Origin of the sequence: Paenibacillus sp. 1011MAR3C5, from assembly GCF_003591485.1 — a bacterium.
GTDB lineage: Bacteria > Bacillota > Bacilli > Paenibacillales > Paenibacillaceae > Pristimantibacillus.
Genome location: NZ_QZCF01000009.1, coordinates 115,343 through 208,198, shown reverse-complemented (window position 1 = coordinate 208,198; position 92,856 = coordinate 115,343). Strand labels below are relative to the sequence as shown.

88 protein-coding genes, 2 pseudogenes and 1 riboswitch (1 of these 91 running past the window's edge) are annotated in these 92,856 nt (G+C 46.7%); of the genes and pseudogenes, 13 read left to right on the top strand and 77 right to left on the bottom strand.

What is annotated here, in order from left to right; genetic code table 11:
* The coding region (locus tag D3P07_RS23030) for an IS3 family transposase (RefSeq protein WP_119802659.1) at window positions 1-652 on the top strand (652 nt) is incomplete at its 5' end.
* Between the two features lie 88 nt (window positions 653-740).
* Here D3P07_RS23030 and D3P07_RS23025 read toward each other — a convergent pair.
* From D3P07_RS23025 to D3P07_RS22925, 20 genes are all read right to left on the bottom strand, one after another.
* Window positions 741-1,346 carry an RNA polymerase sigma factor gene (locus D3P07_RS23025; RefSeq protein WP_119802657.1) on the bottom strand — a complete coding sequence of 202 codons (606 nt, stop codon included), beginning with the start codon at window positions 1,344-1,346 and terminating at the stop codon, window positions 741-743.
* 19 nt (window positions 1,347-1,365) lie between these two features.
* Window positions 1,366-2,220, bottom strand: coding sequence for an ABC transporter ATP-binding protein (locus tag D3P07_RS23020; RefSeq protein ID WP_119802655.1), 855 nt, complete (start codon window positions 2,218-2,220; stop codon window positions 1,366-1,368).
* 7 nt (window positions 2,221-2,227) lie between these two features.
* Window positions 2,228-5,035, bottom strand: coding sequence for an ABC transporter permease (locus D3P07_RS23015; protein ID WP_119802653.1), 2,808 nt, complete (start codon window positions 5,033-5,035; stop codon window positions 2,228-2,230).
* Window positions 5,032-6,072 (bottom strand): efflux RND transporter periplasmic adaptor subunit, encoded by a 1,041-nt coding sequence (locus D3P07_RS23010; RefSeq protein ID WP_182914473.1) that lies wholly within the window; start codon window positions 6,070-6,072, stop codon window positions 5,032-5,034. Before D3P07_RS23010 ends, D3P07_RS23015 begins: the two co-directional genes overlap by 4 nt.
* A complete protein-coding gene (locus D3P07_RS23005) occupies window positions 6,038-6,643 on the bottom strand; it encodes an ABC transporter ATP-binding protein (protein ID WP_310732570.1) in 606 nt (201 codons plus the stop codon). The genes D3P07_RS23010 and D3P07_RS23005 overlap by 35 nt, the downstream gene beginning before the upstream one ends.
* A 109-nt stretch (window positions 6,644-6,752) precedes the next feature.
* Window positions 6,753-8,198, bottom strand: a complete 1,446-nt coding sequence (locus D3P07_RS23000; protein ID WP_119802649.1) for an ABC transporter substrate-binding protein — start codon at window positions 8,196-8,198, stop codon at window positions 6,753-6,755.
* 223 nt (window positions 8,199-8,421) lie between these two features.
* Complete coding sequence (locus D3P07_RS22995; RefSeq protein WP_119802647.1) at window positions 8,422-9,732, bottom strand: sensor histidine kinase; 1,311 nt, start codon at window positions 9,730-9,732, stop codon at window positions 8,422-8,424.
* Window positions 9,710-10,408 carry a response regulator transcription factor gene (locus D3P07_RS22990; protein WP_119802645.1) on the bottom strand — a complete coding sequence of 233 codons (699 nt, stop codon included), beginning with the start codon at window positions 10,406-10,408 and terminating at the stop codon, window positions 9,710-9,712. Before D3P07_RS22990 ends, D3P07_RS22995 begins: the two co-directional genes overlap by 23 nt.
* Window positions 10,409-10,665: 257 nt before the next feature.
* Window positions 10,666-11,877, bottom strand: a complete 1,212-nt coding sequence (locus D3P07_RS22985) for an MFS transporter (RefSeq protein WP_119802643.1) — start codon at window positions 11,875-11,877, stop codon at window positions 10,666-10,668.
* A 24-nt stretch (window positions 11,878-11,901) separates the two neighbouring features.
* Window positions 11,902-12,447: an NADPH-dependent FMN reductase gene (locus tag D3P07_RS22980; RefSeq protein ID WP_119802641.1), complete on the bottom strand. Its 546-nt coding sequence runs from the start codon at window positions 12,445-12,447 to the stop codon at window positions 11,902-11,904.
* Between the two features lie 16 nt (window positions 12,448-12,463).
* Window positions 12,464-13,285: an NAD(P)H-binding protein gene (locus D3P07_RS22975; protein WP_119802639.1), complete on the bottom strand. Its 822-nt coding sequence runs from the start codon at window positions 13,283-13,285 to the stop codon at window positions 12,464-12,466.
* A gap of 149 nt (window positions 13,286-13,434) precedes the next feature.
* Window positions 13,435-14,076: a response regulator gene (locus D3P07_RS22970; RefSeq protein ID WP_119802637.1), complete on the bottom strand. Its 642-nt coding sequence runs from the start codon at window positions 14,074-14,076 to the stop codon at window positions 13,435-13,437.
* A gap of 1 nt (window position 14,077) precedes the next feature.
* Entirely contained in the window at window positions 14,078-15,772 is a 1,695-nt protein-coding gene (locus D3P07_RS22965) for a GAF domain-containing sensor histidine kinase (RefSeq protein WP_259391652.1), read from the bottom strand.
* Window positions 15,773-16,112: 340 nt separating this feature from the next.
* Window positions 16,113-16,511, bottom strand: coding sequence for a RidA family protein (locus tag D3P07_RS22960; protein WP_119802633.1), 399 nt, complete (start codon window positions 16,509-16,511; stop codon window positions 16,113-16,115).
* Between the two features lie 320 nt (window positions 16,512-16,831).
* Window positions 16,832-17,767, bottom strand: a complete 936-nt coding sequence (locus D3P07_RS22950; RefSeq protein WP_119802629.1) for an alpha/beta hydrolase — start codon at window positions 17,765-17,767, stop codon at window positions 16,832-16,834.
* A 136-nt stretch (window positions 17,768-17,903) separates the two neighbouring features.
* A complete protein-coding gene (locus D3P07_RS22945) occupies window positions 17,904-19,259 on the bottom strand; it encodes a sensor histidine kinase (RefSeq protein WP_119802627.1) in 1,356 nt (451 codons plus the stop codon).
* Window positions 19,256-19,930, bottom strand: coding sequence for a response regulator transcription factor (locus D3P07_RS22940; RefSeq protein WP_119802625.1), 675 nt, complete (start codon window positions 19,928-19,930; stop codon window positions 19,256-19,258). Before D3P07_RS22940 ends, D3P07_RS22945 begins: the two co-directional genes overlap by 4 nt.
* Before the next feature lie 156 nt (window positions 19,931-20,086).
* On the bottom strand, window positions 20,087-20,314 hold the full coding sequence (locus D3P07_RS22935) for a helix-turn-helix domain-containing protein (RefSeq protein ID WP_119802623.1): 228 nt from the start codon (window positions 20,312-20,314) through the stop codon (window positions 20,087-20,089).
* A gap of 287 nt (window positions 20,315-20,601) precedes the next feature.
* Window positions 20,602-21,951, bottom strand: coding sequence for an FAD-binding oxidoreductase (locus tag D3P07_RS22930; RefSeq protein ID WP_119802621.1), 1,350 nt, complete (start codon window positions 21,949-21,951; stop codon window positions 20,602-20,604).
* 683 nt (window positions 21,952-22,634) lie between these two features.
* The gene (locus tag D3P07_RS22925; RefSeq protein WP_119802619.1) at window positions 22,635-23,114 is read right to left on the bottom strand and encodes a nucleoside deaminase; all 480 of its coding nucleotides are present in this window, start codon (window positions 23,112-23,114) and stop codon (window positions 22,635-22,637) included.
* 117 nt (window positions 23,115-23,231) lie between these two features.
* Between D3P07_RS22925 and D3P07_RS22920 the strand changes: the two genes are divergently transcribed.
* From D3P07_RS22920 to D3P07_RS22900, 4 genes are all read left to right on the top strand, one after another.
* On the top strand, window positions 23,232-24,116 hold the full coding sequence (locus tag D3P07_RS22920; protein WP_119802617.1) for a LysR family transcriptional regulator: 885 nt from the start codon (window positions 23,232-23,234) through the stop codon (window positions 24,114-24,116).
* Window positions 24,117-24,631: 515 nt separating this feature from the next.
* The gene (locus tag D3P07_RS22910; protein ID WP_119802613.1) at window positions 24,632-25,480 is read left to right on the top strand and encodes an ABC transporter ATP-binding protein; all 849 of its coding nucleotides are present in this window, start codon (window positions 24,632-24,634) and stop codon (window positions 25,478-25,480) included.
* 1 nt (window position 25,481) lies between these two features.
* Window positions 25,482-26,135 (top strand): ABC-2 transporter permease, encoded by a 654-nt coding sequence (locus D3P07_RS22905; RefSeq protein WP_119802611.1) that lies wholly within the window; start codon window positions 25,482-25,484, stop codon window positions 26,133-26,135.
* Window positions 26,135-26,500: a GntR family transcriptional regulator gene (locus tag D3P07_RS22900; RefSeq protein WP_119802609.1), complete on the top strand. Its 366-nt coding sequence runs from the start codon at window positions 26,135-26,137 to the stop codon at window positions 26,498-26,500. The genes D3P07_RS22905 and D3P07_RS22900 overlap by 1 nt, the downstream gene beginning before the upstream one ends.
* A gap of 41 nt (window positions 26,501-26,541) precedes the next feature.
* On the opposite strand, the gene D3P07_RS22895 is transcribed toward D3P07_RS22900, so the two are convergent.
* Both D3P07_RS22895 and D3P07_RS22890 read right to left on the bottom strand, forming a co-directional pair.
* Window positions 26,542-28,215: a helix-turn-helix domain-containing protein gene (locus tag D3P07_RS22895; protein WP_182914472.1), complete on the bottom strand. Its 1,674-nt coding sequence runs from the start codon at window positions 28,213-28,215 to the stop codon at window positions 26,542-26,544.
* Window positions 28,216-28,411: 196 nt separating this feature from the next.
* Window positions 28,412-29,422, bottom strand: coding sequence for an ABC transporter substrate-binding protein (locus tag D3P07_RS22890; RefSeq protein ID WP_119802605.1), 1,011 nt, complete (start codon window positions 29,420-29,422; stop codon window positions 28,412-28,414).
* 288 nt (window positions 29,423-29,710) lie between these two features.
* Between D3P07_RS22890 and D3P07_RS22885 the strand changes: the two genes are divergently transcribed.
* Window positions 29,711-30,280 carry a guanylate kinase gene (locus tag D3P07_RS22885; protein ID WP_119802603.1) on the top strand — a complete coding sequence of 190 codons (570 nt, stop codon included), beginning with the start codon at window positions 29,711-29,713 and terminating at the stop codon, window positions 30,278-30,280.
* A 154-nt stretch (window positions 30,281-30,434) separates the two neighbouring features.
* On the opposite strand, the gene D3P07_RS22880 is transcribed toward D3P07_RS22885, so the two are convergent.
* On the bottom strand, window positions 30,435-30,764 hold the full coding sequence (locus D3P07_RS22880) for a winged helix-turn-helix transcriptional regulator (protein WP_119802601.1): 330 nt from the start codon (window positions 30,762-30,764) through the stop codon (window positions 30,435-30,437).
* Between the two features lie 172 nt (window positions 30,765-30,936).
* Between D3P07_RS22880 and D3P07_RS22875 the strand changes: the two genes are divergently transcribed.
* Window positions 30,937-31,527 carry an NAD(P)H oxidoreductase gene (locus tag D3P07_RS22875; RefSeq protein ID WP_119802599.1) on the top strand — a complete coding sequence of 197 codons (591 nt, stop codon included), beginning with the start codon at window positions 30,937-30,939 and terminating at the stop codon, window positions 31,525-31,527.
* A gap of 855 nt (window positions 31,528-32,382) precedes the next feature.
* Here D3P07_RS22875 and D3P07_RS22865 read toward each other — a convergent pair.
* The 16 genes from D3P07_RS22865 to D3P07_RS22790 form a co-directional block, all read right to left on the bottom strand.
* Complete coding sequence (locus tag D3P07_RS22865) at window positions 32,383-33,009, bottom strand: GNAT family N-acetyltransferase (protein WP_119802595.1); 627 nt, start codon at window positions 33,007-33,009, stop codon at window positions 32,383-32,385.
* Between the two features lie 6 nt (window positions 33,010-33,015).
* Entirely contained in the window at window positions 33,016-33,624 is a 609-nt protein-coding gene (locus D3P07_RS22860; protein ID WP_119802593.1) for a TetR/AcrR family transcriptional regulator, read from the bottom strand.
* Window positions 33,625-33,778: 154 nt separating this feature from the next.
* On the bottom strand, window positions 33,779-33,985 hold the full coding sequence (locus D3P07_RS22855; RefSeq protein WP_119802591.1) for an SDR family oxidoreductase: 207 nt from the start codon (window positions 33,983-33,985) through the stop codon (window positions 33,779-33,781).
* Window positions 33,986-34,094: 109 nt separating this feature from the next.
* Window positions 34,095-34,715, bottom strand: a complete 621-nt coding sequence (locus D3P07_RS22850; protein WP_119802589.1) for an acetate uptake transporter — start codon at window positions 34,713-34,715, stop codon at window positions 34,095-34,097.
* Between the two features lie 202 nt (window positions 34,716-34,917).
* Window positions 34,918-35,511 (bottom strand): YdeI/OmpD-associated family protein, encoded by a 594-nt coding sequence (locus tag D3P07_RS22845; RefSeq protein ID WP_119802587.1) that lies wholly within the window; start codon window positions 35,509-35,511, stop codon window positions 34,918-34,920.
* A gap of 74 nt (window positions 35,512-35,585) precedes the next feature.
* Entirely contained in the window at window positions 35,586-36,005 is a 420-nt protein-coding gene (locus tag D3P07_RS22840; protein ID WP_119802585.1) for an SRPBCC family protein, read from the bottom strand.
* Window positions 36,002-36,331: an ArsR/SmtB family transcription factor gene (locus tag D3P07_RS22835; protein ID WP_119802583.1), complete on the bottom strand. Its 330-nt coding sequence runs from the start codon at window positions 36,329-36,331 to the stop codon at window positions 36,002-36,004. The genes D3P07_RS22840 and D3P07_RS22835 overlap by 4 nt, the downstream gene beginning before the upstream one ends.
* A gap of 51 nt (window positions 36,332-36,382) precedes the next feature.
* Complete coding sequence (locus tag D3P07_RS22830; protein WP_119802581.1) at window positions 36,383-36,805, bottom strand: DoxX family protein; 423 nt, start codon at window positions 36,803-36,805, stop codon at window positions 36,383-36,385.
* Between the two features lie 240 nt (window positions 36,806-37,045).
* Entirely contained in the window at window positions 37,046-37,495 is a 450-nt protein-coding gene (locus D3P07_RS22825) for an SRPBCC family protein (protein WP_182914471.1), read from the bottom strand.
* Between the two features lie 14 nt (window positions 37,496-37,509).
* Window positions 37,510-37,848 (bottom strand): ArsR/SmtB family transcription factor, encoded by a 339-nt coding sequence (locus D3P07_RS22820; protein WP_119802577.1) that lies wholly within the window; start codon window positions 37,846-37,848, stop codon window positions 37,510-37,512.
* A gap of 89 nt (window positions 37,849-37,937) precedes the next feature.
* Window positions 37,938-38,576 carry an NAD(P)H-dependent oxidoreductase gene (locus D3P07_RS22815; RefSeq protein ID WP_119802575.1) on the bottom strand — a complete coding sequence of 213 codons (639 nt, stop codon included), beginning with the start codon at window positions 38,574-38,576 and terminating at the stop codon, window positions 37,938-37,940.
* A 364-nt stretch (window positions 38,577-38,940) separates the two neighbouring features.
* On the bottom strand, window positions 38,941-39,702 hold the full coding sequence (locus tag D3P07_RS22810; RefSeq protein ID WP_119802573.1) for a metal-binding protein ZinT: 762 nt from the start codon (window positions 39,700-39,702) through the stop codon (window positions 38,941-38,943).
* A gap of 188 nt (window positions 39,703-39,890) precedes the next feature.
* Window positions 39,891-40,898, bottom strand: a complete 1,008-nt coding sequence (locus tag D3P07_RS22805; protein ID WP_397334617.1) for an alpha/beta hydrolase — start codon at window positions 40,896-40,898, stop codon at window positions 39,891-39,893.
* Between the two features lie 240 nt (window positions 40,899-41,138).
* Entirely contained in the window at window positions 41,139-41,525 is a 387-nt protein-coding gene (locus D3P07_RS22800; RefSeq protein ID WP_182914470.1) for an extracellular solute-binding protein, read from the bottom strand.
* A gap of 162 nt (window positions 41,526-41,687) precedes the next feature.
* Window positions 41,688-42,257, bottom strand: coding sequence for an SF0329 family protein (locus D3P07_RS22795; RefSeq protein WP_119802569.1), 570 nt, complete (start codon window positions 42,255-42,257; stop codon window positions 41,688-41,690).
* Window positions 42,258-42,290: 33 nt separating this feature from the next.
* On the bottom strand, window positions 42,291-43,145 hold the full coding sequence (locus D3P07_RS22790) for an AraC family transcriptional regulator (RefSeq protein ID WP_119802567.1): 855 nt from the start codon (window positions 43,143-43,145) through the stop codon (window positions 42,291-42,293).
* A 107-nt stretch (window positions 43,146-43,252) separates the two neighbouring features.
* On the opposite strand from D3P07_RS22790, the gene D3P07_RS22785 reads away from it, so the two are divergent.
* A complete protein-coding gene (locus tag D3P07_RS22785) occupies window positions 43,253-44,398 on the top strand; it encodes an epoxide hydrolase family protein (RefSeq protein WP_119802565.1) in 1,146 nt (381 codons plus the stop codon).
* 412 nt (window positions 44,399-44,810) lie between these two features.
* On the opposite strand, the gene D3P07_RS22775 is transcribed toward D3P07_RS22785, so the two are convergent.
* The 9 genes from D3P07_RS22775 to D3P07_RS22735 form a co-directional block, all read right to left on the bottom strand.
* Window positions 44,811-45,716, bottom strand: a complete 906-nt coding sequence (locus tag D3P07_RS22775) for a sensor histidine kinase (RefSeq protein WP_259391651.1) — start codon at window positions 45,714-45,716, stop codon at window positions 44,811-44,813.
* A gap of 18 nt (window positions 45,717-45,734) precedes the next feature.
* Window positions 45,735-46,496, bottom strand: a complete 762-nt coding sequence (locus D3P07_RS22770) for an ABC transporter permease (protein ID WP_182914469.1) — start codon at window positions 46,494-46,496, stop codon at window positions 45,735-45,737.
* A complete protein-coding gene (locus D3P07_RS22765) occupies window positions 46,489-47,412 on the bottom strand; it encodes an ATP-binding cassette domain-containing protein (RefSeq protein ID WP_119802559.1) in 924 nt (307 codons plus the stop codon). The genes D3P07_RS22770 and D3P07_RS22765 overlap by 8 nt, the downstream gene beginning before the upstream one ends.
* Before the next feature lie 80 nt (window positions 47,413-47,492).
* Window positions 47,493-48,185, bottom strand: coding sequence for a response regulator transcription factor (locus D3P07_RS22760; protein WP_119802557.1), 693 nt, complete (start codon window positions 48,183-48,185; stop codon window positions 47,493-47,495).
* Between the two features lie 252 nt (window positions 48,186-48,437).
* Complete coding sequence (locus D3P07_RS22755) at window positions 48,438-49,208, bottom strand: ABC transporter permease (protein ID WP_119802555.1); 771 nt, start codon at window positions 49,206-49,208, stop codon at window positions 48,438-48,440.
* Window positions 49,209-49,967, bottom strand: a complete 759-nt coding sequence (locus tag D3P07_RS22750; protein WP_119802553.1) for an ABC transporter ATP-binding protein — start codon at window positions 49,965-49,967, stop codon at window positions 49,209-49,211.
* Between the two features lie 12 nt (window positions 49,968-49,979).
* Entirely contained in the window at window positions 49,980-50,330 is a 351-nt protein-coding gene (locus tag D3P07_RS22745) for a DUF1048 domain-containing protein (protein ID WP_119802551.1), read from the bottom strand.
* Window positions 50,331-50,342: 12 nt separating this feature from the next.
* Entirely contained in the window at window positions 50,343-50,690 is a 348-nt protein-coding gene (locus tag D3P07_RS22740) for a DUF1048 domain-containing protein (protein WP_119802549.1), read from the bottom strand.
* Entirely contained in the window at window positions 50,687-50,995 is a 309-nt protein-coding gene (locus tag D3P07_RS22735; RefSeq protein ID WP_310732572.1) for a PadR family transcriptional regulator, read from the bottom strand. The genes D3P07_RS22740 and D3P07_RS22735 overlap by 4 nt, the downstream gene beginning before the upstream one ends.
* Before the next feature lie 451 nt (window positions 50,996-51,446).
* On the opposite strand from D3P07_RS22735, the gene D3P07_RS22730 reads away from it, so the two are divergent.
* Window positions 51,447-52,451 (top strand): phosphotransferase enzyme family protein, encoded by a 1,005-nt coding sequence (locus D3P07_RS22730; protein WP_119802547.1) that lies wholly within the window; start codon window positions 51,447-51,449, stop codon window positions 52,449-52,451.
* A gap of 106 nt (window positions 52,452-52,557) precedes the next feature.
* Here D3P07_RS22730 and D3P07_RS22725 read toward each other — a convergent pair whose 3' ends face one another.
* Window positions 52,558-53,025, bottom strand: coding sequence for a DinB family protein (locus D3P07_RS22725; protein ID WP_119802545.1), 468 nt, complete (start codon window positions 53,023-53,025; stop codon window positions 52,558-52,560).
* A gap of 1 nt (window position 53,026) precedes the next feature.
* Window positions 53,027-53,326, bottom strand: a complete 300-nt coding sequence (locus D3P07_RS22720) for a YciI family protein (RefSeq protein ID WP_182914467.1) — start codon at window positions 53,324-53,326, stop codon at window positions 53,027-53,029.
* Window positions 53,327-53,407: 81 nt separating this feature from the next.
* On the opposite strand from D3P07_RS22720, the gene D3P07_RS22715 reads away from it, so the two are divergent.
* Window positions 53,408-53,875: a winged helix-turn-helix transcriptional regulator gene (locus tag D3P07_RS22715; protein WP_119802541.1), complete on the top strand. Its 468-nt coding sequence runs from the start codon at window positions 53,408-53,410 to the stop codon at window positions 53,873-53,875.
* 223 nt (window positions 53,876-54,098) lie between these two features.
* Here D3P07_RS22715 and D3P07_RS22710 read toward each other — a convergent pair whose 3' ends face one another.
* The 5 genes from D3P07_RS22710 to D3P07_RS22690 all read right to left on the bottom strand — a co-directional run bounded on the left by D3P07_RS22710 (window position 54,099) and on the right by D3P07_RS22690 (window position 58,088).
* Window positions 54,099-54,803, bottom strand: coding sequence for an ABC transporter permease (locus D3P07_RS22710; protein ID WP_220482043.1), 705 nt, complete (start codon window positions 54,801-54,803; stop codon window positions 54,099-54,101).
* Window positions 54,804-54,859: 56 nt separating this feature from the next.
* The gene (locus tag D3P07_RS22705; RefSeq protein WP_119802539.1) at window positions 54,860-55,627 is read right to left on the bottom strand and encodes an ABC transporter permease; all 768 of its coding nucleotides are present in this window, start codon (window positions 55,625-55,627) and stop codon (window positions 54,860-54,862) included.
* Window positions 55,624-56,331: an ABC transporter ATP-binding protein gene (locus D3P07_RS22700; RefSeq protein ID WP_119802537.1), complete on the bottom strand. Its 708-nt coding sequence runs from the start codon at window positions 56,329-56,331 to the stop codon at window positions 55,624-55,626. The genes D3P07_RS22705 and D3P07_RS22700 overlap by 4 nt, the downstream gene beginning before the upstream one ends.
* A gap of 84 nt (window positions 56,332-56,415) precedes the next feature.
* Window positions 56,416-57,318: a sensor histidine kinase gene (locus tag D3P07_RS22695; protein WP_259391650.1), complete on the bottom strand. Its 903-nt coding sequence runs from the start codon at window positions 57,316-57,318 to the stop codon at window positions 56,416-56,418.
* Between the two features lie 89 nt (window positions 57,319-57,407).
* The gene (locus D3P07_RS22690) at window positions 57,408-58,088 is read right to left on the bottom strand and encodes a response regulator transcription factor (protein WP_119802533.1); all 681 of its coding nucleotides are present in this window, start codon (window positions 58,086-58,088) and stop codon (window positions 57,408-57,410) included.
* 438 nt (window positions 58,089-58,526) lie between these two features.
* Between D3P07_RS22690 and D3P07_RS22685 the strand changes: the two genes are divergently transcribed.
* Window positions 58,527-58,967, top strand: a complete 441-nt coding sequence (locus D3P07_RS22685) for an Lrp/AsnC family transcriptional regulator (RefSeq protein ID WP_119802531.1) — start codon at window positions 58,527-58,529, stop codon at window positions 58,965-58,967.
* Between the two features lie 18 nt (window positions 58,968-58,985).
* Here the strand turns inward: D3P07_RS22685 and D3P07_RS22680 are convergent, their stop codons facing one another.
* The 11 genes and pseudogenes from D3P07_RS22680 to D3P07_RS22630 all read right to left on the bottom strand — a co-directional run bounded on the left by D3P07_RS22680 (window position 58,986) and on the right by D3P07_RS22630 (window position 69,507).
* Window positions 58,986-60,194 carry an MFS transporter gene (locus D3P07_RS22680; protein WP_397334616.1) on the bottom strand — a complete coding sequence of 403 codons (1,209 nt, stop codon included), beginning with the start codon at window positions 60,192-60,194 and terminating at the stop codon, window positions 58,986-58,988.
* A 1,049-nt stretch (window positions 60,195-61,243) separates the two neighbouring features.
* Window positions 61,244-61,414, bottom strand: coding sequence for a DUF3732 domain-containing protein (locus D3P07_RS28055; protein WP_119802529.1), 171 nt, complete (start codon window positions 61,412-61,414; stop codon window positions 61,244-61,246).
* A 2-nt stretch (window positions 61,415-61,416) separates the two neighbouring features.
* Window positions 61,417-61,764, bottom strand: a pseudogene (locus D3P07_RS22670) (transposase); the annotation flags it as partial.
* A 195-nt stretch (window positions 61,765-61,959) separates the two neighbouring features.
* Window positions 61,960-62,724 (bottom strand): ABC transporter permease, encoded by a 765-nt coding sequence (locus tag D3P07_RS22665; RefSeq protein ID WP_119802527.1) that lies wholly within the window; start codon window positions 62,722-62,724, stop codon window positions 61,960-61,962.
* Entirely contained in the window at window positions 62,717-63,643 is a 927-nt protein-coding gene (locus tag D3P07_RS22660; protein ID WP_220482042.1) for an ABC transporter ATP-binding protein, read from the bottom strand. The genes D3P07_RS22665 and D3P07_RS22660 overlap by 8 nt, the downstream gene beginning before the upstream one ends.
* A 79-nt stretch (window positions 63,644-63,722) precedes the next feature.
* Window positions 63,723-64,412 carry a response regulator transcription factor gene (locus tag D3P07_RS22655; protein ID WP_119802523.1) on the bottom strand — a complete coding sequence of 230 codons (690 nt, stop codon included), beginning with the start codon at window positions 64,410-64,412 and terminating at the stop codon, window positions 63,723-63,725.
* Entirely contained in the window at window positions 64,372-65,331 is a 960-nt protein-coding gene (locus D3P07_RS22650; protein ID WP_182914466.1) for a sensor histidine kinase, read from the bottom strand. The genes D3P07_RS22655 and D3P07_RS22650 overlap by 41 nt, the downstream gene beginning before the upstream one ends.
* 146 nt (window positions 65,332-65,477) lie before the next feature.
* Window positions 65,478-66,602 (bottom strand): NAD(P)/FAD-dependent oxidoreductase, encoded by a 1,125-nt coding sequence (locus tag D3P07_RS22645; RefSeq protein ID WP_119802519.1) that lies wholly within the window; start codon window positions 66,600-66,602, stop codon window positions 65,478-65,480.
* 61 nt (window positions 66,603-66,663) lie between these two features.
* The gene (locus D3P07_RS22640) at window positions 66,664-67,401 is read right to left on the bottom strand and encodes a MerR family transcriptional regulator (protein WP_119802517.1); all 738 of its coding nucleotides are present in this window, start codon (window positions 67,399-67,401) and stop codon (window positions 66,664-66,666) included.
* An 11-nt stretch (window positions 67,402-67,412) separates the two neighbouring features.
* Window positions 67,413-68,405, bottom strand: coding sequence for an alpha/beta fold hydrolase (locus tag D3P07_RS22635; RefSeq protein WP_259391648.1), 993 nt, complete (start codon window positions 68,403-68,405; stop codon window positions 67,413-67,415).
* A gap of 532 nt (window positions 68,406-68,937) precedes the next feature.
* Window positions 68,938-69,507, bottom strand: a complete 570-nt coding sequence (locus D3P07_RS22630) for a TetR/AcrR family transcriptional regulator (protein WP_119802515.1) — start codon at window positions 69,505-69,507, stop codon at window positions 68,938-68,940.
* 164 nt (window positions 69,508-69,671) lie between these two features.
* Here D3P07_RS22630 and D3P07_RS22625 point away from each other — a divergent pair, with 164 nt between their 5' ends.
* Both D3P07_RS22625 and D3P07_RS22620 read left to right on the top strand, forming a co-directional pair.
* The gene (locus D3P07_RS22625; RefSeq protein ID WP_119802513.1) at window positions 69,672-70,895 is read left to right on the top strand and encodes an MFS transporter; all 1,224 of its coding nucleotides are present in this window, start codon (window positions 69,672-69,674) and stop codon (window positions 70,893-70,895) included.
* A gap of 149 nt (window positions 70,896-71,044) precedes the next feature.
* Window positions 71,045-71,698, top strand: coding sequence for a transcriptional regulator (locus D3P07_RS22620; RefSeq protein ID WP_119802511.1), 654 nt, complete (start codon window positions 71,045-71,047; stop codon window positions 71,696-71,698).
* A gap of 1,217 nt (window positions 71,699-72,915) precedes the next feature.
* Here the strand turns inward: D3P07_RS22620 and D3P07_RS22615 are convergent.
* The 11 genes and pseudogenes from D3P07_RS22615 to D3P07_RS22565 form a co-directional block, all read right to left on the bottom strand.
* Entirely contained in the window at window positions 72,916-74,367 is a 1,452-nt protein-coding gene (locus D3P07_RS22615; RefSeq protein WP_119802509.1) for an amino acid permease, read from the bottom strand.
* 151 nt (window positions 74,368-74,518) lie between these two features.
* Window positions 74,519-74,697, bottom strand: a riboswitch (Lysine riboswitch).
* A gap of 120 nt (window positions 74,698-74,817) precedes the next feature.
* Window positions 74,818-75,018 (bottom strand): annotated as a pseudogene (locus D3P07_RS22610) (response regulator); the annotation flags it as partial.
* Window positions 75,019-75,207: 189 nt separating this feature from the next.
* Complete coding sequence (gene glmM, locus D3P07_RS22605) at window positions 75,208-76,566, bottom strand: phosphoglucosamine mutase (RefSeq protein WP_119802507.1); 1,359 nt, start codon at window positions 76,564-76,566, stop codon at window positions 75,208-75,210.
* A gap of 17 nt (window positions 76,567-76,583) precedes the next feature.
* On the bottom strand, window positions 76,584-77,408 hold the full coding sequence (locus tag D3P07_RS22600; RefSeq protein WP_147384560.1) for a hypothetical protein: 825 nt from the start codon (window positions 77,406-77,408) through the stop codon (window positions 76,584-76,586).
* A gap of 82 nt (window positions 77,409-77,490) precedes the next feature.
* A complete protein-coding gene (locus D3P07_RS22595; protein ID WP_119802505.1) occupies window positions 77,491-78,843 on the bottom strand; it encodes a nucleotide sugar dehydrogenase in 1,353 nt (450 codons plus the stop codon).
* A 30-nt stretch (window positions 78,844-78,873) separates the two neighbouring features.
* Window positions 78,874-79,524: a response regulator gene (locus D3P07_RS22590; RefSeq protein WP_182914465.1), complete on the bottom strand. Its 651-nt coding sequence runs from the start codon at window positions 79,522-79,524 to the stop codon at window positions 78,874-78,876.
* 185 nt (window positions 79,525-79,709) lie between these two features.
* A complete protein-coding gene (locus D3P07_RS22585) occupies window positions 79,710-81,110 on the bottom strand; it encodes a glycosyltransferase family 2 protein (protein ID WP_119802689.1) in 1,401 nt (466 codons plus the stop codon).
* 68 nt (window positions 81,111-81,178) lie between these two features.
* Window positions 81,179-82,348 (bottom strand): hypothetical protein, encoded by a 1,170-nt coding sequence (locus D3P07_RS22580; protein ID WP_119802503.1) that lies wholly within the window; start codon window positions 82,346-82,348, stop codon window positions 81,179-81,181.
* Between the two features lie 20 nt (window positions 82,349-82,368).
* Window positions 82,369-84,606: a hypothetical protein gene (locus D3P07_RS22575; protein WP_119802502.1), complete on the bottom strand. Its 2,238-nt coding sequence runs from the start codon at window positions 84,604-84,606 to the stop codon at window positions 82,369-82,371.
* A gap of 444 nt (window positions 84,607-85,050) precedes the next feature.
* Window positions 85,051-86,034 (bottom strand): hypothetical protein, encoded by a 984-nt coding sequence (locus D3P07_RS22570; RefSeq protein WP_119802501.1) that lies wholly within the window; start codon window positions 86,032-86,034, stop codon window positions 85,051-85,053.
* Between the two features lie 965 nt (window positions 86,035-86,999).
* A protein-coding gene (locus D3P07_RS22565) for a family 10 glycosylhydrolase (protein WP_119802500.1) crosses the window boundary here: on the bottom strand, window positions 87,000-92,856 show its 3' portion. 3,272 nt of this gene lie beyond the right edge of the window; the window shows 5,857 of its 9,129 coding nt (coding positions 3,273-9,129); its start codon lies beyond the right edge, outside the window — the gene reads right to left on this strand; its stop codon occupies window positions 87,000-87,002.

Below are 92,856 nucleotides of genomic sequence, written 5' to 3'. Positions count from 1 at the left end.
TGCATATGGTCGAAAAACGGAGAAGCAGATTAACCATAAACGCGTGTATCGTCTGATGAAGATAAAAGGGATTCAATCCGTCATCCGTAGGAAGAAAAAGAAATATGAGCATTCTACGCCGCAACATGTTGCTGAGAACGTATTAAACCGTCAGTTTCAGGCGGAAGCACCGAACGAAAAGTGGTTGACGGATGTCACTGAATTTAAGTACGGTTATGGTCAGAAAGCCTATTTAAGTGCAATTCTCGACCTTCATGATAAATCGATTGTTTCTTATGTACTGGGGCATTCCAATAATAATCCGCTCGTATTTAAAACAGTGAAGTTAGCGCTAAAGGCAGCACCAAAGAGCAAAGCGCTCCTTCATAGTGACCGGGGCTTCCAGTACACGTCTTCGAGTTTTAAGAGAATGTTGGATAAAGCTAAGCTAAAGCAGAGCATGTCACGAGTTGGGCGTTGTATTGATAATGGGCCTATGGAATCCTTTTGGGGAACGTTGAAATGTGAAAAGTACTATTTACATAAATACCAGACCTTTGAACAGTTAGAGAACGACATTGATGATTATATCCACTTTTACAATTACGAACGATTACAGAAAAAACTAAACGGCCTCAGTCCCAAAGAATTTAGGGCTAAGGCCGCATCATAGATCTTTATTTTTTGTACTGTCTACTTGACGGGGAGCAGTTCACAGCTCTGGTTGGCTTTTGCCCTGCATCGTCTCCATCATACTCGATTCAGCTTCCTAATCCGCGGCCTGATCGAAACAACGGTGCAGGATTGTCTCTAATTATGCAATATACCAATCTCTCGATCGGAAAGGAGAGCTCTCTCACAAATTTACGGTCTGCTGTGAATACAGCATCAGGCTGGGCTCCATGACATTCCCGCAGCCTTAATCTGGCACGGAACAAGATGGAGCGGACCGCCGACATGGTCGTGCTCAGTCCGCTGGCAATTTCCTTCATGCTATAGCCGAAATAATCGGCCAGCAGCCATACAACGACTTGCCTGAGCGGCATACAGCGGGCCACCCACTCCATCCAGCCTCGCACTTCCGCATAATCCACATCCAGGGCGGCACCCGTCTTTGCCGAATCCAGCTCCTGCTGCCCCGGCCCGCTGCGCCGGTATTCGTCATGCCATCGGTTTTTGGCTACCCGGTACAAGAAAGGCCTAACCTCCTTGATATCACCCTTTCTTGAGTAATAGCTGAATGACTTGACCAGCGTCTCCTGATAAAGGTCCTCGCCATCCCATACGGAGCCTGACAAGTAGCGGCAGTACTTGCGCAATTCCGGTAAGTGCGACTGTACGAGCGTTTCAAAATGGGAGGAGGACATAAGCTTTTCTCCCTTCTTTTTACGTATTCGGAACTTCCAGCATTAGCTTCGTATGTTCGACTGACAGCTTAACTTTGTTTTGAATGCCCAGCCTCTGTCTCAGCTCTTCAGGAATTTGCAGCCTGCCGAACCGGTCTACAACGGCATACTCCTCGTGCTCCTCATTCGTCCTCGCAGACTGCTCTGTCTCAGACGCCGACCGCTTGATCATCTCCGAGCTTGTCATCCCGTCCCGAATCGCAACGACCCGATCAACCTTGCGCGCCAAGGACAGATCATGCGTGACGATGACAATCGTCGCTCCTGTCTCCTTGTTCAAGCTGCGGAAAATGTTCATAATCTGGTCGGAAGTTTGTACGTCCACGGAGCCTGTTGGTTCATCTGCAAGCAGCAGGGACGGGCGATTGGCAAGCGAGATGGCAATTGCCGTTCGCTGCTGCTCTCCGCCGGACAGCTGCACCAGCTTATTGTTGATTCGATGCGACAACCCTACCCACTCGATCAATTGCTTGGCGTAAGCTGAATCGACCTTCCCAGCTACCATCATCGCCGTCTCCACGTTCTCCAGCACGGTCAAATAAGGAAGCAGATTCCGCGAATTGTTCTGCCATATAAACCCGACGGTATTCCGTTTGTAGGCGACCCGCTCCTTCTCGTTGATCTGCAGCAAGTCCCACTCTCCTACGACTGCTTTTCCTGCTGAAGGGCGATCCAGACCGCCCAATATATTAAGCAGCGTCGACTTTCCGCTGCCGCTGTTGCCGATAATGGCAATCATCTCTTTATGCTCAACCTTCAAATTCAGCCCTTGCAGGGCGACGACTTCTACGTCGTCCGACTTATAAATTTTCACCAATCCTTCGCAGTCGATCATGCAATCCCTACCTTTCCTCTCCCAGCTTCACGGCCTGATGGACACGCAGCCGCCATATCTGTACGGTCAGTACACAAGCTCCGATGGACAGCATGGCAAGCACAATGGCAAGCAGCTGCATCGTATCCCTCAGCTCGAATATGATCGTGAACGGCGGAACCTGAGCCCCTCCGCTGGTCTGCAGCAATGGCAGGAACAGCTTGCTGACCATGCGGCCGATCCCAAGCCCAAGCCCAATGGCAAGACCCGTTGTAAGCAGCTGCTCCAGCAACAGGATGAAGGTCAGTTGACCGCGCGCCAAACCCGTAGCGCGCAATATGCCCATCTGTACCGTTCTTCTCGCAAGACTGTAGATCCAAAAGAGCAAGTAGCCGATGAAAGATACGGCGACCGACACAATAAAACCAAGCGTCAAAATGCCGTACGTTCCCTCTCTCGAAGGAAGCAGCTTCTGCAGAATCCGTTCATTGCGCGCATCACGCAAGCTGGAAGTCTCAATACCTTGCCCGCGCAAATGGTTCACGACTGGCATCACTTTAGCGCCATCCTCCATATCCAGCCAGAGGGCATAAGGAGTAAGCGGAATATGATCGTAGACATAATCCAGATTGGCGATGACGAAAGGCTGCTGCGGAGACAGCGAAGGCCAGTATTCCGTTATGCCCACAACAACAAATTCAATCGGAACCTTCTGCACAGTCATCTGGATCAAGTCGCCTTGCTTCAAGGCGTTCCGCTCGGCGAAGGATTGCGACACGATAACCCCTTGTTCATAATTGCCCAGCCAGCGCAGCAGATGGAAGGGATGCGTCCCCTTGTACAGATCATGCCGCCACCAGGCACTGGCTGCGAAGTCGACATTGTCAATGCCCATCAGCAGCCCTTTGCCAAGCGACTTGCCTGCCACAGACAGATCCCCTTCTTTTTGAAGCACACGTACATGCGATTTCACGCCCGGCATCTCCTCGAACGGGGCGAGAGGCGGCTCCGTGTAGATCGTATCCCTGGGCTGATCCTCTGGTATATAGTTGCCCTTCTCATCATACAGCTGGAGTTTTCCTTCCCACACAGGCTGAAGCACGACATCGCTTCCATTGCTGTACATGATTCTCTCGCCTTCATTTCGGTCAATCGTTCGCGCCGCCGAGGCGTGATAAATGCCTAATCCCATCGTCATGACGAGCAGCAGCATTAATGGAAAATAGCTCCTTTGTGAACGGGACAGCTGAACGAGCGCAAGGTGCAACGTTATCGGAAGCCATCTTCGCAGCATCCGGTGAAGCAGCTTCAGCAGCAAAGGAAACAAACGAAGACTGACGAGTCCAGCCGAGAAGACGGCGACAGCCGGAACAAAGAAAAACGCCGGATGAATCTGCATGCCGCCGGACTGGGACTGCTGCCCTGCATGCAGCTGGCCGCTTTGGAAGAGATACCACCCGGCACCGGAAGCAAGCACTAGCACGACATCGATATACCATCGCTGCCACAATGGCTTCCGGTCGGCTCTTGCAAGTTCCTGCTTGTGTCCGACGATCGACTGCTTGCCATAACCTGCAACTGGCAGCAATCCGGCCAGAATAGCAACCGCAACGGCAACGAGCCCGTATAAGCCGGCAGAACCGCTCCACCCGATGTCAGCATCCTTGCCGATCGCGAATTGCATGAATCCATCCGTTGTCACCATAAGCCGTGCCATTCCTGCTGCGCCCAACATGCCAAGGAACCATGCAATCGCACCCAGCAACGCTCCTTCGAGCAGGAAGATGGCATAGATGAGCCGCATCTCCGCACCGCGGCTGCGCAGTACCGCAATATCATTGCGCTGCCGCTCTAGAGATTGTCTCGCATTGATATAGATGAAATAGAAGCAGAGTGCAAGCATTGGTGCAGCCAGCGTAAATAAGGTCATTTGCACCTGCAGGCTTTCCTTCTTGAACGTTCGGATCAGATCCAGAAAGCTCAGATCGACGCGGCTATTGCGCAGCATCTGGTACATATCCGGCTCCAGCCTTTGCAAGAGCTTCTCCAGCCTGCTCAAATCACCGCTTTGAAGATTCTGCAGATCGTAAAGTCCGTACCAGTTCACCGTGTTGACCGAAGCAGACAGGCTCGATACAAGCTCTTGCGCGAATACATCCGGGTGAATCATCAGTGTGCCGGAGAAGACATCCAGCCCTTGATACCAATAAGCCGATTCTGCATCCTTTGGCTGGAACACCCCTGCGATTTTGATACGCACGACCTTATTGCCTTTGGCTGTAGGCAGCGTGTATTGATACACGTCCCCGACCTCCAGATAGTTCCGGCTTCGCGCATTCTCCGAGACAACGGCTTCCATAATCCCATCGCTGCCGGGTGAGTCTCCATACATCGATCCGCTGGTCATCTCTATGTGTTCAGCTAGCCCCGATTGGGACATAAGCGACATTTGCCTTCTGCGATTATCCGTGCCGCCCCCTGATGCATCTTGCCGAAGCTGCGATTGAGCAACGGAATAGGTAGCGATAGATTGCAGGAGCGGATAGTCGATTTGCTCTGGCAGCTTGTTCGTCATATAGTCGTGCAGCGCAGCGAGCGCCTCCGGATCGGCAGGATCATTGCGCGTCGGCTGATACCTGGTCAGAAGCGAACCCGGCGGCGCACCCGAACCCTCTTCATGGAGCGTTGTGCTGATAATCCTGGACAAAGCGTGGTCCGTATAAAAGGGGATGCTGCATGTAAACGAAACGGCAAGCAATAATCCGATAAAAGAACTGATCGTCAGAGGGCGGTTATTCCACATTTTACGCCGAAGAAATCGAAGCAGCGGCTTCATTGCCCAATCACCCTCTGACCCGATTCGAGCCCCTTCAAGATCTCTACCTCAGTAGCTGTTGTCAGCCCCACTTCAACATCCACTTCGCGCTTACTGCCGTCCTCATCCACAACCTGCACATAATTTCTGCCTGATGCCTTCTTCAGCGCGGACGGCGGAATCAATACCGCATCTTGCTTGCGTTCCGTCACAACAGAAGCGCTGAGCGGCGTCCCGGCTTGTACATCCGCCGGGAATTTATCCAACTCGATTAGAACATACGAGTCCAACGATTCCTCCTTGTTCCCAGATTCGCTGGATAACGGCATCCGCGAGACTTTGCCGGAATGAGTACCCGCCGTATTAATGTTCACGCTCGCCTCCATGCCTATCGCAATCTTCTCCAGATCAGAAGCTGAGAACTTGACGGCGACCGTTAGCGTGCTCATGTCCGATATCACGCCCACCGACTCATACGCTTTAATGGGATCGCCTATTTTCTTGTTGAAGGAAACAAGTGTACCGCTGAATGACGCGGTTAGCCGAGAGGCCTCCCGCTGCGCCTTCAACTCCTCCATTTCGCCCTTCAGGAGCTCAAAGTTCAAGTCATCAACCTCGCTATGGGTATTCGTTCTAATCTTCTCAATCATGTTGAGCTCGGCCTGCCTGATCTCAATTTCCTTGCGTTTGATTTGATTATCAAGAGTGCCGGTGTCGATGACTGCAATCAATTGTCCTGCTGCAACCGTATCGCCTGGTTGAACGAGCACTTCGGCTATTTGACCGCTGTTCGAAAGGAAATGCAAGCTCTCCTGCCGCTTCGACATCAGCTTGCCTGTCGCATTCACTTTGATCTCGATCGTCGCCTTCGCTACTTTGTATTCCGGCTTCTTGGAAATATTGGGAGGCTCGATCAGCTCAATCAGTTCCGCTTCATCCGACTGGGGGGAGAAGCTGCAAGCGGCTGTCGAAACTATTAATCCCGCACAGCATACACCAAGCAGCATGTTGCGGCCATAGCGCTTAATCCAATCTTCCATCCGCCATCTCGTAGACATGATCTGCCACCTCCAGCATCGTTTGGTCATGTGTCGTCATACATATCGTCATCCTCTCTTCCGAACGAAGCCTTTCGAACATCAGCATAATCCGCTCAGACATACGGGTATCCAGCTCGGCTGTCGGCTCATCCGCCAGCAGCAGCCTGGGCCGGGGGGCGATCGCCTTAGCAATCGCTACCCGTTGCTGCTCTCCTCCGGACAGCTCATAAGGTCGATGCTGCGCCCTCTGTGTCATCCCGACCTGCTCCAAGCATTCATCGATTCTATCCTTCCATTGCGCGGATGGAAAGCCCGATAATCGCAGTCCCAACTCAACATTCTCCCAAGCCGACAACAGGGGGTGCAGCGCGAAGGCTTGAAAGATGAATCCAATTTCGCTTTTACGGACGCGAGTGCGCTGTTTATCCCCCATTCGATGGAAGTGATGTTCGCCAACCTGAACATGCCCTTCGCTAGGCATATCCAAACCGCCGATGATGTTCAGCAGCGTTGTTTTGCCTGAACCCGATCTTCCCTTCAATATGGCAAGCTGCCCGGTGTTCAAGCGCATATCAATCCCCTTCAGCACGTGAACCTCCGCAGCACCGGATCGGAATGTCTTATAAATGCCCGATAGACTGACAATAGGCTCCGTGCATGAACCAGGTTCTTCGCATGCTTGACTATTCCCTTCGCGACTATCCTGCGAACATGAAGTTTGCTGCAAATCCTCCACCTCCGCCTTGCTCCTTCTCTCCGCTCAGATTGGCTTCCGCCAGCGCATCCGCCCCTCTGCTTGTAATCGCATCAAACGCTTCATCCACACTTTTCCCTCCGCTTGACGCAGCGCTGATCTCTTCACCCGCGATCTTCGCAAAGCTGTCTCGGAAGCCCTTAGGATACCAATGTGTGGTCTCCATCGGAAGCGGCTTAAGCTTATAGAAAGGTTCCAGGTTTACGCCATCGGAAGTCGTCTCGTACCCGAGGCGCGATTGCAAATCCATCGCTGTATTCGATCGTATCTTGGCAGCCTCTTCTCCATGGACGTACTGGATGAATGCCCACGCCATATCCGCTTGTGAAGAAGCGGCATTAATCGAGAAGATTTGCGAGACCGTATAGGCGCTTGTCATATCTGGCGTAGCAGCATCAACCGGCGCTGTCACAACCCCCATGTTCACTTCTTCCGGCTGGCTGCTGGATGAATCGGAATCGCCAGCCGCACTGACTGCTCGTACTCCCATGCTGCCTCTAAGATTAATCATATTGGAGTTATCGATGACCATCGCTGCCCGTCCATCATTGAAGAGCATGCTGTCCATCGAGAACATCATCCCCCCGTCTCCTTGCTGGGGCACTGGCTGATGAATCGTCTTGTTCTGGTAACCCTCCACGACTTCACGGAAGATTTCCCTCCATTCCAGCTCCGACATGGTCAACTCCGTGGCATCCGCGTTCAAATAATTCAAACCTTTGGCAGCTGCCATGTCCTTAATGAGCTGGAATGGGTCTTGGGCAAACATGGAGCTTGCCAATCCGTAAATTCGCGTCTCGTCATCGCCGTCTGTCGGGAATCGCGCGGCCAGCTTAAGCACTTCTTCCCAGGTCATGAAGTCTGTTGGTTCCGGAACGCCGTATTTGGCGAACAGATCTTTGTTGTAGTAGAGCGCATTGGTATTGAAGGTCGGCGCCAATCCATAGAGCTTGCCTCCGCCTGCGTCACGCAGCAATTGAACGACGCCTTCTACCATCTGGTCCAATTCGAACCCGGTTTGCGTGACCATGGAGTCCAGTTCATACAACCTCCCGTCCGCCGCCAGCGCTTCATATTGCGACGCCGTCAGCACGACGATATCCGGCTGGTTTTCGTCGACCAGGTCGATCATCGCTTGCGTGGGATCTTTGCTCATAGCTGCATCCATGGTCGAGATGACCTCGAATTGCACATTCGGATATTTGGCGCTGAACACATTCCCATAGCTTTGATAGAACATCTGCTCATTGATGAACGCAACCTTTAAGGTCACCGGTTTGTCCGGGTCAATCCCCTGTGGCTTGCCCTCTCCATTATTCGAGCTGCAACCCGCCAATACGATGACGAACAACAAACAGTAGATGATCCCTCTCCCTAACATGTGCTTCATTCTTTCTTTCCCCTTTCAAGCTTGAAATGGTTATCCATAGGTCAGCATGAAGGAGTTCTCTTAGAATTGTCTTAGAGAACTTTAAACGAAGCTTAAAGATCGATGGCATTTCTGTGTAATGGGCGCACAAGGAGCGTACGGGAAGCTTTCTGTTGTGAATATCAATGGCTGAACAAACCAAAAAACCTCCATCCCTGGAGGTTTGAGTCATGCAATATGAACGCTACAAAGCTGGCAGTGTAAAGGTGATCTTCGTTCCTTGCTGCTGGACGCTTGCTGCTTCAATCCTTCCACCGTGGCGCAAGACGATCCACTTAGCAATGGAAAGTCCGAGGCCTGCCCCTCCTTCTGTGCGGGTGCGTCCCTTGTCTCCCCGGTAAAACCGGTCAAAAATATGAGGCAAATCCGCAGCTGCCACTCCATTGCCATTGTCTTTGACCGTCAAGGTGACATGCCCCGAAGCGGCCGTGCATGTCAGATGGACGCTTCCGCAATTAGGCGTATACTTAATCGCATTATCCAGCACGATCATCAACAATTGCTGAAGCCGTTCCTCGTCCCCATTCACCCTAAGGTTGGGATTCACGTGCCACGACAAGGCAATATCCTTAAGGGAAGCAAGCGGCATCACTTGCCCCAGCACCTGCTCCGCCAATCGCCCCAACGATACCGGCTTCATCTGAAGCTCAAGCTTGTCCGCATCGGTCTGCGACAGTGTCAGCAATCCGTTAACCAACTTCTTCATTCGCCGTATTTCATTCAGTATGGTAGAGATTTCACGGCTATCCTGTTCGATCGTATGGTCAGGATGCCGAAGCAACAGCTCCGTATGCGTCTGCAGCACAGCCAGCGGGGTTCGCAGCTCATGAGATGCATCAGCTACAAACTGCTGCTGCTTTTCCCATGAGGATCGTATGGGTACCAATGCCCGATCAGCCAAATACAATCCAGCGAAGACCGACAACCCGGCACCGAACACAATACCGATAATAATTAGTCCCATGACAACATTCAACATGCTGATTTCCGTACTGATATCACTGATCAACTGGATGTAGCTATCTTTATCCGGGACCGAAACATAATTCAGCCTCTTCGCATTGTCTGCGTTAATCTGGATGTTAATGACCCGATACACCGCCCCGTCATGACGGACGTTGAACAACTCCGTCTTATGAAATGTACGCCTTAGCTTCTCCACGAGCTGATAGGGATACCTCTCCGGTATAAGCGTGGTTAAGGGATTAAGCCCCTCATCCCAAATAATCATATTAATCGTACGTTCAAAAGTACTGGCCGTCGCGCTCCAAGTACCTAATGATGCAATGCGGGTCGCAATACCCCCTGTGAATAAAAATGTCATCTCCGGTTGCTGCATGGAGTATTCCGCTGCCCGCGTCTGCATCGCATGATCGATTTTCCCAATAATGGCGGTGCGCAAGTACACATACATACTCGTCCCCAACATAGCGAGAATGAGAAACATGACGGACGCATTCAGCAGCGTCAGCCTAGCTTTCGTTTTTCGGAACATCGGCTTTCCCCTTTACCATATAGCCTATGCCGCGAACCGTCTGGATCAGATCGGAATAACCTTGCGCCGTTAGTTTCTTCCTCAAATAATGAATATACAGATCCACGATGCCAGCTCCTGAATCCGTATCAAATCCCCATATTCGATCCAATATTTGCTCACGCGTCAGAATCTGATTTCGGTTAATGAGCAGAAACTCGATCAACTCATATTCTTTGGCTGAGAGCCTCAGGGGAACTTCGTTAACGAATCCTTCCTGGATCTTGGGCCGGAGAATCAATCCTCCCACGCTAATGTCACCTAAATCACCGAGCTTGCCGTGTCTGCGCAGAATCGCTCTTGAACGGGCCAGCAGTTCGGGAAAGGCAACCGGCTTGACCACGTAATCATCCGCTCCCGCATCCAGTCCCTGAACTCTGCGCTCAATAGCATCCACTGCCGAGAGCAGCAGAATTGGCGTCATGACGCCTTGCGACCTTAGATGATGAATAAGTGCAATACCGCTCATGCCCGGCAGCATCACATCCAATATGATCAGATCGTAGATGTTCTGCTCTGCCAAGTACAGGCCTTCGTCGCCGCACATCGATTCTTGGACGGTGAAGCCTTCTTCCCGAAATACGCTGGAAACAGCATGCACCAATGAAACATCGTCTTCAACTATAAGCACCTGCATACCCTTCAACCTTCCCGAGCCTAATCATGCAATCAGTATAAGCGAGGAAGCTTAAAATTAAATTAGAACGATATGGCATAACAAAGGAAAAATCATGCTTCGATGAGCAGCGGAAGAAACCGGGCGACTCATGCTGTGAATCTCGTAAGAAGCTAATCGGCTCCCAAATTATTATACGCAGGGCCCTGCGTATAAAAGAAACGAGCACCGGGATTTCCGGTGCTCGTCTTTATTAGGCATATCAATAGGTTTTGCTTTTAATGCCCGCTGCCTGATGAACGAGGACTCCGTCCCACATAGACAAGATTAACGGCATACAGGAGAAGAAGCACGCCAAGAATACCGGCAGATAAGCCAAACATGGGAGCATATTCTCCATTCTTAACGCCTAGTCCAAGCAAAGCTGAGCCTGCTGCTACACCGATGTCCAACCCGATCAGAAAAGTGCTATTGGCTGCACCCCGTCTCTCTGGCAACGCCCGTTGAATCGTCCATGCCAGCATATAAGGCTGGACGGCTCCGAACGACAAGCCATAAACAAAGGCTGATAGCATGAATAGCGGGAAGCCAGTTGCAGCCGACAGCATAGTTAAAGCAACAATGCCAAGCATCATGCCGGGCACGAGAACATACGCCGGCCCCCTCCTGTCGAATAGCTTTCCTGCCAGCGGCCTTACTAGAATCGAGGCGCCACTAGACAGCAGGAAGAAGATCCCGCCATTCATGATGCCAAGTTGCTGCCCGTATAATACAACATAAGTCAGAATGCCTCCATAACAGCAGGTGAATAGCATAAGCAGCGCAGCCGGAAGCAATGCGGAACGCTCAAATATACTGGCCAGCAAAGCATGTGAGCGGCGTCCAGAGAGAGCAATCTCTTTGGAGAGAGCCGTCCCTTCATTCCGTCCCCTTAAGGACAGCACTAGCGGAAGCACGGCGACTGCAGAAGCCGCCATAAACAACGCCAATGCGCCGAATTGTCCATATATCCATCCGCCCGCATACGGTCCGACCGCCATGCTGGCCAGGCCGAATAGCATAAAGGTGCCGATGCCCGCTCCTTGTTGACCTGGTGGAATCAGATCGGACACGAGTGTTGCATATGAAGCAGTCAAGATGCCCCAGCCGATGCCAAGTCCGATACTGCAGCCTATAACCCAGCCTATCGATGGCGATAGCATGTAAGCAAGAGAGGCGAGCAGGAACGCCAGCAATCCTGCGATAACAATTCGCTTTCGATTCCAGTGATCCAGTGCATATCCCGTCCCTAATCGGATGAGGACTGCTGCAACCGTAATAACGGCAACAACAAGCCCTACGACAGCCCGTTCTACACCAGTGTCCGTCAGATAGACGGGAAGCGTAGGCAGCAGCATCTGAAAGGACAAGAAGACAAGCATATTGCACATGCAAATTTTAAGGTATGCCGCCGACCAATAACCGCCATTCCCATCATTATGCTTCATCATACTTTGTCCCCTTGGTACCCGAAATTAACGCAAGCCTTTTAATGCGCCGCTCCAGGCTGTCACTTGATCCAACATATCATGAACGGATTTCGTATGCAGCTCGGCAGGTTTAAAGGTATGGAATTGTTCAAAATCCGTGAAGATGGACAAGGTAGGATGAACGCGTACGTCCGCTACCAGCAATTCACCTAATATCCCCCGCAAATGTTCGGCTGCACGGGCGCCTCCGGTTGAGCCATAGCTCACGATTCCGGCTGCTTTGTTGTTCCATTCATGATAGGCTGTATCGAGCGCATTTTTCAGAGCCCCGGTTATACTATGATTGTATTCCGCAACGATGAATACATATCCATCCATTTCATCGATTTTTTGCGCCCATGCCTTGACGCCCGCATCGTCCGGATCACCTTCTCCCATAAAGGGAAGCTTATATTCGGCTATATCAATAATCTCATAGTGTCCATCCCTGCGACCGCCGGCTATGCCTTTAATCCATTCGCCAACTTGCGGGCTCACCCTTCCTTGACGGGTACTCCCCAAAATAATGCCGATCTTAAGCTGCTCGCTCATTTGCTTCATCTCCGTTTTATATAAATTTCTCTCTGTTTTCCGCCAGCCACTGCGCGAACGTTCGCGCGGGACGACCCGTAATCTGTTCGACAGTCGGCAAGACCTGATAGGACTCCTTGGGCGGACTAGCATGCCAGCCGACGACATAATCGATGACGTCTTCCTGAATCCCGGCTTGGCGCATCTTAGCCCGTTCTTCCTCTGCTGACAATTCGACGAACCCAATATCCCGGCCAAGCTCGGCACTCAGTAAGCGCAGCTTGTCGGGTATGGACAGCACCTCAGGTCCAGTTAACGTATAGCTCTTAAAAGCATGGCCATCCTCCATAAGCACCGTTGCAGCAACACTGCCAATGTCCGCCTCATGAATCATGGCACTTAATACTTGACCGTTCAGATGCCTGACGATACCTTCCGATCGAATGGACTCCGCCCATTCCCGCGCATTGGACATAAATTCAACTGGCGGCTGAAGATGGGTCCATTCCAGCCCGCTTGCTTCTACCGCCTCTTCTACCGGACCTCGCTCGCCGCTCCACAATAGCGTCACTTTTCGCACACCAGCCTTTTCAGCCAGCGCTGCGATTTCAGCTCCGGTTTGCAGCGGAGCGGAGTCGGCACCGTTAAAGGTAATCAAATGCATGGCGGTTACGCCATCCAGTGCCGGAGCAAGGGTCTGAGGATCGGTTAAATCTCCGTATACGACCTCCACGGACTGTGGCAGATTGGCAGTTGCAGGGTTGCGTGTTAGGGCCCTGACGCGAGCACCCGAACGGACAAGCTGATCAATGACATGCCGTCCTACATTCCCGGTTGCGCCTGTTACTAGAATAGTCAAAAGTATACTTCCTCCTTAGATCGCTTCATTGGATGCATGAACATCTCTAAATTTACATCAATTCCCACTTCAATGCGTCCTGCGTACGTCTAATTAACACATAAGAAAAAGGTCTTATCCGAAGATAAGACCTTTGCTAAGACCTTCCATTAGCCGAACCATTTGTTTTTGGTCGCGAACAGGGCCGCTTGTGTACGATCCTGCATCTCAAGCTTGGCTAAAATATGCGTAATATGGGTTTTTACTGTTTTCTCCGAGATATGAAGCTCAGCCGCAATTTCCTTGTTGCTCTGACCGAGCGTAATATGCTGCAAGACTACGCGTTCCTTCGCGGTGAGAGCGTCAATTCGCTTCTCCTCTTCATTCTCCTTGACTACGTGGGACATCAGCTGATGAGTGGCTTCCGGGTGCAGCGTCTTTCTGCCATCCATCGCAGCCTGAATGGATTCGATCAATACTTCCGGTCTAACATCCTTTAATTGATAGCCGATGGCGCCTGCCTTGATCGCTTGCAGCACCGACTCCCGGTCTGAGTAGCTCGACAGGATAATGACTTTCACCTTCGGATACTGCTCCGTTATAATCCTTGTGGCCTCAATCCCGCTCATTCCCGGCATCATTAAATCCATGAGCACAATATCGGTATTCAGCGTTTGCACCTGCTGGAGGGCCTCTTCCCCGTTCTGGGCCTGACCGACAATTTCAATAGCAGCCTGGGTTTGCAGGAAGAATCGCAGTCCTCTGAGTACAACCAAATGATCGTCTACGATCAGCACTTTTATGGTCTTCATGTTAGTTCTCCCTTGAACGCGGCACCGTCACGGCAACGATGGTTCCTTTGCCTTCTGTACTGTTGATTTTCAAGCTTCCATTGACTTGCGCCGCTCTTTCATTCATGCTGCTGATGCCAAGCGTTACGAGCTTCGTCTCTGCTTGCTCGGGCACGAACCCGCAGCCATAGTCGATGATACTCATTTGAATATGGTCTTCAATGGACTGAATCTTGATCGTAGCGCGATTCGTCCGGGCATGCTTGCTCACATTATTGATCGCTTCTTGTCCGATCCGCCACAAGGTTTTTTCTACCTTCTCGGTGAATTGCACATCATCCTTCATCTGTAAGGTGACATGAATGCCGAGTTTTGAAGCGTATTCCTTCAAAGAAGCAAGCATCCCTTTCTCTGCGCTATACGGGCGAAGCTGCCAGATCAATGTGCGCATCTCCGACAAAGTCTCTTGCGACAGCTTCTGAATATCGCTGATTCCGTCCGCGACGAGCGGGTTTTCGTCTTTCAGCAGCTCTTTGATGCCTTGCGCAGTCAGCGATAAGGAAAACAGCTTCTGATTGACAGAGTCGTGCAGATCAAGCGCGAGCCTGTTCCTCTCTTCCGACAACAACAGATCCTGCCATTCGTCGTACAAACGGATTCTTTCCATCGCCAATGAAATATGATCCGCCAGCGTTGTTAAGATTTTAATCTCCAATCCGCTGAATGTGGACAACTCTCTGCCGATAAGAAGCACCCCGAGCGGTTCATTTCCGAGTTGCGGCTCTTGTTTTTGCAGAGGTATCGCGGTCGAATACATATGTTGGCTAGGTTGCAGCGCAGCAAAGGAAAAGGGGGTATCCTTGCTCTGGCATACGGTCCGCTCGAGGAAAGCTTGATGAATAATATCTGTAGATTCTTCCTCTGCATGGAGACGGGATTCATTCAAGACTCTTGCATTCTCGTTGTCATAGAGGGCGCGCAGCAACAGCCGATTGCCATGATGAACGGCAATGGCTACTGTAGGCCAGTCGAAATACGTGCCAATATTCAGCACTACCGTGAGCAGCAGCTCTCTTAAGTTATTGATCGCCCAGATATGCCGCGTCACTTCATTGGTGCTGTTATAATAATCCACAATATAGCGCGCAATATTGTCAACGGCGAGCTTCTCCTTTTGCTCAAGCAGTCGAGTTCGCTCCACGGCTGTACCGATCTGATAGGCCACCCCTTCAAGAAGGGCAAGCTCTTCGTCGCTGAAATGTTCTTTGCCAGGCGATCCCACATTCAGCAGGCCGAAGCGCTCCCCGCATATCGTCAACGGTACCGTGGCGTGATGGGTAAGATTATTCGTATCGCCAAGCGACTGCTTGACCGAATCATGGAGACGCTCGCATTCAATGATGTTCACTGCTTGATTGAGCGAATCTCTCCAATAGAGCTGGAGACAGAAGCATACTTCGCCCCGCATAGACTCTTTGTCATTCCGGGCAAGCGCCGGAGGCAGGTTATGATCCGCTACATGATGATAAATCGGCTCATCATCCGCCAGGAAGATCCAGCCCGTCTTCAGCCCGGTCAGTTCCAGAAGCTTCTCCAGCGTGCTCTGGAGCATGGGCTTCATATCATGATTTTGGTTCAAGGTTTCCGCGATTGTTTTCAGAATAAGCAATTCCTTATAATGCAGCGTCCGTTCCTCGTACATCCATTTCACCACCATCTCATGCAATCCATCTGAATAGCTAGATCATACCTTATTTCTCCAGGAGTATAAATAATATTTCAATCCGAAAAAATCTGTTTCGAATCCAGGCAATGCTATTACACCTGGTCCTACGAATATTGTCATCTTGTCGACCGTCCATCGACTAGGGACAAAAAAAGGATTGGACCATGTCCGGAAGCTGGACGAAATCAGCAGCGAGCTTCAATTGTCCAAGTTTCAATTGATCATCGAGAAAAATAAGGATGTATATGCAGCGGCGTGTTTGTCGCCTAATCATTAAATAGGGGCTGTCTCATCTATGGAGACAACCCCTTCTTTAGTTCTATATTTGACTCTAGCCGGCAGCCCACAAGTCGAGCTCAATCTTCAGCTCAGGCAGTCCGAGCGCCTGCACATAAGCAACTGTCATCGATGGCGGCGTGGCGCCGAAGGTCGCGCCCCACACCCCGTAGAAGTGATCCCAGTCGATCTGTTCTGTGGCCCAAATGTTGACCTTAACGACATGATCAGGCGTTAATTGCTGCGAAGCCAGCACCTTCACAATATTATCGAGGGTGTGGGTCGCTTGTTGATTGAGATCAGGCGGTATGTTGCCGCTGGCGTCTGTTCCGATTTGCCCGGAAAAGACATACCATTCGGCATTCCGGCTAATCTTCGTAACATGGCTATATTGACCGACCGGCTGCGCGATCGTGTCGGGATTCGTGCGTTGTACGACAAATGTATCTGTCATTGTAAATTCTCCTTTTCAATAGGTAAGCTATTTGATTGGAATGACCGTAAATGGACAGACGTATCCCGTCTGCGGTCATTCTAGAAGAAAACAGCTGTTGAATATCCAATGCCAGAAGACAAATTGCGCAAAACCCTCTTTTTCATTGAATACCCCCCTATCAAAAAAGTGTAGTATAGCTGAAATATTATAACACAGATGATACTGGCATAGCCATGCACGCTAATCTTTGTCAGTCGGTTAACAAAAACAAAGTGCAAAGACAGCACATTGGCCATCCATGCACCCTGTTAGGCACAATTGCATTTCTTGAAACAGACTTACTTCATGTCCGCCATGAATTGTCTGAAGTTCTCCACGATATCCTTCGATTTCGTATGATGTACATAATGGGACGCATCGAAGACAACCATTTTGCCATTCGCTACGCTAGCCGCTTGCTCCTCATGGAGTGGAACCCATTCCTCTGAGAGATTTTGGCCTCCGACAAGAAGCAGCAGCGGAAGGTCAACCGGGAACTTCATATGCTTGCCCTCTTTGAAATTCGAGGAGATGTGCTCCATCTCGTTCAAGATGGAAGGGTTGAACATGTTCTTAAGCTGGAGCAACCCGATTTGTTCTCTGGTTTCATCATTATAAGGCAAGCCTTCATAAGGATCGGGAGTAAATTTCATCATCAATCGGGCAAAGCCTGAGTTTTTGAGCAGCTTAAATTTTCCGATCGGGAATTCGACATCCATCCCGCCCTGCGTGGGAACACTGGTATCGATCCCGACAAATGCCGTAATTTCATCCCTGTACTTGCTTACATAATCGACTCCGTATAGACCGGCAATCGAATGTCCCATCAGGATATAGCGGCCAATGTTAAGGCTTTGCAGCGCCTCATGGATTTCTTGAACCATAGTTTCGGTTGTGCGGTCCTTATCGGTCAAGTCGCTTAATCCGTATCCGAATGGTTCAATGGCGACTACTTTGTAATAAGGCGACAGCTCGTCTATGAGCGGCTTGAAGTCCAGTACAGGCGACGCTGTTCCATAACCCGGCAGAAGCACAACTGTCTCTTCGCCTTCCCCTTGAATGAGCACATTCATATTTTTGCCGTCTACGGGAACAAACTGTCCGTATGCCTGGATCTTCTTCTGATCCGTCTTGTTGCTGACCACATTCACGATATATACGATCGCGATAAAAGCTACAATCAATATTAGGATTACTGCTAATGTTTTAAGTAGAATCCTCAGCCACTTTTTCATCTTACCTACACCTTTCTTCACCAGTTAATTAGGCTGCTGTAGCGGCCGTCAAAGCAAGCTTAACTGATGAAGATGTACGGACAATGACGCGAATATGAACTGAATATGAATAAGCGCAAAAAACCATTCTAACGGATCACTCGCTCGGAATCGTCATAGGCAAGATGACGATAAACGTCGTTCCTCGTCCAATCTCGCTCTCCACCCGAATTTGGCCCTGATGCAGCGATACGATCTGCTTCGCGATGGCCAGCCCCATGCCGCTGCCGTCATACTTGCGGCTATGGGAACGATCGGCTTTGAAAAACCGCTCGAATATCCGCTTCTGATCCTCCTGAGAGATGCCTATCCCTCTGTCGGCTATGCGGACGGTAACATTTTTGGCGTCTGGTTTGACACTGACGTTAATTGTACCGCCATCCTGAGAAAATTTGATGCTGTTGCCGAGTATATTGGTCCAAACCTGATTGAGCTGATCATGATCTGCCGCTAATGAAACGGCTCTCAGATTAAGCTCGAAATCAATGTTGCGGGCTGACCATTGCGGCTGAATCGCTACAATGACCCGCCTGAGCTGCTCATCAAGTCTGAGCTCGGTTACACGCAGCTGCTGCGAACTGGATTCCAGCAAGCTCAGCTTTAGCAGACTATCGCTCATCTTGGACATGCGTTTCGCTTCGGAGATGATAATATCGAGATAGCGATTTCGCTCGCTCTCGGTGATGCCTGCTTGCTTGAGCGCTATAGCATAGCCGGATATCGAGGTAAGCGGCGACTGCACTTCATGCGATACATTCGATACGAACTCCTTGCGCATCTGCTCCAGCTGCTTCAGATCCCGCATCATCTCTTCGAAGCTGCGGGCGAGCGTGCCCAGCTCACCCTTTTGCTTAATGTTCAGCTTGACGTTGAAGTCTCCCGCCGCAATCCGTTTGGTTGCTTCGGTCAGCTTCTTGATCGGCCTGACCAGGAACATAGCAGCTACAAGAATAAGCAAGCTGCCCGTTATTAAGCTATTAGTCAAAAACTTCACCAACAGTGATACGGATGACGCGGCAAGCGGCTCTACAAACATGGCTTTCGTTCCTGTCTCTGTATGAAGAGGCATGCCCAGCAGAACAGGCACTAATCCCTTCGAGCTGATCTGCAGCACTTCTCCAGCCAGCACTTGATTGATTTGCTCCGGCGTTACTTCAGATACGCTCTGACCGTTCAGCTCCCCGAATGATTGAATATGCCCGCCTTCGTCATACATGCGAATATAGTAGGAATGGAGCTGTTTCATGCCGCTGACATACGAATCCGCCTCCGCAAACGGCAAGGCATCGTAGATCCGAGAGACGTCTTCGCCAAAGTGGAATACGTTGAGCATCAGGTTATCGTTCAGTTTGTCCTGATACAGCCACGACGTGGTAAACGTAGCAATGATCGTCCCCCCGATGACAGACACCAGAAAGGTCAATACGACACGGGTATATAAGGAACTAATCATGGAGTTGCCTCAAGCCGGTAACCGAGACCGCGCACGGTATCGATCCGAAAATCAGGTGTTTTCGCGAACCGTTCGCGCAGCCGCTTGATATGGACGTCTACCGTCCGCTCATCGCCTGCGTAATCCATTCCCCAGATCTGATCGATCAGTTGCTCGCGCGTATAGATTTGTCCGGGCTTGCCGGCGAGCTTATACAGCAATTCAAATTCCTTGAGCGGGAGGGCGAGCGATTCCGTTTCTCTCGTGACCTTATAGGTCTGCCGATCCAATGTGACGCTGCCGATCTGAATCGTCTGCATCGAGCCCATTCCGTATCGCTTCAGCAGCGCCCTTACACGAACGGTCAATTCCAACGGATCGAACGGCTTTGTCAAATAATCATCGGTTCCGAGCTGGAACCCTTTCACCTTCTCCCATGTCTCTCCTCTCGCAGTCAGCATAAGCAAAGGGAGATCCGGATTGACTTTTCGCAGCTCTTTGCATAGCTCCCAGCCATCCATGATCGGCATCATAATATCAAGCACGACAAGATCGATCCGCGTCGAGGCGTATACGGCCATGGCTTCCTTGCCGTCTGCAGCTTCGACAGTCTCAAATCCGTCGTTTCGCAAAAATAAGCAGACGAGTTCGCGAATGTTCGTATCATCATCAGCAACCAGTATCGTAGGCATCCGTTCCCTCTTTTCCCTGTATTACTTGGTAATCAGTATACTATAAAGCCGATGCCGTGCATAAATGCGGGAGATATTAGAAGGACAAGGGGCTGACTAGCTGCGCGGAATAGAAAGGGATATAAAAAAGCAACTGTCGTGTCAGGACAGTTGCTTTTAAGATTTCTCAGGATGCTCTACCAGATCAATAATTTTCTTAATATCCGAAATATGAAGCGCTTCTGCAATTCGTTCAATGTGATTGAAGTTAATGTTTTCCCTTTTTCCGCTCGATAGTTCACTGAGCGCAGCATGCCTGACATCGGATAGCCGAGACAATTCCCTTAACGAGATATTGTACTCTTTGATAAGTTCCGGGATTTTGACAACAACTTTCTTGGGCATTCAATCACCAACTATTTATGAATTCGACCATTGACTATACGCAATAGCGTATCATATAATATGGGCAATTATGGTACGTATATACGTAACAAATATGATCATGGAGCTGGTATGAGTATGGTCGAAATGATGACTGTATACGAACGTCTGGTTGAGGAAGAGGATGAGCTGCTGTCCAAGATTGAAATCTGCGAGGGCTGATGGATTGTCTGCACGATGCACGCCACGTTTAAAAACTACAACAGCGCCTTTGACTGGCTGCGTTAACGGACAATATAGAGCAGGACCTACCCTCTCCGGGCTGGAGTGATGCTTTGAGGATTTCGGAACACATTTTTGGGATCGTACTTCGCTTTTACTTTCCGCAGCCTCGGATAGTTCGCGCCATAGTAGACGGGCCCCGAATTTTTGATTCCTTGATCCGGAACATTGATATAGGACCCTACGATAAAGGGTTGCAGATTCCGGCGTGTCTGGCGTACGATGGCGATATTTTTGGGACCGTCGGATTGCTTGATCCAGGAGCTGTTCCACTCCACATAAAACTTGGCCTTACGCCAGTAGAAGGCTGTTGATGCAGGCGACTTGCGGCTCACTGCCCCACCCCAGTTCAGGAAGAAGAATCCCGCGTCCTCCCCCTCTACATTCTCTAAAAATTGCCGCATAGACCGAATCGCTTTATTAGGGAACGGACGTCTGGCGAAGCCCGACGAGAACTGGTTGCTGTACCTCTGAGTAAGCACGGGATCGGGAGGCAACAAGAAGCTCACAGCTTCCGGGTAAGGCACCTGCCGAATGATTTTGCTCGTAGGCGTGCCGACGCTTGTAAGCGGCTGTAATAGACGAAGAGCTTCCGATCGAGGACCTAGGTACAGCCCTTCCATCGTGACACTGCCCCCTTTTTTTGGACCAATCGTGAGTTCGCTGCCCAGCTTGGTATTAACCGAAGGAGCCCATTTTTGCCATGCTCTGAGCACCCTCTCGAATTGATTCCACGGCCAGATAATGCGGTATACCGTTGCCTGAGCCGGAGCGCGCAGCACCTTTAATTTATACCGGGTATATACGCCAAAGTTACCTCCGCCTCCGCCGCGGGAAGCCCATAGAAGATCGGCGTTGCGATGTTTGTTCGCACGAATCACTTTTCCATTCGCGTCCACCATTTCAAGCTCAAGCAGATTATCGCTAATGAGGCCAATCGTCCGCTGAAGCGGCCCGATTCCGCCGCCGAGCGTAATTCCGCCGATCCCAACCGTAGGGCTGTCGCCAAAGGGCGCGATAAACCCTTGCCGCGCAAGCGCATGTGCGATTCTGCCGACTCGATTGCCAGTCCCTACGATAGCCGTTCCATTTTTCCTGTTCAGCTTGATCTTGTTCATATCGCTGACATCGATGACAAGTCCCCCGTTAACCTGTGACAGATTAACCTCAAGAGAATGTCTGCCGCTCCTTGGGCGAATCGGAACGTTATGTTTTCGCGCCCATTTGATGGCGTTCGCTACATCCTGTGTTCTTTGAGCAAATACAAACACTTTAGGATATCTGTCCGTATGGGGGTCCCAATTTTTACGCGCCGCTTCATAGCCCGGATCTCCTCGAAAAATCACTCGTCCGGTTAGCCCCGCTCTTGCTGTCACTCATCCCACTCCCTTGGAGATATTGATTGCACATACATTCAATATAGGAACCCTATATCGTATGAAGGACATTTGCGCAGGGAATGGGCCAATTCCCCAAAATAAATGGGATGCAATCGGTGCATGTTACATCCGTTTTACCAGAAGCTATAGAGGTTGAATTGGTACAAAAAGATAGAAGTCAGCAGCAGTGCAACAGCGAGCATGATCATCCAGATACAGCGGCGCCTGGCACATTCTTGCCGATGTACTTCGCCATGACACGGTCAATCTCTGCTTCAATCCGGGATTCTTGCAGCCCGGACGGTGTGGCGGCAGCAGCCGAACAACCCCTGGAAACCAGAGGATCAGTATCAACAGAATGGCCGCCAGGGGCAGAAACGATTTTTCACCTATACGCATCATCCAACATCCCTTCACTTTCCAACTGTGAAACTTTCCTTCATTTTACAGTCGGCTAGTAAAAGCCATTACGGTCCGCAGAATGCTTCTTACTTAAGTCCGGGTACGGGGATGTGAATGCGACGCTTGGCTGATAGACGATGCGACTTCCGCACGAGATGGCTGTGGGCGGCATACTTGAAGTTTTATTGCCATAGAAACTTCAAACGCTGAATTATGGCAACCAGACACAAAAACGCAACCTTGATCAAGGTTGCGTTTTCCTTTTTATTCATCCAATTTTATCTCTTGACGTGCAGCCGGATATGAAGCTGCCGCACTTCCTCTGCCAACTCAGCTACAGGGCCTTCAATAACGGTATCCCTGATCACGTCTTCGATCGGAAGATTGCGGACGCGCGATGGGGAAACCCCTAGTTCATTCAGCCACTCTGCCAATTGCTTTGAAGAGCTGGCATATACAATTCGGCCTAGCCCCGCCCAGCCGTGGGCTGCGGCGCACATCGGACAATGCTCGCCCGACGTGTAGACGGTCGCCTTGCTACGCTCTTCCACCGTCATGTTATTGGCCGCCCAGCGCGCCAGCGCAAACTCCGGATGCTGAGTATGGTCGCCGCCTGCAACGTGGTTATGGTCCTCCATCAGCACCTCGCCGGTAGAGGAGACAAGTACAGAACCAAACGGCTCATCTCCTGCGTCCAGTGCGGCTTTGGCCAATTCAATACAGCGCCGCAGATGCTTCATATCCGTATCATTGATCAATGGAATATCCTCCTGTTCATCTATTCGTATAAAATCATGGTATCATAAGCATATCCATTCGAAAAATATAGTTAAACTATCATTCACTAAGGTTTTTCATATACAAGGAGGACAATTATGGATATCCGGCAGCTGCGCTACTTCATTGCAATTGTGGAGGAAGGGACCGTATCGGCCGCTGCGAAGCGGCTCCATCTCTCTCAACCTCCGCTAAGCCAACAATTGAAAGCGATGGAAGAAGAGCTCCGCACAGAATTAATGGAGCGAAGCGGCAAGTACTTGAAGCTGACAGCAGCGGGAAAGAAGCTCTATGAGTATGCTCTGCAAATGGTCGAGCTTATGGAGGAAGCCGCATTTGAGGTAAAAGAAGTGGGACAAGGCAGCAGCGGTACATTATCGATTGGCGTCAATACGCTTTCGGTTGCGGAGCTGCCGAACCTTCTCCACCGCTTCCGGGAAGGATATCCTAAGGCCGCCTACCATATCCAGCAAAATGAATCCGCCCGCCTCTGCCAACTAGTCAGAGAACGCGCGGTTGAGCTGGCGTTTATTCGTTTGCCGCTTGAATTAGGGGATGATCTGGCTGTTCGTCATCTATATAGCGAGCCGTTTTATGTAGTGACATCGGCCGAAGCGTCGAAATCAGCTCCTCTGGATGCTGGCCTCTCGCTTGCCGAGCTGCAAGATATCCCGCTGATGCTGCCCAGCACACCGGGACTAGGCGTGCATTATTTGATCCGGCAAGCCTTCTCCGAGCTTCATCTGCAACCGAATATTGTTGGAGAATGCTCCGACATCTCGCTGCTGATCAGGCTGGTGGAGTCCGGTTTTTGCTCGGCGATCGTACCGGAGACACTGCTCAAGGTGCATGACAGGGCTGCTATACGCGCCAATAAAATAACCAGCCCAACCGAGATGGTCTCTCCCGTCGGGCTGGTATGGCTTAAGAACCGCCGCTTGTCTGCGATGGCGGAGAACTTTATCCATCTGTATACAACTTAAACTATTTTCCCTTAAGCTTGTCCAATAGACGCAAGATAATGACAATCGCTTTAGCACGAGTAACCTGACGTAATGGCTGTAATTCGGACTGCTCTGTCCCAACCAGAATGCCCTCGTTTATAGCGGACAGAAAGGATGCTCTGGCCCAGTTCGGAATAACCTGCGCATCGCCAAAATCAGCTATGCCGACTCTCGTTCCATCAGCAGCTGGGCGCAGGTAGGCATCCAATTTGTATCGGCCAAGAGCATTATGGTCGGCACAGGCGAAGGGCGTTTCTCACCCAAAACCGTGTTAAGCTTCGAACAATCCTATATGATGCTGCATCGTTTTCTAGATACGGTTAAAGCACAATAATGGTCGTTCCGATATGCGAAGGAGAACAGGAGGAATATCTTCCTGCTCTCTTTTTTTTGTATTTACTTAAAAAATAGTTGAACAGGAATTGACAGCAGATTATGATCGATGATATATTGTGCATACACAACATACACAATTTTGGAGCGGAGGAAACGCTATGTTGGCTTTAGATCTTCGTAACGTAAGTAAAAAGTATGATCATTTTCAACTGAAGAACGTATCTTTTCAACTGGAAAAAGGCTACATTATGGGATTTATCGGCTCGAATGGCGCTGGCAAAACAACAACGATTAAGTCAATTCTGAATCTGATTCGCCTGGATAGCGGCGAGATTCATATTATGGGCAAGAACATGGGGCAGCACGAGGTGGAATTAAAGCAGGAGATCGGCTCTGCTTTTGGCGACATCAACTTTTATACCCGCACCAAAGTCAAGACATTAACGGATGTAATCAAGCGGTTCTATAAGAACTGGGATGATGCTACCTACCGCAAGTATTTGAAGAAGTTCAATCTGATCGAGGACAAAAAAATCTCCGAGTTATCGACCGGCATGAAGGTGAAATACAGCCTGGCTCTTGCCCTGTCGCATGGGGCGAAGCTTCTTATTCTGGATGAACCAACTAGCGGACTCGATCCTGTCGCCCGGGACAATCTGCTGGATATCTTCCGGGAGCTGGTGCAGGACGGCGAGATCAGTATCCTCTTCTCCACTCATATCACATCCGATCTCGAGAAATGTGCAGATTACATCACCTTCATTCATAACGGTGAAATCATCAAGAGTGCGGAGAAGGAAGAATTCGTAGATGCTTACCGTTTGCTCAATGGCAAGAAGGAGCAGCTGGATCTGATCAAGGACCGACTCATTTCTTACAAGGTCAATTCATTCGGCTTCACCGGCTTGATTCATACAAAGGACTTCGATTCGTCACTGGATATAAGGTCAGCGATACCGAATCTCGAGGAGATCATGATTTATTGCTCGAAGAAGGAGGATATCTAGGATGCATAACTTGTTAATGAAGGAATTTAAGATTGGCGTAAGTCCTTTCTTCTACGTACTGCCGTTTTTGACTGGCGCATTGATGCTTATTCCGGGTTGGCTGTACTTCCTGGTTATCCTCTACTTCTGTTTCATTACGATTCCGAACATGTTCGGCGGGTATAAGAGCCAGAACGATCTGATCTTCACAAGCATCATGCCGGTTACAAAAAGAGATATGGTGAAAGCAAGAGTCTCCTTTATCGTCATTCTGGAGCTGTTGCATATCGTTGTTGCCATGATTTATGGCGTGGTCACGTTACGTTTGTATCCGAATATGATGTACTTTTTCTTAAAGCCTTCCTTTGGCTTCTGGGGACTATGCTTTGTCATGCTGGCGATCTTCAACCTGATCTTCATCTCCATGTATTATAAGACGTCGTATAAATACGGTGCGGCAGCATTTGCAGCGAATGCAGGTGCAATCTTGTTTGCCGGAGGCGCCGAATGGCTTGTTTTGCAAAACTCGTATGTGTCCGATCTGTTCAATGGCGCTGGTAGCGACAATCTGGGCGCTCACCTCTTAATCTTGCTTGCAGGCATCGTGATATTTGCGCTATTTACATTTATCGCTTATCATATTGCCAACAAACGGTTTGAGAAAGTGGAAATGTAATGAACATCGCAATTTCGAATACATCTGAAAAACCTATCTATCAGCAGCTTTTCGAACAGATCAGCGCACAGATTCTCAAGGGTGAGCTGGAGAGCGGATACGGCCTGCCGCCCATACGGCAAGCGGCCACGGAGCTTGGCGTCAGCATCATCACGGTGAAGAAAGCTTGGGAAGAGCTGGAGCGGCTTGACCTCATCTATACCATTACCGGCAAAGGCTGCTTCGTCGCCGACCTCTCCCCTGACGAGATGCTGCAAAGACGCAATGACATGATCCTGCAGCGGATGGCGATTGACGCTGATTACTACAAATCCTTCGGACTTACGATAGAAGAAGTTTTTGAGCTTATGAGAAAGGTTTATTGATGGGGAACCACGTCCTTTAGAGGGACGTGGTTTTTGTTTTCTCAGATGGCCAACACCCGCATAATATCGTCAATTTTTTTGCCGTTCGAGATCACCCCGTTATTCATCCAGGTCAAAAAGTCCATCTCGTATGCCTGCAGCTTGCGTACGGCGGCAAGGCCTTTCCATACCTGGCTGCTGAGCAGCATCCGCTCCTCGCCCGGCCGACCGCTGTGCCATTTGTCGAACACCACAAACAGATGATCGGCGGACAGCCCCGCCAGTTGCTCCCCGGATAAAGCAATCATTTTGCCGTCGCCGAAGCCAGAGCTTGACTCTTCCGTCCCGGAAAGCCGATACGGCTGGAGACCCAGATCCTCGTACAGCACAGAAACGGCAAACCCTCCGCCGCAATCCGTATACATCAAAACGTAGTCCGCCGATACGCGCAAAAACGCAACCGTCTCGCCGCGAAGCTTGCGGCGCAGCGCCTCTCGCGCAGCAGCCGCCTTGGCTGTGTATTCCGTGAGAATGCGCTCCGCCAACTCCTCACGGCCGAAAAAATCGCCAAAGCGACGCAATACCATACGCCAATCATTCGTAGATTCAGGCATCACGCAGGTATGGGTGATGCGGCGGCATTGCTTGTACAGCGTATCATCGTAATGGTCCATAAGCAGGATCAGGTCGGGCCGATAATCGGCAATGGCGTGCAGACTTGCCGTCGCCAGCTCCATCTCGTCAAACACGGGAGTTTGCGACAGCCGCAAATAATCCTGCTTGCCCCATTTGGCATGCCAATACTGGGCAATCGGCATAACTCCGAGCGCCACTAGAAAATCCTCCAAATAAGGCGCTACAATTCGCGGCTGCTCCCGGTGATTCCGGCGGTATTGCCCTGGCGCGATGCCGATCGTCTGCTTGAAGCGGCGGCTGAAATAATATTCGTTCGCAAACCCGATCTGCTGCGCGATGTCCGACAGCTTGTCCTCCCCGGCTACCAGCAATTGCTTCGCCTTGTCCATGCGCATATCGTTCAAATATTGAAGAGGTGACTTGCCTGTCGCTCCCTTGAACAGACGCGGATATTTCCAAGGTTCGATCCATGCGATATCGGCCAGTTGCTCCACGGTGAGCGCATCGCTGTAATGCACGTTCATATATTGAATGGACCTGCCAATGCCTGCTTCGGCCGAAGCGGCTGCCTGTCGTGATTGCTGCTCATGCCAACTGATGATCATAAGCAGCAGCTCCTGAAAACGCAAATAGCGGTAATAGAATTGAAGCGACGTGGCATCGCGACAAGTTGGCTGCAGCAATTCCTCCACCAGCTCGACGGCTTTCGCATAAGTCCGCAGCTCCAGCACTTGGCCATAGGGAACAACGGCTTCCGGGAACTCTGGCTCCTCTCTGAGGGTTCCTGTAATGACCTCAACCTGTTCGGATCTGAACTGAAAAGAAAAAACATCGAAAGCGCAAACGGGCGAAAGCGCAAACAAGGAGATTTCCGCCGAATTCGCTTGCAGCCATACAAATTGCCCGGATCGGATGGGGCTTTCACCTTTGTCACCGTCTCGTCCTTGCAGCCGCGCCGCTCCATTCCTGACGATGATAAGCAGATCGAATCTCGCATCCTGGCAAAGCGCCGTTTCATGCTCCCGAATCCGGATATGCTTCGCTTCCCCCCATTCAAAGCGGTAGCTTCCCTTTACGGTAATAAAACTATTTTCACTCATCTTCCCCATACACTCCCAGCCCTTATCTGGAAACGGCGCCCTATCAGCTCCGCAAACATTGATAATAGTTCTCATTATCATCATAAACAAAAAAGGACAGCTCTTCAACCATTGTTGAAGCAACTCTCCTTTTTCGCCGGCGTGTCGCCTTCCCATTCGAGCGTTCATGCGCTGGATTGGTTAAGCGAAACCGATGTTACTTGATAAACAGCCTTTCCAAATCGTCCATCTTTTTCTGATCCCCGATAATCGCCGTCGTTTGCCAGTGTGAGCGCTCGACCTGGTAGACGTTGCCCTTCTGCACAGCGGGTACGGATTTCCAGATCGGACTATTCATCATCTCATCATAAGCTTGTGCTATACCCTCATCCTCCCAAGTGCCGTTGGACAGCAGCAATATCATATGGTCGGCGTCGAGCTCGGGAATCGCCTCCATGGACAATACGCTATTTCCCTCGGTCAAGTTTTTGGCATATTGCGGCGCTTGAATCCCCAGATCCTGATACAACAGCTTGCCGATAAACATGTTGTTGTAACTAAAAATATTAACCGACTTATCGGCGGAATTCATCCGTAACACAACGACTTTCTCATCCCTGGCCGAAGCGGCCATCTTGCCTTTCAGTTCCTCCACCCGCTGATCGTATTTCTGTAAAACCTCCGCCGCCTTCTCCGGCACGCCGAGCAAATCGGCAATCATGTTCAACGTCTGGCGCGAATCCGACAGCACGTCCTCTGGAATACGGAACGTCGGCGCAACTTTGCTGTACATTTCGTATTGGGCGTCATCTATGCCAGCGGTAATAATCAAATCCGGCTCGGAAACAAGCAGAGCTTCCACGCTTCCGGTAACGTCAAACAACGGCACCTCCAGACCCAAATAATCTTGCTTGCCCCACATCGGATTGAAATATTGCACGATCGGCGTCACGCCAAGCGCCACCAAATAATCCTCGCGGTATAAAGCAGCCACGCGTTTGGGGTTTACCGGAATTTCCAATTCTCCGAACTCATTTTTGACGATGCGCGTTGCCGGTACCGCTTGTTCCGCTTTACTGTCAGCGTTTGCTCCCCCGGAAGGCTGGCCGGAAACCGCTTCTCCGTTATTGATCCGGTTACCGGCATCGCCGCACCCGGCCAACAGCCCGATACATACAGTGACGACAACCGCTGATTTCAAAAATGTCTTCCAAACTTGCCTGACCATGATTTTACCCTCTCCTGATCCACATTAATGATATTGATAATTATTATCAATGAATTCATTGTACGCTTGTCGCCCCCGCTTCCTCAATACACATTTTCGTCAAAATCGTTTATAACAATTTAATGCCCCGAAGCAAACCAACAAATCCATTCATATGCATATGCTCCTGCTCCGCCATCACAATAAGTCGCGTTTAAGCCGATAAATAGGATATAGACCTTCTCCTATCAATCTTCCATTTCAACTTATTGAATCAGCCTTTCCCAATGCCGAGAGGAGTGATTTCACATGAGCAGACCATATATCTATGTGTTCACAGGCACAAGCGGCTCCGGTCGTAAAACGACGGCGAGACTTGCGCTGAAGCATACCCGCATTACCCATCTTCCTTCTTACACTGACCGACCGCCCAGAGACAAGGAGTCTCCGCCTGCAGATTACCGTTATCTGACGCCAGAGCAATTTGATGCTTTGAGCAAGCGTCACTATTTCTCTGAAGAAGTCAAAATCGACCGATACCGCTACGGCGTCGCGAGCAGAGAGCTGAATGACGCCCTTCTCGAGGGGCGAAGCGTCTATCTGATCCTAAATCGCGAGGGCGCTGATCGCATCCGCAGCCTGTATGGCGACAAAGTTGTTCGCATCTTTCTCTATGTCGAGAAGCGGCTCGTAAAAGAGCGCCTTGAAGAGAAAGGCATGTCGTATGAAATTATGAACAGCTATTTAAACCATTACACGGATGAAGTCACCTACCGCAAGGAATGCGAGCATGTCATTGAGAACGTCGACGCCGAACGCACCGCGGCATTCATTCGGGATCTAGTTGCAGGGTATGAGGCGGGAGATTTGGAGACATAAAGAAATGTCGATCCCTTCTCAGCCCAATCAAATTTTGATCCGCCAACCAAAAATGGGGTTGTTCCGACAGTCGGCTCGAGCCCCATCCGAAGCCGATTTTGCGAGAGAAAGGCCCTCAAATGCCACTTTGTAGCAGCATTTGAGGGCCTTTCGTTTATTTGCGTATCTTTATATAATATTCGCCCCACTCTTCCAATTGATCCAATATTGTTCTCAACGTTTTGCCTAACTCGCTCATTTCATAGACTACTTTCGGCGGTACCTGGTTATATACGGTTCGGGTGATGATGCCTGCTTCCTCCAGCTCCCGAAGAGACTGCGTTAACACTTTTTGAGATAAATCCGGAATTTCCTTACGGAACTCGCTTGTTCTCATGGGTCCGCAGTTAAGATGACATAAAATCAATAACTTCCACTTCCCCCCAATGACTTCCAAGGTCGCTTCAGCGAGGTTGTTATATGTGTGGGTCGGTTGTTTTTCCAATGGTCAGCCACTCCTTCAAAACAGAAATCAATCGTTACCTTCCAGTTCCTATAGCACTTTATGGTTCTATAAGAACATAAAAGTGCGTTCTTCCTATCTTTTACAACATCCTGCATAATGCAATTGTAGCATAGACCATGTAAAAAGAGTGGAGAAAGGAAGTTGACGAATCATGAAAGTACTGACTGTTGTATCACACCCGAGGGTGAATTCTTTAACCTTTTCCGTTGCGGATAGATTCACGCAGGGTCTTCTGAAGGCAGGTCACGAGACAGAGGTGCTGGATCTGCACCGCATCGGATTTGATCCAGTTCTATGGGAGGCCGATGAACCGGATTGGTCCATTGATCGCAAGATTTATTCTCCTGAAGTGGAGAACGAAATCGAACGCATGAAGAAATTCGACGCTCTTGCCTATGTCTTCCCGGTATGGTGGTATAGCGTACCTGCTATGTTGAAAGGTTATATTGATCGGGTGTGGAATAGCGGCGTTGCATATGGCTCCAATAAGCTGCCTCATAAGCAAGTGCTGTGGCTTGCTCTCGCAGCGGAGTCGAAGGAAGGAATGGAGAAAAGACATTTTGATCAAATGATGAATCATCAGCTCAATATTGCGATAGCCGGATACTGCGGAATTGCCAATAGCAAGGTAGAGCTCTTGAACAATACGTTAGATTCAAACCCGGAAACCCAAGAAAATTTGCTGAAGCAAGCTTATCAGCTTGGATTGAATTATGACACCGTAAAAGCTGCGTCCGTATAATCCCAACTCTTCGTCCGTGCATTACGATCCACAAACCGAGCATCTTTATCACCTGGTACCCGCACAGAAAAACCATCTGCCAGAACGTCAATAAGATCGCCGGATAGGGCGATCTTATTGGTACAGTTCAAGATGAGAGCTTGTCGGCGGCTTGGAACCACGTCTTGGGAGGGACGTGGGTTTTTGCGTAGTGGGCTGAAATAATCAGCTGTTCTGCCGTATGATATAGAATATGAATAGAATGATGATCAAGACCAATTTGATTCCATCCAGCCGCTTCCACTTTTCTTTCTTCCATTCTATCTGTTTTTGTCTTTCATTGTATTCGTCAACAGATTTCTGTCTTCTGACCGCCCGTTCCTGTTCCTCTTGGGCCTCTCTTCTTCGCGTTTCTTTTAGTTTGGCCAACTCCACTGGATCGGGAATTTCTCCCTCTCCTTTGCATGTATCGCAAGTCCGTATCCCGTTATCGCATCCGCATACAAGTATTTCTGTGCCTGACCCCTTACATTCCTTGCATATCAATCCGACATCCACTTTCCCTGCTCCGTCGCATTTTACGCAATTTGTATATCCACGTCCGCGACAGTCAAGGCACACACTGCCAAATTCTCTGCCCCGGCCATCACATGTTCGACATCTAACAATACCTTTACTGGAGCATTCCCAGCAATCACGACCATCGCTTACTCCGGAGCCGCTGCACATAAAACAGTTTTTCACTTTGATCGATTGTCCATTACAGAAACAAGGTATTACTTTTTTCCCCTCACAATGGGTACAAACTATTTTACTTAATTGAACCATTAAGCATCCGCCTCTTAAGTTGTGTGTTTAGGAACTATTTCCCATCCACTATACCGTGTTTGGCGAATTTATTCTATCATCAATATTCACATATTTCATCGATACCAGGTGATGAATACCGTTTTGTTCAGCCAGCTTTTTAGGGAGCGCCTTCCTCTTGTACTCCTTGAACCCCAGCTTTTCATATAACCGGATTGCCGGGATATTCGTATCCGCGACCTCTTCGATCAAACATTCTTTATACGCCTTGCTTCCCAAGATATGAGTGATGACCTGCGATGCCGCTCCTTGGCCTCGGAATTCGAGCGCCGTACCGACAAACTCCAAGGAAATTTGATCTCCATTGGGATTATGAAACGGCACTTGAAACTCTCGTTTGAGAAACAGCACGGCAAGCATTCCCTTGTAAAAGCCCAAATGCTTGATCAACTGCTTCGTATTCAGCCTCACCGATAGCTCTGTTCCGTCCGTACAAGCCGCCATAGCCGCCACTTTATCACCCGACATCGCCAAGTAGAATTGGCTTTCGACGAATATATGTGCAAAAGCTCTGGAAATCTGCCGCTTGTCTTTGGAAAAAAAGCCAAGCCACTGCGTAAACCCGTCTGCGAAAATATCAGCCATTTGCGGCCTGATCTCTGCTCTTGTTTGATCCGCTCTGATAATGGTGAACATCTGTATTCAGCCCCCTTTCGAGAATAGAAACGCTGTCAGGATGGAAGGTGACGGCATAACGAAGTCATCCTTCATCTTCACTTTCATCTCAGCTAGCCCCTGAATGAATGAAAAGAAGAACATAGCCATCTCATAAGAATCGCCAGCGGCGAACTCGTCTAGCTCTTGCCCTCGCTTGATCAGCTTGCTGGTAGCCATGATTAGGTTTTTGTTTACTGTAACCACACCATTCTGCCCATCATTGGTGTCACCTATGGAATGAAACGACTGCGACATAAGTATCATCAGATTCGCCAGATCGTCGCCGGATACCATATCCTCATAAATTTCTTGGACGAACCCTTTCATCAACACAGAAGGCGATTCGTCAGATTGAAATCGTTCCGCAACCCGGGCGAGACCTGCTGCTGCAAACTCCGCCAGCTCATGAAATAACTCATCTTTTGTTTTGTAATGTCTGTATAAAAGACCGATACTGATCCCGGCTTTGTCGGCGATCTCCTGCACATTCGTCATGCCGAATCCCTGCTGGGCAAATAGCTGCATCGCTGCGGATTGTATTTTAGCCCGCGTGGCATTTCGCATTTCTTCAAACTGCTCTTTCGTTCTCGGCATTGTGTCACCATCTTTTTGAATGAGTTTTTACTCATTATAAAATAATAAGGTTGGATACGCAATACTTTAGCTTATACAGATCTGTACGGAAGCGTAAAAAAACGCAACCTTTATTGGTTGCGTTCTATCCACTCTAATCTATCGTTACTAATTTCTATGACCTTCCACCACTTACAGTAATCGTTTCTCCCAAAATATAATTGGAAGCATCGGATGCAAGGAAACAGAGAACTTCGGCGATTTCCTGTGAAGTAGCTGCTCGCTTCATGGGAACGGGTGCTACGAGTCTATCCAGTCGATTCGTATCTCCTACTGCATTCTGATTATAGTTAATGACAACCTTCGCTCCTCTTGCAGCCATTAACTCCGCTGTAGCGCGGCCAATTCCACTGCAGGAGAACACTGTTTTGAAAGTGATAGTCTACGGGTCAGCATTCATCTATATATGTGATGATTCTTCGCATGAATAATCAAGCTTTTTTAAAAATTTTAAAAGGAGCGCCAACTGGCAGAAAAACTCGTCCAAAGTGTGCGTTCAGCACAGCAGCTCCGCATCCGTAGAAGGATACAATGGCTATAGCTAGCTCCGCATAAGCCGCCAAGGAATGAAAAGCTCCATTTCCTACCCCAAATGAATCTAAGCTTAATCCAATAAACAAGAAATCAATCCATACAAAAATGATAAATAGCACTTTGTTGGTTTCCATTGCTCCAATGGTCATGAAGAGCGTAAAGATCAGATAGCCAAGAAAGACAAAGCCTAGCTGCTTCACATCGAGCCCGGATGCCAGCTCCGGCCCGAATACCCCCAGCTTAATCAGCCAGCTGGCTGCCATCCCAAACCAGAAGAACGCATAAGCTCCAAAGGCTGTCATGCCAAATGTGTTGTTATGCTTCGCATCTTGTATGCAGGCGAATAGCTGCGCGAATGCCCCGAAAAAAATAGCCCAAGGGATAACATAACCCAATCCAGATGTGATGCCCAGCTTTTGCGATGATGCAACCAGCGTGACGATGGCCAGACCGAATAATCCAATTGCACTGGGGTCTGCTGTTACGATTTTTACATGTTGTTGCGACTGTGATGTCATGAACTAAGATGCCTCCGATTTCGTATGAAACAATTTAACGACCTATTCTATCACATCACAATGAAACTGAATATATCCGTGTATATATTGTCATATTTCCGTTCAGACGATAGAAAAAGCGTCAGACCCGAACTTTAATAAAGTCCAGTCTGACGCTGTTACCATGTACCCTCGTTAGCCGATAGCTTCAGCTTATTATGGATTAATCATCCAAACCCTTCCCATCCAAAATATGCGGCAAATACTTCTCAATCCGTGCCTCTCGCGTCTTGGATTGTTTGGCCCCAGAGAAGTAGAAGAGGTATGCTCTTTGCCGTCCCGGTGTCAGGGCTTCAAATGCGGTTTTCAGTTCAGGAATTTCCACAAATTTATTATCCAGCTCCTCAGGAACGGTATACTCTGTCGTCTTCTTGAATTCCACCTGCAAGCCGGCTTTCTCCACTTCAATCGCTTCATAGATGTATTCTTTGATTATCAATTGCATCTCTTCGATTTGCTCTACATTCGTAAAGCGAATTTGGCGGGCTGCCTGTACGTTCTCCGTCTGCTGAATGAGGATACCATGGGGATCCTTGAGCAAAGAGCCTTTATGGAACAGAAGCGCGCAATATTCTTTAAACCCATGTATGATCACAATGTTGTTACCCTCAAACGTGTAGCAAGGATGCATCCACTTGAAGTCTTCGGTCAGCTCGCAGTCGAGAACGATTTCCCGTAGTGCTTCAAATTCTTCCTTCCAGCTCTTGGCCTTTCTCAAAAAACCGTCAACCTTGGCATTCAGCTTGCTTGTTGTCATACAGGAACACTCCTCATTCACTAGTAGCAAATATGATTTTCAATAACTTCCATTGTACCTGTCTCTTTAATCGATTATACCAGCATATTCTCAAGCTCGCCGCACCATTTGCTCCATCCATATTTCGCTCCGCCCAGCGCTTGCGGATTGGACAGGCCGGTTTGCTCCAATTGCAGATTCACCTTCCCGTTGCCGAGATCCTGCAGCGTCCATGTAACGGTATGCTTCTCATCACCGCTGGACCAGGTGTAGGATACCCGATTGGGCTCATCGACGGTCAGCACCTCGCCGCTAATAATGCCGTCCCACCATTCATTCGGCTGGGTGCGGAATTGGAACTGATGGCCTACGACGGGTTTAAAATCATTTTCCATCGGCTCGCCCGTATGAATATTCGCAATCCACTTCGACAGCTTCGTTGAATCGGTAATGGCCGACCACAGCCTCTCGATCGACGTGTTGTACTGAAACTCCAAATTTAATGTTAAACTCATGTTTCTTCCTCCTCTAATAGTTGGTTTAAGCGCAGCATATTCTTCTTCCAGAAATCGCTATAATAACCCACCCAATCTTGCACTTCTTTCAGCGGTGTGGCATTTAGCCGGTATCTCGTTTCTCTGCCAACTTTCCTGTCGAGCACTAGTCCCGCTTCCTTTAAGATGGTCAAATGCTTGGATACCGCCGTTCGCCCGATTTCAAACCGTGCGGTCAAATCATGAAGCGGTACCTCTTCAGCCTCTGCCAGCAAACGGATCAGCCGGCGTCTAGTTGGATCTGCAATGGCGTCAAATACATCCCTCAACCGGTTGTTCTCACTCATAACAGCCTCCCTCCACTAGGTTCTGGAGTAGCTTCAACGAAGGAACCACCCTTAAAGCTTCCGGTTCTTCGGTCTCAGCGCCCATGCGGCGATATTAAGTGCAGCGTAGCAGAGCGGAAGGATCAGATTAAAGCCGCCTTCACCATAATCGTTAGCGAACACATGGGACAAAGCCGCACCCGTCATTAGAAAAAAGATGCCTGCATGAGCCCATTCCTTCACCCGGGGAAAACCAGGCATGATGATCGCTACCGCTCCAAGCACCTTCCATATCCCCAGAATGGTCATGATATACAATGGGAATCCGATACTTGTGACGAGCTCGACGTTGCCCCCTAATTGCATTAGCTGCCCGATCCCGCTTAAAGTCATAGCTACGGCGAGCAGTGATGCGGCCGTCCAATAAGCAATGATTTTGCCTCTGGACTGCGTTTCTGCTTTCGCCAACATTTTCGCGCCTATTATGTTGCTCATTTTCTTCCTCCTCGTTATGGTTCAAGTCGTATTGATTAATATTCAAATCTTTTCAGCAGCTTTATTGGACACCATTTGGTGTCTATTTGATGTTTTGATTATAGGACACCTTTTGGTGTCATGTCAATATCATTTTTTATGCCTTCCGCAAAAAAAAGAAATCCACATGGAGTGAATACACTCGCATGTGGATTTCTTTGTCATTTTATAATGCATCCGTATACTTCCTAACCAGACTCATCAATGCAAATAACTACACAACCCGCCTTCTAGCGCATGGGTCCAATTGTTATTGTGCCGCTTCGCCGCTTGCATCGTGGAGAACTTGGAATGCGTGATGATCAGCTCCGTCTTGCCGCCCTTCTCGACAAAACCAATCGTAACAAGCGTTTCCTCAGCACTCGCCCCTTCATTAACCCACTTCCAGGTGAATGAAAGCTTTTTATTCGGAACGATCTCCACATAATGGCCTGCCAGCGTGTGAATGCTGCCATTGGGGGCTTCCATATGGAAGATGTAGCTCCCTCCGACTGTAACGTCCATCTGCTCTACGGTCGTCGTAAAATCGGTCAGTCCCCACCATTGCTCCAGCTGTTCTTTTTTCGTCCAGGCCTGGAACACTCTGTCGATGCTCGCGTTGTATACGTGATGAAGCTTGAGGAGAAATTTCCCGTCATCCAATGAAATCATGTGTAGCGCCTCCATTAGTCTTCTTTGGACTGAGTCTCCAGGAACTGTTCAAGGTTGAACACCTGCGCAGTCCAGAACTTCCTCAAGTCCACCAACCACTCTTGAGCATTTTCTATCGCCTGTGGGTTCAGATAATAATACCGGTACGTTCCTTCCTTCCGAACGGAAACTAAACCTGCCTTCTCCATCACCTTCAGGTGCTTGGATATGGCAGGCAAGGACATATCAAAAGGCTTCGCCAGGTTCATAACCGTCATCTCGCTGGCCGCCAAGCTACGTATGATCTCTCGTCTCGTCGGATCAGAGAGCGCCTGGAACACATCATTTAAGTTCTCATCGTTATAATTAACCATACGTTTAAGTTTATGCGATTTTGATCTAAAGTCAAGAAGAGCCGAACGGCTCGATTCAACCGAATACCGCCGGCTCTGGTCTAGAATATTTAGAAGCTGCTTGCCATCTCGCGCGCTTGTTGAATCGCCCTTTCTTTAATCGCTGGAGCCTGCTCAGGATCTGCAGCCATCCCCTCTACAAAGATGCTCCCAAAGCTGGGAATCTCGAAAAACTTCATAATGGCATTCAAATGACGATGCCCCATTTCGAGATCCGCAAGCTCTGAACCAGGAGACAACACGCTTCCGCTCGCTTGAATGTGAACCGCCTTTTTATCCCTCAGCAAGCCAACCCGCCCTTGCCCTGGAACGTATTTGAACGTCTTGCCAGCCACACATATGGAGTCGATATAGGCTTTCATGACAGGAGGAAAGGAATAATTCCAAATGGGGTTAACAAAAATATACTTATCTGCGGCCACGAACTGTTCGACCAATTCTCCGAGACGTCCTACCTTTGCTTTCTCAGCATCCGTCAATTCCTCAAATGCAGTGCCTCCCCCAAGCTTGCCCCATCCGCTGAATACATCGGCATCTAGCTCAGGAATGCTCATTTTGTAGAGATCCAGATGGATAACCTCATCATCCGGATTAGCGGATCGGTATGCTGACACGAATGCTTGTCCTACTGCCAGACTATAAGAGGTTTCATAATTAGGATTTGCTGTTATAAATAATACGGTTGCCATAAATGAAGACCTGCCTTTTTATTAGAATGTTTGTGATGAAAAATGATCAATACATAGCTACGGCGTATCATAATCGGATTCAACAACTCATTTTCTGTACTCATCAACTCCTGAGTTAGTTTATATTTAACCGTTTGGTTATTTAACTTATAGGTTAAATATAAGGCGGATTAATCTAATTGTCAAGCAGAAATCCCTGCGCGGATCAGCTACCTCTCCCTGCCAACTTTTCAATCTGAATGGGCTTCGTCACATCAAGCTCCAAAGTAAAGGTTGAGTAGACTTATCCCACGAGTTCACCACGAAAAAACACGCCGAAGATGGCGTGTTTTTTTCGGTTTGGCAAGCACTGGACCGAGATAGACTAATGCGCAATCATTTCATGCGCAATACTGTGACCATCCATGCTGGTCGGGTAGTAAGTAGGCCAATTGGTCACTTCCTTCAGCAAAGCATCGCGGTCGTCTCCCCAATACAGGTGGAAGTGGCCGGATTTGATTGGAGCAATGCGGTGATCACTGAATTGGATGTATCGAGGCAACCCATCGATAGCTTCCACCGATTTGAAAACGAATCGCACTCCGCGATTTCCCGCTTCATACGTCAGTATTTCGTATCCATCGGATTGATACTTGCCTGTGTACTCCTTGCCATTCTTGTAAAAGGTAACGGTATCGCCAACGATGACAATCCGTTCCGTGTCGGTTTTGTAGCCAACATCGTAGTATTCCTTGTACGCTGCCGCCGTCATTGTCCCGGTATCCGCCGCTTTGTGTGCGAACACCTCATCCAGCGTTCCATCCAGCAAATACGAATATACCGATTGCCAATCTCCCTCCCAATCGGCTAGCGTGCGATCCAGAACCTGGCTGTCCTCGAAGTATCCCTTGTAGATCGCCGTTTCCTCTTCATCATGGTCGTGGCTGTGCTCATGATCGTGGTCATCATGGTCGTGATCATGATCGTGATCATCAGCGTGACTATGGTTATTGCTGCTTTCAATAATTTCGATTTCTGCCGCTGCTTCCTTGGAAAGATGATTGCCATTAGAGTCCGAACTTTGACAGCCTGCAAGCAATACCCCCAATGCTATTACAAATATTCCTGTTCTAAATGTCCCTATCATTACAAGTCTCCTCTATTTAATAGTAATGTTTACTATTAAGGATTATACGGAGGATGAACGGATTCGTCAAGGTAATTCGTAATAATTACGAATATATCGCCCGGCTCGCCTGTGAATGGAGTAGATCAGCCTCAAAAAAACGGCATCCTATGTAAGAACCCTTACACATGATGCCGCAACAGCTTTTCTTATTTGATTTCTTCCATATATGCCCCGAATTTTTCTGCGATTTCTTTTGCATGGGTACGATACAAGTAATGATCCGCTTCGAGTGTCATCACTTTACCATACATAGAAGCTTTTGCTTGCTTATCATGCTCAGGTATCCATCTATCCGTTACAGGATGATTCGCTTGTACAAAAAAAACAACGGGAAGCTTATGGGGGAATGTTATCTGTTCAGCCCCTTTAAAATTAGCAGGCATCCACTTAATTTCATTTATATGGTTTGGATTTAACATGTTTTTGAGACCAAGCATTCTCATTTGTTCTTTTGTTTCATCATCATAAGGGAGCTCAACATACGGGTCATCGCCTAGCTTCGCATATAATCTGTTGAACCCGGTTTTTTTGATTAGGCTTAAAAGCCCTAAAGTTGAAGATGAAACCTCTTGTTCACTAAGCGTTGGAACGCTGCTATCGAGCCCTACAAATGCACTCACTTCGTTTTCATATTTGTTCACATAATCTAAGCCGTACAGGCCAGAAATGGAGTGAGTCATTAGAATGTAACGGTCAATTTGCAGGCTCTGCAAGGCTTCGTGGATTTCACTTACGATATTTGCTGTCGTTCTTTCTTTATCTGTAATATCACTTAATCCATAACCAAAAGGTTCAATCACGACCACTTTGTAGAATGGTGATAGCTCATCGATTAACGGCTTAAAATCAAGTGCTGGCGCCGCAGTTCCAAAGCCCGGCAAAAGCACGATTATTTCTTCCCCTGTTCCTTGAATGACAGCATTCATCTTTTTCCCGTCTACAGGCACTAATTGGCCATAGGATTGTATCTTCCCCTGCTCCGATTTGGCGGCGACCTTATCTACGATAAAAACAATGCCAACAAATACGATTCCTAGTATGGCCAATACTGCTATTGCTTTCATTAAAAGAATAACGATTTTTTTCATCATTGAAGTTGGCTTCTTATCTGTAGCCGGTTCCTTCTTCCCCTTTATGACCTCACTTTGTTTCACTCGTATCGACTCCTGACCTTATCAATTTATTAGCTGCAAGCCTTCAAGGAAATCATACACGACGGATATGTACTCTCTATTACGTCAAGATGAACGGCATATGAACCGCGTGTTTATCCGCGATGTGTAACTTCGAATCTATTTAAAAAACGAATATCAAGTTTCAGAAAATCTCTCTAAATTATTCAGAAAAATTATACTGCCATTTTTTCAGAAACCTAGTACCCTTCTCTTATAGACTTACAATTTCCGGAAGGTGAGGATACTATGAGACAAGATATCGAGCAAGCTCTTCAACATTCCATCTCGGGGATAAGGCACATTCGCACGGTCGAACAGGTCTTTATTGTGATACAGCGCCCGACTGTAGAATCCATTGGATAAACCGTACAATTTGCCGGAGCCGATGGATCGAAGATATTCGGTTTTTACGGGAACCATACCGGAGAGTATCCCATTATCCTTGTCTTGGTTAAGCAGAGTATCCAGATCCATGAGCATATTTTCTGAAGCTATTTCTTTAAATTGATATTCGTAAAGAAATAAAATATCCGGCTGCTCGGTTTCGATCATTTGAATCAGTTTGTTTTTCCGTTCTTGCGGGCTTTCTTCATGGAATGACGGCATTTGTATGATCTCGATAACGACTTCATAACTATAACTAGCGACACACCTTAATTTGTGACAGCTATTATTTTTGGAAGTCTGCATCTATTATCGAAAGCAACAAAAAAACACGCCGTATACGACGTGTTCGTTTTGAATCCATCTTGACTTTGAAAGCTCGATTTAGACCGTATTAAGCCTTAACTCATAAAAATACTGCACAGCCGGATGCTTCAGCTTGATTTTTTCGGACATGTTCAAAATCCGCTTTTTCCCAACTCGCCTATCGGCCAATGCCAATATATTTAGTATGATATCCTTGCTTTCGATGCTTTCCTCAATAGACGTGGACAAAAATTGATTAGCCACGGTGATAAAATTGGATTTACTAAGCGAGGCTTGTGCTGCCATAAGTTCTTTTGCCAATTCGGACAGTTTTCTGCTTCGCGCAATGACGATGAGACGATCCTCTGGAATCTTGCCATCCGTATTCATTCTGACAGCTTCTAATTGTTCATGGCTGATCGGAATATCGATCCTCGAGTCGTTTTTGATTTCCTGCTCCGATGTATACCATTTGATTAAGGTAGTCGCATCGTTCATGTTTAGTATATTTTTTTTATCAACCGTGATATAACAAATCCCTGCTTTATCGGGCAAATAACGATATCCGGTTGCACGGTATTCCACTTTCCCTTGTAACGAAGGACTAAGAAAGCTCTCTAATTGCTGCTTCAATTTGCTCCAAGACATGATATTCTCCTATGTTTGATTTATTATGCGCTCTTACACATTAGTGGCGAGCGTTCGCGAGATCGTCCGGTAGGTTGTCGGTGACATGCCTTTTTTGGCTGTAAATTGCTTAATAAAGTAAGTGTCATACTGGAATCCAATCGCTTCAGCAATATCATTAAGACTCATATCTGTATGTGTCAGCAGATCGCAAGCCATCTTCAATCGATGTGAAAGCAAATAGCCGATTGCTGTATATCCGCATCGTTCCTGAAATAATTGATTAAGGGTCACACGATTCATATGAGCGCACTTCGTTAGATCCACTAATGAAATCTTTTTGGAATAATGAGTGTGAATATACTCTAACACTGCATCAACAGGTGAGTGCTGGCTGACTCGATTCAAATCCTCTAACAATCCCAGTATTTGAATCAGATACTTTTTGATTCGGCACGCCCAGCGCTCATCACTTTGCGCCTGTACTTCTGTGCCCAGAACAAAAAACCATTGGAACAAAAACGGATATGCTTTTTCGGTTATACGAGGAACTGCCATATACAAATGTTCTCTTTGAAAGAAAGAACGGCCTGTTTGTATCCTTGGAGCCGCCCTAGAGTAATCCTGTGTCTCAACATGAACGGCAGATATTAGAAACTCGGGATGGAAATTAAACGATTGTGCAGCAAGCCCATGCTTCTCTGTAACTTGCCATTCATCATCTCCAGCCAAACAAAGAATACCAGGGGCGTTAATACATATAGGACGATCGTTTAATATCCCCTTTATACTTCCAGAAGTGATAAAAATCAGCGAATACCGGTCAGTGTAAGGGAGCAGACTGCAATCCTCGACTGCGAAAAATTCAATATTTACGGCACGCTGTTTGTATCGATCTACTTGAGGCATCGTAATCACCTATCAAATCGTATAGTTCATTGCTTCATATATAACAGTGTACCATACCCTTTCAAAGGATATAATGATCATGCAAAATAGCAAAGGAGGAATTTATTATGGCTGTTGAACGTTTTCATATTCATGTCTCCGATGAGCTGCTTGATGATCTCCAATACAAACTGCAACATATTCGTTGGCCCGAGCAGTTAAGGAACTCCGATTGGGAACGGGGAACCGAATTGCGTTATATACAATCTCTCGTCTCGTACTGGAGGGACCATTATGATTGGCGCAAGCAAGAATCGAAGTTGAATGACTTCACCCAATTCACTTGCGATATTGATGATATAAATGTGCACTTCATACATGAGCGTGGCAAAGGCCCCAATCCCCTGCCCATTATCCTGACCCACGGCTGGCCCGACAGTTACCTTCGTTACGAAAAGATTATACCTCTTCTGACTGATCCAGCCAGCTACGGCGGTAATCCTGAGGATTCATTTGATGTCATTGTCCCTTCATTGCCCGGGTTTGGTTTCTCTAGTCAGCCTGCCTCCCCTGGCATCAATAACCTTCGTGTCGCCGAGATGTGGACGAAACTCATGACAGAATTAGGCTACCAAAAATTTGCTGCCGCAGGCGGAGACATGGGCTCCGGTGTCACAAGATACCTGGCAGCCAACTATCCTGAGCGATTGGTCGGCATCCATCTGACGGATGTCGGCATTATTCGAAGCCTCCTGAATTCCAATGATTCGGAAGACCTTTCTGAAGAAGAGCGGCAATACAAAATAAAGGCTGCAGCATGGATTGCTCAAGAGGGCGGGTATATGTCCATTCAGTCCACAAAACCGCAGAGTCTCGCTTATGGACTTTCTGATTCGCCGGTAGGATTGGCCAGCTGGATCATTGAGAAATTCCGTTCCTGGAGCGATTGTAAGGGAGACCTTAGTCAAATCTTTAGCGAGGATGAGTTGCTCACTCATATTATGATCTATTGGGTTACCAACACCATTGGTTCAACAGCACACATGTATTATGAAAACTCACATTCTCTGCCGCCATTAGGCCGCATCGACGTGCCGACAGGCATTGCCCTATTTTCAGCAGATGTCTTATTGTCTCCCAAGGCATGGGCCGAGCGCAACCTGAATATTACACGCTGGACAGAAATGCCACGGGGCGGACATTTTGCAGCTATGGAAGAACCGGAGCTGATGGCCGATGATATTCGTGCGTTCTTTAGACCGCTAAGAACGTAAAATATAGAGCTCGGAATACTTCAACCTGTTTAGAATGGAAAAATGGAATATGGAGGGGAATTATGATCCTTTATTTTATTCATGGCATTATTGTTATTGCGCTTTTCTTCGGTATTTTTATAACCTGCAAGAAAAAGGATTGGGGATTATTTGGGGCATTTTCTTTTTTCCAAATCGGATTTCTGCTTGGTTTTGCTATCCCTTTTTTATTTCAGAAAATAGTGCCAAATAACTTCAGTTATCTGGTGTTGTTTCCCTATTTATATTCGTTTCAATATTTGCTTTATCTAATTGCAATTTTGATACTGATAAATATAGCCTTGAAGAAGAAAGATCAATAGTAATTTATGCCCCTTACCGAAGCCAATCATGAATGGGATACCTGAATCCCGATTCATGCTTTATGAATAAACTATACTGCCTTTTCCCAGCTGCAGACAAGGACTAACTTTTCACCGCGCAGCTCGGCGGTTAGTGTCCCGCCCATATTGTTCATCAGACTTTTGGCGATAGGAAGACCAAGCCCGGAGGTTTGGGCAGATCGTGCACGATCAGCCGTATAGAACCGATCAAACAAGAGATTAACGTCGCTTCCGGCTAATTCCTTCGCTTCGTTCATAATCATTAATTCTACTGCCTTTTGTTGTTCTTCGAGCCGGATCTCCACTTGGCCAGCTGCATATTTGATTGTGTTGCCAAGCAAGTTTTCAACCACTCTCCGCACAGCCGATTGGTCGGCGTATACAGATACTTGTTGCTCGGGAAGCTGTATGTCGGGTGTGATTCCGTGTTCGTTGAATGAATCATAGAATTGCACCACAATATCGGAGATCAAGTCCTTCAATCTAAGCTTTTCGGTTTTTAGCGGATAATCCGGCGATTCTATTATGGACAGCTCAAAAAAATCGTTCAACAACGCCTGTAGACGTTTGGTCCGATTTTTAACGATAGTAACGTATTCATTTTTCTCTTCGGGCGTGATGTTCTCAGCCTCCAGCAGTTGTACATATCCGATAATAGAAGTTAGCGGAGTGCGGATATCATGGGAAATGCTCACAACAGCCTGCCGAAATTCATGTTCGACCTTTTTTCTACGCGCGTCCGCCTCAACGATTAAACGGGATTGGCCATTGATTTGACTGGCAAGCGCTTCAAGCTTCTGATCGAATAAAGAGATGTCGATTTTTTTGCCCGTTATTCCTGCGTTGTAGCTTCGCAATTGCTCTGTCATCCGATCTAGCTCCCGCCTTAGCATGAATAAACGGGCAAGCAGGAGAGCCGCTGCCGCCATCGATAGGATTCCCAGTACAAGCAACATGCTCCCCACTCCCCTGTATTATTTAATATCCTTTCGGCGGAACACCGCAATACCCACTAAAGCACATAAGACGATAGTCAGCAAAGGCACAAGCAAGAGAGCAGGTATATCTCGGCTATCTATGCTGGGTTTGCCGATATCCCCAATCAGCTTGAAGATCGAATAATCGTACAGCTGACCAATAAAATCTATCTTTGAACCAATGCCAGCCAAAACGATATCGATCATCAGAAAAAAAATCAATGAACCTCCGATCGTTTTTCCGCTGTCCGTCATAATCACGGCAATCAGCGCCCCAATGGCCGCATATGCCGCCGTATAAAGCAGAGTCAACCCAAGCACTCTAGGTATGAATAACACAGTGCTTTCATCCGGCAATTGACCAAATCCGGACAGCAGCGAAACTTCCACCGTGCTGACGATGGGAAAAACGAGAGAGAGCAGCATGGCTCCGCCTGCAAACCCGATAAGCTTCGCCGTGTATAGTCTATCTCTTGTGTGACCTGTTGATGCGATTGTTTTCATGATCCCGGACGCATACTCGTTAGAAATGAAGAACCCTGCCAGCATCGCTACGCCTAATTTGATAACATAGGCATTGCTTGATATAAAGCTGATCAGAAATTCAGCTCCTGTGAATTGCGGCTGCCCGCTGGATCTATGATCAAAATAATACAGCAAAGGGTACGCTAGCGAGAGTACGGCAAACGCAATCAGCATCGTCCAGAACGACCTATTCTTGCGGAGTTTGAACAACTCGGCTCTAATCAAATTATACATGCGGATTGCCTCCAATCCGCTTCGTGAAATAACTCTCCAAGTCTTCGCCCATCGCTGTAAACGCCTCAATCTCCAAGCCTTCAGAAAATAGTGCAGAGGAAACATTACTTGGCTTCTCTATACAGCTATATAATTTGATAGCTCCATCCTGCATCACTTCGAAATCCGATGTACCCAGTTCGCTTTCGATAATGGCAGCGGCCGTGCCCGGATCATTCACTTTAATATACACATACTGCCTGCATTTGCTTTCCAGCTCTTCAGCAGTCAGCTGCTCCAGCAGCTGGCCGCGGTGGATAATGCCATAATGGCTGGCCATCAAATGCAGTTCGCTCAGGATATGGCTTGAGATTAGAATCGTAATGCCGAGTTCCCGATTTAAGGTCTTGAGCAGCTCCCGCATTTCAATAACGCCCATCGGATCTAACCCATTGGTCGGCTCGTCCAGAATCAAGAATTCCGGATCGCCCAGCAAGGCGATTGCCAAACCTAGCCGCTGCTTCATGCCAAGCGAGAAGTTTTTCGCTTTTTTCTTGCCGGTTTCATGCAGCCCGACTTGCTTCAGCATTCTTGGCACACAATCTTTGCCTGGAATACCGCGTAGAATCCGGTTTACCTCCAAATTCTCGCTGGCGGTCATATGAGGGAATAAGGCAGGGCTTTCGATACTAGACCCGATTCGTTTGCGAGTCTGGATCAACGCCTTCTCTTCACTGACTCCGAATAGTTCAATGGAACCCTCGGTCGGAAAAGCTAGCCCCGTCACAAGACGGATCAACGTTGATTTCCCCGCTCCGTTTTGCCCAATGAACCCATAAATCGCTCCTTTTCGGATGGACAAATTAACTTTGTCCAGCGCTCTATGTCCTTTGAATTGTTTGGATAGCTGATTGGTCTTCAACACATATTCATGCATCTTCTTGGCCTCCTTTATGTGATAGACCAAATATAGAAGCCAAAACATAAGCAGAACTAAAGTCAAATCTTAAGAATGTCTTAAGGCTTTAGCCGATAGCCCATGCCCCATACTGTCTCGATAAAGTCGCATCCCGGAGCAGCCTTTGCCAGCTTGCTTCGCAAATTGCTCATATGAACATTCATAATGTTGTCGTCTCCGTAGAAGGGTTCCTGCCAAACTCTTTCGTATAGATTGGATTTGGTGAATACTTTCTTCGGTGCCGACAGCAGCAAGGAAAGGATCTCAAACTCTCGTGCGGTCAAAGTCAGTTCAGCTCCATCTGCAGTAACCGACATCGTGTCTCGATCTAGCACAAGCCCCTTATGCTGCAGCACATGAGGCAAAGCCGGTTGAGCGATTCGCGCATAGGTGCGGAGCCTGGCATCGATTCGTGCAGATACTTCCTCCACATCAAATGGCTTCGTAATGAAATCATCCGCTCCCCCGCGAAGGACAGATACCTTGGTCTTCGGCTCGCCTTTGGCCGAAATAATAATAACCGGCATATCGTCACGATTGTCGATCCGGCTAAGAAGCTCTTCACCTGTCATTCCCGGCAGCATCAGATCGAGAAGCAGCATGCTCCATTTGCGCTGCTCCAGATAGAGGAGTGCCTCTGTTCCGGAATAAGCAGGCTGGGCAATATAGCCGCTTTTCTTAATAATGCTGCACAGCAGCCGACTGATATCATTATCATCTTCGGCAACAAGAATATGTATCGGATTATTCATTATTTCTCCTTTGTTAACGATAAAATATCGGTTAGTCACATACCATATGTTACCACCAATAGGCAAGAAAAACGACATCTCTGCGAGCAAGGCAAGTAATGAAAGAAGAAGAAATGATCTACCTATACAGAAGAGTTCAAAATGAAATCAAATAAAAAACGCAACCTTTAACAGGTTGCGTTCAGCATATACGCGGCTTCCAATGCCCCGTATCTTCAAAACCTCTGAAGGACTTGATCTTGCCGGCAGCCATTAAACGGCTTTGCGTTTGTATGCCCGCATCGCGAAGAAATATGCGACGATCAGTATCCCTAAGCACCATGCTAACGCAATCCAAATATCATTGCCGACAGGCTGTTCGGCGAGCAATGCGCGTATAGCTGATACGATTGAGGTTACCGGCTGGTTTTCGGCAAAGACGCGGACGGCCATCGGCATCGACTCCGTCGGCACAAACGCCGAGCTGATGAAGGGCAGGAAAATTAGGGGGTAAGAAAACGCGCTTGCACCTTCTACCGTTTTTGCGGACAGACCGGCAAGCGCCGCGATCCAGGTCAAAGCCAACGTGAACAGTGCGAGTATACCGGCTACGGCAAGCCAAGACATGATCCCAGCCGATGAACGGAAGCCCATAAGGAGCGCTACAAGAATAATGACAACTACAGAAATGGCGTTGGATACGACCGAGGTCAGCACATGCCCCCACAGCACAGTGGAACGCGCGATCGGCATGGAGTGAAACCGCTCAATGATGCCCCGTTGCTTATCCAGGAACAAGCGGTAAGCCGTATAGGATATCCCGCTTGCAATCGCAATTAGCAGAATGCCTGGCAACAGGTAGTTCACATAGTTTTCCGTACCGGTCTGGATTGCGCCTCCTAACACATAGACGAATAGCAGCATCATCGCAATCGGAGTGATGCAGACCGTGATAATGGTGTCCATACTGCGGAACACATGGCGCATGGAACGCCCTAGCATGACTCGCATATCGCTGAAAAAGTAGTTTTTTGCAGTCTCCATTTAGTTCGCCTCCCTTTTGCCGATGATGGCGAGGAATATCTCCTCTAATGTCGGCTGTTTCTCCACATATTCCGCCTTGGCGGGCGGGAATAGCTTTTTCAGCTCCTCAAGCGTGCCTCCCGCAATAATCCTGCCCTCATGCAGGATGGCAATCTGATCTGCCAGTTGCTCGGCTTCCTCAAGATATTGCGTAGTCAGGAATATCGTCGTGCCTCCGTCGGCAAGCTCCCTGACAATCTTCCAAACCTCAATACGCGCCTCGGGATCAAGCCCGGTTGTCGGCTCGTCGAGGAAGATAATCCGCGGATTTCCTACAAGGCTCAAAGCGATATCGAGCCTGCGGCGCATGCCGCCCGAATAAGTGGACGGCTTGCGATCGGCGGCTTCTGTCAATCCAAAGCGTTGCAGCATGTTATCCGCCACCTGACGCGGATGATCGAGATGCCGCAGCTTCGCAATCATGATGAGATTTTCCCTCCCGGTCAAAATCTCGTCCACGGCGGCGAACTGGCCGGTCAGGCTGATCGAATGCCTTACACGATCGGACTTTGACGCAACGTCATAGCCGTCCACGATGGCAGTTCCTCCGTCCTGCGCAAGCAGCGTGGTAAGGACTTTAACAATCGTCGTCTTGCCCGCGCCGTTGGAGCCAAGCAGGGCGAATATCTCACCTTGCTTCACTTCTAAATCGACGCCCTTCAGAACTTCTTTGTCCTTGAAAGACTTTCGCAGGCCTTTCACTTCAATTGCTGCTCCCATGCGAATCCCCCCTTACTTTAATTTATCCGTAACTTTTTTCATGGCCTTGTTCATCTTTTGGTCAACCGTTTCTTGGTAGAGATCAGCGTGAGTTTTGGAATCCTTGATGAGTTCGTCGCAGAAAGCCGCTACGTCCCTGCCTGTCACTTCGAGCACGCCTTTCCCCGACGCTGCGCCTTCTTCAAATAGATCAACAATCCCCGAGAGCAATCCCGTCCCCTCGCTTAATTCAACAGGGCCAACCTTGAAGAGATATTTTTGAATCTCCTTGTACACAATTCGATAATCTTGCGGGAGCGCTTTGACACGCGCCACATGCGCGCGCCATTCTTTTTTGCCTTGGATGATATCTTGTATGCTCATTTTATTTTCCTCCTATTTGCCTAATTTTTTGGCGATATTATGATTGAGCTGCGCGCGCCACTTGTCGCGGTAAGACTTTGCCCCTTCGTCACCAACTAACGCTGAACAGAAGCCTTTGATGTCATCACCCAGAACCTCCCCGACACTCTGGCCGTCCGCCGCCGTTTCTTCGAGCAGGCCAAGCACACCGTCAAGAATGGGCATAAGGTTGCGTCCGGTGAAATCGGAGTGCTGCCAAAGATGGGTCTTTATGCTTTCCCATGCCGCTTGATAATCAGCCGGCAGCAGATTGGCCCGCGCTTCAAACGCTTTATATTGTTTAGTCATGTCACTTCCCGTGATTTTCTCCCAAAAGTTCATTGTTTTCTCTCCTTTAACTCATTCATTTTTGAGGATACGAACTCCCATCTTTCCCAGAAATTCTGCAGCTCCTTGCGCCCTGCGTCGTTGAGCGTGAAGAACTTTCTCGGCGGCCCCATATCGGAGGGCTTCTTGGTGGTCTCTACCAGCTTATTTTTTTCTAGCCGGACTAGGATCGTGTACACGGTTCCCTCCACCACATCCTGGAAGCCGAGAGCGTTCAGCTGCCGCGTAATTTCGTAGCCGTAGGTTTCATCGCGGCTAATGATTTCAAGAATGCAGCCCTCCAGCACGCCTTTTAGCATTTCCGTTAAGTTTTCCAACCTCATCATTCCTTTGCTATTCTGTATGACTGGTATTCTGTATGACTGGTATTCTGTATGACTGGTATTCTGTATGACTGGTATCAAGTATCACTTACTACCTCTACATAGTATTACGTAGTAGCTGCGTTGTCAATAGCTTTGGTTATAAAATTTTGGAAGCACGTCCATAAAGGAGTTAGCCCCGGGACATTGGAGCACATCTGGCGTCCTTCGCAGCAATAAATTGATTATATATAAAGTTTACCTGGAGTCCCGTTAACATTTATAGGTAAAATTTAAGTCAACTGAAAGGAGTGAGTTATTCATGTCAATTAAGGTGGTTTGTAGGAAGTCGTTGTAAAAATGTGGAGGAGGAGATTGTATAAATCATAACGAGGTTGTTCAAATCAGTGATGCTTATTTACTTCCGCTAATATCTGAGCTATATGGGTTGGAAGGCTATCAATTCAAGCTGATTCCTGCGCATGACGGAGGGCGGAATGTTGTTTTTACCTGTGAGAAGGATGGCGAAGACGCTTTAATAATCAGAATCTCTTTCTTGCCTGACAGGAGCCGGGAGGATTATCTGGCCGAAGCAGAGTATATCCGGTATTTATTTGAGCATGGCGGAAGTGTCTCTGATGTAGTCAGCTCCCGGAACGGGAATCTGCTGGAAGAGCTCGTCCATCATCAGCATACCTTTTTTATTTGCCTGTTCAAAAAGGCCAAGGGAAAAATGATGGTCGAAAACCACTATCAATACCGGGAAGGCGTCCCGCTTTCCGAGTATTTTTATAATTGCGGGAAGGTGCTGGGGAAGCTGCACGAAATATCGAAGGGCTATACCCCCGTTCATCGACGGTACAGTTTTTTTGATAAATATAATGCCGAATATATCGACAAGCTGATACCGGACTCATTATCTCTGCTTAAGGAGAAGATGGTAGAGCTTTTGAAATCCTTAGAAGAGTTGGATATGGACCGTGAGTCTTATGGGATGCTCCATTTTGATCTCAATGATGGGAATTATTCGATTGATTTTGATAACGGGCAAATCACGGTATATGATTTCGATAATTCATGTTTCGGCTGGTATATGTATGATCTGACAGATCTCTGGACCAACGGTGTGGGCTGGATTCAGTTCGAACCAGACGCCGGCAAGCGCAAGAAGTTTATGGATGATTATTTCGCAACGGTCATCGATGGATACAGATCCGAAACTGACATCGACAATTCGATGCTGGATAAGTTTCCTTTGTTTTTAAAAGCTACCCTCATGGAAGGGATTGTAGATACATTCGAGGTCATGAGTAACAACTGCGAGGATCCAGAATGTGACGAGGAGTTGTCGTATCGCATCAAATGTCTGGAAGACGACATCCCGTATAGGGGATTTTTCGATGAAATGTATTCGTGTGAAAATCCCTTTGAATATGTAAAACGGGATATATAGCCTTTTTGTAGTACCGCAGGTTGCGACGAAAGCGATGAGAATTTATTTCTTCTCATCGCTTTTTTGCATGACTGAACACAGATTGTTGCAGCGGTACGTAACCCATTTATTCATGCTGCAAAACCTTGTCCATCGCAATGATCATTCCTAGATGCGTACTTTCATGGGCAATTAGAACATGGAAAAGTTCGCCGATAACACTTGCTTGAAGAAAGTTATTCGCATCTGCTACAGGCTGCGCCAGCAGACCGTCATACTTCTTGCCTATTTCCACCATCTGATTCTCCAATTCCCTAAGAATTGTATCAATCCCTGGCGGTTGGCCCAGCCAGCTTGAGGGACTTGTGCCTGAAGCAAAATAAGCTCTATAGTACTGTGGCATCCTTGCCCCCACGCCCGAAAACTCAAATATTAATTCATCCGTTATCGTCAGCACATGTCCGGCTTGCCAATGGAGATTGTTATTGAAGCCTTTAGGAATGTGCTCCATTTGACCCTTTGACAGTCTCGTTATCACACTCAATATTTGTTTTCTTAGATCTGCAAACAAATTCAATATATAGGTATCGGACATGTTAATCACCTATCGCTTCTACGATCTCAATCCTGCCCCCATATTGCAATTCCGGCCAATCGGAAGTTAACGAGACCACTTCCTCCAAAGAATCAGCTTCGATTATGGAAACCCCGAATAAGTCTCCGGAGTAATCAGTAATCGAATCCTGCGAAATGATTTTACGGCCGCTTCCCGCAAAACGAACCTTTTCATACCCATTTTCCTTTAGATTGTCGAGCCATCCCCATAGTTCATTAATATTCCGATCAAATTGATCTTCTGGAACGACACCACCTCTATAAACCAACATAAATTTCAATTGCATCCCCTCCATTTCAGTTGCATTTTGAAACTGACTTTATTATAATTATAATCAATTCAAGAAGTCAAGGGAGGCCCTATGCGAGATTCCAAACCACAAAGAAGATCGGATTGTCCGATCTCATTTTCTCTAGATCTGTTAGGCGACTCCTGGTCACTGCTGATCATCAGGGATATCCTATTTGCAGGAAAGAGAACGTTCGGGGAATTCCTTGCCTCGGATGAAGGAATTGCCAGAAATATTCTAACGAATCGCTTGTCCCGTCTTGAAGCGATGGGACTGATTACTAAGAACCCTCATCCCACTGACAAAAGAAAAGACCTGTATGCATTAACGGAGGCCGGGTTGGATTTGTTGCCGGTCCTATGGGAATTATCCGCCTGGGGAGCGAAGTATGAACCCGAAACCGCAGAAACCTTTGCTGCGTTAGCCGATATCCCGATGGACAAGGACAGTTTGATTCAGCTTATACGGAAGACGGTTCAAAGTGGCGGGTCTGTATTTGCTGGACCAGGGAGTGTAGTTGAGCAGTTGGAGCAACGATAGCAGTCCCAGTGAGCATACATGTATTTCGCGCGGGCAAACCTGTAGGAGGATATCTTCCCTTTGGTAATCACCAAATAATAAACGCAATCCTTATCAGGTTGCGTTAGATGCATTTTTGGCAGAGCCAAGTTTCGATACAGCTTGCCTTTCTCACTGTCATCATGAGATGTCCGAATCCTGATTATAAGCTGACGAAGTTCGCTCGCCTCCGCAAAAAAATGATTCACACATCTCGCTTTCGGTATACAGTCGCAGCAATGATGATTGCGGCAAATGTCCAAGCACCCAAAAGGATGCCGCCTTGCACCGGGGTGAGCGCACTTGCATGATCGGGCTGCGGAAACCACATCACAATACCTGCCGTATCCGGAAGATACATGGCGAAATCTGTTTGGTCCCGTATAAGCGGACCCGCTATGAAGTAATAGCCGAGTATGATAGCGAGCGCAGGGAGCATCCGGCGCAGAACAACTCCGATTGCCGCACTGATCAGTGCAGTCAACGTGAGGTATGCGCTTACTCCCAGCATGGCGGACACGAGATTCCCCCCTACAATAGGGGCCCCGGCATCTCCATTAATAATATGAGTTAGCAGAACTCCAGAGGATGATACAACGAATGCAGCAGGGATGAGCACGACTGTCAGCGCGAATAACGCCGCGAAAATCTGGATGCCTCGCCGCGGCATTGCCGTCAGTGTTGTGCGAATCTGACCGCCGTTATATTCGGAGCAAACGGTCAGTATGCCAAAGATCATAAGTCCCGCTTGCGAATAGCTGACAGAAGCCAACCCGATTTCCAGCGTGCTCTGTATAGAGGTTAAGCCCTGCAGTCCGGCGTTTGAGAAAGCGTAAGCCAGAATAAAATTGACGATAAAGGTACCGCCGAGGGTGAACCATGTAATCGGCAGCGAACATAGCTTTGACAACTCCGCCTTAATCGCCCGACACATTTCTTGACTATACGTCCGAGTGATCAACGTACTCATACATCCCTCCGGCAAAAGGTAATCGTTCCAATGAGCAACAACGCTGTCACCCAAGCCGCCATAACTGCACCGCCCTCAAGCGGTGTGAGTGTACTACCGGCATCTTTGATTTCATGAAACATGCGAATTCCGGCCATATCCGGCAGATAGTTCGCCAAAGGGGTGATGCGGGTCAGCAAATAAGTCACGGTCATGACGGAGCTATTCAGCATCAAAACGGCTAGCGGCAGAGCGGCGTGCCGAGTCAGGAGCGTAAATCCTAAAGCCAAAAGTGCGGTAAGCACCCAATAGCATACAACGCCGATAAGCCGGAAAATATCGGTAGTCCCAAACGCAGGAGCATGCTCCACAAGAATGATCTGAACCACAATCATTGTGAGAGTGATCGCGATGATGGCGAGAATGGCGCTAACTGCTGCAACGGCAGTCGCTTTCGACAGCAGAAAACGAATTCGAGACGGGTTGGCGGTCAAACTGGTCGTCATCTGACGTCCGCCGCTGCCGGATTCTTCACTCTCAGTGAAGTACTCACTGCTGATTGCTATAACGCCAATAATAATAACACCCATAATACCGAACCCCAACTCTTCAAAACCGATAGGGTATTCGACCGCTGTTTGAACGCCTTTTGCGATTTCGGAAAGCTCCTGAAAGGAGCGGATTACGGCAATTGCAGGTGCAACAAGTATACCAACCACAACTGCGATCCATATGGTGGGTAAAGAGAGAAGCTTTGAAAACTCTGCGGCAAGCGCTTTTTTCATGAGATGTCCCTCCTCGTGGTAAAAGCGAAGAAGGCATCTTCTAATGTCTTATGGGAACCAATGATCTCGGTAAGCGTACCGCTTGCCACAATGTGCCCCTTATTGAGAATAACAATGTCGTCTACCGTTTCGGCGGTTTCCCCCATCAGATGACTCGATAATAATACGGTACGCCCAGATGCCGCACGTTCACGGAGAAACGTCCTGATCCAACGGATTCCCTCGGGGTCAAGCCCATTCGTAGGCTCGTCCAATATCAAAATCTCCGGATCGCCAAGCAGCGCGGCAGCCAAGCCTAGTCGCCGCGCCATACCAAGAGAATAACTGCCAACCCTCTTCGAGGCAGCATGCGCAAGCCCTACAATTTCGAGGACTTCATTGATCCGAGAACGCGGAAGCCCTGCGGACCTGACAATCCAGTTCAAATGCGCTCGCCCTGTGCGCAACCGATGCGCTCCCGATCCGTCAAATACGGCCCCAACGGTCGTCAGCGGATCGGCAAGCTGGGCGTATGGCATACCATTGATCAGCGCAGTGCCTGATGTGGCTCGGTCAAGTCCCAATAGGATTCGCAGAGTAGAACTTTTCCCTGCGCCATTGGGACCGAGGAACCCGGTCACGCGACCAGGCTTAGCTTGTAAGCTAATGCCGTTTAGGATATTGTGCGATCCACGGCGCTTTGTTAACTGTTCGATAGTAAGCAAGCATAACACCTTCCTTGTCTTCGTTATGGTTCACATCATATCGAACCAAGTCTAAAATCAGGGAAGGTTATTTCTAAGTTTGGTCTAATTTTTTCCGATCCACACGGTTGTCCCCTCCGCATCGGAGCTAAAATGGATTTGCAGTCTCATTTCACTTAGCATGTGCTTTGAAATCTTGAGTCCCATGCCAGCGCCGCGATTGGCAGACAGGGCATCCATCCCCGGTCCATGATCTTGAATGATGAACCGCTCTTGCAAGGTATCCACAGCAATACCGATAAACCGTCCTTCGACCGCATGGCGAAGGACATTTTGAAACAGGTTGCCAAGCACGCGCGTCATCCATTGCGGATCGATTTCCCATGAGAAGGTCGCATCGAACGGCAAGTCCGCGTCTATATGGAAGCCTGCGTTCTCAAATGCCGGATACCACGATGCAACAGATGTTCTTAGAAATTGAACCATATCGGTGGGCTCGGGATGGTAAGGGTATTTACCCGATGTAAGCAATGTATAGGATAAAAGATCATCCATTAGCTCGCTTATATGCGTGATCGTGTGGTCAATCGCTGTGAGCGAGGCCACCCCTTCCTGGCTGAGAGGTTCCCTTTGCAATCTGGAGGCATGCCCGCGAAGAGCGGTCAGCGGCGTCCGTAAATCATGGGACAGATTGGCAATCAGTTGCTTTCTGAGCGATTCTTCTTCCAGCTCCCGCTGGTGGCTGTCGCGAAGTTTTCGGATCATTTGATTAAACGAAGCCCCCAACTGATCCACTTCATTCATTCCAGAATCACGTTCCGGGATCGGTTCTGGAATCCAGGAACCGTCGCCGGGAACAGTCATCGCCTTTTGCAGACGGATGAGCTGCTGCCGGAGGCGATAAAAAAACACCCCTGAAACGGTAATAAAGGTGATAATGATGAGTCCGATCAATCCGGATATGTTGCGTGTCGTATCCATGCTGGAAGGGTCAGAAGACGGATTCACGCCAGCTACCATCATAAGGATCATTACGGGGAGCAAAACAAGGCTCAGGAAATGAACCACTAAGTACCGTCGAAAAAAAGAGCGTTGTTTCATATTTTCACCCGATATCCAATTCCGCGTACGGTCTGGATGATTTCCGGCGCATTAGGATCTTGTTCCAGCTTCTCTCGTAGATGGCGAATATGGACCGACAGAGCTTTGTCTCCATTTATGTATGCTTCTCCCCAGACAGCCACCCATATTTGCTCTTGCGTAAGAATCTGATTCGGATGGCGCAGGAAACACTCAAGAATTTGGTATTCCTTTCCGGTCAGGTTAACTTCTTCTCCAGTACGCTCGTTGATCACCGTACGTCCGGTTAGATCAACAAGGATGTGCTGTCCAAGCTTTATATGATCCGGGAGTCCCGCCCCACTGCGGCGGAGCAGCACTTCTATTCTGGCAGCTAGCTCATCAAGGTGAAAAGGCTTGGTGACATAATCGTCGGCAAACTGCAGCCCTTGCAGCTTATCATCGACAGCCGCCCGGGCGGACAGCAGCAAAATGGGGAGCGAAGGCGCTGCTTTCTTCAATCGCTGGCCGACCGTAAAACCGTCCAGTCCAGGCAGCATAATATCGAGAATAACGACATGACTTCCATGTATTTCGTTTTCCACATTTTCACCGGATAACAGCCAGCGAACGGCATATCCCCGCTTTTCAAGCTCCTCTTGGACCCAGCGTCCGATATCTTGATTGTCTTCAATAAATAGAATATGTTTCGCTTTCATGACACCACTTCCCTTGCTGTTCTTCTCATGAGGCAAACCCTCTTGCGGGATGCCTGCTCCATTATCTTATAATAGAATTTTTCAGTTCATCGCCATCTACAACCCTTGTGGCATTACGGATTCCATTGTTAAAACCAAACTTTGCCACTTATTCTATCTTACACTTCTTCCTATCGTTCTGGAAAGGAAAGAGAGATTTCAATAAGAAGCAATTCATCGCTCAGTCCGCACGAGTGAATTTATAGAGTATCCTCCCCTTTGGCAATCAGCAAATAAAAACGCAACCGTCATCAGGTTGCGTTAGATTATTGGTATGAGTTTATTATATAAACCAAACCATTCATTTTACATATCATAATCAATAAATTATGATAGAAATACAAAGCAATAAAATAAACTTTATTTGAAATACCTTTAATTTAAAGGAGGCTATTGAAAGTGGATCACGTAGACAAACAAATCCTATTTTATCTTCAAAATCAGGCGAGAATTTCAATGACGGAGTTGGGTAAAAGCGTTGGTTTGTCACAACCGGCTGTCACGGAACGCGTTCGACGAATGGAAGAGAAGAAAGTTATCGAAGAATATCGTACCATCATCTCTCCTGAAAAAATCGGAAAACATACGGCAGCCTATATGTTGTTTCGGACTAGAGACTGCCATGCCTTTCTTGATTTTGTCCATACATCTCCCCATGTTGTCGAGTGCCACCGCATAAGTGGAGAACACAATTATTTATTAAAAGTACTTACCGACTCCACAAGCGCTCTCGAAGAGTTTGGCAATCAGTGCGATAAGTATGGAACCTATACGATCCTGATTGTCATGTCTTCACCGGTCGATCATAAATTTCTCATTCCTTCTCTCGAAGAAGCATGAGCGTGAGCGGTCCGCACCTCAACGCTTCTTCGAAGGAAAACCATGTTCTTCTGCCCTCCATACAACAAGCAATGCAAGCAGCAACAGTATAAACAAAGCCCAGGGGAAGGATCGGACGCCCAGGGTTTCGATTAAAATAGCACCAATCAAACCTCCTCCGCCGATGGCCAGATTCCATGTCGTCACTAGCATCGATTGAGCCACATCCGTACTCTCGCCAGCGGCCTCAGCTATTGCTGTCTGCAGCAATGTCGCCGCTCCGCCGAACGTAAGTCCCCATACTGCAATCACTACATAGACCACAATGGGCTGACTGCTGCCTATGCCAAGAAAGAAGGATGCCGAAGTGAAAGCAGCGAGGCTGATCAATACCAACAAGCGAGGCATGCGATCAACCAACAGTCCGATTATCCAGATCCCAACAACCGATGTCATTCCGAAAATAAGCAGCATCAAATCAATGCGCCGGGCAAGCCCGGCCTGGGTAAGGAAAGGCGCGATATAAGTGTACAAAATGTTATGAGACAATACCCAGGTCAAAACAGCAATCAATACGGGCCGTATCCCCGGCAAGATGAGGACTTTCTGGAGTGAGAGTCTCTTGGCAGCGGCCTGTCCGGGATAGTCCGGCATCTTCCAGAACACCCAAGCAATCAGCAGCACCGTTAGCAATGACATGATTCCAAAAACAGAGCGCCAGCCCGCAATAACGCCGAGGAATGCTCCCGCAGGGACACCAAGCGCCAGAGCGAGAGGCGTGCCGACCATTGCCACCGCCATGGCTTTTCCCTTGAGCGCATCAGGCACCATGCGTCGGGCATAACCTGCTGTCATTCCCCACAAGACACCTGCAGAGACACCCGCCAAGAAACGGGCAACCAGCGTCAACGTGTAATTAGTGGAAAGAGCAGTCGCGCTATTGAACAAGAGAAAACCAATCATGCACATCAATAGCAGCGGCTTTCTCCTCCATCCTCGTGTTGCGGTAGTCAAAGGAATTGCGGCAAGCAGGGAGCCAAGAGCATATAAAGTGACGAGCTGACCGGCCAGTGCCTCTGAAACGCCAAGCCCCGTACCGATCTGGGGAAGCAAACCAGCTGGAACTGTCTCTGTGAGGATACAAATAAATCCCGCCATCGCAAGAGCTAGTAATCCGGCCCATGGAAGGCGTTCAGAAGACGCAGCGCTCGCGACTCTTTGCGTGGTTGAAGTAAAGTTTGGACTCAATTTCTAGCACCTCCTGGTTATCTTTTGTGTGGATTCATGATTCCGCTGCCAAGCAAGCCAATCGCTCAACAGTGTTAAGTTTACAAAAATAATTTGTTATTTTACATACAACAATCAAGGTATATTAGCAGCCTCAGTCACTATAATAAATTTAAAAATCAATTTTATCCTTTAATTTATAATTTACTCTTTTTTAAAAGGATCTGCGTAAATCAAAAAGACCTGCCGCATTTGAAAGGTCTTCGTCTTTATATAGCTTGTTAACGAGGCTTATTTGGTAGGCAGATCACGAGGTAGATTCAGACGCCGTTTTCTTCCCCCGTAAAAATGAAGCACAACTCTGAAGTATACTCCGAATACTTTGCGAGCGCGAACTGAGCCCCGGGGTCCATCGCCCCTTAGCAGTACACCCAATAAAAAATGCAACCCAGTTCAGGTTGCATTAGAACTTTTTTATGGAGCCAAGAGAATACAGCTCGACCTATCTCGCTGTATCTTCATGGGATGTCCGAATCCTCATTATATGCTGACGAAGCAGACTCAACGAGGACTTTTAGCAGTGGATTCAGACGCCGTGCTCGTCCGTTTGAACGTTTCCCTCGAAGCATCCCTTCCACTCCTGCACGCGGGCTGAACCCCTGTGGAGAGATGGGCTTCTGGAACGCCTGTAAACCGAACGAAAACCCACTAATTTATAAGACTTTTCCTGATTGAGTTCTCGTCGATACCTACGTAGGCGTTCCAGAAATAAAAAAAGTGTGACCAAAAATGTGACCAATGTAGTTAAGCTAAAATATGTGGTACCTCGCTGTGTCAAGATGTGAAGTGGGGGTCGGTACGCTAAGGCGGGACTGGCGCAATGCTAGTCATATCAAGGGCGCATATTTCCCAACCGCTTAAGATCACAAGGAGATACAAAAATTTAACCAAATCCTTGACCAGTATTTTTGCGTCTCCATGATGAAAAATAGCCACGCCAAGTCATCTAAAAGGATAAAGAAAGTTATGAAAAAAAACACATCATTAGAATGACTCGAATTAAATTAGCATCAAATCAGTTCATCTGGAATTAAGGCGTTCCCCTCTGTAAACTCATCATCCACTAGTATTACGTTTGTTAAAATCGCTTCTTCCCAAATTGTCTTTGGAATATGTTCCAAAATTATAATCTGAAAAGAATGCTCATATTCTTGATTAATACGAGATATGAAATTGTTCAATTGAAGATGGTCTCCAAAACGTCTTTCATTCGCTCGGAACGAAAGCGATTAATGGTGCGGAAGTCTGGACGTTGTCTACCGGCAATCCACATAAACATGACGTTTTCCCGGACCGCCTTGGCGATCTGGCGAGAGGAGTAAATCCGCTGTGTGTAGGCGTAAATGATAACTTTGGTGGGCAATTTGGGATTGTAACTATCTCGTCCCCCGCCTGGGCAAGCGTCGCTGAAAATCTTGTCGTCCAAGCGATTGACCGCCTCGTTTACTACACGAACAAGATGATGAGGAGGAATGTCGTCCTCCAAGTTCATTGGCAGATGAAGTTGGTCCATGGTATATTGAATGTACAAAGAAACCGTTCCTTTCGTAAATGGTGGGTCGTACTTCCATTTTACCAAAAAACGGTTTCTTTTTGTTTTACAATTTAGAGAAGGGGCGTCCTTAGTCATCTAGCGATGACTTTTGGGACAGCCCCTTCCTTTTGTTATTGTACGGTTTTCCCGTCTTTACTAAATAAGACCTTCCAACCGGCGCAGCCCAAACGATTATCTCAAGTCCTCTTTGATCTTATATCTGACAGCAATAAATGAGAATATAAGGATGAAGACAATCGCCACGCCAGCTACGTGAACAAGATCATTTATATGATGGAAATCTCTTGGGCTGACGATCGTATTGACTAATAAGAAGGAGGACAAATTAACCTGACCAATTAAAGACTCCAAAGCACTTATAACCATTCCCAAAACATTCAATGATAAAACAAATCCGACTACAATGCTGGCTATCAAGCTTTTACTAATGATGGAGATGCATAAGATGACAATTGAAAATGCCCAATGAAGTAAAAATTGTCCAATCAATAGCTTCGCTAAATAACCCCCATCTCCAAGAGCTACATGGTCAAAGAAAATTGATCTTCCGATCATATCCGCAACGAACATGACGATGAACATGAATAGCGTGAATAGACCTGTAATTAAAATTTTTGATAGTACGGAGTACATTCGGGCATTCTTCATAGCTATATAATTTTTATAGAACCCGCAGCTATATTCGCTCATATAGAAGTAAACGCTGAATACCGCAATATAAACCAGCATCCACGATGGGGTTTGAGCCATGATGACTTGGATGAATTGACTTTCATTCATCGTGCTGATCAGCATGTCCCCGTTTCCTCCGGGCTGCTCATATTTCTTTTGCATATAAATGCCGAAAATTTGAAAAGCAAAAAAGAGCAGCAATAATATATATATCATTTTATTTGTTTTAAAACGGTGAAAGTCCATTTTGAAAATATTAATCATGGCTATCACCTTCGCTTCCCGTCCGTGCCAAAAAATATTGTTCTAAGCTTTGCTTATGCTTGGTGATGGAATGAACAGTTACTCCGTTTTCTACCAAGCTCTTAATGATATGCTGGTTTTCAATATGGGAATCATATACATACACAACATGCTCACTAATCACTTTGTAATGATTAATGTTCAAACGCTGCTCTAAGATGGGAACAGCCGAGCTTGCTTTATCCACTTCTAGTTCAATTCGGTCTTCACATTGAAGCAGTAATTGCTCCCTGGAATGGTGTTCAATAACCTCTCCTTGATGAAGGATGGCAAATTGGGTCGCTACTTTCGATAGCTCCTCCAAAATGTGGCTTGAAATAATAATGGTCATCCCTGCTTTATTCAATTCCAAAATCATTCGTCTGATCTCGGAAATGCCTTGCGGGTCCAACCCGTTAATCGGTTCATCCAGTATCAAAACATCCGGGCTTCCAATTAATGCAGCAGCAATCCCTAGCCTTTGCTTCATGCCCATTGAATAATTTTTCACCTTGGACTTGTTTGATACATCCAATCCGACAAGCTTCAGCAGCTTGTTAATATGGCTTTTTCGATTAGACAGTCCATAGGAAATAGCTAGTAAATCCAAGTTTTCATACGCAGTATAATGAGGAAATAACCCTGCATTTTCAATGAGTATGCCTATTCGTTCAAAATAAGGATGATTATCCTTCACTGTACGATTAAATAATTTAATTTCCCCTGATGTCGGGTACATCAACCCTCCAATCATCTTTAGCAAGGTAGATTTCCCCGCTCCATTCTGGCCAATTAAGCCAAAAATTTCACCCTTGCCTATTTTGAAATCCGCCGTATTTACAGCTATTTTCGATTTAAATTGCTTGGTTAACTGACTAACTTCAATAATTGCTTCAGCCAAATTCACACCCCCTTGCAATAAAATATCAAAAAGAAGCTAACATATCGTCAATCAATAATTAAGAATGTTCAAAGAGAAATTATTTTTTTAACCTGAAACCAATTCCCCAAATCGTGTCGATATAAGTTTGCTCGTCATGCTGTTTTATTTTATTACGAATATTGCTAATGTGAACTGTAATGGTTTTATCTTCACCTATGTATATATCTTCCCATGCAAGTTCATACAGGTCTTGCTTTGTGAACACCCGCTCAGGATTTTTTATCAGCAGCTCAAGGATTTTGTATTCCTGTCTGGTAAGCTTCAAATCTGTATGATTGACTTTTACATTCAGAGTTTCGCTATTTAAAACTAAATTTTTATGACGATATCGTGTAACGGATCCTGTTCGAGATGTTCTTTTTAGATGTACATGGATTCGGGCAAGCAATTCCTCCACTTCGAACGGTTTCGTGACATAATCAACGGCTCCGAGCTTAAACAAGTTTAACTTATGATCCAATTTGTCCTTAGCCGAAAGTATGATAACCGGTGTCTCGATGCTTAAGTTTATTCTTAATTGATGCATAAAATCTTCTCCCGGCAAACCAGGCAGCATAAGGTCCAATATAATAAGCTGATACTCTTGGCGGGTAACGTTCATGATTCCCTCACTTCCGGAATATGCTTGCGTACATATGAAATTTTCCCTTTGAAGCACATCAAAAATAATATTGTTGATATGCTCGTCATCCTCGACTATTAAAATGTTGGGCTGGATCGTGTCCATGTACACGTCGATTCTCCTTTGCGCTTTTCTTAAAAGCCACGCTTATGCAAAATTGGTCATCCTTCAGGTCAGCTTGCACATAACCATTCATTTTCTCCATCAGCGATTTTACGATAAAGAGTCCCAGTCCGGAAGATTGATTAGGGCGCGACGGATCTTCTTTGTAAAAGCGAGTAAATATTTTATCCAAATTAAGCGGTTGATTTCGCTTCTGCATATTGGAAAAATGAAACAAAACCTCGTTCTGCTTCTCTTCATAACGAATGCTTAGAGCGCCTGCACCATGCAAAAAGTAATTTTTTATAATATTCTCATACACTCTTTCCAACGCGCTTTCATTTCCTTCTATAAAAAGCGGTGCTTCTGATATGGAGATGTCTGGTTCATAGCCAATGCGCGAAAAATCGTCAATAAATGTAAACAGACGTTTATTTAACACTTTGATCACATCAACCGGTTCAAGCTCCAAATTGTAGTCTGGGTTTTTCAGCTTCGTGTACAGGAACAGTTCGTCCATGAGTGTAATAATTTGCTTGATTCTGCTCTGAGCCATCAAGACATATTCTGTTTTTTCATTAGAGCTCTGGGATCTTTCCGCCAATTGAAGATAACCGTCAAGTGAAGTCAGTGGGGTTCGTATGTCGTGGGACAAGCTCATAATTGTGGCGTTGATTTCTTCTTTTTGCTCAATAAAATTTTGGTTCAGCTTTCGTTGATTACGAAGCATGGCGTTACATAAATGGATTAACCGATTGATTTCCTTTGGTTTAATCTGCGTTTGAATCATTTTGAATGAATGATGCTCCGATATAAAAGATAATTGGTTGCCGATATCTTTAATTTGGTTTTTGTAATACACAAGGTAAACCGATTGAATGATTAAAACAACCGTTATTACAATTAAAACCATGTACAGCATAAGGTCACTCCCCTTCTGACCAAGTTGCAAATCAAAAAATACAGTCCTCATCAGGTTCGTCGAAACCTTATGAGGAAAGGGGCTCCCCAGTCATGATGACTTTTGGGAAAGCCACTTCTTTTTTTTGTACAAGCCTTACATTGTTCTTACTCGCTCATGGCTTTCTCTACCGCATAGTCTTCAAGCGGAATATCTATCTGCTGATTCATCGCTAACTTGGCTAGCTGCTCTCCCAGAAAGGGTCCCATCGTTAATCCAGATGAACCGAGCCCATTAGCAACAATAAGTTTATTCCATCCAGGTACTCTCCCTAGCACTGGAAGAAAATCCGCAGTAAATGGACGGAACCCTACTCTTATCTCATTTAGGCTGCAAGCCGCAAGACCGGCAGCTGTTTGTAGACCTTTATTTAATAATTCTTGCATTCCGCCTGCGGTTACAGAAGTATCGTATCCTACAACATCATTTTCATGAGTAGCGCCTATCACAATATTTTGATCAGCAAATGCAAGTAAGTACTGATCTGTTGGCGGTATGACAACAGGCCATTGCTCAGTATCGTCTTGCCCGGTAAAATGCAAGTGCATAATCTGCGCCTTTTGATAACGCACATTGACCATTATCCCTAGCGGATGAAGCAGTGTATTGGACCAGGCACCTGCGCACACGATCACCTCATCAGCCCAGAATGTCTGTTGTCCTACTCTAACACAACTAATTTCATGATGATCATGCTCCAGAATAGCATTTCCCTCTATCATTCGTGCTCCATTAAGCTGTGCAGTTCTTAATAACGCTTCACGCAATTGGCGTCCATCCACTCTTGCTGCACCCGATACATGAAGAGCATGATAACCTTCCGACAATAATGGAAACTTCTCTTTCGCTTCGCAATCCGTCAGCAGCGTAAGTTCGCCTATTTCAGGTGCGTCCTCTCTGCGAAGTTCCGCTCTTTCTTTGATCGCGAGCAGTTTTTTCAAATCATTATGAATACATATCGCTCCAACTTTTGCATAGCCAGTCCCTACATTGCCCGCATCCTCCAACTCCTGAATAAGTGATGGATAGAAGCTTGCTCCCGCTTTCGCAAGACGATACCATGCTTTATTTCGGCGTTGTGACAACCACGGACAAATAATCCCTGCTGCAGCATCAGTTGCTTGTCCTGCATCTTTACGATCTATAATGATGACATCAGCACCCAACTTACTTAGCTGATATGCCGTTGAAGCCCCTAAAATTCCTGCGCCAATTACAATAACCTTTGTCATTGCTGAAATCCTTCCTGCGTGTATAGATTAAGTATAAAATAGAGGACAACGATTTGCCTGTTCACGACGAGTATATGTCGACAATCTTAGCCAAATAAGGCTCTCCCTCGTCAATCAAATTCCTCTCCCCTTCGCTCCATTTATTGCGATTGTTGTCCACTCTCATAAAGGCGCCCATCACCCGAGGATCCTTCGACGCTACACGGCTTACCATCGCATTCCACTCCTGCCCAAGTTCCTTGGCCAACTCTGATTCCACGGGGACTTGCGAAGCATGATAGGCCGCAGCGTACAACACGATTCGTCTAAATTCATTATAGAAATCAAGCATTTCTTCTTTCGTTCTGAATACATCCTGAAAAATATTAAAATCCTCTTCCGGGAAATCATAGTCGCTCCAGTGGTCAATTTGATCAGTCTCAAGCGTGTTCATTAAATAAGCGAGAAGCTCCCAGGGAATTTCGTAGCCCGCCGACCTCAGCTTATTGGATACCTCTATACCATGTATTTTCGCTTTGATCCCCTCAAGCTGCCGATGGAGAAGAATGCTTTGTGTTTTTAACATCTCTCCGGTATCGTTCGACTCTTGCTTGATCTTATTGCGAATTTGTTCTAATGAGAATCCCACGCTCTTATAGAAGTTGATTTGCATGAGCCGTCTCAGATGATGCTCATGATACATTCGATGCCCTTTCGAATTTTTATCAGCGGTCAGAAGCCCTTCATTATCATAATATTGAAGGGTTCTTCTAGAAACTCCGCTTAAGCCCGCCAGCTCTTTAACGGAATAAGTTTTCATGGCGTAAGCTCCTATTCCATAGTTTTTATGAATTGTCGGAGGGCGTCCGCGAGCTCCTCCGGATATTCCCCGTTAATCGCATGAGATGCATCGTCAAAAACGGCTACTTTACTGTTTTCATGCGTCAACGATTCTTCAGCAACGGCAGTAGCCTTTTTAGGATCATGCATCGTCGACTTTCCCGCTATAATGGCAAGTACGGGAATGGCGATTTCTTTCAACTGCTCCACTTTGATTTTCTGTGGCATCGGAAGTTTACTTTTATACGTTCTCATGCCTGTTTCAATCAATTTGGCTGTGGGCTCATCCTCGTCAACTTCTGCCCCACCTGAGATGTAACCCAACATTCGATCTCTTATGGATTTGGGAATGATCGGGACCGAAGCGGGAATGGAGAGCAAGACCATCTTTAACGGAATGGTGTCAAAAACATAAACCGGATCCACCAGAATGAGCGATGCAATTTGCGGAACCTCCTCATGAACCACCAGATTCACGGCACTCCATCCTCCAAAAGACAACCCTAACACATGAATTTGGGGTTCGTCCAATGAGTTGATCAGTTCCTTTAGCCAAACAGCCTGATCCTGCACAGATTCAATTCTTGCCGTCTCCACGCTCATCCCTGGTTCTCCAATCAGATCGATGGTGTATACGGGACGATCTTTAATCAAATCTTCCAGATTCGCTTCCCACATTGGCGTGGAAGCCGCTTTCCCTGGCAGAAGCAACAGAGGCGCAAGATCTGTCCTGGATTCTCCCTCAAATTTGTAAACCTTGACTTCACCGAATGTTGTAGAGATCAGTTTTTCTTCCGCAGGCTCAGGCAAATGTGACATCGCCTCGTTATATACTTCGATAAATTCCGCTTTCCCTTCCTGATTCACGAAAGAAGAGAGAGATCCGTCATCATAAAATAATGTAAAACCGGCTGCCCCAACAAGCACGATAAAAATCAACAGCCACCATCTTTTCTTTTTCATTATGCTCTTCATCTTCATCATATCGTCCTCCCCAACTAGATGTAAACTCAGTCTAGTCTATTACGTAACGTAACACGCAAGGGGGATTGATGAAGACATCATAAAACGTCCCGTTCTTTCTGCACAGTGCTGGAGGCTCGTGACAAGTGTATTGTACTGAAATTAGACTGACCCTCGGGGTTTGCCCCCTTGACGGGCTCCACTAAACACAAAAAAACACGCCATAACATGGCGTGTTTAACATTTGTTCTGGTGTGGAGCAAGGGGAGACTATTCAACTGCCTCGCTGTTCCAACATGGGATGTCCGAATCCTGATTTTAGGCTGACGAAGCTTAATCATCCACTTCCAGCGCGCGGGCGAACCTAGGGTTCATCTCCCCCTAGGCTATCCATACAAAATACGCTATCACGATAGGTGATGACGTTTCTTTTTTATATAGAGCCTTAGGGGATCAAACCTCTGGCCACATCACTGCCAGCGATGCGCTTTACCTCAATTGCTAGCTTCTACTCCCCACATTCTATCTTCATCTTAGGAGCTTCCTCGTGCGTTCAAATACCTTTAAAGACTTGAGTTACCAACTGCTCTACATAGTTTTGATCAATTGGATCCCCCGTAACTAATAAGCGGTAGAAAATCGGACCGTAAATGAGATCCGTGCATAATCCGATATCGAGGCTCTTCTCCAGCTCTGCACGCTGAAGCCCACGAGTCATAATATGATGAACCTCCAGCCGGCGAGGCTGAATATAGCGGGTCCGAAATGCCTCGGCCAATCCAGAATCAACTTGCCCCTCTCCTATAATCTGCAGAAAAATGGAGCCCTCGCGGCTTATCATAAACATGGCCATATTCGTAGCATGCTGCAGAATATCTTGATACACCGAACCTGTATCCGGCACAGGCAATCTTGCAGCTGCAGCAGATAGAAATCCGTCCATTACCACTGCAGCTTTGTTTGGCCACCATTTATATATCGTGGCTTTACTTACCTGGGCACGCTCTGCGATTTTCTCTACCGTAACAGCTCCGAAGCCGCTTTCCAACAATAATTCATAAGAAGCAGAAAGAATCGCGCTTTGCGTTTCCATATTGCGCGGACGCCCTCTTTTTCCCTGCATATGAACCCCCCTTTGTCAAAATCCGCTTTTCCCTAAACTATACGTTTAGTATACAAAATAAATCAATTTATAAAAACCCTATTTACAAAACGATACGTTCAGTATATTATTTCATTTATAATTACAAAACCAAACGTTCAGTATTTATTTGGAGGAGGATATTTATGGCTAGTGAACAAGGTAAACAAAGCAACCGGATATCCAGTTGGATGATGTTTCTGTTGGCAGCCGCGTGCGGGCTTATCGTTGCCAATCTTTATTATGCTCAACCCCTTATAGGACCTATCAGCATGGCAACTGGCCTTACTGTTGCAACGGCGGGAATCATAGTTACAGTGACCCAAATCGGTTATGTAGCCGGTTTGCTATTCATCGTACCGCTAAGTGACGTCATGGAGAATCGGCGTCTCACGATAATTATGCTTATCATTGCTGCAGGCGCACTGTTAACGGCCGGATTCGCACCCACTGCGTCGGTGTTCTTTATCGCATCTTTATTCATTGGCATTGCGTCGGTAGTAGCTCAGATTCTGGTGCCATTCGCTGCCTATTTAGCATCTGAAGATCAGCGCGGCCGCGTTGTCGGGAATGTTATGAGCGGCCTCTTGCTCGGTATTATGTTCGCTCGGCCGTTGGCAAGCTTCGTAACCAGTCTATGGGGTTGGAGAGCTATATTTATTTTGTCTGCAATTGTTATTTCTTTATTAACCGCCCTGCTATCATTTGCACTTCCGGTTCGCAAGCCATTTCCAGCAGTGCCTTATAAAAAATTAATTACTTCTTTAGGCGTTATTTTGCGACAAACTCCCACTCTGCGACGGCGCGCTCTGTATCAAGCCTGTTTGTTCGGTGCTTTCAGTTTATTTTGGACTGTTGTTCCTTTACATTTAGCGGATCAATTCGGAATGTCCCAAATCGGTATTGCATGGTTTGCGCTAGTGGGTGTAGGTGGGGCAGTAGCTGCACCGATAGCCGGAAGATTAGCGGATAAAGGCTGGAGTAAAGTGTTAACGGGGCTAGCCATGATTGTAGCCGTATTGTCTTTTTTGCTCATCCATCTGTTCCAAGGTTCTTCAACCTTTGCTCTGATTCTTCTCTTTGTATCCGCCATTACACTTGATATGGCTGTATCGGGGAATCTTGTGATTAGTCAACGTACGATTTATTCATTGGGAAGCGAGGCGAGAGGACGCCTGAATGGACTTTTTATGGCAATATTCTTCATAGGCGGAGCCATCGGTTCATCTTTGGGAGGCTTCTCTTATACCCAGGGAGGCTGGAGCCTCACCACTCTTATTGGAACGATCTTGCCGCTCCTGTCTTTGATTTACTTTCTCACTGAAAAAAACACAACCGAACGGATTGAACATACAGGTCATAATAGTTGAATTAGTTCCTCGGTGGATGTTATGCTATACTCGAACCAACGGACATGAAGCACATGCCGCTTTGATACTTGAATGTATCGAAGCGGCTTTTTTATTTTTCACATGATAAGGAGGGGCAGTACATATTTAATAATAAGTATGAGTCGTGGATGCAGAAGCAGATCGAGCAGGAAAAGAATCACCGAAGACGCGAGTTGTTGCAAAAAGGACTGAGCCACGGGACGGTGGAATTGTTGCGTTCCATCTGGTATCCAGCCGTTGGTAGCTTCGATTATTTATATCCCGAATGGGAGGTTCGTGATTTCAATAACGGATACAGGTTTCTCGATTTGGCTTTTTTACCGGGAAATATGAAAGGAGATATTGAAATTCAAGATTACCGGTCGCATGCCCGAGATTTGGACACACGAAGGTTTAGAGATCTGTGCCGCAGACAAAGCTTATTGTCTCTCGATGATTGGGTCTTCTTGCCGATTGCGTACTTGTCGATTCGTGAAGAGCCGGAATTTTGCAAGCAGCTGATCTTATCGTTCATAGGAAAGTTTCTGTCGTTCGAGGTGGATGCCCGGTTGGATTGTATGGAAGCAGAAGCGGTTAGATATGCACGCAGACTACTGAAACCTTTTACGCCGAGTGAACTTGCTGTGCATCTTCGGGTTACAGATCGGTATGCTCGAAGTGTATTACGTAGTCTGGTAGATGCCAATCATTTAGTAGTTGCTGGTGGAAATATTAGATATCGGACTTATCAGCTGAATGTTGGCGAGAGTCTGCGACACTTGGGTGGGGGTAGCGGAACTTAGATGAGGCCGGCCTAACGGAACTCAGAAGGGGCTAACGAAACTTTAATGGGGCCTAACGGAACTCAGAAGCGTTATGTGGTTCAAAATGGACGCAATTAAATTCTAACGGAACTCAATAGCGTTATTGATGCAAATTTCTTATGTCTGACCTCAAAAAGGTACAAATAGCGGCGCTGAGTTCCGTTACATTATAATTTGGCTCTTGTTCATGGAAATAAGGTCATTCTGTTCCGTTACGGTAGAGGCTCTTGCACCATTTATGGAGTCAAGGGGGATACTGCTCGGCCTACTACCTCGCTGTATCATCATGGGATGTCCGAATCCTGATTACAGGCTGACGAAGCCAACTCGACGAGGACCTTTAGTCGTAGATTCAGACGCCGTGCTTCTCCGTCAAGTAGATTCAAGGAAGTACTCATTCACCCCGTCCGCGCGGACAGAACCCTGGGGAATCACCCCTTTTAGCTTCCATCAATTGATAATTGCAGGTGGAATATTAGATATCGGACTTATCAGCTGAATGTTGGCGAGAGTTTTCGACACTTGGATAGGGCTAACGTAACTTAGAAGGGGCTAGCGAAACTTAGATGGGGCCTAACGGAACTGAGAGGCGTTATGTGGACAGTAAAAGTCGAAAATAATTTCTAACGGAACTCAATAGCGTTATTGTTGCAAACTTCTTGTTTCTCACCTCAAATTGCTCAAATAACGGCGCTGAGTTCCGTTACATACTATTTTGGCTCTTGCTCATAGAAATAAGGTCATTCTGTTCCGTTACGGTGGAGGCTCTTGCACCGTTTATGGAGTCAAGGGGGATACAGCTCAGCCTACTACCTCGCTGTATCATCATGGGATGACCGAATCCTGATTACAGCCTGACGAAGCAAACTCGACGAGGACTTTTAGCCGTAGGTTCAGACGCCGTGCTCGTCCGTTTGAAGCATATGCTTCGAAGTATCCCTTCCACTCCCTGCGCGCGAACTGAAACCCTGTCTTCATCGCTGCCAGCGATGGAATGGCTATCCAATGTAGTCCGATTAAAACTGCGGAAGCCTTGTTCTGACTGGGTTTCTGAGGATCGCATTCCGATCTATTCGGATGCTGTATAACGATTGGGGACGCAGCTCGTCCCCAATTCGTCCCCATAAAATAATGTTCATGTTTCCGCATTCCACATGACTTGTCTACCCTGTACCTGCCTATGACTCCCTTTCATTCTAGTCAATTTCACAATCTTTAAGAGGAATGACTTTGGTCTTGTACACAAATTTATAGCCTAGCCATACACCTAAGAACAACGGAACTCCGATATAGGAAACAAGCACGCCATACCAATCGATCGTTTCTCCAGTGAAAGCTTTAAAGTTCTGACCGATAATAACGAACATGCATAATGCAAAGGCAAAGAGTGGACCTAACGGAAACCACTTGGCTTTATAAGGAAGTTCACTTAAGTCCCTACCTTGCGCAATGAATGCCCTACGGAAGCGGTAATGACTAATTGCGATTCCAAGCCATGTAATAAATCCGCACATGCCGGAAGCATTCAGCAGCCATAAATACACAGTCCCGTCACCGAAGAAGGAAGCTAGGAACGCAAGCATGCCAACTGCAGTTGTGATAAGCAGCGCATTAATTGGGATACCGCGTTTGTTTAATTTCTTTAGAAACTTAGGTGCTTTTCCCTCTTTGGCAAGTACCCACAGTACTCGTGTAGATGCATACATCCCCGAATTACCAGCAGACAGCACCGAAGTCAATATGACGGCATTCATAATAGCAGCCGCGAAGGCGATTCCCGCTTTTTCAAAAACAAGGGTGAACGGACTAACTGTAATATTCTCAATATCAGCTTGCATCAAGCTCGGATGTGTATAAGGAATCAACATGCCAATGACGAAGATTGTAAAAATATAAAAAAGTAAAATACGCCAGAAGATTTGTTTAATGGCCTTCGGTACGTTCTCACGTGGGTTCTCACTTTCACCCGCTGCAATTCCGACAAGCTCGGTTCCTTGGAACGAATAACCCGCTGCCATAAAGATACCAAGAAACGCTAGAAAACCACCATGGAACGGTCCACCGTCTAGTTTGAAATTACTGAAGCCTGTTGGCTTTGAGCCGCCCATTATACCAAATATCATCAGCACCCCAACAATCAAGAAGATGATGACAACGGCAATTTTGATCAATGCAAACCAGTATTCCGATTCCCCATATCCTTTGACAGACAGTAAATTCAAACCGAAAATAATGGCAAGGAACAGGAAGCTCCACAGATAAGAAGGACTATCGGGAAACCAATATTTAATAATAAGTGTTGCTGCTGCAAGCTCAGAGGCAATCGTAATTGCCCAGTTAAACCAGAAGTTCCATCCCATGGCAAATCCAAAAGAAGGATCCACGAAGCGGCTCGCGTATGTGTTAAAAGATCCCGATTCAGGCATATAGGTTGCAAGTTCTCCCAAGCTAGTCATAAGGAAGTACACCATAATACCCACCGCTATATAAGCGAGCAGAGCTCCCCCTGGACCAGCCTCTGCTATTGCACTGCCACTAGCAAGGAATAAGCCTGTACCAATGGAGCCTCCAAGTGCAATCATCGTGAGGTGACGAGCCTTGAGCCCACGTTTCAATTGCTGTGGCTCAGACGAATTATTTGATGACATTTAAAACACTCCTTAATCATGATGTCGATACATTGTTGAGGAGTGGGAAATAAGAAGAAACGGTTACACTGTCTTTCGGACATACGTTTCTTATGGTCACAAAAAAACGCTCACAGAGGTGAACGTTATATATCATTCCCATCTTATCTTCTTTGAAGATAGCTCAACACAAATTAAATTTGTGACAGTTCTGCACCTTCCGGCAACAGTCCCAGCCCAATTGCCCAGAGCAGCAATCAAACTTCGGCGGTAGTTCCTTTCAACAGCTTCAATGACGTTCTCTGCGTCTCCACTGGTCTACTTCTAAATACCGCGACCTCTACCTCATCGTTTGACATGATGAGGGCTGTATTCAATTTTATTTACAAAAACATTATAGCGAACATTGAGAAGGACAAACACTGGTATATAAAGTATATCTTCTTAGTGCTTAGGTTAAGATAAGTCCTCTGCGACGACTTCGCGCATATCAAAAGGCTTTGTGATATAATCATCCGCGCCGAATTCCAGGCCTAGCACTTTATCGGTAATATCTGATTTTGCGGTGATCATGAAGATCGGAATGTTGTAATTAGCTGTCACTTTTTTGCATATGTCCAGTCCGCTTTGATCCGGAAGCATCCAATCGAGCAGGAGAAGATCAGGCTTGAATAATTTATTGAAACAATTGCTTTGACAGATGTCCAATGGATCATATAACAATTCGATTGTAATAAAACACCCCGAACGATTCCGAATCGTTCGGGGTGAACTGAATTTTAATCTGACGCGCTTAATTTTTTTGTAATTAATTTTTCCTCACTAACAGTGAGCAACACTCCGAAATTTCGCCCCATTCGATTAAACCAGATTGTATGCCAATTCTTCCTTAACAACATCGACAATAAGACCTACAAAGCTGGAAAGCTCTTGCTCATTCGGGCCCTCTGCCATAACTCGAACAATCGATTCTGTACCTGAAGGGCGAACTAGCACTCTTCCGTTCCCGCCCATCTTATGCTCTACTGACTTGATGGCTTCTTCGATTTTTTGATTCCCTGCCAGCATCGACTTGTCCTCTACTTGAACATTCACCAGAAGCTGCGGGTACTTGGTCATGCACTCAGCAAGCCCGCTTAGAGACTCGGATTCGGACATCAGCACATCCATCAACTGGATCGCACACAACATGCCGTCTCCAGTCGTATTATAGTCCAACATCACAATATGGCCCGACTGTTCCCCGCCCAGGTTATATCCGCCTTGTACCATTTCCTCCAATACATAGCGGTCCCCGACTTTCGTTTGTTTGGCCCCCACTCCGTTTTTCTCCAGCGCCTTATAGAAGCCCAGGTTGCTCATCACAGTAGAGACCACCGTATTGTTATTCAAACGATGTTGCTTCTTCATGAATCCGGCTAGGATGAAGAGGATGTGGTCCCCATCAACGATCGTTCCTTTCTCATCGACGGCAATGAGCCGGTCCGCATCCCCGTCAAAGGAAAGGCCCAAATTGGCCTGATGTTCCAAAACAGCCTGTTGAACCGCTTCAGGGTGCGTAGAGCCACAGTCTTTGTTAATATTCAGCCCGTCCGGCTGATGCGCCAGGACAACCGTGTCGGCACCCAAATCGCGGAAAAGCTGCGGCGCGATCATCGAAGCCGCCCCATTGGCACAATCCAATACCACTTTAAGCCCTTCGAACCGATTTTTAACCGTGGACTTTAAATAAGAGATATAGGCTTGTCCGCCTTCGAGATCATCCTGTACCCTGCCCACATCGCCGCCAATTGGGCGTGGAATCCGATCTTCATCCGAATCAAGGAGCGCTTCTATCTCCGCTTCCATTTCATCCGATAGCTTAAATCCGTCGCCTCCAAAAAATTTAATCCCGTTATCCTCCACAGGGTTATGAGAAGCGGAAATCATCACCCCAGCATCCGCTCCCCTTGTTTTCGTCAAGTACGCTACGCCTGGCGTAGGGATAATCCCTAAACGTACAACATCTACACCGATTGACAACAAGCCTGCAATAAGAGCCGCTTCCAGCATTTCTCCTGAAATGCGGGTATCCCGTCCTATTACAATTTTAGGCCGCTTCCCTTGCTTGCTCCGAGTCAGCACATATCCGCCTGACCGGCCTAATCGGAATACCAACTCAGGAGTCAACTTACTGTTTGCTACTCCTCGTACCCCATCTGTTCCAAAATATTTCCCCATACGTATCCTTCCTTCCCTTACGATTTCGCGGCTTCTTTCCAGCTTTTGTAGTCATGGATGGAAAAGCCTTGATATCCGGTATGCCACCGCATGACAATATGGCTCAACTGCATCTGCCTTTGCAAGCTGGATACGCCCTTTTCAAAAAAAGAAATATGCTCCCCTTCATCCGAAGGAGCCATTTCCAGACCTATTATTACAGGTTTCCCTGCTCGAGTTCCTTCTTTAATCATCGGAAGAGCATTGGCAATAATTCCGTTCTCTCCGATCGCGAAATTCCGGTAATTCATGAGCACCACACCGTCGAGCTGCTCGATCATCCAAGAACCGACGCTCTCGCTATCGCTGGCAGGAATCTTATGAATCCAAAAAGGAAGATCGGCCGATACCCGCAAGGACGCGCCTTGCTTGACTTCTTTGACCAAAAGCTCCACATTCTCCATCCATTGGCGTACGATATCGTCACGATCCTGCTCCCATTCCTTCAACAGATAAGGTTCAATGTCCACATGGATGCCGTCAAATCCGGCTCGTTCACCTGCAGCAAGCTGATAGTCTTTAATCCATCCAATAAAGGATTCAATATCCTGTTGATATTCGGTTAATCCCCAGGCTGGATCTCCTCCTAACGCTTCGACTTCAATCCCTAATCCGTGAGCTTCTTCGATGAAGGCTCGATAAGGTTCAAAGTCTCTTGCTTTGCGGTCGACATGCAGGTAGATTACATTCACTCCTTGGCCTTCGGCAAAGGCGAGCATTTCGTTTTTGTCCTTCATCAAAGCTGTTGTATCCCATACCCAGGTTGCCTTAACAGGCGGCTTTTCAGATCCCCATTTCAGCATAAGAACCGCCCCGATCACCATGCAGGGTAGCAAGGTAATCAGGATCATTTTAAGTAATGGCATCTTTTTTCGAGTTACGAGCTTAAGCACCAACAGGAACTTTCGCAGCTTTTTGATTAATTCCGGTTCCCAGCTTATGAATGTTATCCGACTCGATATCTGCAAAGGCATTACGTGTATCAATGATCGGAACTCCAATTTCGGCTAATTCATGATAGCTGAAGCTTCGATGATTGGTGATCAACACCAAGCAATCGTATTGGGAAAATGCATCTGGGTCGTATTTTACCGTCTGAACGACGTGACCTTGCTCGTCTTTGAACGTAGTTGCATATGGATCGTAATACTCGACTTTCGCTCCGCTTTTTTTGAACAATTCATAGATTTCCAAGCCGGGAGATTCACGCAGATCGTCGATATCCGGCTTATAGGACATACCTAATAGCAGCACTCTCGAGTTGCGGATTGATTTCGCATATACATTTAAGACTTGAGCCGTTTTGTTCAACACATATTCCGGCATATTATCGTTAATAGATTGGGCCAATTCGATAAACTTGCTATAGAAACGGAATTCTTTTGCTTTCCAAGACAAATACATCGGATCCAGCGGAATGCAGTGACCGCCGATTCCCGGCCCCGGATAAAAGGACATGAATCCGAACGGCTTCGTAGAAGCAGCTCGAATAACTTCCCACACGTCAATTGCCATTCGATCGCACATCATGGCCAATTCGTTGACGAAAGCGATATTGACGCTGCGAAACGTATTTTCAAGCAGCTTTGACATCTCCGCTACTTTCGGAGAAGAAACCGGAACGACAGTTTTGACCACGTTGTTGTAAAGCATGATGCCTAGTTCTTTGCATTTTTCGGTAGTTCCGCCAATGACCTTGGGCGTATTGTACGTATTGTAGTTGGTATTACCCGGGTCCACGCGTTCCGGCGAGAAGCATAGGAAGAAATCCCGGCCTACCGTTAATCCCTGAGCCTCAAGCTCATATTCAATTAATTCTTCGGTCGTTCCGGGATACGTCGTGCTTTCAAGGACGATTAAGGTTCCTTTTTTAATATATTTCTTGATCTCATTCACAACGCTCACGATAAAGGAAGTGTCCGGATCTTGGTGTTCGCTGAGCGGAGTCGGCACGCAAATGCTGATCGTATCTAATTCGCGAATGGTTTCAAATTTGTCCGTTGGTACAAATTTCCCGCTGCCCACGGCATCGGCCACCATAGAATTTGGCACATCTTGAATATAGGACTCCCCATTAAGAAGGGACTCTACCTTACGGTTATCCAAATCAATGCCATAGACGGTAAAGCCGCCTTTCACCATTTCCATCGTTAATGGCAATCCTACATACCCTAGACCAATGACGCCTACCTTCGCCGTTTTACTTTGCAGCTTTTCTTTTAAATGGTTATAAATCATATCGTATCCGCTCCTCTCAAGTTCACAATTTTAATTATTTTTAGTCAATCTCTTAATTTTCCATTCTAATTCAGAGATCGAAAGAGGTTTTGTCACGTAGTCGGCAGCCCCTGACTCATAAGCACGACTCATGTTTTCCGTGAGCTGCTTGTCCGTCAGAACAATAACCTCGCCTTCATACGAGTTAGTAGCTTGAATCTTGCGGATGAGTTGATATCCATCGATGATAGGCAAATTCAATTCGGTAATGACGAGGCCCGGCAATTCTCGAACGAATACATTGTAAGCTTCTTGTCCATCTTTGGCCTCATATACGCGATACCCCTTTAACTCCAGCCGGGTCTTGATAAATTCGCGTACAATATCGTCGGTATCGACTATAAGAACGGATGCGGCAGCATTGGCCCCCGTAAAGAAGTGAATGTCTCCTTCCTTCCCTTTGCCCCGAATCGCTTGTTGCATGAATTTCTCAATCATAGACTTGGTCGGGTTCCCGTTCTCCGGAAAGCTGGTTACAATCAATTGCCCTTGCAGCAGATGCTGATCTTGGAGAAAATCTTTTAGCACCAGAGACGCGTAATGGGTATTGCCCATGGTTCCATTGTCCAAAACCGCACACAGCACCTGATTCGGATCGTCATAGAAAAATTGGACCGAAAGTGAGGCATCGTTGTTGCTCATAAGTAATTTTGCCTGTTCGAGCGTTTTGGGGTTCATATTCGCGCAAGGAGCCAAAATGACTCCGCACGAGGCGTTCTTCTTGGTTGCCACATGAATGAATTGTAAAAGCTGCAGCGTAGTTTCCTGAATGTTGTTTCGAATGACAACGGCCACATTCTCCACTCCTTTTATCTATATACTTGATATTATTTGTTGAAATTGGTTCTAACCATCGTTCCCCACGTATTATTGTTGCGGAAGAAGTCGATGTGTCCCAAGAATCTCCATAGAACGCCAACTTGACGATAACCGAGAAACATAAGGAAAGAGTAGAGCAGCATTTTATTGAGATCACTCAGTTTAGGATAACGGCTAAAAGCTTTTTCCTCGATAAATAAAGCGCCAAGGCTAAGAATGAAGCAGGAGAAAAAGTTCACCAGCATAAACACAACGACTGTTTTCCAATCCGCCATATTGAGCAGCCAATAACCGATCATGGCGATTAGCCCGCTCAGACGGATATAAGGATTTAAGGTTTCAAATAGGATGTTATAAGGAATTGTTAACCACCCGAACAATTTATAACGGGGGCGGAAGATCATATGGATTCCTTCCTCGATCATGTTTTTTAAGTTACCGCGCCCCCAGCGCATTCGCTGGCTGCTTAAAATCCGGTACGTATCCGGTGCTTGTGTCCAACAAACAGCATCCGGACAGAAACCGACTTGATAAGGTATTTTGTTCTTCAAGCAATAACGATGCAGCTTGATGACGATGTTCATATCTTCCCCAGGGTATCCGCCGCGGTAGCCGCCTATGGCAATTACCTTATCCTTCTGAAAAACACCGAAGGCGCCGGATACAATGATCAATCCGTTAATGGAGCTCCAGCCTATCCGGCCGCCTAAGAACGCTTTGATATACTCAACGTTCTGGAGAGCAGGCCACATTTTTTTAGGAAATCTGATGTTTTTGACCATCCCGTCTTCTACCGTACAACTGTTAACGATTCGAACATTTCCGCCGACCGCTACCGTATCTTCGGGGTTTTCCATATACACTCTGGCGATTCTTGTCAGAGCATCTTTTTCCAAAAGTGAATCCGCATCAATCGTAGAAATCAAACCATAGTGAGAAAGGTTAATCCCTGCATTCAAGGAGTCCGCTTTCCCCCCATTTTCCTTATCAATGAAATACAAGTTTGGATATTCAGGATTATGATAGTAACCTCTGACCATGTTGGTTTTAATATGTTTTGCAACAAATGGCTTAATTTCTTTTAGTTGAAACTCTTCGATCATAATTTTGGCTGTATCGTCTTTTGAGCCGTCATTAACGACGATGACCTCATATTCCGGATAATTCAAAGCCAATAAATTTCGTACATTTTCTTTAATCATTAATTCTTCGTTATATGCCGGAACTAATATGGACACCGGCGGTACGTGTTCAGAACCGGATAGCTTCCGTACGCGATTATATTTTATCCCTCTTTGTAGAGGGAAAGTATGACGAATCGACAGACCGAAGATTAAGAAATAAATGAACGTTATAATGAGGCCATAATACATGGCAAAGTAGCCGTATCCCAATAAAAAATCGCGCAAGTAGTCCATTGCTTGTTGTAAATAATATTCCAGAAGCCTCATGCTTTGTTCCCTCCTAAACCTATAAGCTATACAACACGATAGATTCGTTTGTTCTTGCCTAGCGTTTTTTCGTAATGGTAGGTGAGCGAATTATATCGTGTTAGTTTATCAAGGTCATGGAGCTGTATCGAAAGAAATTTGAGTTCTTCCTCAATAAGCATCTGGAGGTATTCCCCTTGCTCTGACCCTCTTACTTCTGCAGTGACTCCGCATAATGTGGCTATGCCGTCTTCTCCAAGAAGCAATAACCCTTTTGCACTGGCTGCGGATACTCGCTTGCTTTCATCCAATAATGCGTTTTTCATGACATCGATATACGTAACCAGCTTCTGATCGGCGATCGCCCCAATCGTAAGGACACGCAGTTCATCCAGCGGATGCTGAAGCAGCTTTTGAACGACGTTTCTAGGTATAAAGTGAACTGATTTCAGATAGATTTCCACGGCTTTAGATTGAATCATTCTGTCCTCGGAATCGATGAGACGATAGACAGCCGATGCTACCGTCGGCTCGGTGTAGTCTCTCAATCCGCACAAACCGATTTGGATATACTCCTTGCTATCCCGTTGAATGAATTCAGCAAACAGCGCCCCATGGTCGATATCCGCTTCTTTAATCATGTCTACAAGCAAATCATAAAATCCTTTGTTATGGCTCAGAAGAAGCTGTACCATTTCCTTCACATCCTGTTCATCGCGAGCACATTTCGCAATCGACCGGGCGATGACAAAGAGGGAAGAATTCAGCTTATGCGTTGCGAGAAGCTGGAGTAAATCCGGAACAGCTTCCTGCACTCTCATACAGCCTAAGTGATATGCCGCATCGATTTTCACAGCATAAGAGCCTTTTTTCAAACGATCCAGATGATATTGCACCAGTCCCAAGCGTTTGCACAGCTCTATACATTTTTCGCGTGGTGTTCCGGTAAAATTTTCGATCATATCATTCAAACGTTCCTGCATCACTTCTTGTTCTACTTTGTTCAATGAAAACGGCGGTGCCTGCAGCGGTTCTTTTCCTTCGATATTGACCAGGACATAGGTAAGGTAATCTTTGATTTTGACCTCAAACCTGCGTTCTATTCTGGTTCTTCTCAAGCGTTTGATTTTTATGGCATAAACCGCGGCAACGAATACAACATTCAAAATAATGAGAACATACAAAAATTTGAGCGCTACTTCGATGTTGATATACACAAATAAAATCCTTCCTTCCTTCATTTATGCTCGGATACCGGTTGATTCACTTCACGCATCGCTTTTTTCATAATCGAATAACTTTGTTTTGGGCGTTCCACATATTTAACGTCGATATCTTCCCACCTTTTCCAGGTGTAAAGCGGAAGTTTCGATATCGGATAGGGGTTGTTGCCTTCTAGTCCGATGACTTCCTTCGAATCCTTGCGGACGATCCATGGAACAATGCGAACGCCCTCGACTTTCTCCGATTCAAGTTGTTTCGTTCCCGTATCTTTGTAACTAATGGCGCTGAGTGAGCTTGGATCACTGAACCCCAGCAGCATCCATGGAATACGAATTTCCAATACATCGCCTTTTGCCTGCCACATTGCCTTCGAATTATAGTTCGGATCTTGCGGATCGCTAGTTCCTCTCAGCAAGTCTCCTACTTCGATATCGCCGAAGGGATGATCGACACGGGAATCCGGATATTCGAGCAAATAATTGACGACCAATTTCCATGGGTTAAAGAGTCCGCTATCGTCCTGAAATTGTTTTGGATCGTAAGCTAATATTTTCGACAGCTTGCCATAGATTCGGGTATGGAAGTCATAATTGGAGGCTATCATCATCTGCCCTTTATCCTTGTTTCCGAGTTCGATTAAGGTTTCCAATCCTTCATCCAGCGTCTTTCCTTGGAGCTGCGGTGCATGGCGGTTGCCGCCCTTTAAAGTATCGAATCCTAAATAGACGGAATTTTCTGTTAAATCTAAAGGTTCAGTTAACTTGGCCAAGAGATATAAATATCCTTCATCATGCGTGGCCCATATTTCATTAAAACCTTTCATTTGCATATCTAGCTTAGTCTTATCCCCATCATCGAGCTTGTCCCAGTCTGATGCATCCCCGTCAATGTGAATCACATCATCTTTACTTGGATACATGCCGAGTATTCCAAAATGGGATTCGTTCGTGAGCGTGTTATACCAATAAGCCCGCCGGTCAGGAATGTCGTAGTTTAACGTGTTCCAGGTTTTCTTAAACCACTCGTCCTGCCATGTAAACAAGATCGCGCCGGAGTATCCCTCCTGATGGATTTGCCGGAACATATCCGCATCCATTTCCCCTTGTGTTTTGTCGTCGTGTCCTCCCTGATTGCGCCCCAGCATGCCTGTATGGGCAATGCCTTGTGAGGCGGGAACGCCAAATTCGGTAATCATAACTGGCATATCGTTATGGTATTCCTTCAGCTTGTGAAGATAGGTTTTATAGCTATCCACTTCACCTTTATCATTTTTCATCGTTTGAAACGATTTGTCGAAGGTAAAGAAATCAGGATAATACGGGTAAACGTGATAGGAGGCAAAATAACCGGCATCCCAATCTACGGCTTCGATATGCATCGGATCCACACTGACCATATCTTCAGTAATTAATGGCTCACCTGGATGTTCAAGCGGGTCGGTAGTCACCCAATTCGAGAATGCTATCGGATGCTGCCATCCGTGCTTAGCTTCTGTTGTGGCTGTTATGTCGACCATCTCGGCCAACCATTTTTCAAAGGGATTAGCACCAGGTTTGCTTTGAAAATGTTCTCCCTTATAATCAGCTGCACCCGAATTGTTCTTATTCGTTTTATCCACCATCATAGGATCCCATTCTGTGCCGACGATCCATCCCATGAGATAGGGCCCTGCATTAAACAAATAATTACCGCTGGCTTTTCCTGAATGCGCCTCAGCTTCAAGCTTGATATTTCCGTACACCGCTTCTACAGCCTCTCGAACCTCTTTTTCAAACTTCTGTTTTACTTTCGGGTCAAAGGCGTTTTGGCCTGCAATTAATTGTTCTTCTGGACTCCATACCCCTTGAATGAAAAAGAGCGGATTATCCTGATGCTTCTCATTGTATCGGACCAAAGCTTCGTAAAACTCCGGTTTTAGAATGGTGTACACGCGAATGACGTTGGCGCCCATATCTTGAATCATTTCAAACCATCTCATATAGTCATCTTTCGGAATCTCAAGCTCGCCGGGGAAATGTCCTGGAACAGTTGCTCCCATATTGACCCCTTTGGCAAAATAAGGATTCCATGATTGGTTTTGAAATTGTTCAATTTGAGTTCCGTTCGTTTTAAATTTCACCTTATATCCTTTACCAATTTCGGTGCTTTCTACCTTTGCCACAGGCGGCATCAACCAAAAAGCGACAGCTCCGCCCGCGATTATAAGAACAAGCCCTATTTTGAAAAAACCACTTTTGAATAACTTTTTCATTGCCCTCTTCCTCATGTCTGTATTCTAGTTATATGTTTAGCATTGATATATACGATCGGTCGGCTTGAGGCCGCTTGCTGCGCCCCAATACTGTAGCATAAGGCGACAAGCCCGTTCAATAAAACCTAGGCCTATACGACATTAATAAATTTTAAGAACTCTAATAATTGTAAGTTGCACGACAAAGAAGAACAGCCTGCAAATGCAGGCTGTTCTTGGGATTAAGAAAGTCAGGGATAACAGATATCAAATTTTCATAAATAGATCGTTTATCTGGGATTTATGGGTGGGTAATACCTAGGGTTTATGCTGGTAAATGTGGCTCTAAATCAATGTTTTCCCAGAAGCGATACACAGCACTCCACATGTAACGTGTAGATAGTGACAACAGAGACTTATTGGACAGCCCGCCCATTTTAGTAACGAAACAGCCTCCATAACCCCCTATTTCCTGTATTTTTCTATATCTACATCCCATGCTACTACGTCATAAGCATCTGCTTTAAATTTATTGTGATTCCCTTTGTATGCTATATAATTCATTTTAGCAATCCAGTCATTATCATTTCTATGTATGATTTTAAAAGCAAATTTCGATTGAAGATAGCTCTCTCCCGATTTCTTTGCTTCCTTACCCTTATCATTTAATTCCATTACATAATGATATGCTTCATACCTGCCATATTTAGAAACTTCATGGAACGCTTCTTTGAAATCATAGTATTGATTAATAATATCATAGGGGATATAATCACAAATCAATCGCATGACGTTATCAAGCTCAAGATCATGCTTTTTTTCATAATCAGAAAGATTTATCGTAACATTCGTAATGACACCATTATCGCTGTCTCCGGTAGTAACCAATAGCAAAGCATCTTCATATAAAGTTGTTCCACTCGCATTCACTACTATAGCCTTATCAAATTCCTTCCAGAAGCTCTTTGCGGCTTTATAATCTCCATAAAATTTAGGATGCTCTTTTAATATCAACAGTTCCATATCAGGTAAATTCTGTCTTATTGTATTCTTATAGCTTATCGTATTCTTATCAGACTTATCAGAATTCGTAGAAGAAATTACCCCAATAAATACAACAATAAACAATAGCGTTATCAGACTAGCAACTATTCCACTTTTCTTTTTTGGTATTTGCCGCACAGCAGTTGGATAAGGATTAACTTGAACTATTCGTCTATTTATCAAATCCGCTCTACAATCGGGACAGACTGGCTCAAGCGAATTCTTACCGCAATTAAGGCATGTTCTGGGCTTATCGCCTATCGTAACATTACAATTAGGACATTTATTACCTAAAAAAGTCGTTTCACAGCTTGTACATATATTTTTAAATTCTTTTGCCCCGCAACCAGCACATTGTACAACATCATCTGCAGCCTTTGATCCACAATATTCACATTTCTTCATTCTCTCATCTATCCCCCTACAGATTCACATTACCTATATTGTGAGTTAAAACTCAATTCATTAAGTCAACAGAATGAATCGGCTGATCTGCAATTTGAACTGTGCCTTGATCTCATCTTTACGAACTCAAGAGAGCTCGGGCAGTTTAATCTATACTAACAGGTAAATGTAGCCTCCAAAAACAACTCTTTCGTTTGTTCGTAGGCCTTCCCTATTCCGATGACTTCACCATCATATAGACCAATATTAGCATGTTCGTTGCCTTTGTTGGGAACATTTATGTCAAACCCATTGACCAGGGCTTCCTCAGCAGTCGCTGAAAAACCCTCAGCATGGGCGGCAGAGCAAGTCCATGCGGCGATAGCGGCAAATCCCGTGCCCCAAGACTTTCAATCGAGGTATACGCAAGCAACAACACGTGCCGAGTTCGCTGCACTTATCGTTGCTTTGTATGAGAAAACGACAGGAGCAGAGATCACCAAGCGGACGAAGTTCACTGATACGATCGATAGTAGTATAGAAAAAGCAGCGGGGATCGGTGTGGTATCGGCGACAATACCTTTGCGCCAAAGAGTCCGTACACAAGAGAACAGAGCATTATTACCATCCTGCGGTTGTACGATGCGGTGAAATAAACCATCCCCTCGGCTTCTTCGTTTCGGCGTATTGAATTAATACACAAAGAAAACTTGGGCTTTGCCAAGCCTTGGTGCAGACGATTGCCTAGTTGCCCTTGTGCATGCAGGGGCTGTCCAATAAGCTCTAAAAAGGTAAAGCAGATGGAGAAAACGAAGTTTTAACTCCATCTGCTTTTTTGATCTGGTGAGATATTCCAGACTCGTTTGATTGATTAGCAGACTAACTTACCATCTGCATTCAAGGTCGCTTTCCAATCACCAGTTATATCAATCACCAGGCCCCCGGCTCAATTGCCGGGGGCCTGGTTTTACTGATCGTTTTCAGCTTTATTTACTTGCGAACTCTAGCGCTCTAAGCAGAACGACCACCGACTCGGCTCTTGTTGCCGTTTGATTCGGAGCGAACTTGTTGCCGCCAACGCCTTGAACGAGCCCGTTCTCAACAGCCGCTGCAACTGCCGCTCTAGCCCATGACGGGATCTCGGCGTCATCCGCAAATGCAGTTGTTGCCTTGGAGTTGTCGGCGAAACCAAGCGCATTCACGATCATCGTCACCATCTCGACGCGGCTGATCTTCGCGTTCGGTCTGAAGCTGCCATCGGAGTAGCCTTTCACGATTCCAGCTTGCACAGCTTGTGCGATGCCTTGTTCCGCCCACGAGCCGATGGCTGCCTGATCGTTAAACTCCAGCTCGGTTCCGTTTCCTTGCAAGTTCAGCATGCGAGCCAGCATGACTGCAAACTCGGCGCGGGTAACCTCGCTCTTCGGCTTGAATGTGCCGTCAGCATAGCCGCTGATAATGCCCTTAGCCGCTGCAAGTTTAATACTTGCTTCCGCCCAGTGGCCTAGAATGTCGCTAAATTTGACTTCAACGTTCTCTTCTGGCTTAGTATTCTCTTCTTCTGTTACCGGAGCACTTACATTCACGACGCAAGTTGCAGTCAAATTTCCATCTATGGTTGTTACTGTGATTATTGCTGTGCCGCTGCCCTTTGCTACAACTCTACCTGTACGATCAACAATTGCAACATTTTCGTTGCTGGATTTCCATGTCACCTGCATATTGTCAGCATTACTTGGCCTAATAGCTGCTGTCAGCTGAGATTCATCGCCAATATTCAGTTCCAGTGTCTGCTTATCAAGACTTACACCTGTAACATGTATCGTATCCTGTATCACTTCACGTACTGGTATTTTTGCGGCCCTAAATCTTGCTACAGCACTTTTTAAGTTTACAGTTGCACGATCAATCTCTTCCTGAGTCTTTGCATCCACTTTGGCAGTTAATGCAGCTGTTATTGCAGCTTCCAAGGCATCCTTTGCACTTTGCGGATACTGCCCGGGATTTGTACCGATTCTTGCCGTGTCTCTTAAATCTGTAGCTATTTTTATTTGATTATCCAATTCAGTTGAATCAATTGTCTCTGATGGTATGCTTACAGTTACAACAGAGGTTGCCGTTTTATTTCCATCCTCAGTGGTCACTGTGATAACAGCTATACCCTCTGCTATTGCCGTAACCTTGCCGGTGTTATCAACTGTTGCAATTCCATCATCACTTGATGTCCATGTTACATTCTTGTTAGCTGCTCCTGATGGAGTGATAGTCGCCTTTAATTGGTAAACACCGCCAACGTTTAATTGAAGCGTTTCTTTATCAAGGCTCACTTCCTCGACTTTAACATTCGGATCCACTATTTGTGCAGCCTTAAAGCTTTCTACTGCGACTTTCAAGCCTTCCACTGCACGACCAATCTCTTCCTGGGTTTTTGCATCCACTTTGGCAGTTAATGCAGCTGTTATTGCAGCTTCCAAGGCATCTTTTGCCCTTTGCGGATACTGCCCGGGTTTTGTACCGATTGCTGCCGTGTCTCTTAAATTTGTAGCTATTTTTATTTGATTATCCAATTCAGTTGTATCAATTGTCTCTGATGGTACGCTTACAGTTACAACAGAGGTTGCCGTTTTATTTCCATCCTCAGTGGTCACTGTGATAACAGCTATACCCTCTGCTATTGCCGTAACCTTACCGGTGTTATCAACTGCTGCAATTCCATCATCGCTTGATGTCCATGTTACATTCTTATTAGCTGCTCCTGATGGAGTGATAGTTGCCTTTAATTGGTAAACACCGCCAACGTTTAATTGAAGCGTTTCTTTATCAAGGCTCACTTCCTCGACTTTAACATTCGGATCCGGTATTTGTGCAGCCTTAAAGCTTTCTACTGCCACTTTCAAGCCTTCCACTGCATGATCAATCTCATCCTGGGTTTTTGCATCCACTTTGGCCGTTAATGCAGCTGTTATTGCAGCTTCCAAAGCATCTTTTTCACTTTGTGGATACTGCCCGGGATTTGTACCGATTGCTGCCGTGTCTCTTAAATCTGTAGCTATTTTGATTTGATTATCCAATTCAGTCGTATCAATTGTCTCTGATGGTACGCCTACAGTTACAACAGAGGTTGCCGTTTTATTTCCATCCTCAGTTGTCACTGTGATAACAGCTATACCCTCTGCTATTGCTGTAACCTTACCGGTGTTATCAACTGCTGCAATTCCATCATCGCTTGATGTCCATGTTACATTCTTGTTAGCTGCTCCTGATGGAGTGATAGTCGCCTTTAATTGGTAAACACCGCCAACGTTTAATTGAAGCGTTTCTTTATCAAGGCTCACTTCCTCGACTTTAACATTCGGATCCGGTATTTGTGCAGCCTTAAAGCTTTCTACTGCGACTTTCAAGCCTTCCACTGCACGATCAATCTCTTCCTGGGTCTTTGCATTAACCTTTATAGCCGATGCAATTGTTACTGCAGCAGTTAAGGCATCTATGGCCTCTTGTGGATACTGCCCAGCTTCTGTACCAACCTCAGCATGATCCAATAGTTCCACAGCTGCTACTATATCGCTGTCCAATGCAGATGTATCAATTATTGGCAATTGAGTGCTTTCATTTGACGGAATACTTTCGTCGCTCAGCCTGTTTAATGCAGTCACAACATAATTACTTGTTGGTTTTCCTGTATGATCAATATAGCTTTGCAGACCTGTCTCACTCTTACGAACTTTAGCAATCAATTTAACAGGATTGTTAATGTTTACAGCCTCATTATCTTCAAAACGATAAACTGCATAGTATGCTGTATTTTCATCATTATCCTGCCAGCTAATGGTATGGCTCCCGTCTTCAAATGTTGCACCTACTAATACCGGAGCTTCAGGTGCAACTCCACCCTTCCACGGCATTGCCGGCATAAGGGCTTTGGTCGCCCATAAGTCATTCTTAATAAGCGATGCAGCAGAAATAGCGTTAGGAGAATTAACTTTAAATGAGTTATACGTAAAGATCATAGTACCGTCTATATTGGGGTTTGCAGCATTAAACTTAAGCTGGCGTGCAATTTCCTGATCCCCGACACCTGGGGTATTCCAATATTTATCAGTAGTTGCTTCATCAGGATTTAGCCAGTACAAACCTACACCCATATATAGCTGTGTTTTTACATCAGGGTTGTTTTTAAGCAAATCAGACCACCATGATGAAACAACTCCATACCCTGCAGCTGAGTTTGCAAATGTCCAGTACACCTGTGGGGTTATATAGTCGATGATTTCTTCTAAAACCCACTTCTTAGTATCTGCATAAGCACGGTCATAGTTTGGTATTCCGGCCGAAGTTTCAGAACCATCCGGATGTCCGTCTTTCATGTTGCCCCATACGCCTGCCGGGCTAATCCCAAATTTAACCCACGGTTTTTCTGCGTTTATTCTATTATGCAGATTTTTAACCAGTGTATATGTGTTATTTCTGCGCCAATCCTCAATCTTCGGAAACTCCGTTTTGTCGGCATAGGTATCATATGTGCTCTGATCACTATAACCGGCATCAAAACCGCCATTGCTGCCAACATAGAAATAATCGTCAAAGTGTATTCCGTCAATATCGTAATTCTCAACTATTTCCATTACGGAGTCTTCCACATATTTCGCAGCTTCTGGAATTCCTGGGTCAAGGACAAAGCGGCTTGTGCCAACCTTTACCCATTCCGGATGCTTGGCATAGATGCTATCAGGCACCTTGCTGAGCATATCTCCTACTGCCTTTAAGTCCGATAAAGGTTTTCCTGATTCGTCCTTATACATGGCAGCCGGCATGGAAACGCGGTATGGGTTAGCCCACGCATGCAGTTCGAGATTTCTCTTGTGCGCTTCTTCAATTGCGAACTGCAGCGGGTCAAATCCCGGATCAACATCCTGTTTTCCTGTCAGCCAGTATGACCATGGTGCAAGCTCTGATTTATAAAATGCATCTGATGTCGGCCTTACTTGGAACATCACTGCATTGGCGCCTGTTTCTGCAAGATCATCAAGAATTTTTATAAGATCTGCTTTTTGCGCTGCCGCACGAGCTTGCGTGTCTTCAATCTTCCATGAATCTGTTGATGGCCAGTCAATATTAACAACAGTGCTAATCCAGGCAGCACGCATCTCACGTTTGTTTACCGGCGTTTCCTCTGGAACATTATACTTATCCCATGGAGCTGCTATTCGTGCTGCAAGATATTTTGCTACTTCTGTCTTTAATACGGCTACTGCCGCATCGATAGCATCCTGATCAGCATGAATATCGCCTAAAACTGCTTGTGCCGCTGCAATTGCGGTTGTAACAGCAGTATTTGCATTTTGCGGATACTGTCCGCCAAGTGTTCCTACTACGGTTGAATTAACCTTAGCCTGTGCATCTGCTATAGCCTCATTCATCTCAGTTTTATCAACATCTAATGGAACCATTGCATCCTCAAAAGCCTTAATTGCAGCATTTAGATCGTTTAATATACGATCAATTTCTGTCTGAGTTTCTGCATCAGCTTTAGCAGTTGTTGCAGCTGTTATTGCCGATAACAAATCATCAATTGATTGTTGCGGATATTGTCCGGGTTCTGTTCCTGCAACTGCTCCATCATGCAGAGCTTTAGCCTTTGCTATCGCAGCATCTAAATCAATTGTCACTAAAGGCGAAACCACCATTCCGTCAAAATCAGCAACAGCTTGTGCTAATGCAGTTTTTGCCGCCTCAACATCTCCTTGTGTTGCGCCTGCATGGTTATATACTGTGTTTGCTGCATCTATCGCAGCTTGCAGTGCTGCCTTGGCTCCGCTTTGATATTGTCCTGGCAGTACTCCTTCAACTGCAAGATCATGCTTTGCCTTTGCGGCATCAATCGCAGCTTTTAAACCCTGAATATCAATTAGCGGAATTTGTGCAGTTTTAAAGGTGTTAACTGCAGCATTTAATGTTTCTGCTGCACGATCAATATCTGACTGTTCTGTGCTGCTTGCCAAAGATTGTGCAGCAATGAGAGCATCATTCAAAATTGCTGTGGAGCCTATAGGGTACTGACCTCCCTGTGTCCCTTCCACTGCGCCAAGAAGCAGGGATTTTGCAGTTGCAATAGCTCCTATCAGTCCTGTTTTATTTAATGTTGCAGCCGGAGCAACATTATATATTGCAGTAAGGTCGTCAATGTAGATCGTACTGTTTACTCTGCCAGCAGCAGAGGTTTCAACTAATCCAGGCATAATATTTAGTAAAAGGCCAGTTGATGCATTAAAAGTTGCTTGTGGCACTTCATAGGTTACAAAATTCCAGCCTGATTTCATCACTGAATTGGCTGGTAAGAAATTGGCCGTTGTGGCTGAAGAACCGTCTGCCTTTCTTATTTCTGCACGTAAGCTGAAAATCGTCTCATCATTACCATAAAGCCAAAAACCAATTTTGTTCGGTGTATTCTCTCCGGTGAATTTCAATTTTTGGTTAGGGTAGGATGCACCTTTTACATAAGCACTGGCTGTCCCGGTAGTTCCCGCAAAATTATAATCAATCTTAAATGATCGATTTCCATTTTTCACATAATTGAGATCATTATTATATGAAATAGTGGGCTTAGTGCTTCCTCCATCATTAATCCAGTCAACGATGCTCTTTCCGCTGCCATGGTCTTCATAGTCCTCTATGATCTGATGTCGCTCGCTTACAATCTGTGTAGCAATATATGCCTCTACTGCTGAGTTAAGCAAATCGGTAGCACTATAAAGATCTGCCATAACGGCTGCAGGATTGTTCATAACGCTAGCTGCAGCATCAATAGCAGCATTAAGCCCCGTGCGCTCTGATAAAGGATAC

Coding starts and splice junctions, on each gene's coding strand:
- D3P07_RS22995 (WP_119802647.1), bottom strand. CDS start 9,732: ATGTTCCGAAAAACGAAAGCTAGGCTGACGCTGCTGAATGCGTCCGTC.
- D3P07_RS22620 (WP_119802511.1), top strand. CDS start 71,045: ATGCAGAAGCAGATCGAGCAGGAAAAGAATCACCGAAGACGCGAGTTG.
- D3P07_RS22990 (WP_119802645.1), bottom strand. CDS start 10,408: ATGCAGGTGCTTATAGTTGAAGACGATGTTTCATTGGTGCATGCTGTT.
- D3P07_RS22590 (WP_182914465.1), bottom strand. CDS start 79,524: ATGAGCAACAACGATGCCTCACTTTCGGTCCAATTTTTCTATGACGAT.
- D3P07_RS22935 (WP_119802623.1), bottom strand. CDS start 20,314: ATGCCCAAGAAAGTTGTTGTCAAAATCCCGGAACTTATCAAAGAGTAC.
- D3P07_RS22735 (WP_310732572.1), bottom strand. CDS start 50,995: ATGCTAAAAGGCGTGCTGGAGGGCTGCATTCTTGAAATCATTAGCCGC.
- D3P07_RS22910 (WP_119802613.1), top strand. CDS start 24,632: ATGTTGGCTTTAGATCTTCGTAACGTAAGTAAAAAGTATGATCATTTT.
- glmM (WP_119802507.1), bottom strand. CDS start 76,566: ATGGGGAAATATTTTGGAACAGATGGGGTACGAGGAGTAGCAAACAGT.
- D3P07_RS22890 (WP_119802605.1), bottom strand. CDS start 29,422: ATGGTCAGGCAAGTTTGGAAGACATTTTTGAAATCAGCGGTTGTCGTC.
- D3P07_RS23025 (WP_119802657.1), bottom strand. CDS start 1,346: ATGTCCTCCTCCCATTTTGAAACGCTCGTACAGTCGCACTTACCGGAA.
- D3P07_RS22665 (WP_119802527.1), bottom strand. CDS start 62,724: ATGATTAATATTTTCAAAATGGACTTTCACCGTTTTAAAACAAATAAA.
- D3P07_RS22960 (WP_119802633.1), bottom strand. CDS start 16,511: ATGACAGATACATTTGTCGTACAACGCACGAATCCCGACACGATCGCG.
- D3P07_RS22745 (WP_119802551.1), bottom strand. CDS start 50,330: ATGAGCATACAAGATATCATCCAAGGCAAAAAAGAATGGCGCGCGCAT.
- D3P07_RS22965 (WP_259391652.1), bottom strand. CDS start 15,772: ATGGTGGTGAAATGGATGTACGAGGAACGGACGCTGCATTATAAGGAA.
- D3P07_RS22570 (WP_119802501.1), bottom strand. CDS start 86,034: ATGAAGAAATGTGAATATTGTGGATCAAAGGCTGCAGATGATGTTGTA.
- D3P07_RS22845 (WP_119802587.1), bottom strand. CDS start 35,511: ATGACAACAAGCAAGCTGAATGCCAAGGTTGACGGTTTTTTGAGAAAG.
- D3P07_RS23000 (WP_119802649.1), bottom strand. CDS start 8,198: ATGAAGCACATGTTAGGGAGAGGGATCATCTACTGTTTGTTGTTCGTC.
- D3P07_RS22860 (WP_119802593.1), bottom strand. CDS start 33,624: ATGCCGAGAACGAAAGAGCAGTTTGAAGAAATGCGAAATGCCACGCGG.
- D3P07_RS22800 (WP_182914470.1), bottom strand. CDS start 41,525: ATGCCGTCATTCCATGAAGAAAGCCCGCAAGAACGGAAAAACAAACTG.
- D3P07_RS22795 (WP_119802569.1), bottom strand. CDS start 42,257: ATGTCTTGGAGCAAATTGAAGCAGCAATTAGAGAGCTTTCTTAGTCCT.
- D3P07_RS22810 (WP_119802573.1), bottom strand. CDS start 39,702: ATGATAGGGACATTTAGAACAGGAATATTTGTAATAGCATTGGGGGTA.
- D3P07_RS22850 (WP_119802589.1), bottom strand. CDS start 34,715: ATGACATCACAGTCGCAACAACATGTAAAAATCGTAACAGCAGACCCC.
- D3P07_RS22840 (WP_119802585.1), bottom strand. CDS start 36,005: ATGAGTTTAACATTAAATTTGGAGTTTCAGTACAACACGTCGATCGAG.
- D3P07_RS22820 (WP_119802577.1), bottom strand. CDS start 37,848: ATGGTTAATTATAACGATGAGAACTTAAATGATGTGTTCCAGGCGCTC.
- D3P07_RS22900 (WP_119802609.1), top strand. CDS start 26,135: ATGAACATCGCAATTTCGAATACATCTGAAAAACCTATCTATCAGCAG.
- D3P07_RS22825 (WP_182914471.1), bottom strand. CDS start 37,495: ATGATTTCATTGGATGACGGGAAATTTCTCCTCAAGCTTCATCACGTA.
- D3P07_RS22875 (WP_119802599.1), top strand. CDS start 30,937: ATGAAAGTACTGACTGTTGTATCACACCCGAGGGTGAATTCTTTAACC.
- D3P07_RS22985 (WP_119802643.1), bottom strand. CDS start 11,877: ATGATGAAGCATAATGATGGGAATGGCGGTTATTGGTCGGCGGCATAC.
- D3P07_RS22815 (WP_119802575.1), bottom strand. CDS start 38,576: ATGGCAACCGTATTATTTATAACAGCAAATCCTAATTATGAAACCTCT.
- D3P07_RS22705 (WP_119802539.1), bottom strand. CDS start 55,627: ATGAAAAAAGCGCTTGCCGCAGAGTTTTCAAAGCTTCTCTCTTTACCC.
- D3P07_RS22970 (WP_119802637.1), bottom strand. CDS start 14,076: ATGAAGACCATAAAAGTGCTGATCGTAGACGATCATTTGGTTGTACTC.
- D3P07_RS22760 (WP_119802557.1), bottom strand. CDS start 48,185: ATGAATAATCCGATACATATTCTTGTTGCCGAAGATGATAATGATATC.
- D3P07_RS22600 (WP_147384560.1), bottom strand. CDS start 77,408: ATGCTGAAATGGGGATCTGAAAAGCCGCCTGTTAAGGCAACCTGGGTA.
- D3P07_RS22855 (WP_119802591.1), bottom strand. CDS start 33,985: ATGGCTGCAAGAGGAGCGAAGGTTGTCATTAACTATAATCAGAATGCA.
- D3P07_RS22750 (WP_119802553.1), bottom strand. CDS start 49,967: ATGGGAGCAGCAATTGAAGTGAAAGGCCTGCGAAAGTCTTTCAAGGAC.
- D3P07_RS22625 (WP_119802513.1), top strand. CDS start 69,672: ATGGCTAGTGAACAAGGTAAACAAAGCAACCGGATATCCAGTTGGATG.
- D3P07_RS22655 (WP_119802523.1), bottom strand. CDS start 64,412: ATGGACACGATCCAGCCCAACATTTTAATAGTCGAGGATGACGAGCAT.
- D3P07_RS22950 (WP_119802629.1), bottom strand. CDS start 17,767: ATGAAAAAGTGGCTGAGGATTCTACTTAAAACATTAGCAGTAATCCTA.
- D3P07_RS22630 (WP_119802515.1), bottom strand. CDS start 69,507: ATGCAGGGAAAAAGAGGGCGTCCGCGCAATATGGAAACGCAAAGCGCG.
- D3P07_RS22650 (WP_182914466.1), bottom strand. CDS start 65,331: ATGCTGTACATGGTTTTAATTGTAATAACGGTTGTTTTAATCATTCAA.
- D3P07_RS23015 (WP_119802653.1), bottom strand. CDS start 5,035: ATGAAGCCGCTGCTTCGATTTCTTCGGCGTAAAATGTGGAATAACCGC.
- D3P07_RS23020 (WP_119802655.1), bottom strand. CDS start 2,220: ATGATCGACTGCGAAGGATTGGTGAAAATTTATAAGTCGGACGACGTA.
- D3P07_RS22920 (WP_119802617.1), top strand. CDS start 23,232: ATGGATATCCGGCAGCTGCGCTACTTCATTGCAATTGTGGAGGAAGGG.
- D3P07_RS22715 (WP_119802541.1), top strand. CDS start 53,408: ATGCGAGATTCCAAACCACAAAGAAGATCGGATTGTCCGATCTCATTT.
- D3P07_RS22755 (WP_119802555.1), bottom strand. CDS start 49,208: ATGGAGACTGCAAAAAACTACTTTTTCAGCGATATGCGAGTCATGCTA.
- D3P07_RS22885 (WP_119802603.1), top strand. CDS start 29,711: ATGAGCAGACCATATATCTATGTGTTCACAGGCACAAGCGGCTCCGGT.
- D3P07_RS22770 (WP_182914469.1), bottom strand. CDS start 46,496: ATGTATAATTTGATTAGAGCCGAGTTGTTCAAACTCCGCAAGAATAGG.
- D3P07_RS22895 (WP_182914472.1), bottom strand. CDS start 28,215: ATGAGTGAAAATAGTTTTATTACCGTAAAGGGAAGCTACCGCTTTGAA.
- D3P07_RS22790 (WP_119802567.1), bottom strand. CDS start 43,145: ATGCCTCAAGTAGATCGATACAAACAGCGTGCCGTAAATATTGAATTT.
- D3P07_RS22940 (WP_119802625.1), bottom strand. CDS start 19,930: ATGCCTACGATACTGGTTGCTGATGATGATACGAACATTCGCGAACTC.
- D3P07_RS23010 (WP_182914473.1), bottom strand. CDS start 6,072: ATGTCTACGAGATGGCGGATGGAAGATTGGATTAAGCGCTATGGCCGC.
- D3P07_RS22595 (WP_119802505.1), bottom strand. CDS start 78,843: ATGATTTATAACCATTTAAAAGAAAAGCTGCAAAGTAAAACGGCGAAG.
- D3P07_RS22640 (WP_119802517.1), bottom strand. CDS start 67,401: ATGAAAACTTATTCCGTTAAAGAGCTGGCGGGCTTAAGCGGAGTTTCT.
- D3P07_RS22835 (WP_119802583.1), bottom strand. CDS start 36,331: ATGAGTGAGAACAACCGGTTGAGGGATGTATTTGACGCCATTGCAGAT.
- D3P07_RS22830 (WP_119802581.1), bottom strand. CDS start 36,805: ATGAGCAACATAATAGGCGCGAAAATGTTGGCGAAAGCAGAAACGCAG.
- D3P07_RS22945 (WP_119802627.1), bottom strand. CDS start 19,259: ATGATTAGTTCCTTATATACCCGTGTCGTATTGACCTTTCTGGTGTCT.
- D3P07_RS22690 (WP_119802533.1), bottom strand. CDS start 58,088: ATGAAAGCGAAACATATTCTATTTATTGAAGACAATCAAGATATCGGA.
- D3P07_RS22785 (WP_119802565.1), top strand. CDS start 43,253: ATGGCTGTTGAACGTTTTCATATTCATGTCTCCGATGAGCTGCTTGAT.
- D3P07_RS22775 (WP_259391651.1), bottom strand. CDS start 45,716: ATGTTGCTTGTACTGGGAATCCTATCGATGGCGGCAGCGGCTCTCCTG.
- D3P07_RS22635 (WP_259391648.1), bottom strand. CDS start 68,405: ATGATGAAGATGAAGAGCATAATGAAAAAGAAAAGATGGTGGCTGTTG.
- D3P07_RS22645 (WP_119802519.1), bottom strand. CDS start 66,602: ATGACAAAGGTTATTGTAATTGGCGCAGGAATTTTAGGGGCTTCAACG.
- D3P07_RS22615 (WP_119802509.1), bottom strand. CDS start 74,367: ATGTCATCAAATAATTCGTCTGAGCCACAGCAATTGAAACGTGGGCTC.
- D3P07_RS22765 (WP_119802559.1), bottom strand. CDS start 47,412: ATGCATGAATATGTGTTGAAGACCAATCAGCTATCCAAACAATTCAAA.
- D3P07_RS22905 (WP_119802611.1), top strand. CDS start 25,482: ATGCATAACTTGTTAATGAAGGAATTTAAGATTGGCGTAAGTCCTTTC.
- D3P07_RS22725 (WP_119802545.1), bottom strand. CDS start 53,025: ATGTCCGATACCTATATATTGAATTTGTTTGCAGATCTAAGAAAACAA.
- D3P07_RS22740 (WP_119802549.1), bottom strand. CDS start 50,690: ATGAACTTTTGGGAGAAAATCACGGGAAGTGACATGACTAAACAATAT.
- D3P07_RS22575 (WP_119802502.1), bottom strand. CDS start 84,606: ATGAAAAAGTTATTCAAAAGTGGTTTTTTCAAAATAGGGCTTGTTCTT.
- D3P07_RS22980 (WP_119802641.1), bottom strand. CDS start 12,447: ATGAGCGAGCAGCTTAAGATCGGCATTATTTTGGGGAGTACCCGTCAA.
- D3P07_RS22865 (WP_119802595.1), bottom strand. CDS start 33,009: ATGTTCACCATTATCAGAGCGGATCAAACAAGAGCAGAGATCAGGCCG.